At 74.7% G+C, this 115,343-nt stretch carries 92 protein-coding genes (2 of these 92 cut by a window edge); 33 read left to right on the top strand and 59 right to left on the bottom strand.

Annotated features, from left to right (window positions below):
- From fabF to TK50_RS14320, 9 genes are all read right to left on the bottom strand, one after another.
- A protein-coding gene (fabF, locus tag TK50_RS14360) for a beta-ketoacyl-ACP synthase II (protein WP_043963213.1) crosses the window boundary here: on the bottom strand, positions 1-794 show its 5' portion. Its footprint begins 451 nt before the window's first position; the window shows 794 of its 1,245 coding nt (coding positions 1-794); its start codon is at positions 792-794; its stop codon lies beyond the left edge, outside the window.
- On the bottom strand, positions 791-1,276 hold the full coding sequence (locus TK50_RS14355) for an SCP2 sterol-binding domain-containing protein (protein WP_043963212.1): 486 nt from the start codon (positions 1,274-1,276) through the stop codon (positions 791-793). The genes fabF and TK50_RS14355 overlap by 4 nt, the downstream gene beginning before the upstream one ends.
- A complete protein-coding gene (locus tag TK50_RS14350; RefSeq protein WP_043963211.1) occupies positions 1,273-3,012 on the bottom strand; it encodes an FAD-dependent oxidoreductase in 1,740 nt (579 codons plus the stop codon). Before TK50_RS14350 ends, TK50_RS14355 begins: the two co-directional genes overlap by 4 nt.
- Positions 3,009-3,962, bottom strand: coding sequence for a hypothetical protein (locus tag TK50_RS34160; protein WP_052503764.1), 954 nt, complete (start codon positions 3,960-3,962; stop codon positions 3,009-3,011). The genes TK50_RS14350 and TK50_RS34160 overlap by 4 nt, the downstream gene beginning before the upstream one ends.
- A 3-nt stretch (positions 3,963-3,965) precedes the next feature.
- On the bottom strand, positions 3,966-5,105 hold the full coding sequence (locus TK50_RS14340; protein ID WP_043963210.1) for a hypothetical protein: 1,140 nt from the start codon (positions 5,103-5,105) through the stop codon (positions 3,966-3,968).
- A gap of 3 nt (positions 5,106-5,108) precedes the next feature.
- Positions 5,109-5,402 (bottom strand): acyl carrier protein, encoded by a 294-nt coding sequence (locus tag TK50_RS14335; protein ID WP_043963208.1) that lies wholly within the window; start codon positions 5,400-5,402, stop codon positions 5,109-5,111.
- 143 nt (positions 5,403-5,545) lie between these two features.
- Complete coding sequence (locus tag TK50_RS14330; RefSeq protein ID WP_043963207.1) at positions 5,546-8,446, bottom strand: helix-turn-helix transcriptional regulator; 2,901 nt, start codon at positions 8,444-8,446, stop codon at positions 5,546-5,548.
- 78 nt (positions 8,447-8,524) lie between these two features.
- Positions 8,525-9,481, bottom strand: a complete 957-nt coding sequence (locus TK50_RS14325) for a beta-ketoacyl-ACP synthase 3 (RefSeq protein WP_043963205.1) — start codon at positions 9,479-9,481, stop codon at positions 8,525-8,527.
- A 440-nt stretch (positions 9,482-9,921) separates the two neighbouring features.
- Positions 9,922-10,521 (bottom strand): TetR/AcrR family transcriptional regulator, encoded by a 600-nt coding sequence (locus tag TK50_RS14320; protein WP_063838572.1) that lies wholly within the window; start codon positions 10,519-10,521, stop codon positions 9,922-9,924.
- A 108-nt stretch (positions 10,522-10,629) separates the two neighbouring features.
- Between TK50_RS14320 and TK50_RS14315 the strand changes: the two genes are divergently transcribed.
- Entirely contained in the window at positions 10,630-12,129 is a 1,500-nt protein-coding gene (locus TK50_RS14315; RefSeq protein ID WP_043963203.1) for a flavin-containing monooxygenase, read from the top strand.
- Positions 12,130-12,260: 131 nt separating this feature from the next.
- Here the strand turns inward: TK50_RS14315 and TK50_RS14310 are convergent, their stop codons facing one another.
- The 9 genes from TK50_RS14310 to TK50_RS14270 all read right to left on the bottom strand — a co-directional run bounded on the left by TK50_RS14310 (position 12,261) and on the right by TK50_RS14270 (position 28,452).
- A complete protein-coding gene (locus TK50_RS14310) occupies positions 12,261-13,652 on the bottom strand; it encodes a cellulose binding domain-containing protein (protein WP_043963202.1) in 1,392 nt (463 codons plus the stop codon).
- Positions 13,653-13,696: 44 nt separating this feature from the next.
- Positions 13,697-15,112 (bottom strand): pectinesterase family protein, encoded by a 1,416-nt coding sequence (locus tag TK50_RS14305; protein WP_229406145.1) that lies wholly within the window; start codon positions 15,110-15,112, stop codon positions 13,697-13,699.
- A gap of 193 nt (positions 15,113-15,305) precedes the next feature.
- Entirely contained in the window at positions 15,306-18,407 is a 3,102-nt protein-coding gene (locus tag TK50_RS14300) for a tubulin-like doman-containing protein (RefSeq protein ID WP_158499175.1), read from the bottom strand.
- A 31-nt stretch (positions 18,408-18,438) separates the two neighbouring features.
- Positions 18,439-19,947 (bottom strand): vWA domain-containing protein, encoded by a 1,509-nt coding sequence (locus TK50_RS14295; RefSeq protein WP_043963200.1) that lies wholly within the window; start codon positions 19,945-19,947, stop codon positions 18,439-18,441.
- Positions 19,948-19,960: 13 nt separating this feature from the next.
- The gene (locus tag TK50_RS14290; protein WP_043963199.1) at positions 19,961-21,319 is read right to left on the bottom strand and encodes a hypothetical protein; all 1,359 of its coding nucleotides are present in this window, start codon (positions 21,317-21,319) and stop codon (positions 19,961-19,963) included.
- 17 nt (positions 21,320-21,336) lie between these two features.
- Positions 21,337-24,246 carry a hypothetical protein gene (locus tag TK50_RS14285; RefSeq protein WP_043963198.1) on the bottom strand — a complete coding sequence of 970 codons (2,910 nt, stop codon included), beginning with the start codon at positions 24,244-24,246 and terminating at the stop codon, positions 21,337-21,339.
- Positions 24,243-26,297, bottom strand: a complete 2,055-nt coding sequence (locus TK50_RS33690) for a hypothetical protein (protein ID WP_043963197.1) — start codon at positions 26,295-26,297, stop codon at positions 24,243-24,245. The genes TK50_RS14285 and TK50_RS33690 overlap by 4 nt, the downstream gene beginning before the upstream one ends.
- Before the next feature lie 338 nt (positions 26,298-26,635).
- Complete coding sequence (locus TK50_RS14275; protein WP_052503762.1) at positions 26,636-27,286, bottom strand: response regulator transcription factor; 651 nt, start codon at positions 27,284-27,286, stop codon at positions 26,636-26,638.
- Positions 27,274-28,452, bottom strand: coding sequence for a sensor histidine kinase (locus tag TK50_RS14270; RefSeq protein WP_144420239.1), 1,179 nt, complete (start codon positions 28,450-28,452; stop codon positions 27,274-27,276). Before TK50_RS14270 ends, TK50_RS14275 begins: the two co-directional genes overlap by 13 nt.
- A 330-nt stretch (positions 28,453-28,782) precedes the next feature.
- Here TK50_RS14270 and TK50_RS14265 point away from each other — a divergent pair, with 330 nt between their 5' ends.
- The 7 genes from TK50_RS14265 to TK50_RS14235 are packed head-to-tail and all read left to right on the top strand — an operon-like array spanning position 28,783 to position 38,249.
- On the top strand, positions 28,783-30,582 hold the full coding sequence (locus TK50_RS14265) for a hypothetical protein (protein WP_144420238.1): 1,800 nt from the start codon (positions 28,783-28,785) through the stop codon (positions 30,580-30,582).
- On the top strand, positions 30,579-33,101 hold the full coding sequence (locus TK50_RS14260; RefSeq protein WP_043963194.1) for a protein kinase domain-containing protein: 2,523 nt from the start codon (positions 30,579-30,581) through the stop codon (positions 33,099-33,101). Before TK50_RS14265 ends, TK50_RS14260 begins: the two co-directional genes overlap by 4 nt.
- A gap of 34 nt (positions 33,102-33,135) precedes the next feature.
- Entirely contained in the window at positions 33,136-34,383 is a 1,248-nt protein-coding gene (locus tag TK50_RS14255; RefSeq protein WP_043963193.1) for a hypothetical protein, read from the top strand.
- Positions 34,380-36,230 carry an AAA family ATPase gene (locus TK50_RS14250; RefSeq protein ID WP_043963192.1) on the top strand — a complete coding sequence of 617 codons (1,851 nt, stop codon included), beginning with the start codon at positions 34,380-34,382 and terminating at the stop codon, positions 36,228-36,230. Before TK50_RS14255 ends, TK50_RS14250 begins: the two co-directional genes overlap by 4 nt.
- Entirely contained in the window at positions 36,227-36,871 is a 645-nt protein-coding gene (locus tag TK50_RS14245) for a 4Fe-4S single cluster domain-containing protein (RefSeq protein WP_043963191.1), read from the top strand. Before TK50_RS14250 ends, TK50_RS14245 begins: the two co-directional genes overlap by 4 nt.
- On the top strand, positions 36,859-37,497 hold the full coding sequence (locus tag TK50_RS32225) for an FHA domain-containing protein (protein ID WP_052503761.1): 639 nt from the start codon (positions 36,859-36,861) through the stop codon (positions 37,495-37,497). The genes TK50_RS14245 and TK50_RS32225 overlap by 13 nt, the downstream gene beginning before the upstream one ends.
- Positions 37,494-38,249 (top strand): PP2C family protein-serine/threonine phosphatase, encoded by a 756-nt coding sequence (locus TK50_RS14235; RefSeq protein WP_052503760.1) that lies wholly within the window; start codon positions 37,494-37,496, stop codon positions 38,247-38,249. The genes TK50_RS32225 and TK50_RS14235 overlap by 4 nt, the downstream gene beginning before the upstream one ends.
- A gap of 31 nt (positions 38,250-38,280) precedes the next feature.
- Here the strand turns inward: TK50_RS14235 and TK50_RS14230 are convergent, their stop codons facing one another.
- Entirely contained in the window at positions 38,281-40,359 is a 2,079-nt protein-coding gene (locus TK50_RS14230) for an NACHT domain-containing protein (protein ID WP_158499174.1), read from the bottom strand.
- On the opposite strand from TK50_RS14230, the gene TK50_RS14225 reads away from it, so the two are divergent.
- The 4 genes from TK50_RS14225 to TK50_RS14210 all read left to right on the top strand — a co-directional run bounded on the left by TK50_RS14225 (position 40,330) and on the right by TK50_RS14210 (position 45,277).
- Positions 40,330-41,643, top strand: coding sequence for a CHAT domain-containing protein (locus TK50_RS14225; protein ID WP_043963189.1), 1,314 nt, complete (start codon positions 40,330-40,332; stop codon positions 41,641-41,643). The two genes, TK50_RS14230 and TK50_RS14225, sit on opposite strands and share 30 nt — an antisense overlap.
- 3 nt (positions 41,644-41,646) lie before the next feature.
- Positions 41,647-43,305 (top strand): CHAT domain-containing protein, encoded by a 1,659-nt coding sequence (locus tag TK50_RS14220; RefSeq protein WP_043963188.1) that lies wholly within the window; start codon positions 41,647-41,649, stop codon positions 43,303-43,305.
- Complete coding sequence (locus tag TK50_RS14215) at positions 43,302-44,450, top strand: RBBP9/YdeN family alpha/beta hydrolase (protein ID WP_043963186.1); 1,149 nt, start codon at positions 43,302-43,304, stop codon at positions 44,448-44,450. The genes TK50_RS14220 and TK50_RS14215 overlap by 4 nt, the downstream gene beginning before the upstream one ends.
- A gap of 83 nt (positions 44,451-44,533) precedes the next feature.
- Positions 44,534-45,277, top strand: a complete 744-nt coding sequence (locus TK50_RS14210; protein WP_043963185.1) for a YqjF family protein — start codon at positions 44,534-44,536, stop codon at positions 45,275-45,277.
- A 52-nt stretch (positions 45,278-45,329) separates the two neighbouring features.
- Here the strand turns inward: TK50_RS14210 and TK50_RS14205 are convergent, their stop codons facing one another.
- Genes TK50_RS14205 through TK50_RS14190 form a run of 4 tightly spaced genes read right to left on the bottom strand, consistent with a single transcriptional unit; the run spans position 45,330 to position 48,472 of the window.
- Positions 45,330-46,223 (bottom strand): VOC family protein, encoded by an 894-nt coding sequence (locus tag TK50_RS14205; RefSeq protein WP_043963184.1) that lies wholly within the window; start codon positions 46,221-46,223, stop codon positions 45,330-45,332.
- Positions 46,220-46,537, bottom strand: a complete 318-nt coding sequence (locus TK50_RS14200; RefSeq protein WP_158499173.1) for a Dabb family protein — start codon at positions 46,535-46,537, stop codon at positions 46,220-46,222. The genes TK50_RS14205 and TK50_RS14200 overlap by 4 nt, the downstream gene beginning before the upstream one ends.
- Positions 46,538-46,559: 22 nt before the next feature.
- Entirely contained in the window at positions 46,560-47,087 is a 528-nt protein-coding gene (locus tag TK50_RS33685; protein WP_199486027.1) for an aromatic-ring-hydroxylating dioxygenase subunit beta, read from the bottom strand.
- Between the two features lie 5 nt (positions 47,088-47,092).
- Complete coding sequence (locus TK50_RS14190) at positions 47,093-48,472, bottom strand: aromatic ring-hydroxylating oxygenase subunit alpha (RefSeq protein ID WP_043963181.1); 1,380 nt, start codon at positions 48,470-48,472, stop codon at positions 47,093-47,095.
- 265 nt (positions 48,473-48,737) lie between these two features.
- Here TK50_RS14190 and TK50_RS14185 point away from each other — a divergent pair, with 265 nt between their 5' ends.
- Positions 48,738-49,844 carry an acetamidase/formamidase family protein gene (locus tag TK50_RS14185; protein ID WP_043963180.1) on the top strand — a complete coding sequence of 369 codons (1,107 nt, stop codon included), beginning with the start codon at positions 48,738-48,740 and terminating at the stop codon, positions 49,842-49,844.
- A 528-nt stretch (positions 49,845-50,372) separates the two neighbouring features.
- Here TK50_RS14185 and TK50_RS14180 read toward each other — a convergent pair.
- Genes TK50_RS14180 through fdxA form a run of 7 tightly spaced genes read right to left on the bottom strand, consistent with a single transcriptional unit; the run spans position 50,373 to position 55,939 of the window.
- Positions 50,373-51,296: a ribokinase gene (locus TK50_RS14180; RefSeq protein ID WP_043963179.1), complete on the bottom strand. Its 924-nt coding sequence runs from the start codon at positions 51,294-51,296 to the stop codon at positions 50,373-50,375.
- Positions 51,297-51,303: 7 nt separating this feature from the next.
- Positions 51,304-51,678 carry a cupin domain-containing protein gene (locus tag TK50_RS14175; RefSeq protein ID WP_043963178.1) on the bottom strand — a complete coding sequence of 125 codons (375 nt, stop codon included), beginning with the start codon at positions 51,676-51,678 and terminating at the stop codon, positions 51,304-51,306.
- A 26-nt stretch (positions 51,679-51,704) separates the two neighbouring features.
- Complete coding sequence (locus TK50_RS14170; protein WP_141722264.1) at positions 51,705-52,499, bottom strand: HpcH/HpaI aldolase family protein; 795 nt, start codon at positions 52,497-52,499, stop codon at positions 51,705-51,707.
- Entirely contained in the window at positions 52,499-53,656 is a 1,158-nt protein-coding gene (locus TK50_RS14165; protein WP_052503757.1) for a hypothetical protein, read from the bottom strand. Before TK50_RS14165 ends, TK50_RS14170 begins: the two co-directional genes overlap by 1 nt.
- Positions 53,653-54,651, bottom strand: a complete 999-nt coding sequence (locus tag TK50_RS14160) for a fumarylacetoacetate hydrolase family protein (protein WP_052503756.1) — start codon at positions 54,649-54,651, stop codon at positions 53,653-53,655. The genes TK50_RS14165 and TK50_RS14160 overlap by 4 nt, the downstream gene beginning before the upstream one ends.
- Positions 54,648-55,619, bottom strand: a complete 972-nt coding sequence (locus tag TK50_RS14155) for an NAD(P)/FAD-dependent oxidoreductase (protein WP_199486071.1) — start codon at positions 55,617-55,619, stop codon at positions 54,648-54,650. The genes TK50_RS14160 and TK50_RS14155 overlap by 4 nt, the downstream gene beginning before the upstream one ends.
- An 8-nt stretch (positions 55,620-55,627) precedes the next feature.
- On the bottom strand, positions 55,628-55,939 hold the full coding sequence (gene fdxA, locus TK50_RS14150) for a ferredoxin (protein WP_043963176.1): 312 nt from the start codon (positions 55,937-55,939) through the stop codon (positions 55,628-55,630).
- Positions 55,940-56,112: 173 nt separating this feature from the next.
- Here fdxA and TK50_RS14145 point away from each other — a divergent pair, with 173 nt between their 5' ends.
- The gene (locus tag TK50_RS14145) at positions 56,113-57,429 is read left to right on the top strand and encodes a zinc-binding metallopeptidase family protein (protein ID WP_043963174.1); all 1,317 of its coding nucleotides are present in this window, start codon (positions 56,113-56,115) and stop codon (positions 57,427-57,429) included.
- A gap of 49 nt (positions 57,430-57,478) precedes the next feature.
- A complete protein-coding gene (locus tag TK50_RS14140) occupies positions 57,479-58,339 on the top strand; it encodes an IclR family transcriptional regulator (RefSeq protein WP_043963173.1) in 861 nt (286 codons plus the stop codon).
- Here the strand turns inward: TK50_RS14140 and TK50_RS14135 are convergent.
- From TK50_RS14135 to TK50_RS14125, 3 genes are all read right to left on the bottom strand, one after another.
- A complete protein-coding gene (locus TK50_RS14135; RefSeq protein ID WP_043963172.1) occupies positions 58,332-59,093 on the bottom strand; it encodes an IclR family transcriptional regulator in 762 nt (253 codons plus the stop codon). The genes TK50_RS14140 and TK50_RS14135 overlap by 8 nt on opposite strands.
- Before the next feature lie 386 nt (positions 59,094-59,479).
- Entirely contained in the window at positions 59,480-59,890 is a 411-nt protein-coding gene (locus TK50_RS14130) for an ester cyclase (RefSeq protein WP_229406168.1), read from the bottom strand.
- Entirely contained in the window at positions 59,878-60,291 is a 414-nt protein-coding gene (locus TK50_RS14125) for a VOC family protein (RefSeq protein WP_228986516.1), read from the bottom strand. The genes TK50_RS14130 and TK50_RS14125 overlap by 13 nt, the downstream gene beginning before the upstream one ends.
- 220 nt (positions 60,292-60,511) lie before the next feature.
- Between TK50_RS14125 and TK50_RS14120 the strand changes: the two genes are divergently transcribed.
- From TK50_RS14120 to TK50_RS14100, 5 genes are all read left to right on the top strand, one after another.
- A complete protein-coding gene (locus TK50_RS14120) occupies positions 60,512-61,537 on the top strand; it encodes an aldo/keto reductase (protein WP_043963170.1) in 1,026 nt (341 codons plus the stop codon).
- 104 nt (positions 61,538-61,641) lie between these two features.
- Complete coding sequence (locus tag TK50_RS14115; protein ID WP_043963169.1) at positions 61,642-63,168, top strand: alpha-L-fucosidase; 1,527 nt, start codon at positions 61,642-61,644, stop codon at positions 63,166-63,168.
- On the top strand, positions 63,165-65,171 hold the full coding sequence (locus tag TK50_RS14110; RefSeq protein ID WP_043963168.1) for a beta-galactosidase: 2,007 nt from the start codon (positions 63,165-63,167) through the stop codon (positions 65,169-65,171). Before TK50_RS14115 ends, TK50_RS14110 begins: the two co-directional genes overlap by 4 nt.
- 339 nt (positions 65,172-65,510) lie before the next feature.
- Entirely contained in the window at positions 65,511-67,163 is a 1,653-nt protein-coding gene (locus tag TK50_RS14105; RefSeq protein WP_043963167.1) for a glycoside hydrolase family 27 protein, read from the top strand.
- Positions 67,164-67,267: 104 nt separating this feature from the next.
- Complete coding sequence (locus tag TK50_RS14100) at positions 67,268-68,248, top strand: phosphotransferase (RefSeq protein WP_043963166.1); 981 nt, start codon at positions 67,268-67,270, stop codon at positions 68,246-68,248.
- A gap of 75 nt (positions 68,249-68,323) precedes the next feature.
- Here the strand turns inward: TK50_RS14100 and TK50_RS14095 are convergent, their stop codons facing one another.
- From TK50_RS14095 to TK50_RS34155, 3 genes are read right to left on the bottom strand one after another with little or no spacing between them, the layout of a single operon-like run.
- Complete coding sequence (locus TK50_RS14095) at positions 68,324-68,563, bottom strand: hypothetical protein (protein ID WP_043963165.1); 240 nt, start codon at positions 68,561-68,563, stop codon at positions 68,324-68,326.
- On the bottom strand, positions 68,563-69,762 hold the full coding sequence (locus tag TK50_RS14090; RefSeq protein WP_043963164.1) for a helix-turn-helix domain-containing protein: 1,200 nt from the start codon (positions 69,760-69,762) through the stop codon (positions 68,563-68,565). Before TK50_RS14090 ends, TK50_RS14095 begins: the two co-directional genes overlap by 1 nt.
- Positions 69,752-69,892, bottom strand: a complete 141-nt coding sequence (locus tag TK50_RS34155; RefSeq protein WP_158499172.1) for a hypothetical protein — start codon at positions 69,890-69,892, stop codon at positions 69,752-69,754. Before TK50_RS34155 ends, TK50_RS14090 begins: the two co-directional genes overlap by 11 nt.
- A gap of 162 nt (positions 69,893-70,054) precedes the next feature.
- Between TK50_RS34155 and TK50_RS14080 the strand changes: the two genes are divergently transcribed.
- From TK50_RS14080 to TK50_RS14070, 3 genes are all read left to right on the top strand, one after another.
- Positions 70,055-70,813 carry a helix-turn-helix domain-containing protein gene (locus tag TK50_RS14080; protein ID WP_144420236.1) on the top strand — a complete coding sequence of 253 codons (759 nt, stop codon included), beginning with the start codon at positions 70,055-70,057 and terminating at the stop codon, positions 70,811-70,813.
- Positions 70,814-70,906: 93 nt separating this feature from the next.
- Positions 70,907-71,365, top strand: coding sequence for a hypothetical protein (locus tag TK50_RS14075; protein ID WP_043963161.1), 459 nt, complete (start codon positions 70,907-70,909; stop codon positions 71,363-71,365).
- Between the two features lie 34 nt (positions 71,366-71,399).
- Entirely contained in the window at positions 71,400-71,978 is a 579-nt protein-coding gene (locus TK50_RS14070) for an HD domain-containing protein (protein WP_043963159.1), read from the top strand.
- Between the two features lie 48 nt (positions 71,979-72,026).
- On the opposite strand, the gene TK50_RS14065 is transcribed toward TK50_RS14070, so the two are convergent.
- Genes TK50_RS14065 through TK50_RS14055 form a run of 3 tightly spaced genes read right to left on the bottom strand, consistent with a single transcriptional unit; the run spans position 72,027 to position 73,919 of the window.
- Positions 72,027-72,221, bottom strand: a complete 195-nt coding sequence (locus tag TK50_RS14065; RefSeq protein ID WP_043963158.1) for a helix-hairpin-helix domain-containing protein — start codon at positions 72,219-72,221, stop codon at positions 72,027-72,029.
- 10 nt (positions 72,222-72,231) lie between these two features.
- A complete protein-coding gene (locus TK50_RS14060; RefSeq protein WP_043963156.1) occupies positions 72,232-73,590 on the bottom strand; it encodes a tetratricopeptide repeat protein in 1,359 nt (452 codons plus the stop codon).
- Positions 73,587-73,919: a PadR family transcriptional regulator gene (locus TK50_RS14055; protein ID WP_043963155.1), complete on the bottom strand. Its 333-nt coding sequence runs from the start codon at positions 73,917-73,919 to the stop codon at positions 73,587-73,589. Before TK50_RS14055 ends, TK50_RS14060 begins: the two co-directional genes overlap by 4 nt.
- Positions 73,920-74,217: 298 nt before the next feature.
- Here TK50_RS14055 and TK50_RS14050 point away from each other — a divergent pair, with 298 nt between their 5' ends.
- Both TK50_RS14050 and TK50_RS14045 read left to right on the top strand, forming a co-directional pair.
- On the top strand, positions 74,218-75,315 hold the full coding sequence (locus TK50_RS14050) for a sporulation protein (protein ID WP_043964528.1): 1,098 nt from the start codon (positions 74,218-74,220) through the stop codon (positions 75,313-75,315).
- Between the two features lie 106 nt (positions 75,316-75,421).
- Positions 75,422-75,646, top strand: a complete 225-nt coding sequence (locus tag TK50_RS14045) for a hypothetical protein (protein ID WP_043963154.1) — start codon at positions 75,422-75,424, stop codon at positions 75,644-75,646.
- Between the two features lie 82 nt (positions 75,647-75,728).
- Here TK50_RS14045 and TK50_RS14040 read toward each other — a convergent pair whose 3' ends face one another.
- From TK50_RS14040 to TK50_RS14005, 8 genes are all read right to left on the bottom strand, one after another.
- Positions 75,729-76,643 (bottom strand): ABC transporter permease, encoded by a 915-nt coding sequence (locus TK50_RS14040; RefSeq protein ID WP_043963153.1) that lies wholly within the window; start codon positions 76,641-76,643, stop codon positions 75,729-75,731.
- Positions 76,640-77,857, bottom strand: a complete 1,218-nt coding sequence (locus tag TK50_RS14035; protein ID WP_063838571.1) for an ABC transporter permease — start codon at positions 77,855-77,857, stop codon at positions 76,640-76,642. Before TK50_RS14035 ends, TK50_RS14040 begins: the two co-directional genes overlap by 4 nt.
- Positions 77,857-79,446, bottom strand: a complete 1,590-nt coding sequence (locus TK50_RS14030) for an ABC transporter ATP-binding protein (RefSeq protein ID WP_043963152.1) — start codon at positions 79,444-79,446, stop codon at positions 77,857-77,859. Before TK50_RS14030 ends, TK50_RS14035 begins: the two co-directional genes overlap by 1 nt.
- Positions 79,447-79,482: 36 nt before the next feature.
- Positions 79,483-80,562, bottom strand: coding sequence for a BMP family ABC transporter substrate-binding protein (locus TK50_RS14025; RefSeq protein ID WP_043963151.1), 1,080 nt, complete (start codon positions 80,560-80,562; stop codon positions 79,483-79,485).
- A gap of 13 nt (positions 80,563-80,575) precedes the next feature.
- Complete coding sequence (locus tag TK50_RS14020; RefSeq protein ID WP_043963150.1) at positions 80,576-82,045, bottom strand: amidohydrolase family protein; 1,470 nt, start codon at positions 82,043-82,045, stop codon at positions 80,576-80,578.
- On the bottom strand, positions 82,042-83,058 hold the full coding sequence (locus TK50_RS14015) for an alcohol dehydrogenase catalytic domain-containing protein (protein WP_199486026.1): 1,017 nt from the start codon (positions 83,056-83,058) through the stop codon (positions 82,042-82,044). The genes TK50_RS14020 and TK50_RS14015 overlap by 4 nt, the downstream gene beginning before the upstream one ends.
- A 192-nt stretch (positions 83,059-83,250) precedes the next feature.
- The gene (locus tag TK50_RS32220) at positions 83,251-84,543 is read right to left on the bottom strand and encodes a helix-turn-helix domain-containing protein (RefSeq protein ID WP_052503755.1); all 1,293 of its coding nucleotides are present in this window, start codon (positions 84,541-84,543) and stop codon (positions 83,251-83,253) included.
- Positions 84,540-86,009 (bottom strand): aldehyde dehydrogenase family protein, encoded by a 1,470-nt coding sequence (locus tag TK50_RS14005; protein WP_043963148.1) that lies wholly within the window; start codon positions 86,007-86,009, stop codon positions 84,540-84,542. The genes TK50_RS32220 and TK50_RS14005 overlap by 4 nt, the downstream gene beginning before the upstream one ends.
- 73 nt (positions 86,010-86,082) lie before the next feature.
- Between TK50_RS14005 and TK50_RS14000 the strand changes: the two genes are divergently transcribed.
- Together TK50_RS14000 and TK50_RS13995 are read left to right on the top strand one after the other, a co-directional pair.
- Positions 86,083-87,165: an NAD(P)-dependent alcohol dehydrogenase gene (locus TK50_RS14000; protein WP_043963146.1), complete on the top strand. Its 1,083-nt coding sequence runs from the start codon at positions 86,083-86,085 to the stop codon at positions 87,163-87,165.
- Between the two features lie 115 nt (positions 87,166-87,280).
- Positions 87,281-89,506 (top strand): cytochrome P450/oxidoreductase, encoded by a 2,226-nt coding sequence (locus TK50_RS13995; RefSeq protein WP_144420235.1) that lies wholly within the window; start codon positions 87,281-87,283, stop codon positions 89,504-89,506.
- Between the two features lie 443 nt (positions 89,507-89,949).
- Here the strand turns inward: TK50_RS13995 and TK50_RS13990 are convergent, their stop codons facing one another.
- The gene (locus tag TK50_RS13990; RefSeq protein ID WP_043963144.1) at positions 89,950-91,017 is read right to left on the bottom strand and encodes a TauD/TfdA family dioxygenase; all 1,068 of its coding nucleotides are present in this window, start codon (positions 91,015-91,017) and stop codon (positions 89,950-89,952) included.
- A 442-nt stretch (positions 91,018-91,459) separates the two neighbouring features.
- On the opposite strand from TK50_RS13990, the gene TK50_RS13985 reads away from it, so the two are divergent.
- Together TK50_RS13985 and TK50_RS13980 are read left to right on the top strand one after the other, a co-directional pair.
- Complete coding sequence (locus TK50_RS13985) at positions 91,460-93,112, top strand: amino acid adenylation domain-containing protein (RefSeq protein WP_082106306.1); 1,653 nt, start codon at positions 91,460-91,462, stop codon at positions 93,110-93,112.
- Entirely contained in the window at positions 93,109-94,467 is a 1,359-nt protein-coding gene (locus TK50_RS13980; RefSeq protein WP_043963143.1) for a ferredoxin reductase domain-containing protein, read from the top strand. Before TK50_RS13985 ends, TK50_RS13980 begins: the two co-directional genes overlap by 4 nt.
- Before the next feature lie 50 nt (positions 94,468-94,517).
- On the opposite strand, the gene TK50_RS13975 is transcribed toward TK50_RS13980, so the two are convergent.
- From TK50_RS13975 to TK50_RS13965, 3 genes are all read right to left on the bottom strand, one after another.
- Complete coding sequence (locus TK50_RS13975; RefSeq protein WP_144420234.1) at positions 94,518-95,198, bottom strand: response regulator transcription factor; 681 nt, start codon at positions 95,196-95,198, stop codon at positions 94,518-94,520.
- A 66-nt stretch (positions 95,199-95,264) separates the two neighbouring features.
- Complete coding sequence (locus TK50_RS13970; RefSeq protein ID WP_063838570.1) at positions 95,265-96,593, bottom strand: sensor histidine kinase; 1,329 nt, start codon at positions 96,591-96,593, stop codon at positions 95,265-95,267.
- Positions 96,594-96,700: 107 nt separating this feature from the next.
- Positions 96,701-97,717, bottom strand: coding sequence for a bile acid:sodium symporter family protein (locus TK50_RS13965; protein ID WP_229406192.1), 1,017 nt, complete (start codon positions 97,715-97,717; stop codon positions 96,701-96,703).
- A gap of 145 nt (positions 97,718-97,862) precedes the next feature.
- Between TK50_RS13965 and TK50_RS13960 the strand changes: the two genes are divergently transcribed.
- A complete protein-coding gene (locus TK50_RS13960; protein ID WP_043964511.1) occupies positions 97,863-98,348 on the top strand; it encodes a hypothetical protein in 486 nt (161 codons plus the stop codon).
- An 83-nt stretch (positions 98,349-98,431) separates the two neighbouring features.
- Here the strand turns inward: TK50_RS13960 and TK50_RS13955 are convergent, their stop codons facing one another.
- The 6 genes from TK50_RS13955 to TK50_RS13930 form a co-directional block, all read right to left on the bottom strand.
- Positions 98,432-100,693, bottom strand: a complete 2,262-nt coding sequence (locus TK50_RS13955) for a catalase (RefSeq protein ID WP_043963142.1) — start codon at positions 100,691-100,693, stop codon at positions 98,432-98,434.
- A 98-nt stretch (positions 100,694-100,791) separates the two neighbouring features.
- Entirely contained in the window at positions 100,792-102,099 is a 1,308-nt protein-coding gene (locus tag TK50_RS13950) for a hypothetical protein (RefSeq protein WP_144420233.1), read from the bottom strand.
- A 107-nt stretch (positions 102,100-102,206) separates the two neighbouring features.
- Entirely contained in the window at positions 102,207-102,842 is a 636-nt protein-coding gene (locus TK50_RS13945; RefSeq protein WP_199486025.1) for a maleylpyruvate isomerase family mycothiol-dependent enzyme, read from the bottom strand.
- 102 nt (positions 102,843-102,944) lie between these two features.
- Entirely contained in the window at positions 102,945-105,683 is a 2,739-nt protein-coding gene (locus tag TK50_RS13940) for a helix-turn-helix transcriptional regulator (protein ID WP_043963140.1), read from the bottom strand.
- Between the two features lie 78 nt (positions 105,684-105,761).
- On the bottom strand, positions 105,762-107,222 hold the full coding sequence (locus TK50_RS13935; RefSeq protein ID WP_043963137.1) for a hypothetical protein: 1,461 nt from the start codon (positions 107,220-107,222) through the stop codon (positions 105,762-105,764).
- Positions 107,223-107,229: 7 nt separating this feature from the next.
- Positions 107,230-107,865 carry a hypothetical protein gene (locus TK50_RS13930; RefSeq protein ID WP_043963135.1) on the bottom strand — a complete coding sequence of 212 codons (636 nt, stop codon included), beginning with the start codon at positions 107,863-107,865 and terminating at the stop codon, positions 107,230-107,232.
- Positions 107,866-108,102: 237 nt separating this feature from the next.
- Between TK50_RS13930 and TK50_RS13925 the strand changes: the two genes are divergently transcribed.
- Positions 108,103-109,293 carry a pectate lyase gene (locus TK50_RS13925; RefSeq protein WP_082106305.1) on the top strand — a complete coding sequence of 397 codons (1,191 nt, stop codon included), beginning with the start codon at positions 108,103-108,105 and terminating at the stop codon, positions 109,291-109,293.
- 62 nt (positions 109,294-109,355) lie between these two features.
- Here the strand turns inward: TK50_RS13925 and TK50_RS13920 are convergent, their stop codons facing one another.
- A complete protein-coding gene (locus tag TK50_RS13920) occupies positions 109,356-109,829 on the bottom strand; it encodes an SRPBCC family protein (protein WP_043963134.1) in 474 nt (157 codons plus the stop codon).
- A 117-nt stretch (positions 109,830-109,946) separates the two neighbouring features.
- Between TK50_RS13920 and TK50_RS13915 the strand changes: the two genes are divergently transcribed.
- Positions 109,947-110,444: a winged helix-turn-helix domain-containing protein gene (locus TK50_RS13915; RefSeq protein ID WP_043963133.1), complete on the top strand. Its 498-nt coding sequence runs from the start codon at positions 109,947-109,949 to the stop codon at positions 110,442-110,444.
- Between the two features lie 126 nt (positions 110,445-110,570).
- Here the strand turns inward: TK50_RS13915 and TK50_RS13910 are convergent, their stop codons facing one another.
- The gene (locus TK50_RS13910) at positions 110,571-114,923 is read right to left on the bottom strand and encodes a S8 family serine peptidase (RefSeq protein ID WP_241773990.1); all 4,353 of its coding nucleotides are present in this window, start codon (positions 114,921-114,923) and stop codon (positions 110,571-110,573) included.
- 335 nt (positions 114,924-115,258) lie between these two features.
- On the opposite strand from TK50_RS13910, the gene TK50_RS13905 reads away from it, so the two are divergent.
- Positions 115,259-115,343, top strand: partial view of a winged helix-turn-helix domain-containing protein gene (locus tag TK50_RS13905; protein ID WP_052503840.1) — the start only. Its footprint extends 458 nt past the window's final position; the window shows 85 of its 543 coding nt (coding positions 1-85); it begins with the start codon at positions 115,259-115,261; its stop codon lies beyond the right edge, outside the window.

Raw genomic sequence — 115,343 nt, 5'->3', positions numbered from 1 at the left:
GCGTCGTTGCTCTGCCCGAACCCGGTGACCTCGGCGTAGACGCGCGCGCCCCGGCGCAGGGCCGCCTCGACCGGTTCGAGCACCAGCATCGCCGCGCCCTCGGCGAGCACGAAGCCGTCCCGGCGGGCGTCGAACGGCCGCGAGGCCCCCGTGGGGTCGTCGTTGCGTACGGACAGGGCGCGCATGTTCGCGAAGCCGGCGACGATCGGCGACACGAGGCAGGACTCGGCGCCGCCGGCCACCGCGGCGTCGGCGTACCCGTCGCGGACCAGCCGCATCGCCTGCCCGACCGCGTCGGTCGACGCCGCGCACGCGGTGACCGGCGCCGAACTGGGCCCGCGCAGGCCGAACCGGTGGGCGACGAAAGCGGCCGGCATGTTCGCGATCGAGTTCGGCACGAAGAAGGGCGACACCATCCGGGGCCGGTCGATGTCGACGTGCACGCCCCGCTCGATGCTCGCGGCCCCGCCGATCGCGCTGCCCACGACGGTGGCCGTGCTGTCCGGGTCCGCGAGGCCGCCCGCGTCGTCGACGGCCTGCTGGGCCGCCGCCAGCGCGAAGTGCAGCACCCGGTCCAGGCGGATGCAGTCCTTGCGGGACACCCAGTCGTGCGGGTCGAAGTCGACGACCTCACCGGCGATCTGCACGGGAAGCCGGGTCGCGTCGAACCGCGAGATGGGCCGGATCCCGGACGAGCCGCGCCGCAGCCCGTCCCACACCGCGTCCACGCCGACGCCGAGTGGGGTGACCAGGCCGATCCCGGTGACCGCCACCCGGCGACGGGTCGGCGTCATCGCGGCCCGTCGCCGTCGAGGCCGAACATGCGTTCCATCCGCATGGCGAGCTGCACGTCGCCCTGTACCCGCAGCTGCCCGTGCAGCATCAGGTCGACGCCGCGCCGGGCGCCGCTGGCCATCTCGACGAAGGCGGCGCTGTCGAAGACGAGCGTCACCGCGGCGGGACGGTCGGCGGCGACGGGCCGCACCTCGCACCCGTGCGGCCCGAGGGCGAGGTCGTACTCGATCGGTTCGGCCGGCGGCCGGCGCACCCGCCAGCGGGCCACGGTCTCCTCGCCGAGGAGGTTGCGGACGAAGAAGTCCGGCATCCGCCGGAACGCGTCGTGCAGCACCTCCGCGCCCGCCGGGGTGCGCAGCCAGGCCACGAGCTGGGCGCGGGTCAGGTCGGCCAGGGCGGCGCGGACCGCCGCCCGTTCCCCGGAGCGCAGGCCGGCCTCGGTCGCCGGCGCCAGGGCCTCCGGGCGCTCGGTATCGGTCATCGGATTCCCGCCCTTCCGACGGTCGTCGCCGACAGTCCCGCCGCGGCCGTCAACGCCGCCGCCAGTTCCCGCTCCGGGTCCTCGCCGGGCAGCCGGTCGGCCACGTGCCCGTCGGGCCGGACCAGCACCGCCTCCCGTGGGGCCAGCCGGTAGGCGTCGGCGAAGGCCCCGGTGGTGTCGACGACGGTGTCCGCCGACGCCGGTGAGTCGGCATCCGTCACGGCGACGAGCACCACCGGCACGGGGCCCGACCAGGCCCGTACGGCGTCCTGCCACCGGTCGGCGGGACCGGCCGTGAACAGCGCGAAGCCGTTCGCCGTCCAGTCCTCCACGGCGGCGCGGCGCGTGGCGGAGTCGAGCCAGGCGTGCGGCGCGCGCGCCCCGGGCACGGCCTCCGGCCGGTAGCGCACGACGTCGCGCACCACCTCGGCGGGGGCGTCGGCGGCCCGGGTCGCCGCCGGCGGGTACCGGAAGCCGAGGGCCTGCCCGGCGAAGTCGAAGTGGGGCCGGTGCTGTTCCAGCATCGGCGCGAGCGCCGCGACGGCGTCCCGGGCGTCGTCGCCGGCACGGGCCAGGGCCGTGGCGTAGGACGCGGCGTCGTGCTCCAGGAAGTCCCGCATGAGCAGCGCGTTGTGCTCGCTCTGCCGGGCGTTGAAGTCGGCCACGGGGCGGCGCTCCCGCTCGTAGTCGTCGAGCAGTGCCGTCCCGCCCCAGCCCCGCAGCACCGCCGCCAGCCGCCAGGCCAAGTGGTGGGCGTCCTGGATGCCGGTGTTCATGCCGAAGCCGCCGGTGGGCGGGAAGGTGTGGGCCGCGTCCCCGGCGACGAACACCCGCCCGGAACCGTCCCGCCACCGGTGCGCGGCGGTGGTGCCCATGGTCCAGGTCCGGACCGAGCGGACCTCGACCCGGACCGACGCGCCGACCGCCTCGGCGACGAGGGCCGCGTGGTCCCGGTCGGGGGCGAACAGCGTCTCGTCGGCGTCGTCGCCGAGCGCGGGCACCTCCAGCAGCCACTCGCTGCGCTGCGGGTCCACGGCGATGATCACCCCGTTCACCCGGGGGTTGACGATCCAGTACAGGGCGCTCTCCCGGCCCCGGATCCAGGGGGTGAGGTCGCCGATGAAGTGCACGTCCAGCAGGCGGCCCAGCGGCGGCTGGTGCCGCACCTCCAGCCCGGCCCGGCTGCGGATCCGGCCGTGCAGGCCCTCGGCGAGCACGGCGTACCGGGCCTCGACGTGCCCGACCACGCCGTCGGGGCCGCGGTGGGTGAGGCGGACGCCGACGTCCGGGTCGGCGACGAGGTCGGTCACCGTCGTGCCCGTCCTGAGCTCCACGTCGGGGTTCGCGCGCAGCGCGTCGGCGAGGATCCGTTCGAGCCGGTGCTGCGGGCAGATGGTCGGCAGCACGGGGCTCTGCGCCATCATCCGCATCAGCGTGGCGGCGTCGGGGACCAGCTCGATCGAGCCGAGGTGGACGCCCGCGAGGGAACGGACGAACGACACCCGGGGCATGTCCTCGATGGGCACCCCGGCCTGCCGGACGGCCTCCGCGAGCCCGAACCGGCGCAGGATCTCCATCGTCCGGGCGTTGACCATGGTGGCCCGCGGGTGCCGGGCGGGGGTGGCGCGCGCCTCGACGACCGTCGAGCGGATGCCGTGGGCCGCCAGGGCGTGTGCGGTGGCGAGGCCGACGGGGCCGCCGCCGACGATCGCCACCTCGGTACGGGAGTCCGTCACCGTGGGCCTGCCGACATGGTCGGTCCGGCGGCGGCGGCGAGCCCTGGCGCCAGGCGGCGGTGCACCGCCCTGGACAGCGCCCCCCGGTTCACGGCGTGGGCCGCGACGAGCGCCGGCAGTCCGAGCAGGATCGCCCCGGCCAGGGTGCCGACGAAGGCGCCGGTCAGCAGCGCCCGCCCGCCGGCGGTCCGGCGCTGTCGGATCCGGCGGCCCCACCACCCGAACGCGGCCCCGGCGAGCAGGTCCCCGGCGGCGATCGGCACCTCCACCGGTGCCGCGTCCCGGCGGTGCAGCAGGTCGCCGACGCGGTGGGCGAGGGGCGCGGCGGCCGGCGTGGTGAGCACGGCGGCGAGTTCCTCGCCCAGGTCGCGCACCCGCGTCAGCTCCCGCTCGTTCACGCCGGCCGCGGGGAACCGCCAGAAAGGGCCCCGGCGGCCGGCCAGCAGCCACCGCAGCGTGGTGACGAAGGTGACCCCGGCCGGCGCGGTGTCGATGGCGGCCACGGTGCCCACCAGCCGGCCGCCCGCCGCCTCCACCAGCCGACGGAACTCCAGCGCCGCCGAATACCACATGTTGCGGCACGCGACCACGCCGAGCACGTCCCGCCCGGCGAGGTGACCGCTGTCCAGCAGGGACCGGACGGGGATCGACGGGGCGAGGTACCAGACCTGGTAGCCGAGCACCACGAGGTCGCCCGGGGGCGCGGTGGGGGGGGCCAGGGTGTACGGCACCCGCGCCGCCGGGTCGACCGCCTCGGGGAAGATGCCGAAGAAGCGGCGCACCGGCCACGGGAAGGGGTACGGGGTGACCGGCCGGACCGTGACGGTGTCGACCTCGACGCCCGCCTTCACCAGCGGGGCCGTCAGGGCACCCAGGACCTCGTCGAGTTGGCCGGTCTGGCTGTAGGAGTAGACGGTCACGGTCGGCGGGGCCGAGGCGGCGTCCGGCACCCGTCAGCCCTCCCCGTCGGCGGTCACCGCGGTCAGGTGCATGAACGAGACGGAGAACCGGCCCGACTCGGGCACCATGCACAGCATGGTGTCGCCGGGGTTGACCAGCCCCTGGGAGAGGATCTCCTCCAGGATCACGTAGATGCTGGCGCACCCGATGTTGCCCACCTGCGGCAGGTTGCTGTACCACACGTCGACGGGCGGGCCGGGGGTGCCGCGGCGGGCCATCTCGCGCAGCACCATCTGCTTCATCCGCTCGCTGGAGTAGTGCGCGGGAAGCCAACGCAGGGTGTCGGGGTCGAACCGGCCGGCCGCCAGCAGCCGCTCGTACTCGTCGATGCCGACCTTCACCAGGTGCGGCAGCAACGCGAGGTTCTGCCGCAGGGACAGGGCACCGTCGGCGAGGGCGTCGGCCGGGGTGTCGTAGTCCCACCACGCCTTGGTGGAGGTGTTGTTCGGCAGGCCGAAGTACATGCAGGTGTCGCCGGTGTTCGCGTACGACGTCAGGGTGAGCCAGTCGATGCGCAGGCTGACCCCGGCGGAGGCGGGCCGGTCCTGGACGAGCGCCGCGCCGGCGCCGTCGGAGAGCATGTAGCGCAGGAAGGCCATCTCCAGCGCCAGGGAGCCCTCCTCGTCCACCGGGCGGACATCGCTGTTCCGGATGCTCTTGAAGCTGCGGGTCGGGTTCTCGCAGGCCACGGCGATCGCGTTGCGCTTCTCGCCGACGTTGATCTGGAGGTAGGCGTTCTTCAGGGCCATCATCCCGGAGTTGCACACGCCGTGCGTCGAGACGATCTCGCACGGCGCGTTGCCCAGCTCGCCGTGCACCATGCTGGCCATCCCCGGTGCGATCAGGTCCGGGATGGTGCTGCCGGCGGCGATCAGGTCGATGTCGTCGAGCTGGATCTCGGACCGGGCGACGGCGGCGCGCACGGCCTCCGCCGCCATCCGGGTGTTCGAGTACCGGGTCTGCTGGTTCTTGTCGATCGCGTAGTACCGCGTCTTGATGCCGGCGTTGGCGAGGGTCTGCTCCCGCAGGTTGGACGTGGCCCGGCCGATGACGCCGATGTAGTCCTCGACCTCCTCGTTGGGCACCGGCTCGCCAGGCAGGAAGCGGCCCATCGCGGTGATGTAGGCGGGCATGTGTCACCTCTCCAGGACGGTCGACTCGCCGGCGCCGGCGCCGGCCACGCGGTCCGACATGCGTCGGCGGACGAAGGCGACGACGTCGCCGACGGTCCGGATCTCGGCGATGCCCTCGTTGTCGAGGGCCACCGAGTACTTGCTCTGCAGCGCCTGCGCCATCCCGATCAGGTCCAGCGAGTCGAGACCCAGCTCGTCGAAGAGCTGCGTGGTCGGCCCCACCCGGGCCGGGTCGACGGCACAGTGGTTCGCCAACAGCGTCGTGACGTCGTCGTACAACTCGTCATCGAGCGTCATGCGCAACCTCCCCCGGTCGACGGCCGTGAGCCGTCGACGTCGTTGTCGTGCGGGCGGGGCCGTTACGCCCCGCGGCACGGGATACAGACTGTCGGCCGGCACCCCGGCCGACCATCCGGAGAACCCCGCTCGGGCACCCCGAATCAGCCGGCGCGGCGTCGGGCAGGGGTTCGGGGTGCCGACCACGCGTCGGGGCGGCCCGCCGCCCGAGTGGCGGGGCGCCGGATCCGTTCCCGCTCCACGGCTCGCGCGAGCAGGGCCCGCGAGGTGATGCCGAGCTTGCCGAAGATGCGGGTCAGGTGGGTCTCCACCGTCTTGGCGCTCAGCAGCAGGGCCGCGGCGATCTGCCGGTTGGTGCGGCCCGCCGCCACCAGCTCGGCGATCTGCCACTCCCGGTCCGACAACGGCAGGCGCTGGTCGGCCACCGTCGGCACCGGGCCCAGCGGGGTGCGCCGGCCGAGCCGGCGCAGTTCCCGGGCGGCCTCCCGTTCGTAGCGCACCGCGCCGCAGTCCCGGAACTCGTCGAGCGCGACCCGCAGCACGGTCGCCGCGCCGGCCCGGTTGCCGCCCAGGGCCAGCGCCGCGGCCTCGGTGAGCATGTCCCGGGCCGCCTCGACTCGCGCGCCGGCCGCGGCGGCGGACCGGGCGGCGGCGCGGGCGCACTCCGCCGCCGCGGCCGCCTCCCGTCGGGCGAGGTGCACCATCGCCCGGGCCCGTCGGGCGTGGACCGTGGCCATCGGCAGCCCCGTCGCCCGGGCGACGTCCTCGGCGGCGCGGGCCTGCTCGTCGGCCTCGTCGAAGCGGTTCTCGCCGAGCGCCGCCGCGGCGGCACAGCAGCGCCACGCCCCGTCGCTGACGGGGTCGACGGGTGCCACCCGCCGCAGCGCCACGACCGTCTCCAGGTCGGCGACGACGTCGCCCACGTCGATCCGGACGATGGTCGCCCACTGCTCGGCCACCGCCCGCGAGGTGTCGTCGTCGCCGGTCGCTGCGACGGCCTCCAGCGCCAGCCGAACCGCGCCGTCGTCGTCGTCGGCCAGCGTGCGGATCTCGGCGGCGGTCAGCAGCGCCCAGGGCAGGACGGCCCGCGCCTGCCCGTCCTCGGCGAGTTCGACGGCGGCCTCGACGAGTTCCGCCGCCTCCGCCGGCTCCCCGAGGGCGAGTCGGGCCCGGGCCGCGATCCACAGCGCCGGGGCGCGCCACCAGACGGCCGGGGCGGGCCGCCGGTGCGACAGCAGCCGGTCGACGAGCACGATGGCCTCGGCGTAGTCGCCCATCAGCAGTTCGAGCAGCGCCGGGACGAGCAGCGCCTCGGGGTGCGTCGGCAGTTCCCGGTCGCAGACCAGGGTCAGCTCCCGCCGGGCCGCGACGCGGGCCGCCAGCGCCTGGTTCATGGCGTGCTGCTGGAGCTGGCCGAGGCCGACGAGACCGTTGGCGAGGGCACGGGCGGGGGGCGTACGGGCGTGCCGGAGCGACTCCCCGGCCAGCCGCCGCAGCTCCGCGGAGTCGCCCGCCTGGGCGGCGGCGCAGGCCCCGAGCGCCGACAGCAGCGCCACGGCCTCCGCGTCGGCGCTGTCCGCTTCCGCGCGCAGCGCCCGGACCCGCTCCCGCGTCCTGGTGTGGTGTCCGGTCAGGAACTCGACCATGGCCAGCCGACGGGCCAGTTCGAGCCGGCCGTCGGAGCGTCGGTCGGGCTCGTGCGACCAGGCCCGGTCGTACGCGGCGCGGGCCTGCTGCAGCAACCCGGCCGCCGCGGCGGCGTCGCCCTGGCCCAGGAGCGCCTCGTGCCGGGCCACCGGGTCCCGTTCCAGGGCGCGGGCGGTCCGGAACCACTCGGCGGCCCGTGCCGGGTCCACGTCGACGGTCTCCCGCGCGGCCTCGGTCAGGGTGGCCGCCGCCTCCGGGTCCGGCGGGGTGGCGAACGCCGCCAGGTGCACGGCACGCCGCCGGGCGGGAGCGCCGCGCAGCGCCTCGGCGGCCCGCCGGTGGCCGGACACCCGGCGGCCCGGCGAGGCGAGCAGGTAGACCCCGTGGCGGACGATCGGCTGCCGGAAGGCGAACTCACGCGGTACGTCGGTCTCCCTGATCAGTCCGGAGGAGACCAGCTCGTCCGCCGCCAGGAGGGTCTGTTCGTCGGTGGTGCCGTTGACGGCCCGCACGAGTTCCAGGTGGAAGGTCTCCCCCACGATCGCCGCGGACGTGAGCAGGTGCCGCGCGGGCTCGCTGAGGCGGCCGAGTTCCCAGCGCAGCACGGTGACGATCCGGTCGGGAAGGCGGTCGACGGGCCGGCCGCCGCCCTGCTCGGCCAGGGCGCGCAGGTAGAAGGGGTTGCCGCCGCAGAGGCGCAGCAGCTCGGCCCGGCGGCGCGGGCCGCGTACGGCGGTCAGGAACGTCTCGGCCTCCCGGTCGGGCAGCGGCTCCAGCTCGACGGCGACGCCGGGCTGTTCGGTGCACAGGCACAGGCCGACCAGCGGCCCCTCGCATGGCCCGCTGCGCCAGGCGGCGAGCAGCAGCAGCCGGCCCTTGGGCTGCCGTTCGAGCAGGTGGGCGAGGAATGCCACGGATTCCCGGTCGGCCCACTGCAGGTCGTCGAGGACGAGGACGAGGCCCGACGGCTCGGCGAGCCGCTCCACGAGCGCCCGCATCGCCCGGTGGGCGCGGTAGTTGTTGTCCTGGGCCGCCTGCGGGCAGGTCTGGTCCCGGCCGCTCAGCGAGGGGAAGACCCGCGCGAGGTCGGCCACCCGGTTGTCGCCCAACCCGGCCAGCAGGTCGCCGCCCAGGCCGTCGAGGTAGTCGTCCAGCGCGTGCACCAGCAGGCTGAACGGCACGTGTCGCTCGTATTCGCTGCCCCGGCCCCGGAGCACCAGGAAGCCCTCCCCGGCGGCCTCCTCGGCGACCGCGTTGAGCAGCCAGGTCTTGCCGGTGCCGGGATCGCCCCGGACGAAGGCCCAGGCCGTGCCGGACCCCGCCAGGTCGAACACCGTACGCAGTTGGTCGAGTTCACGACGCCGCGGCGTCGCGGCGGTGTTGTCGATGAATGGCATTGCTCTCCCCCGTCTGGACGACCTCGGTGATGACGTTCGCCGGTGGCGGGGGCCGCGCCGCCGGCCGGGCGCCGGGGCTCACGGCACCTGGACGACCTGGGCGGCGTAGGCCAGCCCGGCACCGAAGCCGACCAGCAGCGCCCAGTCGCCGCGGTGGGCGCGCCCGGCCTGCCGGAGCTGTTCCAGGGCCAGCGGGATGGACGCCGCGGAGGTGTTTCCGGCGTTGATGATGTCGTCGGCGACCGGGGTGTCGGCCGACAGGCCGAGCCGTTCGGCGGCCCGCTCGATGATGCGCAGGTTGGCCTGGTGCGGCACGAACGCCCTGACCTGGGCCATCTCCAGGCCCGCTGCCTCCACCGCGCGCCGGCCGAGCTCCGGAACGGTGTCGATGGCCCAGCGGAACACCTCGCGCCCCGCCATCTGCATGGTCGGCCAGGGCTGCTCCGGTCGGTCCCGGTAGTCCCGCCAGCTCGCCCCGTGGGCGATGAGCTCGCGGCGGGCGCCGTCGGCGCCCCACACCGTCGGCCCGATCCCCATCGTGTCGCCGGGGCCGATGACCACGGCCCCGGCGCCGTCGGCGAACAGCAGCGCGGCGCTGCCCTCGCGGGAGACCAGGTCGGTCATCCGGTCGACGCCGATCAGCAGCACGTGTCGCACGGTCCCGGCGCGGACCAGCGCGTCGGCCATGCCCACCCCGTAGCTGAACCCGGCGCAGGCGGCGTCGATGTCGAGTGCCGCCGCCCGCCGGGCCCCCAGCCTGAAGGCGATCTCGGGGGCCGCCGCCGGGGTCTGCCGGAGGTCCGACATGGAGGCGACGAGCACCATGTCGACGGCGTCGGCGGAGATGCCGGCGGCGGCCATCGCCCGGCTGCCGGCCCGGCTGGCCATTTCCGTGATGGTCTCGTCCGCGGCGGCGTGTCCACGTCGTACGACGCCGGTGCGGCGCCTGACCCAGTCGTCCGTATAGGTCGTGCCCCGCACCAGATCATCGTTACACACAATTGTTCGTGGTCGATATGTGCCGATGCCGATCATCCTCGCGCCAGAAGTCGCCAAGGCCACCTACACCACCAATCGCACGTTCTCGGCAAACGGGAATGTGAATCGCCCACGACTTCGCACCGAATCGAATCGCCCGCTTTGCGGGGACCCACGATCCGGCTCACCCAGCAACGAACAACAAAGGGGAAGCGCGGCCTCCGATGGCCACACATGTCAGACAGGACAGCTCAGATTCCCCCCGAAGCTGCACTCAACCTTCGCCAAGTTACTGCCGGCAACCCGATGCTCACGATGACGGATGCAAATTTTTCACGATGTGAAATCTGTTCACGCCCCGATAACATCGAAGCCACTGAGGACGGACGCGACGCGCCAAGCCAGGGAATCGACGCCGATAACCGTTCAAAATGGCCCGACGGGTCGCCGGATACGCCGTCACGACCAATCATTGACGGAAACCGGACAGTTTCCGCTCACCCGTCGGCCACGACCCCCGCGCCCATCGGCGTCAACTCGGCCACGGTCGCGCGCACCAACTCGGCGAGACCGCCGGGGCCGACGACGATCCGCCCCTCCAGCAGGAGCGAGGCGAGGCCGTGCACGAGCGACCAGGTGGCGAGCAGCGCCGCAGGCCGCCGCCCGGCCGGCGCCTCTCGCGCCAGGCGGCCCTCGATGACCGCCGTGCACCTCGCGGCCGCGGCGAGCGCCTCGGCGTTCGACCGTCCACACGGGTAGGCGTACATCAGCCGGAACAGCCCCGGGCGGTCCAGGGCGAACCGCACGTACGCCTCGGCCATGGCGGGGATCGCCTCCGCCGCGCCGCCCGCGCCGTCGGCGGCCGAGAGGCACTCGGCGAGGGCGTCGTATCCGCGCACCGCCAGGGCGGTGAGCAGCGCGTCCTTGTCCGCGTAGTGCCGGTACGGGGCGTTCGCGGAGACCCCGGCGCGGCGCGCCACCTCCCGCAGCGACAGCGCCCCGGGCTCACCGGAGGCCAGCAGCAGCTCCATCCCCGCGTCGAGCAGGGCGTGCGGCAGATTGCCGTGGTGGAAGGGACCCGACCGCGATGTTGACACTGCACACACCCTCTCCTACGCTGGCATCCGCCCGTGACATCCGAGCACCGCCCCCCGCACCGCGCGCAACCAGCCTTCCTGACCACTCCTTGAGCGGAGCGCGTAGTCATGACCGTGCGGCACGTGGACGTCGTCATCGTCGGGGCCGGCCTGTCCGGCATCGGCGCAGCCTACCGACTACAGACCAGAAGACCGGGCACCTCCTTCCTCGTCCTCGAGGCGCGCGACGCCCTCGGCGGCACCTGGGACCTCTTCCGCTACCCCGGCGTCCGCTCGGACTCCGACATGTTCACCCTCGGTTACCCGTTCCGCCCCTGGACCGGCGAGCGGTCCATCGCCGACGGGGCGGGCGTCCTCGACTACATCCGCCGCACGGCCGTCGACGCCGGCCTCGACCGGCACGTCCGGCTCCGCCACCGGGTGGTGCGGGCGTCCTGGTCCTCGGCGCACGCCCGGTGGACCGTGGAGGCCGAGGTCGGCCCGCAGCGGCAGCCGGCCAGCTGGTCGTGCCGCTTCCTCTACCTGTGCAGCGGCTACTTCAGCTACACCGGCGGCCACGAGATCGACCTGCCCGGGCGGGAGACCTTCCAAGGCCGGGTGGTGCACCCGCAGGACTGGCCCGAAGACCTCGACCACGCCGACCGGCGGGTCGCCGTGATCGGCAGCGGCGCCACCGCGATCACCCTCGTGCCGGCGCTGGCCGAACGGGCGGAGCACGTCACGATGGTGCAACGGTCGCCGACGTACGTCGTCGCACAGCCCACCCGGGACCGGATGGTCGCCGCCCTGCGGGCGGTGCTGCCGGCGGCGGCCGTGCACCGGACCGCCCGGGTCAAGAACGTCGCGGTCACGACCCTCGCCTACCACCTCATGCGGCGCTGGCCGGCCCGCGCCGCGGCCCTGTTGCGGGCGGGCGTGGCCCGGGAACTCGCCGGCGTGCTGCCGCTCGACCCGCACTTCCGCCCCCGCTACGACCCGTGGGACGAGCGCCTGTGCCTCAGCGCCGACGGGGACTTCTTCCGGGCCATCAGGCAACGGCGCGCCACCGTGGTGACCGGCGAGGTCGCCGCGCTGGTCCCCGACGGGCTGCGGATGGCCTCCGGCGAGACGGTGCCCGCCGACATCGTCGTCACCGCCACCGGCCTGCGCATGGTCGCGGTGGGCGAGATCGCCCTCCACGTCGACGGCACGCCGGTCGACCCGGGCCGGACGCTGATGTACAAGGGCATGATGCTGTCCGGCGTGCCGAACCTCGCCTGGTGCGTCGGCTACGCGAACGCGTCGTGGACGCTGCGCGCCGACCTCACCTCGCAGTACGTGTGCCGGCTGCTCGCGCACCTGGACCGCCGCGGGCTCGCGTGGGCCGCGCCCCACGTCGACGGCCGGGTCGAAGCCGTCCGCCCCCTGGTCGGCCTCACGTCGGGATACGTGCGCCGGGCCGCCGCGAGCCTGCCCAAGCAGGGCGAACGGCCACCCTGGCGGGTCCGCCGCAGCTATCCGTCCGACCTCGTCGCCCTGCGCTACGGGCGGATCGCGGACAGCGCCATGCGCTTCGGCGTGCGGGGCACACCGGTGCGCCCCCGCAGCGACCAGGAGTCCCTCGTGTGACCCCGTCGGCACGGCCACGGGGCGACACGCGCGTCCACGCGGCGACCCGAGCCGCTCCGGCCGCCGGAACGGCGGGGCCCACCCGCCACTATGCGGGGCGGGCGGGCCACGCCTGGTCCACCGTCGACCGGTCAGTTTCCGATGGCTGACTGCGGTCCGGCGTACGTCCTGACCAGGCTCGGCACCTGGGACGCCGGGTGGAGGGTGTAGGAGTAGAAGTTGCTCGGGTTGAACGCCGAGCCGCCGGTCTCCTGCTGGCCGCTGCAGCTGACGCAGATGCTGCCGGACTGGCGCAGCTCGGCGGTGTCGTCCCGGTAGTACGGGTCCTTCACGCCCTCGAAGTAGCTGTTCTCCAGGACCATCTTCGTGTAGCCGCGCGAGTAGTTGCCGTAGCCCGTGACGCTCTGCAGGTAGTTGTTGTAGAGGTGGGCATAGGCCACGTTGTCGGTGCTGGGGTTACGCGAGTTGGTGTGGTGGATCCAGTTGTGGTGGATGGTCATCCGGGCGGTGACGTTGGTGGTCCAGCCGATGCCGAACGCCTTGTTGCCCTCGCCGATGACGTTCCACGAAACGGTCAGGTTCGTGGTGTCCTTGCGGCTGTCGATCAGGCCGTCGTTCATCCGCACGATCTGGTTGTGATCTATCCAGATCTTGTTGGCGGTGTCCATCTGGATGCCGTCGTAGTCGAACTCCTTGTCGTCCGGGTCATCGGACGTCATCCTGGTGTCGCGGATCGTCAGGTTCCGGATGATGACGTTGCTGGTGCCCTCGCTGAGGAAGAACCCGCCGTTGACGATCTGGCCGTTCTTGCCGACGCCCACGATCGTCTTGTTGGACGTGACCGGGATCTCCTTGCCGTACGGGCTCACCGTGATCGCCGCGTTGACCCGGATGACGTGCGCAGCGCTGGCGCCGGCGTACCGCTCCAGGTCGGCCTGGTTGGTGACGGTGACCGTGGTGCCGCCCGCGCCGCCGGTGGTGCCGGCCGCCCCGGCGAACCCGTCGGGGCTGTTGGCGTACGGGACGCCGCTGGGCGGCGGGGTGGTCGGGGGCGGGGTGGTCGGCGGCGGCGCCGTCGGGGTGCCGCTGGTGGGCGTGACCCCGCCCGTGCAGGCGGTGCCGTTGAGGGCGAAGTTCGTCGGCACCGGGTTGCTGCCGTTCTGCGTCCCGCTGAACCCGAAGCTGGCCGTGCCGTTGGCGGGGATCGCCGCGTTGTAGCTGACGTTCGTCGCGGTGATGTTCGACGTTCCGGCCGGGATCGTCGCGTTCCACGCCTGGGTCACCTGCTGACCCGCGGTGAACGTCCAGGTCAGCTTCCACCCGTTGACGGCGTCGCCGAGGTTGGTGACGGTCACGTCGCCGTTGAAGCCGCCGTCCCACGAGCTGGCGACCTTGTAGTCGACGCGGCAGCCCGCCGCCGCCTGGGCGGAGACCGCCGTCACCGCGCCCACCGCCGCGAGCGCGGCGGTCGTGCCCAGCACCAGCGCGGACCGCCAGGTGCCGCGCGCCTTCTTCGTCGTCATCGAGTCTCCGGAGGAGGGGGTGAGAGACTCGTTGTCGAGCGGGGTCACATCGGGTTCCAGCCGTCGGAGCCCGCGAGGTACTTCTGCGGCGTGTAGTTGGCCGCCTGCGAGTCGCTGAGCTGCGGACGGTTGCTGTTGACGCCCGCACCGGCCCCGGTGTTGCGGTATTCCAGGAACCGGGCGTTCTGCCAGACGTTGCCGGACATGTCGGTCCAGGGTTGCGCGGTCTTGATGGTCCCGCTGAGCGACGACTCCCGGTACAGCACCTGGGCGGTCGGGCCCCACGGCCGGCCGAGGGTGGTGGTGTTGCTGGTCGCGCCGGTGATGGTCGAACGGTAGATCAGCATCCCGTACGTCTTGTTGGCGGGCGTGCGGGCGGCGGTGATCGGCCCGCCGGTGGACCGCTTCTCGTAGATCGAGGCCCGGTCGAGCACGACGGTGCCGCCGCCGAAGATGAAGTCGACGGTGCCCTCCACGTAGGAGTCGACCACGTAGGCGCGGGTGTTGTCGTTGACCAGGAAGGTGTCCTGGTCGCCGAGCAGCCGCACGTTGCGCAGCACCGCGCGGTCGGCGTTGAGGTGCAGGGCGACCGCCTGCTGGTCGCTGTTGTTCCAGTTCTCGACGTAGTCGTTGGAGATCGTCAGGTTCTCCGCGACGAAGTTGGCCCCGTAGACGAACATGCTGGCGCTGTTGAACGTGCCGTGGGTGGCGGCGTAGTTGTTGTAGACGAGCACGGTGTTCGACGGCGACGAGCCCAGGCCCCGCAGGGTGATGTGGGGCTTGTTGGCCGGCACCGTGACGACCTCGCGGTAGGTGCCCGGCTTGATCGTGATGGTGACCCGCGAGCTGTTGTTCGTCGGCACCGCGTTGATCGCGGCCTGCACGGTGCGGTACGTGCCGGTGCCGTCGGACGCCACGGTCGGCGTCCCGGCAGGGGGCGGGGTCGTCGCGGGCGGGGTCGTCGGCGGCGGAGTGGTCGGGGGCGCAGTGGTCGGCGGCGGGGTCGTCGGCGGGGTGGTGGTGGGCGCGGTCGTGCCGGTGCAGGCGGTGCCGTTGAAGGTGAAGACGGTCGGTGCGGGGTTGCTGGAGTTGTTCCAGGACCCGTTGAAGCCGACCTCCACCGTGCCGTTGGTCGGGATGGACGCGGTGTAGTCCACGTTCGTCGCGACCACGTTGCCACTGGCCGGGCTCGCGGTGAAGCCCCACGACTGGGTCACGGCCTGACCGGCGGTGAACGTCCAGCCCAGGCGCCATCCGGTGACGGCGTCCCCCAGATTCTTGATCCTGATGGTGGCGCTGAAGCCGCCGTCCCACTGACTGGCCACCGCGTAGGTGACCTGGCAGCCGGCCGCGGCCTGCGCGGAGCCGGTGGTCGCGACGCCCGCGACGACCGTGGTGGCGGTGGTGAGGGCGGCGGCGGCCACCGACAGGACTCGCCGCCGCCTCGACAGAACGTTCACGCTGACTCTCCCAGGGGTCCTGGCCTGCAGGCGGGCCAGCCATCGAGATTGGCCTATATTACGGGGCCATATCGTGGCACGGCGCGGACGAGCTGTAAAGCGCTTTCCCCGACCTCTCGGGAGAGCCGCCGGGGGCGGTCGCCGCGACCGGCACGACGACCACCCCCGGCGGGGACACCAGCGGACCGGACCGTCAGGCCCCGTCGTCGATCGCGAGGTGCGCCGCGACGGTGAGCAGGTGCCACAGCTCCGGTTCGATCCGGTACACCGACGCCATGCCGTAGAAGCGCCGGGTCCCGTACTCCCAGTCCAGGTCGCGGCGGGCCTCGTCGGCGGCGGCGCGGACGGCCTCCCGGCGGATCTCGGCCAGGCGCGTGGACAGCGTCACCAGGTCCCGCAGGATGAGCCCCAACCGCGCCTCGTCGCCGACCTGCTGGTGGGGCAGGCCGCGCTGCGACCGGGTCGTCCAGCCCAGGACGTGGTCGCCGCCGTCCGGGGCGAGAATCGGCGACAGCCGCTCGTTGGCCAGCGCCACGGCCGTGGCCCGCAGCAGGTCGGCGTCGCGGCACAGCAGCAGCAACTCCCCGCCGAGGCGACCCAGCGGCCGGGCCAGGACGCCGTCGCCGACCAGCTTCTCCGAGTACGCCTCCAGCACCGCCGCGTTCTTCTCCTCGGCGAGCACGTGCGGCGACGGCGGACTGGCCCGCCGCTGTTCGTACGAGCGGCGCAGGTCGGTGAAGCCGTCGAAGGCCGCCAGCCGCAGCGAGTGCCGGGAGGCGAACAGCACGATCTTGTCGGTGACCGGCCGCTCCTCGGCCTCGGTGGAGGGGACGATGTCGTTCAGGTCGACCCGCTGCTGGCGCAGGAACGCCCACAACCCGCGGCTCAGCGCCTCGCCCGGCGCGCCGGAGGGCGGAAGCGCCGCGAAGGCGTACACCTGCTGTTGCGGCTCGCCGTCGTCGTCCCCGGCCAGGTTGACCAGCCGGCGGTGCTCCTCGTCGTCGTAGTTGACCAGCCAGTCGCTGCCGTCGAGCAGCTCCCGGCCCAACTCGTCGGCCGGCATCCGGGACCGCTCCAGCAGCTCGAACACCGAGATCTGGCGCAGCGGCGCGATCAGCGGGCGGGCCCGGTCGCGCAGGACCCGTACCACCGCCGCCGCCGGGCCCCCGGACGCCGCCGGACCGCCGGGCGCCGACGCCAGGGCCAGCGTCGCCGCGCCCTCGGCGAGGGACACCCGCCAGGCCAGCGCCGAGGCCACGTCGGCCAGCCTGGGCCGCCGGCCCTCGCGGTCGGCACCACCGACCGACCGGTCGTACAACCAGTCCTCGGTGCGGTGGTCATCGACGGCGGGCACGACCCGGCGCAGCGGGAAGCGCTCGGCCTGCCGCCGCTCGTTGCGGACGTCCTCCATGGCCAGGCGCACGACGCGCGTCGCGTCGTCCACCGCGTCCCGCCAGCCCTGCGCCTCCTTGCGGACGACCGCGACCGTCTGCGTCAGCCGCTCCAGCATCAGCAGCGTCCGCTGCTGGCAGTCGTGCTGGTAGCCGGCCGTCAGCAGCGCCTGCTCGGCCGCCAGGTAGTCGAGCTGGTGCCGGCCACGGAACATGCCCCGGTCCTCGCGGACCCGCTCCTCGGCGTGGTCCCGCGCGGCCTTGGCGACGCCGGGATCCGCGCGGGGGGCCTCCTCGACCCGGCTGCGGAACAGCTCGAGCCGCTGCTGCACCCGGTCCAGGAAGGCCAGCCCGCCGCGCGGGCCGCCGTCGCGCCGGGACATGATCCGGGCCACCGCGCCGCGCAGGGCGATCCCCCACTGCCGGTCGGTCTCCCGGGCGTGCTGGTCGGCCACCGGGTGCCACTGCTGCTGCGTCTTGAGGGTCAGCGGCACGCCCTTCTCGCCCCAGAACACCCGCAGCGTCTCCTTGGTGGCGTCGATGACGACCTGCCCCCGGTGGTCGGTCCGCATCGGCCGGATGTCCTCGAAGGGCAGGCGCAGGTTGGGCAGGTCCGGCAGGCGGGGGCCGCCGCCGGGCGCGGTCAGCCAGCCCGACGACGGGGCCAGCAGCCCCTCCCGCGCCGGCTCGCTGTCGAGTTCCTGGAGCACCGGCGGCGGCTGCGCGCCCTCGGCGTCCCGCTCGTCGGTGGTCCCGGCGAGGAACTTGTCCACCTCCGGGCCCAGGTCGCCGACGGCGGTGGGCAGCGCGGCCAGCACGTCGGCGGCGGCCCGGTCGACCAGGCCGCGGATCACCGGCTCCCAGGCGTACTCGACGAGGTACACGCCGAACGTGGAGTAGAGGTCCGTCGCGCCGCGCGTGTACTTCTTCGCGTTGACCCGGTAGCTGCTGAACGCGGGCCCCACCGTCGGCAGCAGGTGCGCGTAGACGGCGTCGGCGACCGCGGCGGGGCAGACGGCCTCCGTGTCGTACGCCGGCAGGTGCCGGCCCGACGAGCGCGACCGGCGGCCGTCGATGAAGTACGTGTACTGCGCCGGAGCCGCGGTCATCTCGTGCCGGCTCCGCGCCGACCAGCGGAACTCCGCCGGGTGGGCGCGGTCGCTGTGCATCAGGCGGTCCAGTTCGCGCAGCAGCGCGTAGCCGTTGGCCTCGCTGCGGGTGCGCTGCGGCCCGTCGAGCCGACGCCGGAACGCGCCGGAGAGCACGCAGAACAGCGTCACGGTGAACCCGCCGCCGTGCTCGTGGCGCAGCTTCTGCAGGTATGCCAGCACGTCGAGCAGGATGCCGGCGCCGGTGCCGCCCGCCGTCGAGCTGACCACGTAGATGTTCGGCATGGTGTCCGCGTCGACCAGGGTGAGCTGGTCGAGCGCGTCCTCCAGCCGCTTCGTCACCGGCGTCGCGCCCAGCACGTCGGAGAAGAACGCCAGCCGGCCGAACGAGCGGATCTGCCCGGCGCCCTCCACCAGGAAGGACAGGGCCTCGTCGTCGCGGATCTCCCGGGCGTCCTGCGGGCCGAACCACGGCACCACGGTGGGGTAGAACTCCCGCGCGACGTCCCGCCCCTGCCGCACCTTGTCGATCATGGAGCGGACCGAGCCGTCCAGGTACAGGTCCTCGGTGTCGGCGTCGAGGCTCACGCCGTCGACCTGGGGACGCGTGCGACGGTCCACGTCGAGGGCGCGCAGCAGGACGGGCCAGTCGTAGGGGCGGCCCTGGGTCCGCTCCGGCGCGCCGGGGTCGCGGCGCAGGTCCTGCCAGCGCTGCTCGACCGCGAGCCGGTGCTTCAGGTGGGCGGCGGCGATGCTCCCGGTGCCGCCGAGCCCGATCACCAGTGCTGGGAGCACGATAACCTCCATGTCCGCCGTGAGGCTGTGGTCAGGGTTGATAGGTGAAGGTCGTGCCGTCGGCCGCCGACACCGGCTGCCGGGGCCGGCACACCACGCGGTGCCGGCGGCCCGCACGGCGGTAGTCGACGTGCAGCACCAGCTCGGTGCCGCTGCCCACCGTCCGGCGTCGCCGCAGCGCCCGGACCGTGCCCGTGCCCTGCGCGCCGCCCCGGCCGTGGGCCGCCGGGAAGCGCACCTTCCGGCCACTGAGCAGCTGCCGGTACGGCGCCGCCGCGCCCGGCTCGGCCACCAGCAGGTGCCCGCCACCCATCGGCTTCCACCGCCGGCGGCGCAGCGCCACCAGCAGCGCGACCAGCGCCACCGGCGCGAGCACGGCCACCACCGCCAGCCAGACGGGGATCCCGCTCGCCGTCCGGGCCCCGGCCGCCCGCGCGGTCACCGGCTGCGGGCCGAACTCCAGGCCCAGGTCGCGGTCGATCACGTCCCGCCAGGGCGAGTCGACGGTGCCCACCAGCCGGACCTCGCCGTCGGTGGTGCGTTCGCCGCCGATCCAGGTGCCGGGCAGCGCCTGCGGCCGGAGCCGGACGGTGACCCGCTGCTCGGGCGCGGCCGGGTCGAGGGTGACCTGTGCCGGTTCGACCGCCCCCGTGACGCGCAGGCCGTCCACCTCGACGGCCAGGTCGCGGACGGTCAGCGGCACCCGGGTGGCGGCGCTGCGAACGTGGGCCACGACGTCGACCGGGGCGTCGCCGACCACGACCGACGGCGGTTCCAGGGTGATCGTCGCGGCGAGCCGGTCCCGGGCCACGTACGCCGCCGCCTTCTCCACCGCGATCCGGTCCCGCACCCGGCCGAGATAGTCGCCCACCTGCTCCGGGGGCAGGTCCATGAGCACCGTGTCGTCGAAGACCTCGTCGAGCAGCCGCACGTCGGTGCGGCCGGTCAGCGGGACGCCGAGGGCGCGTACCGACCGGCGCTCCTCCACCGCCCGCGCCCGCTTGCGCAGGTCGGCGAAGGCATTGTCGCCCGAGCGCGCGTACCTCGACCCCGGCGGCGGGTCCTGCACGCCGTCGGTGAGCATGATGACCGTCGCCGGGGCGGCCTCGCCGGGCTGCTCCACGATCCGCAGCGCGGCCTCGATCGCCGCGCCGATGTCGGTCCGCTGGCCCTCGGCGCGGGGCGGCAGTCGCCGCAGGACGCCGGCGCCGTTCGCGCCGATGTCGCCGCTGAACACGGGATCGGGGCGCTCGGCGAACGCGATCAGGTGCAGCCGGTCCACCGGGGCCAGGCCGTCGAGCAGCGGGCGCAGCGCCGCCCGCGCGGCGGCGTACAGGTCGCGCCCGCCGTCCTGCATGGACGCCGAGACGTCGAGCAGGACGACGTAGTCGGCGGGCAGGGTGTCGACGCGCAGGCCGCGCAGGACCTCCGGCAGGGTGGCCTGGTCGGGGGCCGAGCCGGCGCGGGCGGGCGCGCCGACGAGCGTGAGCAGCGCCAGCAGGCAGGCCGCGAGCGCGGACCGGACGGCACGTCTCGGCATGGGGCTCCTCCTTCTAGTACGTGGCGCCGTACACGACCCGGCCGGGCTTGTCGCCAAGCTCGGCGCCGCGCAGGTGGGGCCGCAGGCAGTCGAGGATCAGCCCGTCCGACTCGGACGGGCTGGTGAGCCGCACGTCGTCGCGGCCGTCGGTCAGCCCGCTGTTGTTGGCCTCGGCGTACCGGCCGGTGATCTCGGTGATCGCCACGTGTGGAGCGTGTTCGGCGCCGACCTCCCGCACGAACCGGACGGTCTCGTCGCGCAGCCGGTGCCACCAGCTGTCCGGCGCGGCGAGCGGGCGGTGCACGACCATCCGCAGCCCCTCGGCGAGCTGGGCGGCGCGCAGGACGCACAGCTCCGTCTCGTCGTAGGCGACCGCCTGGCTGAACTTCACCAGCCGCTCGGTGAGCAGCTCGGTGTAGCCGTCGCCCTCGCGCGGGTCCCGCAGCGGCGTGAGCTGCCGGGTCCGGACGCTGTGGGCGGCCTCGTCGGTCGCGGCCAGCCAGCTCATCTGGTGGGCGAGCCCGGCGACGACGTCGTAGCCCGGCTCGTTGCCCGACAGCGGCGCGGCGACGCCGCCGGCCTTCGGCGCCCGTGGGTCGGCCAGGACGCCGGCGAAGCGCCCACACCCCGGCACGAGGATACGGGCCGCCATCCTGGCCGGCGCGGGGATCCGCTGCCACCCGTCGGTCGGCTCCAGCCAGGCCACCGGGGCGGCGGAGCGCATCCGGGCCACCCAGTACGCCTCCAGCGCCGGGGGCAGCCGCAGCAGGATCAGGTGGAACGCCCGCCACCGCTCGACGAGTCCGACGTTCGGGGGGACGGGCCTACCGCCGGTCCAGCGGCGTACCTCCGCCGCGTCGGCGAAGTCCGCGAAGACCTGCTCGATGGCCCGGCGTGCCTGTCCGCCGGACTCCCAGGCCTCGGGGGAGATGGGCCGGGATCCCGGCACGGCACCGCCGTCCACGTCCGGCCGGTGCGGCCCGGGCCTCCCGGCGGCCGGTGGGCCGGTCACGGCCTCCTCGTCACCGGGCGGGACGGCCCGGTCGGCGACGGACGCGCGGCCGGCCGCCGGATCGGCCGGCCGCGCCGCCGCCTTCACCGCCTCCGCCTGCGCCGGGGCCGGTCGGCGGTTCAGCCGGGACACCAGCCGGCGGCACAGCTCGGCGGCACACTGCCACATCTCGTCCTCCTCGCCGGGGGCCCCGCCGCGGGCCCGGTCCATCGCGGCCCGCAGGAGCCCCTGCTGCATGACCCCACCGAGCCGGGTCACGTGCTCCCGGAACAGCTCGGCGTAGCGGCCCTCGGCGCACAGCACGGTGGCGAGCAGCTCCTCGAAGGGCACGTCGGTGAGGTCGGTTCCGCGGTCGGTCACTGGGTCTCGTCCGTCCATCAGTGGGTCCCGTCGAACGGGTTGTCGTGGTCGTCGGCGTCCAGCTGCGGCGCGCCGAGGCGCACCCGGAACACCACGCCAGGGTGGGTCTCCACGTCGAGCGGGTCGTCGGTGGTCCACCGGGGCGGGTCGCCCGCGTGCACCCGGACGACGCCGTCGGCGTCCAGGCTCACCAGGTGCGGGCCCCGCGCCCCGGGCACCGCCGACAGCGTCCCGACGAGGTGGTCCCGGCCGTCGTCGGTGCGGTAGAGCAGGCCCCAGCGGTCGTCGTCGCCCGGCGGCGGCAGCGCGACCGCCCCGAGCACCCCCGGCCGGGTCTCGCCGTGCTCGTCGACGAACGTCTCCCGGGAGGCCGGGGCCGTGTCGGGGCCACGCAGCGCGGGGCGCGGCGGCGTCTCCCGCGCGCCCGCGACGTGGAGCCGGTCGGCGTGCGCCGTGGCGTCGGCGGCGTCGCCCAGCAGCCCGGCGGGCAGGCGCGGGGCCGGTTCCGCACGGTCGACGCGCAGGTACGGCCGCTCCCCTCGCCACAGCAGCAGGTCGAGGTTCCCGGCCGCGTCGACCTCGATGCCGGCCCGGATCTGGCGCGGCCAGAGCCGCCGGTCGAGCCGCCGGGGCGCGCCCGACTCCGCGAGCCGGGAGTCGAGCTCGCTCCAGCGGAACACCCCCCACGGCACGGGCTGCCCGCCGTCGACCTCCCGCCGGATGATGCACCGGTCGCCGAGCGGGCCGATCGCGGCGAAGGCGCGCAGGCTGCCGTCGGCCTGCTCGCGCAGCGGGGTCCCGGCGGGCAGGAGCACCCGCCCCTGGTCGGCGCGGCCGGCCATGCTCAGCGCGCAGGGCAGCGCCTGCAGCATGTTGTCGACCTCGACGGCGACCTCCGTGGCACCCTGCCGCAGCAGTTCCTCGTCGGCGACGGGGGCGCCCAGGGACGCCAACGACGCCGCCCAGGCCGCACCCATCGACGCCGCGTTCTTCGCGTACGTCCGCTCCACCACGACCCGCACCGGCGGCTCGCCGCGCCGGCTGCCGGCGGCCAGTTCCCGGCCGACGACGTCGGCGGCGAGGGCGAGCTGACTCGCCTTACCGGTGAGGATGACCCGGTCGAGCCGGTCCGCGCCGTCCAGGCGGGCGCGCGCGAGACCCGCGGCGAGCCGGCTGACCTCCACCAGCATCGGCTCGGTCACCTCGACGAAGTGCGCGTAGGACAGTTCGAGCGGCCCGCCGCCGATGCCGGGGGGCAGCTTCGCCGGCACGCCGTCGGCGCGGCTGACGATGTCCTGCACCACGTCGGCGGGCAGCCGGAACGGGCGGCCGGGCGCGACGGCGATCTTGGCGCGTTCGGCGAGGTCCCACAGGTCCCCGAAGGTCCTCTCCCGGCCCTGCGGGCTGCCGGTGACGCCGACGGTGCGGGTGCCGAGCACCCGTTCCACGTTGTCCCGGAACCGTCGGCCGGCGGGTCCCTCCGCGACGGCGGTGTCCCGGCGCAGGGCGCCCAGCGCCTGGCGGACCAGCCGGCCCGGCACGTACCGACCGTCCTCGCGGCAGGACGCGTCGAGGCCGGCGGTGACGGTGTCCTGCCACTCGCGCCAGGCCGTGGCCTCGCCGAGCTGGTCGGCGCCGGTGTGGCCGGTGGTGAGCAGGTGGTCGGCGATGATCGCCTTGAGCAGGTGGAAGACCTGCAGGGTGAGGAAGTCCCCGCCCCGCCGGGCCCGGCCGCTGGTGCCGCGCAGCTGCGGCAGCAGCCGGTAGTAGCGGCCCGTGGTGCCCGGCGCGGCCCCCGGCAGCTGCGGCGTCTCGTCGCGCAGGTGGACGGTGACGAGCGCGATGTCGGTGGTGCCGCCGCCGATGTCGACGACGAGGGAGTTCTCGATCCAGTGCCGCTGCCCGCCGGGGACCGGGCGGAACCGGGCCCGCAGGGCCTCGATCCCGATGGCGTAGTTGGCGCCGAGGTCGCGCATGAGGAAGAAGAGCGCGGCGGAGATCGCCTCGTCGTAGCGCAGGTCGGCCTCCCCGACGCCGAGCACGTCGGTGAGCACCCGCGCGAGGCGTTGCCGGGCCGACGGCGGGGCCATCGTCGGGTAGGTGGCCACGACCTGGTCGACGTGGCCGCTCTCCAGCCGGTCCGGATGGGCGCGGGTGAACTCGTCGGTGCGGTCGAGCAGGAAGCCGAAGGCCCCGCCGAGCAGCGCCTCCACGTCGACGGTGCGGTCGTCGTCGCGCAGCCCGACGCGGAAGGCGGGGTCGTCCAGGTGGTGCTTGAGACCCCGTACGGAGGCCAGCGGGGTGCCGTCGCCCAGCGGCGGGCCGAGGCGCACGCGCAGCTCCGGGTCGACCGCGGTGACGTCGAGCCGGCTCGGGACCTCCTCGGCCTCGATCGCGCTGTCCAGCCGCACCGGGAACAGACAGTGGTGTTCCAGGGCCGGGGTGGCGAACGCGGTGTCGTAGCAGTGGTGCAGGCGGCCGGCGAGCCAGGCCGAGAAGGGTGCGGTGCCGCCGGGCTGGGCCAGGTCGAGCGTCAGCAGCACCCGGTGCAGGAGGCCGCCCCCGGCGGCCTCGTCGCTCTCGACGGCCTCGACGAGGCCCTCGACGTCGGTGCCGCTCAGGTCGCCGGCGATCCGGTCGCGCAGGGCGGCCCACTCGGCGCGGCACGCCTGCGGCCGGGGCGTGGCGAGTTCGTCGTCGGCGGGCTCGGCGCGCAGCAGGGCCACGGTCTCCCGGCACAGGACGGCCCGCTGGTCGGCCGGCATCGGCAGCTGCGGCGGCGGCCGGTACGGGTCGTAGAGGGTGACCGTGGAGTTGGTGGTGCCGAAGTCGACGGCGGCCAGCCCGCCGTGCCGGTCGGGGAAGCGCCGGACGCCCGGCCGGATCCGTCGTCCGGCGCCGGGCGGACGGGGGTCCTCGGTGCTCATCTGCCCTCCTCGTCGGTGCGGGACGGACGGTCGTCCCCGCCGGTGCGGGACCACCGGTCGGGTTCCTCGGTGCGCAGGGGCCGGTCGTCCTCGTCGAGCAGGGCCTCCACCCGCCGGGCGAGGACCTGCGGGGGATCCGGCTCGACGTCGGGGCCCGCGCCGGCCAGCGCCCGGAGCTCCGCGTCGGTGCGGGGCAGGGCGGCGCGCAGCTCCCGCAGCGCGTGGCGGATGGCGTCGACCCGGCGGGCCTGTTCCACGGCGAGGCCCTCGACGGCCAGCCGACGGACGGCCTCGACCAGTTCCCGGCGCACCCGCATGACGGTCACCTGGTGCCGGCCGGGCCCGTGCGGGTCGTGCCAGGGCAGGGGCCGGTCCGGCGCGAGGGGGAACGCCTGGCGCGCGGCGTCGGCGTCGGCGGCGGGCGGCGCCCCGTCGGGCGCGCCGGCGGGGGTCAGCCAGTCGAGCTGCACGGCGCGCCGCAGCGTGGTCAGCGCCGCGTCGGAGCCGTCCAGGGCCAGCCGCTCGCGCGCCGGTTCGACGTCGTCGAGCAGCGCGGCCTTGAGCGGGCCGAGCCGTGGGGAGCGGCGCTGCCGCCAGGCGGCGACGGTCGCGTCGACGACCTCGCCGACCACCGACGGCAGTTCCCGCAGGGTGGCGCGGAACGTCGCCTCGAACACGTCGGGGCGCGCGGGCGGTTCCTCCCGGTCGAACCCGTCGCCGGGCTGCACGTGCTGCTCGGCGACGGCCGCGAACAGGACCGCCCACTGCGGCCACGAGTGGACCCGGGCCACCACCCGCTGGGTGACGGCCGCCTGCGGGGTCATCCCGGCGTCCAGCCGGGCGTCGGGGCCGGCCACGCCGCGCCCCACGTCGTCGATCAGCGCGGTGAGCTCCGTGCCGACGCGGCCCACCAGGTCGCGCAGCCGCTCCTGCGCGGCCGGGGGTGGCGGCGGGGCGGCGGCGGGCTCCTCGTCGAGCGCCGCGGCGGTGGCGCGCAGCACCCGGCGCAGGTCCAGGTGCGCCGCGTGGGCCCGGGCGGCGCGCGCCGCCCGGCCGGCGTCGCGGCCCGCGCCGAGGACGGCGTCGCGCAGGTCGTCGGCGGCGGGCGGTCCGGCGCGCAGCGCCACGCCGCCCGGCCCGGCCAGGACGGTCACGTGGGGGTGCGCCCGCACGGCCCGCTCGGCGTCGCGCCGCGGCCCCGGCAGGAGCACGACCGCGCTGGCCGCGCCGAGCTCGTCCTCGATCAGCAGGTCGGCGCGGCCGGAGGCCAGGTGGGGGGCGAGCACCGGCAGGTCGACCAGTTCCAGGGGCTCGTCGGCCAGCGGCCACCGGGCCTGCGGCACGTCCACCTCGACGGTGACCCGGCGGACCGCCGGGAAGACCCGGTGCAGGACGCTCTGGGTGAGTTCGGTGCCGGGCGCGTACGGGCCGGGCGCGGTGGCGTCGGGGAACGGCGGGACGCCGCCGGTCGCCCCGCCGACGTGGAACGGCATCGTCGCCTGGTGGACGGCGTCGAGCCGCGCCGGGACCGCCTCGACGCCGAGCAGGTGTTCGGCGAAGACCTCGGCCCGGTGCAACGCGACGAGCTCGGTCAGGCCGGCACGGCACCGCGCGTCGGCGGCGGGCCAGAGCCGCCGGGCCTGGGCCAGCGCCTGCGCCCAGTCGGCCGCCGACGCCTGCCCGTCGCCGAGCCGGTCGAGCAGCCGGGACCGGCAACGCGCGATCCCGGCACGGTCCAGGAAGGACACCGAGACGGTACGGACCGCCGCCCGATCCTGCGCGACGGCGCGCAGGCGCACCGCCGTGACGTACCCGAGGGTGGACCGCTGCGGGGTGAGCGCCGGCGCGCCGCCGCCGAGCAGCGGCTGCCACAGGTGGTGGCTGACGACGTGGTCGTCGTCGCCCTCGGCCAGCAGGGCGACGGAGATCGGCGCCTGCGCGACGCGCACGACCTGCGCCGCGGCCTCCCGGGCGGCGTCGGCGTGCGGGCCGCCCGGCAGGGCCTCGGTGACCGCGGCGAGCAGGCGCTCGGCGCGCTCGCGGGTCCGCACCGCGGGGTCTGTGCGGTGTGTCGGCACGGGTTTCCTCCGGTCAGGGGTACGGTCGGCCAGCCGTCGTCCGGCCAGCGTCGGGCCACCGGCGATCGGGAGAGGGTGCGGGGCGATCGGGGGTGACGAGGGAATTGCCGCGCCTCGGCGTCGGCGTGGCCCGACTGTAGTCGGGCACCGGGAATTGTCAGTGTCGGCCTTCGGACACTTTTTCGCCGCCGTCGAGGAAAAGCCGCACGGCCCCGGTCCCGCCGTCCGAATGGCTGGAGGTAATCGTCGGACGGCGCGCGGGGTCGAACGGTGCCGGTCCTTTCGAACGAGTTGTCATCGGCGTTCGCCTCCTACTTCGGCGGCAACCGGCCGCGGCCGAATCCGTCCTCGCGGGCGCGGTCGAGAAACTGCACCCGGTGCTCGATCGGCCGGCCGGCCCGCGCGTATTTCTCCTTGATCCGGTCAAGGTACGTCCGCACCGTTCCGGGTGCTATCCCCAGCACCCGGCCGACCGCCTCGACGGTGCACCCGCTGCCGTAGGAGACCAGCACCTCGCGTTCCCGGGCCGACAGCTGCGGGCGTTCCGGCCGGGCGTCGCGGCCCAGCCAGAACGCGTGCTCGGTGGTCATCGGCGTCTCACCGGCGGCGACCTGCCGGATCACGTCGGCCAGGACGCCGAGGTTGTTGGCCTTCAGCACGTACGCCGAGGCGCCGGCCTCGGTGGTCGCCGCGATGTAGACCGGGTCGGGGATGACCGACACGACGACCACCGTGTGCCCGACGGCGACCAGCCGGCGGACGTTGTCGGCGGGGTCGGTGAAGTTCTCCAGGTTCAGGTCGAGGATCACGATCCTGGGCCGCCGCGTCGCCGCGAGGAACTCGTCGACCGAGACGGCGAGGGCCGTGAGCGTGATGTCCGGCAGGCGGCTCATCCAGGCGGACATGCCCTCCAGCAGCATCTGGTCGTTGTCGATCGCGCCGATCTCGATCATCGCCGCCATGAGACCTCCACCATCGTTCCCTGTTCCGGCGCGGAGTCGATGGCGACCCGGCCGCCCACCTCCACGACGCAGTGCCGCAGCTCCCGCACGAGCCCCCGGCCGGGGGCGACCGCGGCCGGCCGGAAACCCCGTCCCCGGTCGACGACGGTGAGGGTGATTCCGCCGTCGCCGCCGACGGCGGTCAGCCAGGCCTCGTCGGTGCCGGCGTGTTTGGTGACGTTGGTCAGCGCCTCGCTGACCGCGTTGGTCAGCGCCTGCTCGACGTCCGGGGGCAGGCGTTCGGACAGGTCGTGGAACTGCGAGTGCACCTGCAGGCCCAGCGCCTGCTTGTCGCGCACCACGCCGGCCAGCGCGCTGGCCAGGTTGCCCGTCGGGCCGCCACTGCCGGCGGTGACCAGCCCGCGCAGGTAGTCGGCGTCGCGCTGGGCGAGCGCCCGCACCTCCTCCCGGCGGTGGTCCAGCCGACCCCGGGCGATCGCGCTCAGCGTCGTCAGCACGGTCCGGTGCAACGCGTCGTACTGGCGGGTCCGCTCGTCGAAGCGGGCCTGCGCGGCGGCCTCCCGGGCCCCGGCGGCCAGCGCCGCCTCGGTGGCGGCGTCCAGTTGGGCGGCGCTGCCGCGCAGGTAGCCGGCGACCACGGCGGCCAGCACCGCGAAGCCCAGCAGCGACACCGCGTTGACGGTGATCGCGCCGAACCCGTCCGGGCCGGCGAGCAGCTCACGCAGGGACCCGGCCAGGTACCCGGCCACGAGCAGGGCGACGGCCGCCGCCGCGGGCCAGCGCGGCGTGAACGCGGCGGCCACGATCGCCGCGCCCATCGCCGGCGGCAGGACCCAGTGCTGCCAGCCCGTGTCGCACGAGGCGATGCAGGCGGCCGGCACCAGCAGCAGCCCGAGCAGCGCCACCACGACGTCGGCGTAGACCCAGCCGTGGCCCAGCCGGCGGGCCCGCCCGGCGCGGACGAACAGCAGCACCGTCCAGGCGACCGTCAGCAGGTAGCCGGCCAGGACCAGGGCCGGCAGCCGGTACATCCGCAGGCCGCCGATGAGCGGCACCGGTATCCAGACGGCGAGCTGCACCGCGCGCAGGCAGCCGGCCGCCCAGATCAGCAGCACGTCCACCCGTGCCGCCGCCTTCTGCTGCGTCAGCGTCCCTGTTTGCACCACGTCCCGACGATGGCATGCCGCGTCCCCGTCGGACAGTCGGCATATCGGCGGACACGAGCGGGCGACCGCAACACCGGATGCGGATTTCGTCAGATTCGCCGCCGGACGGGCATTGACGAATCGAATAGCGGACTGCCACGCTGGCACGGCCGCAGTGCCGTACGCCTCTCACCATGCCAACCGTTCGGATGATTCATGCTGCAACAGATGGGGCTCATTCCCTGCCATCAGGTCGATGCCGCAGTGCGCACCGCCGAAGATCAACTTGCGGCTTCCGGAAGGCGCTCCGCCGCCGAGCGCGTCGCGTTGCTGTGGAGGCTTTGCGACGCATTGCAGAGCCGATTCCTGTGCACCAATTCCGCCGCCGACCTGAATAGCGCGATCGACGCGGTGCGGGCCGCGCGGGAGCTGGTGCCGAAGGCCCGGCCCGAGGCGCGGCTGGTCGCGGTCCGACTCGCCTCGCTGCTCGGCATGCGCAGCCGACCCGACGACGAGGAGGAGGCGTTCACGGTGCTCGTGGCCACCCAGCGGGTCCTGCGCCCGGACAGCGGGGAGCACGCGGCGCTCGACTTCATGATCGCCGCCATGCTGCTGCCCCGGTACCTGCGCCACCGGCGGGAGGAGGACCTGACGGCGGCGGTCGAGCGGCTGGAACGGTCCCTGCCCGTCCTGGACCAGGAGGCCAGCCGGGACCGACCGAACCCGCAGCACACCGCGATCATGGCCAACGTCGCCGGGATGGTGCGCTTCCAGCTGGCGTTCACCCACTTCGGCCGGCAGAGCGGCGGGCTGACCGACGAGGGCGACGAGGGGCGGATCGTCGCCCTGCTCGCCGAGGCGGAGCGGCTGTCGCCGCAGATGTCGTCCATGACCGGCATGCTGCACCAGGTCCGGGAGCTGCAGCGGGGTCTGGTGCAGGGTGAGGCGGCGGACCCGATGGCCATGGCCGAGCAGCTCTCGATCGACAACGGCCCCTTCCCCATCGCCAGCGGGATGCTGGAGAGCACGGCCAGCGCGATCCGGGCCGGCGGGCGGCTGGGCTCCTCCGGCGACCTGCAGGCGCTCGACGCGCAGATCGCCGTGCTGGAGGCCGAGCTCGCCGCCCCCGACCGCTACGAGCCCGACCCCGCGACGCAGCTCGTCACGCTGGCACAGTCCTACCAGCTACGGGCCAGGACGAAAGGGCTGTCCGAGGACCCGTCGGCGGGCGCCGACCGGCTGCGGGCGCAGGAGCTGGCGACCGAGGCGCTCGCCGTGGGCGGCGGCAACCAGGACCAGGCCCGGCTCGTGCTGGGCGTCTGCAAGCTGGACGCCCACCGCCCCGAGCGGCCCGACCCGCAGTCGCTCGACGAGGCGGTCCGGCTCCTGCGGCGGGCGGCCGGCGGCACCAGCCTGAGCCCCGCCATGCGCAACGCCGCCCGCGTCCCGCTGGCCGAGGCGCTGCTCGCGCGGGGCATGCTCGTCGGCGACCCGGACGAGATCGACGAGGCGCTGGCCCTGCTCACCACGCACCGCGACCGGCTGCCGCCGACGTCGTTGCAGCACGCGGTGGCGAGTTCCCGGGTCGCCGCCGCCCTGCACGTGCGCGCCGCGGTAACCGGATCCACGGAGGACCTGCTGCGCGCCGCCGACGCGTCACGCCGGGCGACGGCGGCGATCGGGGAGCTGAGCCTGGTGTGGGCGTACGACACCGCCCTGTACTGGGCCGAGTGGTCCTGGTGGCACGGGCGCACGGGCGACGCGGCCGAGGCGTACCTGCTGACCCTGCGGACGCTCAACCAGATGGCCCGCGCCCAGCTCAGCCGGGCGTACGGCGAGTTGGTCCTGCGGCGGCGCACGCGCGGGCTGGTCGGCCGGGCCGCGCACGCGCTGACCCGCCGCCGGCGGCTGCCGGAGGCCGCCGTGGCCCTGGAGTCGGGCCGGGCCGTGCTGCTGTCGGCCGCGCTGGAGCGGGACCTCGTCGGCCTCACCGGCGCGGAGCACGCCCCCGTGCGCGAGCGCTACCGCCGGGCGGTGGACCGGCTGACCGAGCTGGAGGACCTGGCGCAACGCGAGGCGTCGACGCGGGACGACCCGACGTTCGACGGGGCGTCCACAGCGGAGGAACAGACGGGGGAGGAACGGGCGTGAGCGACGTACCCACCCGGCGGGAGGGCCCCGGCCGGCAGGCCCCGCCCACCACCGCCGACCCGGCGCCGGGCAGCGCGCCGGCCACCACCCGGGAGACGCCGACGACGCCCCCGGCCGCACCGGCGACCGGCGACGACAGCGGCCTGCCGCAGGGCGTGTCGGCGCGCTTCAGCCCGGTCCGCCACCTGGCCACCGGCGGGGAGGCGCACCTGGTCATGCTGGTCGAGGAGCGGGCCACCGGCCTGACCCGGGTGGCGAAGGTCTACCCCACCTCCGTGCGACCAGACCCACGGCTGCTCGACGCGCTGCGCACCGCCGACGAACGCCACGTGGTCCGCATGCTCGACTACGGCACGGAGGTCAACCGGTACGGCACCCCCACCAGCTGGGAGGTGCTGGAATACCTGCCGCACGGCTCGCTCGCCGCGCTGGCCCGCGCCCACGGCGGCCCGCTCCCGACGCAGCAGGTGCGCCGGGTCGTCGAGGAGGTCACCGCCGCCCTGGCCTACCTGCACGGGCAGCTGCGCCACGGCGACGCCACCGGCATCGCCCACCGCGACATCAAGCCGGAGAACGTACTGGTCCGCTCGCTGGACCCGCTGGAGCTGGTGCTCTGCGACTTCGGCCTGGTCGCCGAGCTGCGGGCCACCCGACGCAGCACCGGCCGGGCGGGAACTCCCGCCTACCAGGCCCCGGAGACGTGGTGGCAGAAGAGCCAGGAGCCCGCGCAGGACTGGTGGTCGCTCGGGGTCCTCGTCGTCGAGCTGCTCACCGGCCGCAACCCCAACAGCGGCGTGGGCGGCGACACCGCCAACGAGCGGACCATCTTCGAACACGTCGCCAAGTACGGCGTCGACCTCAGCGGCGTCACCGACCCCGGCTGGCTGCTGCTGTGCCGGGGCCTGCTGACCCGGGCGCCCGAGCTGCGCTGGGGCGCGGACCAGGTGCGGGACTGGCTGGCCGGCGAGACGCCCGCCGTCGACGACCCCGACCCCGCGCCGGAGCCGGAGCAGCGGCCGGTGCCCCCGTTCGAGCTGGCCGGGCGCCTCTGCCGGACCCCGGCTGAGGTGGGCGTGGCGATGTCCGAGAACTGGCAGGCCGCCGTGGCGCTGTTCCGCCGCCGGGAGAGCCAGCTCGACCTCGACGACTGGCTGCGCGACAACTTCCCCCGGCTCAACCTGCCGACCAACCTGATGAAGTCGAAGGCCACCGGGCGGGACGACGCCGCCGCCCGGGTCGTCCGCTTCGTCTCCCACGTCGCGCCGGAACTGCCGGCCGTCTTCGCCGACGAGAGCGCCGACGGGCCCGGCCTCGCCGGACTGGCCGGGCGCGCCGCCGCCGGCGAACCGGCCGCCGCCGGCATCGTCGCCCGGCTCGACGCCCAGCTCCTGCGGGCCCTGGCCCGGCACCGCTGCCGGGCGCACCCCGGCTGCGTCGGCGGCCCCTGCGCGGTCCTCGCCGACGCCGCCGAGCGGCTCGCCCGGGTCACCTCGGCCGTCGACGCCCGCGCGGGGCAGCTCGGCGGCGAGCTGACCGCCGGGGCCACGGGCGGCCGGCCACTCGGCAGGCCCCCGGAGCTGGACCAGGCGCTGCCGGTCGCCCGGGCCGTCGCGCTGCGGCTGCTCGTCGACCCCGACCACGGCAGCCGGCTGCGCTCGTCGCTCGCCAGGCAGAAGAGGACCGCGGGTCGCTGCGACTGGTGGGAGCGGCTGCGCGAGGAGGCCGGCTCCGCCGGCGACGACCGGCAGGTCGCCGCCGCCGCGCTCGCCACCGCGCTGATCCCGCTGGCCACCGCCCGGAGGGCCGCGGAGAAGGCGGCCGCCGCCGAGGCCAGACAGCGGAGACGCAACACCGGCGCGGCCCGCGCCGGCTGGGTGCCCCCGGCCCGGGCCACGCTGCGCAACGCCTGGCGGGACGCCGTCAACTACCTGCTCGCGGTCGCGATCGGCTATCTCACCACGTTCGCCGCCGCCGCGTTCTGGACCTTCAACGCGTTCCCCGACGCGTGGGCGCGGCCGGCGGTGGTGCTCACCCGCGTCGCCGCCGCGCAGACCGCGATCGCGCTGCCCCTGCTGGCCCTGCTCGCCTGCCTGGTGATCTGCCCCGCCGACGCGGAGGCCGGGCTGCGCCGGGCCCGCCGGCTCTGCTGGGCCGCCGGGGCGGTGGTCTGGGTGCTGCTCACCGCCGACAACGGCACGTACGCGATGTTCCTGCAGTTCCCGGTGGTGCTCGACACCGGCGTACGGACCTGGCTGACCGACCTGGCCACCAGCTACGGCGACGCCTACCTGTTCGTGGCGTGCGGCGGCCTGCTCCTGGCGTGGTGGCTCGGCCGGCGGCTGGCCGCCCGCGCCTACGGCACCGAGGGCGGGCGGCTGTCCGGCCGGGCCCCGAGGTTCGTCCGCGGCACGGTGATCGCGCTGGTGGCAGCGCTCTACCTGCTGCAACCGGTCTACGTGTGGCAGGGGTGGACGGTGCCGCTGCTGCCCGAACCCACCCGGGTGTGGTGGTCGCTGTGAACGTCAGTGAGGTCGCGATGGTGAGGAGGCCGCGATGAGCGGGTTCACCGGCGCCCGGTACGTCGTGGAGACGGCCGCCGAGCGTCTCGCCCGGGAGCAACGGGCCCAGTGGCAGCAGTTCGTGCAGGTCCGGGGCGAGCTGGAGGCGCTGCGCGCCGAGGCCGAGGCGTACCGGTCGGTCTACGGCAGCCGGATCAGCCGGGTCGCCGCCGGCGCGCGGGCCCGCCCCCAGCACTCCCCGCGCCGGATCGCCGCCGCCACCGCCGAGGTCGCCCTGCTGGTCGGCCGCGAGCGGGAACGGCTGCGCACCGAGGTCCTCGCCGCCTCCCGGCAGGACGTCAGCGGCCTGCTCGCCGCCCCGGCGGCCGGGGCGACGCAGCCGGCCCGGCCGCGCCGGCAGTGGGACGAGCGCACCGTCACCGAGCCGGACGCCCGGCGGCGCGACGACGCGACGGCCCGCGCCGCCCGGGCGGGCGACGACGCGGCCGCGCAGGAGCGGCACCGGGCCCGCGCCACCCGGGCCGCCGAACTGCTGTCCCGGCTGCCCGCCGCCACGCCCGACGAGGTCCGCGCGCCGTGCGCCGCGGCGGTCGCCGAGATCGCCGCCGGGGCCCCGGCCAGCCGCGCCCACCTGCTGCTGCGCGACCTGGAGGAACGGGTGACCGCCCAGCAGCGCGCCGAGGAACACGTCGCGCTCACCCGCCGCGACCTGCTCACCATCGCCGCCCCGCTGGAGACGGTGCCCGGCGAGGCGGCGGCCCGGCTGCGCAGGCGGGTGGCCCGGCTCGTCGCCGACCGCGCCGACCACGTCCCCGACGGACTGCGGGCCGAGGCCGACGAGGTCGTCGCGCAGGCCGACCGGGCCCGCCGCCGCAAGGCCGTGGCCGACGCCGTCCGGGTCGGGCTCACCGACCTCGGCTACCGCGTCGGCGACGGCTTCGACACGGCCCTGGCCGGCACCGGGGTGGCGTACGCGGCGATGGACGGCGACACCGGCTACGGCGTGAAGGTGCTGCTCGACCGGGACGACCCGGTCATCCGCACCCAGGTGGTCCGCGCCGGCACCGCCCACGCCGCGCGCACCGAGGACGACGCCGCCGCGGAACGGAAGTTCTGCGACGACTACGAGGTGATCAAGCGGCGGGTGCGCCGCGCCGGCATCCCCATCGACCAGTTCGGGCAGGTCGACCCGGGCCGGCAGGCGGTGCAGGTCGTCGCCGACGAGATGATCCCCGCGCAGGCCCACCGTGCCGCCGGGCAACAGAGGAGGCAGGGGCTGTGACCACACCGCCGACCGACGAGACGACCCAGCAGCCGGCGTGGCTGCGCGAGGTGAGCCTCGCGCTCTGCGCGCACCCGCAGGTCCTGCTCACCGGCAACGTCCGCGACCTCTACCGGCTGCCCGACCCGGAACGCGCGGGCGCCGTCCGGTTCATGGGCCTGGTCGAGGCGCTGTGGAGCGTCGCCCGGGCCCGCGGCTACGCGGCGCTGCTGACGTACTCCAGCGGCGTCGGCGTGGAGGTCGCCGCGCAGCTGCCCGACGGCGGCGCGGCGGCCGCCCAGGCCGTGCTGCGCGACGCCGACGTCGAACCGAACCGCCCGCTGCACCTGGCCCAGGTGCGCGACCTGCTCGGCGCGGTGGTGGACGTGCCCCGGCGGCGCGCCGCCGGCCCACCCGTGGCGCTGGCCCTGGTCGACGCGGCCCGGCTGTTCACCGGCGAGCTGCTCTCCCCCGAGGAACGCCTCTTCCTCGCCACCGCCGACCGGCTCGCCTACCGCGCCACCCCGGTGGGCAGCGGCTACAACACCGTCTTCTGGGTGCTCGACCGCGAGCACGACCTGCCGGCGTGGTTCGCCACCGGCAACCACACCCTGCGGATCACCGCGATCCCCGAACCCGACCTGGCGGCCCGCCTCCAGACCGCCAACGACCTGGTCGCCACCCTGCCCGGGATGCCGCAGGACACCGACGAGCGGTGGGCCGTCGCCCGCCGGTTCGCCGAGGCCAGCCACGGCATGCGGCTGCGCAGCATGCGCGACGTGGTGCGCCTCGCCACCGCCGCCGGCATCCCCGGCCCCCGCGTCGATGACGCCGTCCGCGCGTTCCGGGTGGGCGTGCCGGACAACCCGTGGCAGAGCGCCGGGCTGCGGGAACGGCTCAGAACCGCGCAGCAGGAGCTGAGCCACCGGGTGCTGGGGCAGCCCGACGCCGTACGCCGGGTGCTCGACATCCTGGCCCGCTCGGCGACCGGGCTGGCCGGCGCGCACACCGGCGGACGCAGCAAGCCCCGCGGCGTGCTGTTCTTCGCCGGCCCCACCGGCGTCGGCAAGACCGAGTTGGCCAAGGCGCTGGCCGCGCTGCTGTTCGGCGACGAGAACGCCTACCTGCGCTTCGACATGAGCGAGTTCGCCGCCGAACACACCGAGGCCCGGCTGATCGGCGCCCCACCCGGGTTCATCGGCCACGACGCGGGCGGCGAGCTGACCAACGGCATCCGGCAGCAGCCGTTCCGGGTGGTGCTGTTCGACGAGATCGAGAAGGCCCATCCCCGCCTGCTCGACAAGTTCCTCCAGATCCTCGACGACGGCCGGCTCACCGACGGCCGGGGCGGCACCGTCTACTTCACCGAGGCGCTCATCGTCTTCACCACCAACCTGGGCATCGTCATCCAGGACGAGGACGGCAAGCCGAAGGAGAACGTCACCCCCGCCCAGGAACTGCCCGACATCGAGCAGGGCGTACGCCACTACATCGAGGTGTTCTTCCGCCACCTGCTGCGCCGGCCCGAGCTGTTCAACCGGGTGCAGCAGAGCATCGTCGTCTTCGACTTCCTGCGGCCCGAGGTGGCGGTGGAGATCGCCGACCGGGCGATCGGCCGCGTCGCCGAGGCCGTGCACCGCACGTACGGGGCGACGCTGGAGTTCAGCGACGACGCCCGCGACGAGCTGCGCAAGGAAGCCACGTTCGACCTGTCCAACGGCGGCCGGGGCATCGTGTCGGCCATCGAGAGCATCCTGGTCAACCCGCTCGCCCGGGAGGTCTTCGCCAACCCGCCCGCGCCCGGGCAGACGCTGCGCGTCGCCGCGATCGCCCAGGACGGCCAGAACCGCGAGCTGGTGATGGAGTGAGGCTGCGACTGTCCCGGCTGCACCACCCGGTCACCGCCCTCGGGCCGGGCCGCCGCGTCGGCGTCTGGGTACAGGGCTGCGTCATCGGCTGCCCCGGCTGCGTCTCCCGCGACACCTGGGTCGCCGGGCCCCACCACGACGTCGACGTCGACGACGTGCTCGACCGGGTCGCCGCCCTCGACCCGGCCGGCCTCACCGGCGTCACCGTCACCGGCGGCGAACCGTCGGAGCAGCCCGAGGCCCTCGCCGCGCTGCTCACCGGGCTCCGCGCGCTCGGCGCCGGGCACGACTGGGACGTGCTGTGCTACACCGGCGTCGAGCTCGACGAGTTCCGGGCCCGCTGCCCCGGGGCGTACCCCCTGGTCGACGCGCTGATCACCGGCCCCTACCGCGCCGGGGAACCGACGGACCTCGTCTGGCGCGGCTCGGCCAACCAGCGGCTGGTGCCGTGCTCGCCGCTCGGCCGCCGCCGCTACGCGCCGTGGGTCGACGCCCGCCGCGACCGCCCCGAGCTGCAACTACAGGTCGACGACGACCGGGTCTGGCTCGTCGGCATCCCCGGACGCGGCGACCTCGCCCGCGTCGAGCGCGCCCTGCAGGCCCAGGGCATCCGGCTGGAAGGAGTGTCATGGCGGCCCTGACCTGCCCGAACCACGGGCCGCAGCCGGCCGGCGGCGCGTTCTGCCCCAGCTGCATGGAGTTCCTCGTGCCGGAGTCCGCGACACCGGAGGCCGGCGCCGGGCAGGTGTGCCCCATCCCCGGCTGCGGCAACCAGCTCGACGCCGACGGCCGCTGCCCCCTGCACGACCTCGGCGGGATGGCCACCGAGGCCGGCACCTGGGCCGGCGATCCCCCGCCCGGGCGGCCGGCGGACCGGCCGGGCAGCACCGACCGGCCCGCCGGTCCGGGACCGGGCGGCGCGCCCGCCACCACCCGCGACGCGCCGCCGGACGCCACGGCGTACCGGCTGGAGTTCCCGTTCGGGCCGGTCGGCGTCGGCCGCGCCGAGGTCCGCGTCGGCCGCGCCGACGACCTCGGCGACATCGCCGCCCGGCTGGCCGCGCACCACAACGTGTCCCGGCAGCACGCGCTGCTCTGGGTCGAGCACGGCGAGCTGTACGTGCAGGACCTCGGCTCCACCAACGGCACCTACGTCAACGACCGTCGCCTGGACCCGCACACCCGCCAGCGCCTCTTCGACGGCGACGAGCTGCGCCTGGCCAGCACCGTACGGGCCCGGGTGCGCCGCACCGGAGGAACGCCATGACCGCGTCCACACCGGACCCGCGCGCCTTCGCGGCGGTACGGGTCTGCGCCGTCACCGCCCGCGGCGCCGTCCGCGCCGGCAACGAGGACGCCGTCCTCGTCCTCGACTGGATCAGCCAGTCCCCGCGCGCCCGCGTCACCGACCTCACCACCGCCTGGACCCCGCCCCTGGCCTGCGCCGTCGCCGACGGCCTCGGCGGGCACCGCGCCGGCGAGCTGGCCAGCCGGCTCGCCGCCGCCGACCTCGCCAACCGCTACATCGCCTGGGACTCGCCCCACGCCGTGCACCACGGGATCGTCGCCATCGGCCGCGCCCTGCACGACACGGCCGCCCGCCAACCCGGCACCACCGGCATGCGGACCACCATCGCGGGCGTCCTGCTCACCGGCGACGGCGCGTACGTGTTCAACGTCGGCGACAGCCGCGCCTACCGGATCACCGACGGCTACCTGGAGCAGCTCAGCGTCGACGACGCCGGCCCGGACGGGGCCACGGTCACCCAGTGCCTCGGCGACCCGCCCGACGCCCCCCTCGCCCCGCACGTCGCCCTCGCCCCGCTGGACCCGGCCGGCGCCCGCTTCCTGCTGTGCACCGACGGCGTCCACGGCCAGCTCGACGAGCGGCACCTGCGCACCATCTGCCGCACCCCGGACCCCCGGGCGCTGGTCGAGACGCTGCGCGACGAGGTCTACGCCGCCGGTGCCGCCGACAACCTCACCGCCGTCGTCGTCGACGTCCTGCCCCGTGAGTGAGCAGGCGTCAATCCCACGCAGGGGTCCGGCGTCACGCCCCCGCGGCGGGCAGGCGTCCCGCCCCGGGGGTGAGCAGCCGTTCCCGCAGGCGGGCGTGGCGGAACTGGTAGACGCCGCCGATCTGGCGCAGGACGCCGCGCCGGTGCGCGTCGTCCAGGAACGCCAGCAGCCGCCACGGCAGCTCACCCCGCACCGCGAACCACGCCCGCGCCACCCCGAAGCGACCCCACGCGGTGAACAGCACACTCGCCCCGGCCGTCGCGGCGGCGACCGCGAGGCCGGTGCCCGCGTCGATCAGGGCCGCCGTGGTGAAGCCGAGGATGCCGCCGCGCACGACGGCCTTCGCCAGCGCCGTACGCCGGTCGGCGCCCAGCACCGCCAGCGGACCCGCCGCGGCCGTCACGTCGGTCGGCACGTCCAGCCAGGCGTCCAGGAACAGCGCCAGCAGCAGCGCCCCCGCCGCCGCGACGGCCGCCGCGCCCCCGGCGGCCAGCCACCCGGCGGCGACGATCGCCGCCCCGCCGGTCACCCACCCGACCAGCCCGGGCGTGACCATGCCGCGACGGGGACGCGGCAGGCCCCCCGGGACGCCGCCGGGCCGCAACAGGCGGGCCGCCTGCCGGTGCCAACCGGCCCCACCGCCGTCGTCGGCCGGCAACCCGGTGGGCACCAACGGCTGGCGGACCATCACGAACCCGCTGACGACCGCGCCAACCACCGCGCCGACGCCACCCGCGACGCCGCCGGCGGCCGACCCGGCCACCACGCCCAGGGCCACCGCGCCGAACACCCCGCCGACCGCGGCCGGCACGGCGCGCGGCGGCACGGCGGACAGCCGCCACCAGGCGATGTCCGGCCCGGCGTGCGCCGCCAGCCACGCCAACCAGGGCCCGACGCGGGCCGCCGTCCGGGCCGCCGTCCCGCCCGCGTGCTCGGTGTAGGCGACCGCGACGGCCCGGTCCAGCAGGTGCCCGGCGAGGTCGTCGGCCGTGCCGAACCGGCCCGGGTCCAACAGCGCCGCCGGGTCGGCCCCGGTGTCGCTGTAGGCGGCGCGGGCCAGCGACGTCATCAGCGGCGTGGCGAGCACCCGGGCGACGAGCCGGGCCCGGTCGTCGGCGGGCGCGGCGGCGAGCCGGGCCAGCACCGGCTCCCACCTGGTCGTCGAGGCGGGACCGGCGGGACGGGCCGTACGCGGCAGGTACGCCGCCAGGTCCGCCACCCCCAGCGGCAGCAGCCGCACCACGGCCGCGCCGGTGAGCACGTCGCCGTCGCCCACCGCGTCCAGGTACTGCGCGGTCCGGCTCGCCACGACGAGGCCCGGCAGCCCCGGCGACGCGGCGTTGAGAGCGAGCAGCGCCACCGGACGCGCCGCCGCCGGCAGCTCGTCGAGCCCGTCCAGCACCGGCAGGATCCGCTCCTCGGCGAGCAGGGCCGCCGCCACCGTGCCGAAGTCCGGATGCCCGGCGGCCAACGCCGGGTAGTCGGCGGCCAACCGGGCCACCAGCCAGTCGGCGAAGCCCGACCGGCCCGGATCCCAGGACGTCGCCGACAGCAGCACCGGCACCGGCTCGCCCGGCACACCGTCTGCGATCAGGTCCAGCACCAGCCGGATCAGCAGCACCGACTTGCCGCCACCGGCCGGCCCCAGCACCACCAGCCGCCGCGACGGGACCCGGCGGAACACGGCCGCGACCTCCGGCAGCCGCCCGGCGACCGCCACCTCCACCGCCGTCGCGCCGGCCGCCGCCAGCCCGACGTTCGCCCAGTGGTCCTGGCCGCCCAGCCCGGCGGGGAGCGCCTCCCACCGCACGGGGATCGGCACCGGGTCCTGGACCCGGCGCAGCGCCTCCTCCACCCGCCACTGCTGGCGCACGGCCGCCCGCAGCGCGCCCTGGTGCTCGTCGAGCGACCGCGCGGGCCGGCGCGCACGGCCGCCCCACACGGCGAGAAGCAGCGTGGCCGCCGCGACCGTGAAGCTGCCGACGCTCGCCACCCGGTCCGCGGTCTCCAGGTCGGACCGCCAGATGACCCACCCGGCAACGACGACGGCAACCGTGACGACATACGGAACGAGGGGTTGATGACGGACCTTCGACAGAATTCGCCGCACGCGGTTCATGATGGCGGGCAGCGTCCAGACGCGCTCTACGACGAGCTGCGGGCCGCCCACGCCGAACTGCGGGCGGCCATCGGGGAGATCCAGCAGATCCCCGGCTACGAGCAGTTCCTCGCCCCGGTCGAGATCGGCGACGTCACGGGCGCGGCCGACCACCCCCTGGTGTACGTCACACCGGCCGACGACACCGGCCTCGCGCTCGTCGTGCGGGGCGACGACATCGTCGACGTGCCGCTGCCGCACCTGCGGGCGGCCCAGGTGCACGAATGGGCCGAACGGCACCGCGAGCACTTCCCCACCGCCGACGCCCCCGCCTCCCGCCGGGCCGCCTGGGACCGGCACCTCGCGCAGCTGTGCGACTGGCTGTGGGAGGCCGTCGCCGGGCCCCTGCTGACCGAGCTGGCCGGCGAGTCGCGGGCGTCGGTCGTACCGTGCGGCCTGGTCGGGCTGCTGCCCCTGCACGCCGCCCGGTACGCCGACGCCGCGCGCCCGGCGGGTTTCGGCTACCTCGCCGACGCGCTCGCCCTCAGCTACGTGCCGAACGCCCGGGCGCTGGCCGCGAGCCGGCGGCGGGCCGCGGCCGCCCCCGACGGGGGCCTGCTCGTCGTCGCCGACCCGGAGCTGTCCTACGCCCGGTGGGAGGGGGCCGCGGCCGCCGCCACCTTCGACGGCCCGGTCACCACGCTCACCTGGCCCGACGCGACCGTCGCGCGGGTCCGCGCGGAACTGCCCGCCGCCCGGGTCGCCCACTTCGGCTGCCACGGCAACGCCGACCAGCGGGACCCGCTGCGCAGCGCCCTGCGGCTGGCCGGCGAGGCCCGGCTGCGGCTGGCCGACGTGCTGCCGCTGCGGCTGCGCACGCGACTGGCGGTGCTGTCGGCGTGCGAGACGTTCCTGCCCGGCCTCGACCTGCCCGACGAGGTGATCTCCCTGCCGGCGGGCCTCGTGCAGGCCGGCGTCGCGGGCGTGCTGGCGTCGATGTGGCCGGTCGACGACCACGCCACCGCCCTGCTCATGACCGAGTTCTACCGACGCTGGCGCGCCGACGACGCCACCTCGCCCGCCGAGGCGCTGGCCGGCACCCAGCGGTGGCTGCGCGACGTCACCCCGGCACAGCTGGAGGACCGCTGGGCCCAGGCCCTCGACGCGGGCGAGGCATGGCTGCCGGTCGACGCCGCCGAGGCGCTGCTGCCGCAGGTGTTCCGCAGCGGCAGCGGCGACTCCCGCCCGTGGTCCGCGCCGTCGGTGTGGGCGGCATTCGCGTTCACGGGGGCGTGAGCGGTGCCCGACGACACCTGGACCCTGCGCTGGGTCGCCGCGCAGGCCCGCACCCGCCTCGGCGAACTCGTCGCCGACGCGGAGGCCGCCGCGCGCATCGACAAACTGCTGGCCGAGGCCCTGGCCCGGCCGCCGGGGGTGCTGGCGGACCTGGCCCTCGCGCGCGCCCTGCGCGGCGACCCCGCGCTGGAACGGTGGGCGATGGAGACGCTACGCGCCGCCGAGAGCCGGTTCCGCGCGGAACCCGGCAGCGCCCCGCCGGTGCGCTACCTGACCACGTCCCTGCCCCACCAGGCCCGCCTCGGCACCCGGTTCCCGCTGCACGTGACGATCAGCCGCGACGGCGGCCCCGGCAGCGTCCCCACCCGGCCGTTCCCCGTCCCCGAGCGGGGGGTCGACGTGCTGGTCACGGTCGCCTCGCCGACGCTGTCGATCGAGTCGGACGCCGTCCACGTCGTGCGGGTCCATCCCGGCGACGACCCCGACGGCGTCGTGTTCGTGCTCGGCGCCGCCGAGGAGGGCCGGCACGAGGTCACCGTCCGGGCCTTCCTCGACGGCGGCGGCAGCCAGATCGCCGCGATGGTCCGCACGGTCCTGGTCACCGACTCGGCGTCGTACGCGCCGCCGCACCGGCTGACCGCCCGCGTCGAGCACCTCACCCCCCGGCCCGACGAGGTGGCCCTCCAGGTCGACCGCCACCGCGACGGCTACGCCTTCCGGCTCGTCGGCCGCGACGGCCCCACGGCGACGGCCGAGTCGGTCCCCCGGGGGCTGCTCGCGGACCTGCTGCGCACCGTCAACGCGGCGGCCCGGGGCACCGGCGGGCGGCCCGCCGCCGTGCGGGGCGAACTCGCCGGGTACGGCACGCTGCTGTGGCGGGCGCTGCCGCCGGAGATCGGCCGTGAGGTCGAGGCCCGGCTGGCCACGGCCACCGGCCTGACCATCTGCAGCGACGTCAGCGAGCTGCCGTGGGAACTGCTCCTGCCGCCCACCTGGGACGAGTTCCCCGCCGAGCGGCTCGCGGTCATGCGGCAGACCGGCGGCCACTCCCCCGCCCGGTCGCTGGCGCTGACCGACGCGGTCTTCGTGCACGGCCGCAACCCGCCCACCGGCGCCGTGGCCGAGATCCGGGGGGTCAACGCCGGCCTCGACACCCCGGGCGCCCTGGTCACGTCGACCGAGGAACTGCTGCGCCGCATCGAACGGGGCGACTTCGGCCTGCTGCACCTCGCCTGCCACCAGGACCAGCCCGGCGCGGACTCCGACGGCGGCGTGGCGATGGACGACGGCCGGTTCCGTCCCGTCGCGCTGGCCCGCGCCGCCGCCCGGGGCAGCCTGCGCGCCCGCTGCCCGCTGGTGTTCTTCAACGCCTGCCGCAGCGTCGACGGCGGCTCCTACGACACGCTCATGGGCGGCTGGGCCAACGAGTTCGTCCGCGCCGGCGCGGGCGCGTTCGTCGGCTCCACCTGGGCCGTCCGCACCGACTCGGCGCACCGCTACGCCGACCGGTTCTACGCCGAACTGCGCGGGGGCGCGCCGCTGGCCGCGGCGTCCTTCGCCGCCCGCCGGGAGCTGCTCGCCGACCCGGGTGACCCGACCGGCCTCGCCTACGCCGTCTACGGCGATCCGCAGGCCACCGTCCTGACAGGAGCGACCGCATGAGCGACGACCGTCCCGTCATCGTGATCCACGGCATCGCCAACCGCGACCCGCAGGTGGTCGCCGGCCGGGTGGCGGAGCTGAGCGCCGCCGCCCTCGGCCGGTGGACGATGCACTCCGCCTACTGGGGCGACCTCGGCTCGTCCACCCTCGGGGTGGAGCTGGCGATGCCGCCCGGCCCCGGGCAGCCCTGGGACGTCCGCGACGGCGCGCCGCCGCCGGCCGCCGACGACGCCGGCCTGGGGCTGGCCGGCCCGGTCCCGTTGACGCCCGCGCAACGCCTGGAGCTGGTCCGGGCGCGGGCCCGGCAGACGCTGGACCCGCCGCCGGTCGAGTCGCGGGGCGCGCCGCCGGACGTCACCGACGAGGTGCTGGACGCGATCGCGCAGGAGTGGCCGCGGACCCGGTGGCTGCGCCACGCCGACGACCCGGCGCTGCTGGCCGAGGTGGGCGCGGCGCTCGCCGGGGCGGCGCTGGACGCCGTGGGCGACGCCGGGCACGAGGTACGCGACCCGGGGGCGCTCCGCCGCGTCATCCGCCGCCGCCTGCCCGAGCTGGACCGGGTGGCCGGCGCGGCCGTCGGCGCCGCCGGGGAGCGCTTCTACACCTGGGCCCGGATCGCCCGCGCCCGGTACGTCGCCCTCACCCTCGGCGACGTGCTGGTCTACCAGCGCCACGGCGAGCGGATCCGGGCCCGCATCCGCGAGCAGATCGCCGCTCTCGCGGGGGAACGCGCCGGGCGGGAGGAGCCCGTGCACCTGATCGGGCACAGCCTCGGCGCGGTCATCGCGCTGGACCTGGCCACCGGCGAGGACCCGGTGCGCACGGCGGGGCTGGTGACGTTCGGCTGCCAGTGGCCGCTGTTCCACCTGTTCGACCCGCGCGGCGGCCAGCTCGCCCCGTACGACGGCAGCGGGCCGGTGCTGCTGCCGGACTCGCTGGACCGGTGGTCGAACCTGTGGCATCCGCTGGACCCGCTGGGTTTCGTCGCGAGCCGGCTGTTCCGCTGGGCGGACGGCTCCATGCCCCGGGACGTGCGGGTGGAGCACCTGCTGTCGGACCAGCTCTACACGCACTCGGCGTACTGGACGAACCCGCGGCTGGTCTCGGTGCTGCACGAGACGTTCGCGGAGCCGGAGAGCCGGTGAGTCGGGGCGGTCGTGCGGGGCGGCGCACGCCGCGTAGAGCGTCCTAGGAGGATGGCCCGGGTGGGGTCGGGGAGGATGGGGGCGTGGACATCGAGCCGGTCGACCCCGCCCCCGTCCGGGCGTTCCCCCGGGCGAGCCTGCGGCAACGCTGGACGGACCTGACCTTCGTGCACTGGGCGGTCGCGCCGGAACTCGTCGCGCCGCTGCTGCCCGCCGGCACCCGCCCCGACACCCTCGACGGGGCGGCCCACGTCGGCCTCGTCGGCTTCCGGATGGTCGGGCTGGGTCTCGGCCGAGGGCCGGGGGTGCCGTACCTCGGCACCTTCTGGGAGACCAACGTCCGGCTCTACTCCGTCGATGACGCCGGGCGGCGGGCCGTGGTGTTCCGGTCGCTCGACGCCTCCCGGCTGGTCCCGGTGCTCGTCGCCCGGGCGAGCCTGCGGCTGCCTTACCTGTGGTCGAGGATGCGGCTGGACCGCGACGGCGACACCCTCACGTACCACTGCCGGCGCCGCTGGCCCGGCCCGGCCGGCGCGGCGAGCCGCCTGGTGGTCCGGGTCGGCGACCCGATCGCCGACCCGACGCCGCTGGAACACTTCCTCACCGCCCGCTGGGGGCTGCACACCCGGGCGTACGGGCGCACGCTGCACCTGCCGAACTGGCACCCCCGCTGGCCGCTGCACCGGGCCGAGCTGCTGAGCCTGAACGACGAGCTGGTCGCGGCCGCCGGGCTGCCCGCGCCCGCCGAACCGCCGGTGAGCGTGCTCTACTCCCCCGGCGTGCCGGTCGTGTTCGGCCTGCCCACCGTCACGCGCCGGCCCGGCTGACGGGCCGGCAGGGGCCCGCCGCCGGACCGGCGCGCGACGAGGTGCGGTGGGATCAGAACCGGCCCCAGTCGTCGGCGGCCGGCCGCCACACGTCGATGTTGCGGGGGTCCACCGACATGCGGCGGGCCCGGTGGGTCTCGTGCTCCTCGGGCGTGAAGACCCGGTGCCGGTCGCACAGCTCGTAGCGCGGCCCGTGCACCGGGTCGTGCATGTAGAAGGCGATCGACGTCGACGCGGAGTGGTTGACCAGGTCCGAGGCGATGGGCACCTGCTTGTACTGGGCCCGCGCCCGGCCACGCATCACGTGGTCGAAGCTCTTCATCATGAAGCACAGGTGCGCGACGTAGAACTCCTTGTTGCGCTGGATCGCCAGGCTGTGGTGGTAGCGGTCCTCGCTGCGCAGGAAGGCCGTCACGTCGCCGACGTAGTCGGAGACGAGGAAGCCGAGCACCTCGGTGTAGAAGCGCAGGGTCTCCTCGTACTTCTCGGTGGCGAGGAACGGGTGCACCAGGTCCAGCGGGCGCAGCTCGATCAGCGGCGGCTCGGCGTACTCGGCGAACTCGGTGAACAGCTCGACGATCAGGCCGTTGGGGTCCTTGACGGCGAAGCCGCGCTGGACGAGCCCCTTGACCCGGTCGGCCAGCTCGAGCACCTCGTGCCCGGCCGCGGTGACCCGCTCCCGCAGGTCGTCGAGGACCGCGTCGGACTCGACGCTGAACCCGACCGCCGTGGTCCAGGAGGCCTCCCGCTGCGGCGCGGCGACCAGCTCGATGCTGTGGTGCTCGATGTCGGCGCGCAGGAAGGCGTACTCGTCGTCGTGCTGCTCCAGCTGCAGGCCGACGTGGTACTGGAGGAACTCGATGGAGGCGGCCAGGTCCGGCACCTCGATCCGGGCGTACTCCATGCCGTACGGCCCGCGGCGGCGGGCGGCGGCCTCGGTGGTCATCTGCTACCCCTCTCGGTGTGCTGGTGGTCCCCGGCGGTGGGGAAGCTGACGATGGCCTGGCGCTCGACGACCGGACGCCAGCGTTCCCGGACGAACCGCTCGTGCGAGTCGCTGTGCAGGTAGTCGAGCAGGTCCTGCTCGGTGGGGAACTCCACGACGAAGCCGTGGCTCATGGTGTCGTCGCGGGTGCTGACGTTGGCCCCGCTGCGCCAGTTGCGCATCGCCGGATACCGCGACGGGAACGTCTCCAGCTCGGCCAGGACGGACTCGGCCGCGCCGGGCGGCAGGTCGTCGCGGAAGCGGAACACGAGCATGTGGGTGATCATGGCGGCCGGCTCAGAGGATGAAGCTGAGTCGGGCGCCGGGGTCCATGGACTCCATCACCGGCACGGCCCGCCGCACCCGGAACCGCAGCCCGTCGGCCTCGACCTTGAGCACGTGCTCGTAGCGGCCCACGTAGGTGTAGGCGCCGCCGTCGCGGTAGCGGTGGATGACGAAGTTCGCCGTGATCCAGACGGTCTCCGCGCCGGCCTCCAGCAGGATCACGTTGGACACCATGCGGTGGGTGCGCGAGTGCGGGTTCTCCGCGTGCGCCTTGCGGCTCTTGAGCCGCTTGACCCGGGCCCGGATCAGCTCGTAGTCGTCGGCGACGAAGTATCCGGCGGTGGTGGCGTCCCAGCCGGCCCAGTCGGTGGTCGGCACCTCCAGCCGGCCGCCGGGCTCGAAGAGGGTCAACCACTCGTCGAGGCGCCACTCGTCGAGCAGCTGGGCCTCGCGGTAGAGGAACTCCTCCACCTCGGCGCGGGTGACCTCGCGCGACTCCACACTCACCACTCCCCCACGGCTGCCGTTGGTCGACGTCACGGCGCTCACTCCCCCGCCCTGGCGGCGGCCGGGCCGCTCGCCGGGGCACCGGCCGGCGGCGCGCCGGCCACGCTGGTGGACGCGCCGACGACGTGCGCCCAGTGCCGCCAGAAGCTGCGCATCGCACCCTCGTCGATCGAGCGCCCCTGGTTGCCCTGCTTCTCGTTGGCCATGCCGCGCGACATGTCGCTCCAGTCGTGGGCGGGGTCGGCCGCGTCGGCGGTGGCGATGATGCCGCGCTGCACCGCCTCGTACGCCTCGATGTCGTCGGGGGTGGCCAGGCCGCCCGGCCCGACGAAGCTGACCATCGTCTTGATCCGCAGCGCGCGCACCGACTCGGGCTCGCCGACCTCGACGAACTGCCACGCCCGCACGTCGGTGCGGTCGGCGGCGACCGGTTCGAGCTGCCGGATGGTCAGCGCCTCCAGGTCGAACAGCAGCAGGTTGGGGAAGACGAACAGGATGCGGCTGGCGTCGGCCACCTCGGCGGCGAGCTCGGGCCCGAGGCGGGCCTCCAGCTCGCGCCGCTTGACGACGGTGCGCTCCTTCTCCTCCTCGCCGAAGCGGGGCTCCCAGACCATGCCGATGCGGCCGTTGTGTCCGGTGAGGACGAGCAGGCCGTGGCCGCCGCCGAGGTCGTAGGCGTACTGGTCGTCGTCGGTGACGGCGAAGCCGGTCTCGCGCAGGTAGCCGACGAACGTGTTGTGCGTCGGGGCGAAGTGGTAGCCGTCCATGGCGTTCTCGACGGCCAGCTTCCAGTTGCCCTTGACGCTGTAGAGCTGCACCCCGGGCAGGGTGGTCATGCCGCGCTCGCCGATCTTGGCCGTGAGCGACATGTAGTGCGCCGCCGGGCCGAGGTGGGTCAGCAGGTCGGGCACGTCGGGGTCGAAGGCGATGAAGACGAAGCCCTCGTGGATCTGCAGGCGGGGCACCTGACGCAGCGCCATCGACGCCCGGAAGGCCGGGTCGTCGGGGTACGCGTCGTCGCCGGGCAGCGCGGCCAGCTCGCCGGAGTTGCTGAACGCCCAGGCGTGGTAGAAGCACTGGAAGAACTTGGTGTTGCCCTCGCTGTGCCGGCACAGCACGGTGCCCCGGTGGGTGCAGGAGTTGAAGAACACCCGCACCTCGCCGTCGGCGTCGCGGCAGAAGATCAGCGGACGCCCGCCCAGCGTGCGGGTCTTGAAGTCGCCCGCCTTCGGGATCTCCGTCTCGTGACCGAGGTAGAGCCAGGTGTGCCCCCAGATCCGCGCGATCTCCTCGGCGAACACCTCCGGCTCGCGGTACGCCGAGCGGTGCACGCGGAACCGCAGCGCCTCCCAGTCCTCGTCGATCATCGCGCCGTCACCGGGTGCACCGAGCGGGCGTACCGGCGTCTGCTGCGCCATCACCTCACCGCCTTCTACGTCATGCGAGACAGCGTCTCGCACCACGATGCTGCTATCCGGCCCTGCCACCTGTCAAGAGCAGGAGATACTCCGGCACCGGGTTACTCGCTGTTAATGCGGACGCAACACGCAACGGCGGTTTCGTTGGCCACGATGCCGAACGTCGACAGGGCGCGGCCACGCCGCTGCATTGCGAGCACGGGCCCCCTGCGCCGCACGCCGCCCATCGCACCGCCAGCCGGTGTCACCCCTCCCGGAGGATCCCATGCTCCAGCCGCACGAAGGCCCGATCGCTGGAACCCACTACCTGCCCAGCACGCCCGACACCTGCCTGTGGGGGCGGCTGCCCGCCCGGCGGCACGAACCCGTCCTGCGGATCCGCTCCGGCGAGACGGTGACGATCGACACGCTCAGCCACGAGGGGATCCTGGAGGACCAGGGCCGCGACCCGGTCGCGTACCTCAAGCAGTTCGACGTACCCGCCGACGGGGTCCTCGCCGACGCCCGCGACCTGGCCGCCTCCGACGTCGCCCACGACTACGACGCCGACGGGCCGCACGTGGTCACCGGGCCCATCGCGGTCGACGGGGCCGAGCCGGGCGACGTGCTCCGCGTGGAGGTCCTCGACCTGCTCATCCGGGCCCCGTACGGCTTCGTCAGCAGCCGCCACGGCTACGGCGCGCTGCCCGGCGAGTTCCCGCTCACCCCGACCGACACCGGCGCGGGCGGCGACGTCCCCCGCGAGTACGGCAGCGTCTGCCACTTCACCGAGGTGGTCAGCAGCGGCGGCCGGCTGTACGGGACGCTGCCGTACGGCGACGGGCGGGCCGCCCGCTTCCCCCTCGCCCCGTTCCTCGGCCTGATGGGCGTGGCGGTGGACACCGACGACCCGGTGCACTCCGTGCCGCCCGGCGCGTTCGGCGGCAACCTCGACATCAACGAGCTCCAGATCGGCTCCGCCCTCTACCTGCCCGTGCAGCTGCCCGGGGCCGGCTTCTACGCCGGCGACCCGCACTACGCCCAGGGCGACGGCGAGGTGGCGCTGACCGCCCTGGAGGCGCCGCTGCGGGCCACGTTGCGGCTGTCGGTCGTCCCGCAGGCGCAGGCGGGGGCCCTGGGCGTCGCCGACGGCCCCTTCGCCGAGACCGCCACCCACTGGCTGCCCGTCGGCCTGCACAGCGACCTCGACGAGGCGATGCGCCGGGCCGTACGCGCCGCCGTCGCCTTCCTCGCCCGCACCCAGGGCATGCCGCCGCAGACCGCCCTGGCCTACCTGAGCGCCGCCGCCGACTTCGAGGTCAGCCAGGTCGTCGATGGGGTGAAGGGCATCCACTGCCTGATCCGCAAGGCGGACTTCCCGGCCCACGTCTGAGCCGGGCGACGGGCGGGACGGGCCCGGGTGAGCCTGGGTGGGCCCGGGCGGGCCGGCGCGGGCGTGGATGGGCCTCCGCCCCGGCCCGCCACCCGCACGTCCGCCGCGGGCCCGTCCGCCCCTCGGCAGCGCCGCCGGAGCAGGCGAGCGGGTGGGCGGCGAACGGGTGGGCGGGCCAGCGGGCCCGCAGAGCCGCCCGGCAGGTGACGTACCGTCACCCGCCGCCGCCCTGCGGCCACGAGTCCCCCGGCGCCCTTTGCTCTGCACCCGGATACGCAACGGTTGACCCGCCGTGACGGGCCGCTTCACCCCCGGACATCGACGTTCGGGATTCCGCCTGGTGGGTGGGGTGCTGCGTGGGCGGGTGCAGAGCAAAGCGAGCGCGCGACGTTGTCCGGGGTCGAAGGAGCGCCACGGAGCGTGAAGGCGGCGACCCCACCGGCAGACGGCACCAGCATGTACACGCACCGTGGCCGGCACCGGTGGGCGAGCCGGGGGTGGGCTCCACCCCCGGCGCCGCTGCGGCCCCTACGAGGCCGCCGGCACCTCGGCGCGACGGGGCGCGGCGGCCATCGCGCCCGGCCGGGTCACGGTCACCGCCGCCACCCGGCTCGCCCAACGGGCCGCCTCGTCGATCGCCGCGCCGTCGAGCAGCGCGTCGGCCAGCGCCGCGCAGAAGGTGTCCCCCGCGCCGGTGGCGTCCACCGCGTCGACGCGCTCGGCCGGCACCAGCCACTCCCGGTCGGCGGTGACGACCAGCGCGCCGTCCGCGCCGAGGGTCACCACCACCGGCCCCCGCGTCCCCAACGACCGGGCCAGCGCGGGCAGCCCGGCCAGCGCCGCCGGATCTGCCGGGCCGGGTGGGGACGCCGCGGCCGGAGCCCCGGCCAGGGCCGCCAGCTCGCCCCGGTTCGGCACCAGGATGTCGACCCGGGCCAGGGTCGCCGCGTCCACCGGCCGGGCCGGGGCCGGGTTGAGCACCACCAGGCCACCCGCCGCGGCCACCGCGGCGGCGACCACCTCGGCGCCGACCTCCTGCTGCAACAGCACCGCGCGGGCCGAGGCGATCAGGTCGTACGACGGCGCGAGGTGCTCGGGCGCGAGCCACATGTTGGCCCCGGAGCTGACCGCGATGGTGCTGTCGCCGTCGGCGGTGACCAGCACGATCGCCTGACCGGTCGGGCGGGGCGCGCGCAGCACCCCGGTCGTGTCCACGCCCTCGGCGGCGAGCAGCCCGGTGAGCCACTCCCCCTCCGGGTCGTCGCCGACCGCGCCGACCATGGCGACGCGGCGGCCCAGCCGGGCGGCGGCGACCGCCTGGTTGGCGCCCTTGCCGCCACCGGCGCGCCGGTGGTCGGCGGTGCCGAGCACGGTCTGTCCGGGCGCGGGCAGCTCGGCCAGGGGCACCACCACGTCGACGTTGAGGCTGCCCACCACCACGATGTCGGTCACGGCGGCCTCAGCCCTGCCCGGGACGCCAGGCGTGCGCCAGGAAGTCCGCCCGGGGCGGCGCGAAGACGTCCAGGTTGATGCAGGGGCCCTCGGTCGGCTCGACGTAGTGCTCCGCGCCGCGCGGCACGAGCAGCATCGAGCCCGCCCCCATCGGGTTCGCCACCCCGTCGACGTAGTAGTTGCACCGGCCGCCGAGGATCAGCACGAGCTGGTCGAAGTCGTCGTGGTGGTGCGGGTTGAGCGTCATGCCCACGCTCAGTTCGTGCCAGGCCAGCACGACCTCGTCGGTGGCGTACACCTTGCGGCGCACCCCGGGCCGCACGTCGGTGGCCGGGATGTCGTCCCAGTTCACGGCGATGCCGTAGAGCTGCGGGTTGAGCATGTCAGCGCTCCCTTTCCGGGTCGGGGTCAGCCGGCGAGCCGGCGCAGGCCGGCGCCGAGCAGTTGCAGGTCCGAGCCGACCACCAGGTAGCCGGCGTCGGTGAGGCCGTACCGGCCCAGGGCCTCGGCCGTGCGGTCGGCCGCCCAGCCGCCCAGCGCGGCCCCGGTCCCCCGGGCCGCCTCGGCGACGTCGCCGGTCCGCCGCAGCAGCGGCGTCGGGTCGTCGGTGCTGGCGAGGCCGAGGCTGACCGCCAGGTCGGTGGTGCCGACGAACCCGACGTCCACGCCGGCCAGCAGGTCGGGCAGGGGGTCGTCGGTGGTCGCCGTCTCGATCTGGGCGACCAGCAGCGGCGGGTCGGCGGCCTCCGCCGCCAGGTACCGGTCGAGGCCGCCGACACCGTAGCCGGCCGCCGGGTGGGCGAGGCTGATGCTGCGCCGCCCGTGCGGGGCGTACCGGCTGGCCGCGCGCAGCGCCTCCACCTCGGCCCGGCTGCGGACGGTGGAAAGCTGGACCCCGACGGCGCCGGCCTCCAGCAGCCGGTTGACCTGGCCCGGGTCGACCGCCGGCACCCGGACCAGCGCCGGCAGGCCGAGCGCGGCGGCGAACCGGAGCTGGTCGGCGGCGGTGCGCTCGTCCAGCGCGGAGTGCTCCAGGTCGACCACGACGAAGTCGAGCCCCGCCTGGGTGGCCAGGGCCACCACGTCGGGGCCGGGCAGCTTGAGGAACGTGCCGACGAGCCGCCCGCCACCGCGCAGCGCCGCCCGCAGTCGCCTGCGGGAGCGGTGCACGCCGACGGGCGGCTCGGCATCGGTGGCGGGCATCAGCGGTTCAGGCCCCGCCACGGCACGGTCGGCACCTGCTCGCCGGCGAGCAGCACCAGGCTCGGCTCCAGCCGGGGCGCGACGATCCGGTTGCCGGCGGCGTCGGGCAGCTCGGCCTCCTCGGCGTCGGCGAGGACCGTGACGTGGGCCGGGCCGCCCTCGACGAGGCTGCCGTAGCCCTCGGCGTCGAGGCCGGTCAGGCGGGCCGGGGCGGACGTCACCCGGGGCACGATCTGCTCCATGGTCATGCCCATGGCCCGCAGCTTGGCCATGCTGGTGACCAGGTCGAACACCGGGCCGCGCCAGTTGCGGCCGCTGGTGTCGGAGGTGATCACGTCGGGCAGGAAGCCCTGCTCGATGGCCGGGCGGGCCACGGCGAAGCTGAGGTTGCTCTTGCCGTGGGCCGACTCGAACAGCACGCCGCGCTCGCGGGCGGCGTACACCTCGGGCAGGACCTTGCCGTCGCCGAGGATGCCGTACGGCTTGCCGGTGTAGCAGTGGGCCACGACGTCGCCGGGGCGCAGCAGGTCGAGGATCACCGGCAGCGGCTCCGGGGTCTCCCCGATGTGGATCATCAGCGGGAGCCCGGCCTCGGCCGACAGCGCCAGGGACCGCTTGAGCAGCGTCCGCCACTCCAGCCCCACGACGTCCTCGGAGAGGCGGATCTTGAAGCCGCGTACCCGGTGCGGGTTGGCGGCGGCGATCTCCAGGGCGTCCTCCGGCACCAGCGTGCCCGGGTTGAGCAGCTCGCCGAACCGGAAGTCGATCAGGCCGAGGACCGAGACGTTGAGGAAGTTGACCAGCCGCATCCGGGCCGGGGCGGCGACGAAGCGCTCGAACGCGGCGAAGGTGGACGCGCCGACGGTGCCGGCGTCGCAGGCCGCGACGACGCCCCGGTGCAGGTGCGCCTCGTCCGGCGGCGCGCCGACCTTGGAGACCTCGGCGAAGATGTGGGTGTGCGCCTCGACCAGGCCGGGCAGCACGTACTGCCCGGAGCAGTCGACCACCTGCCGGCCCTGCGCGGCGAGGCCGGGGGCGATCCGGGCCACCCGGTCGCCGGTCACCGCGACGTCGGTCACTCCGCTGGCACCGGTGGCGGCGTCGAACACCTCGCCGCCGGCCAGCACCAGGTCGTAGCGCGGGAAACTGTCAGTCATGGCATCAGACTCTCTGTACGAAGCGGCAGCGACGGGCGGGCGTCGCCGGGAAGGGGGTCGGGCTCGGCCGTCGAAGCCGGGGTCCCGGCTGTCGCGGCCGGGGTCTCGGCTGCCTGGGCCGGGGTGTCGGCGCGGAACCGGGTGCGCAGCGGCAGCACCCCGGCGACGGTGACCTCGACCAGGTCGCCGGGGCTCAGGAAGCAGCCCCGGTCCTGGCCGGTGCCGGTGGGGGTGCCGGTGAGCACCACGTCGCCCGGCTCCAGCACCACGTACCGGGAGATCCAGGCGAGCAGGTCGGGCACCGGGAAGATGAGGTCGGCGGTGCTGGCCTGCTGGCGCAGCTCCCCGTTGACCGTGGTCCGTACGCCGATGGCGTCGCGGTCGGCGACGGCGTCCAGGCCGAGCACCGAGGCGCCGAGCGCGCCGAAGCCGGGGAAGCTCTTGGCCAGGGTGGGGCTGCCGGAGGCGACCATCACGTCGCGGCAGGTCAGGTCGTTGGCGGCGGTGATCCCGGCGACGTGCGCCCAGGCCCGCTCGGCGGGCGTGTGGTGCATCCGCGCCCCGATGACCAGGGCGACCTCGCCCTCGTAGTCGGACTGCGTGCTGACCGAGGTGGGCAGCGGCACGGTGTCGTCGGGGCCGGAGCCGGCGTTGGGCGACTTGAGGTAGAGCACGGGCTGGGTGGGCAGGGGCCGCCCGGTGGTGCGTGCCTTGCAGTGGTAGTTGAGGCCCACCCCCCACACGGCCGGCGTCCCGCCCAGCGGGGCGACGACGTCGCCGGCGAGGGCGTCGAGGGGCAGCCGGCGGCGCACGGCCGCGGCGCGGGCCGGGGCGAGCCCGGCGCCCGCGCGCAGCAGCGCGGCCACGTCGGCGTACGGCAGGTCGAGCAGCTCGACGTCGCCGTCGCCGGTGAGCCGGCCCAGCCCGTGCCGGGTGGCGACCAGGTGCGTGCCGTCGCCGGCGGTGTGCCGGGCGTCGTCGCGGGGGGCGGTCATGCCGCGTCCGAGGAGTGTCCGGGCACCGTGCCCAGCGCCGGGTTGACCAGCGGGGCGAGGTTGTTGACGGCGGCGGCGGCCTCGCCGAAGCCGACGGAGATCAGCCGCACCTTGCCCTCGTAGTCGGTGATGTCGCCGGCGGCGAAGACGCGCGGCAGGTTGGTGCGCATCGACCGGTCGACGGCGACGTAGCGCCGGTGCATCTCCAGGCCCCAGCGTTCCATGGCGCTGAGGTCGGCGATGAAGCCGAGGGCGGCCACCACCGCCTGCGCGGGCAGCTCCTCGCGGCCCTCGCCGCGCACCTCGGCGATCGTCACGGAGGTGACGTTCTGCTCCCCGGCGATGCCGCACACCTCGTACGGGGTGACCACACGCACGGTGGACGACTCCAGTTGGGCGACGCTGTGCTCGTGGGCGCGGAACTGCGGCCGGCGGTGCACGAGGGTGACGCTGCGGGCGTGCGGCTCCAGCGCGAGGGCCCAGTCGACGGCGGAGTCGCCGCCGCCGACCACGACGACCTCCTGGCCGGCGAGTTCGTCGAGGCGGGGCACGAAGTAGCGCAGGCCCCGGCCGAGGTAGTCGCTGCCGACGGGCAGCTCGCGGGGGGTGAAGGTGCCGATGCCGGCGGTGAGCAGGACGGCCTTGGCGCGCACCTGGGTGCCGGCGTCGGTGCCGATGAGCACGTGGTCCTCGGCGCAGGTCAGGTCGACGGCGCTCTCGCCGAGCAGGAACGTCGGCTTGGCGGTGGCGGCCTGGGCGAGCAGGGCGTCGACGAGTTCCTGGCCGCGCACCGAAGGCAGGCCGGCGATGTCGTAGATGGCCTTCTCGGGGTAGAGGGCGGCGATCTGGCCGCCGGGTTCGGGCAGCGAGTCGATCACCGCCACGCTCATCCCGCGGAAGCCGGCGTAGTAGGTGGCGTACAGGCCGGCGGGGCCGGCGCCGACGATCGCGAGGTCGACCTCGTGCAGCTCGCCCATCAGGTGGCGCTCCCCGCGACGGCCGGGTGGTCGTGGCCGACCCGACCGATCTTGCGGGCCCCGCCGGGGCTGCCGATCTCGCCGAAGAACTCGGCGTTGATCGGGCCGAAGTGGGCCCGGTCGGCCGGCAGGTCCTCCAGGTGGAAGATCGACGTGACGGGGCAGACCGGCTCGCACCGCCCGCAGTCGACGCACTCGTCCGGGTTGATGTACATCATCCGGTCGCCCTCGTAGATGCAGTCCACGGGGCACTCCTCGACGCAGGACCGATCCTGCACGTCCACACACTCGTCGGTGACCACGTAGGTCATCGGTCCTCCAGCGGTTGGGTCGGCCGTCCGCATCCGCACCGCTGACCGTCGCGCTGACGTCGCCGGATGCGGGGCGATGTCGTTGATGTCAGGTCACGCTAGAGAAGCCATCCCGAGTATGTCAACATACGAGACGTCATCTTGAATGAAGTCACGGCGGCGGGAGCGCGGGGATGGACGACGAGGTGCCGGCGGCACTGCGGCGGGCGGCCGAGGAGGCGATCGACGAGGCGGGCGTCCTCGACGCGCTGGCCGCGCTGGGGGCGGAGCACAGCCCGTACGGCCGGGAACGGGCCACCGCCCACCGGCTCGCCGACTGGGCCGCCGCGCGCTGGCCGGAGCTGTCCTGGCGGGTCGACCCCCTGGACCCGACGGCGGCGCTGCCCGACAGCGCCAACCTGGTCGGCTCCTCCGCCCTCGGCACGGCGCCGGAGCTGCTCCTCTACTCACACCTGGACACGTCGCTGACCGGCGGGGCCGAGTTCGACGCGCCGATCACCGGCCTGGACGCCCCCGCACCCGGGCTGATCAGGCCGGCCGGGGCGGACGCCGAGCCGGTGGTCAGCGGCTTCGGCCTCGGGGTGGCCCGCGCGGCGACCGCCGCCGCCCTGGTCGGCTTCGCCGCGGCGGCCGGCGCGTGCCGGGCCGCCGGCCGGCCGCACCGGCTGACCCTGCTGCTCGCCGCCGCCGGCACCCACCGCACCGACCCCGACGCCGGCCCCGTCGCCGGCGGGGTGGCCCACCACCTGGACCGGCACCCGCTGCCGGCCGCCGCCGTGGTGGCCAAGAGCGGCCCGCCGGGCGTGCTCACCGCCGAGCCGGGGGCCATGTTCGTCCGGGTACGGCTGACCAGCCGGTTCCATCCGGCGCTGTTCCGCGACGCCGCCGTCCCGCCGGGGGGCCTGCTGGCGCATCTCGGCCGGGTGGTCGCGGCGCTGGAGGCGTTCCGCGCCGCGCACCTGGCCAGTCGCGCCGGGCGCGGCGGCCAGGTCGGGGCGGAGGTGGGCATCGGCGCGGTGCGGGCCGGCCAGCCGGGCAAGCCCGACCTGCTGCCCGGGCGGCTGGACTTCCACCTCTACCTGGTGACGGTGCCCGGCGACGAGCCGGCGGAGATCGCCGACGCCCTGGCCGCGACGCTCGCCGAGAGGCTGCGCGGCACCCCGCTGGGCGACTGCGGGGTGAGCGTGACCGGCTGGCCCGTCCACCCGGCCGCCGCCACCGATCCCGACGCCCCGATCTGCCACTGGGCCGACGCCGCCTGGCGGGCCGCGCACGGCCGCGCGCCCCAGCCGATCCGGGGCTGGACGGGGTCGACGGACGGGGTGGTGCTGCGCGGGCGGGGGGTGCCGACCGTCCGGCTGGGCCCGCCGTCCCTGCCGTCGGACCCGGGCGACCCTCGGCGGGACCGCTACGCGGTGGCCGAGCTGGTGCGTTTCGCCCGGATTTATGCCGACATCGCGCTACGAAGCCGGCAGATATCGACAGCCTGATGTGCCATATGCCATGATACTGTCTCACTTCACGCAACGAGGGATCCAGATGGCGGACGACAGCCCCTCGCCGGGGAAGAACGCGGACCAGAGCGCCCCGGCGATCCAGACCGTGCAGCGCGCGGCGGTCATCCTCAACGCGTTCACCGCGGCGCGCCCACGACTCAGCCTCAACGAACTGACCGCCAGCCTCGGCACCAGCAAGGCGACGGCCCACCGCTACACCAAGGCGCTGCGCGAGAGCAACCTGCTGCGCTACGACGAGCGGGAGGGACTCTACTCGCTCGGCCCGCAGATCCTGACCCTCTCCGCCGCCGCGCGTGCCGCGATGCCGGTGATCAGCATCGCCGGCCCGCACATGCAGCAGCTCGTCCGCGAGATCGACGAGACCGTGGTGCTCAGCGTCTGGGACGGCGACACGGCAGTGGTCGTCCGCGCCGACGACAACACCGACCGGGTCATCCGCGTCAGCGTCCGCACCGGCTCCCGGCTCTCGCGCACCGAGTCCGCCCAGGGCCGGGTCTTCTGCGCCTTCCTGCCCGAGGACGACGTGGTCGGGCTGGCCGACGAGCTGGCCGCCTCCGCCGAGCTGCGCCGGGAGGTCGACAAGATCCGCCGCACCGGCATCTCGGCGAACACGCCGTCGGCCAACGGCGTGCGCAGCATCGCCGCGCCCATCTTCCGCGGCAGCACGCTGATCGCCGCGATGGCCATCGTCGGCACCACCACCTCCGTGCCGGAGGGCACCGACACCCCGCTCGCCATCGCCCTGCAGCGCGTCGCCGCCCTGGTCACCGCCGAGCTGGGCAGCACCGGCACCGGCAACGGCCACCACCCCGCGCCCGACGACGGCAACGGCCACCGTCCCCGTCCCCCGGCGGCACGCGGGAGCGCCGGCCGGGTCAGCTGACGGCCGCGCCGAGCCCCTCGGACAGCTCGCGCGCGATGCGCAGCAGGGTGTCCGCCGCCGCGGCCTCCGCCGCGCCGGAGAGCACCGCGTCCGTGCCGAGCACGCCCAACGCGGCCACCACCTGGGTACGCTCGAACACCGGCGCGGCCAGCACCCGCACCCCGAAGTCCTCCGGCGAGTTGACGGCGAACCCGTCGCGGCGCACCTGCTCGACCACCGCCCGCAGCCCGGCCGACAGGCGCAGCTGGCGGGCCACCACCGGGGCCTCGGCGGGCGGCAGGAACGCGCAGAACACCCGGCCCTGCGCCGAGCGCACCAGGTCCAGCGGCGATCCCGTACGCACGCTCAGCCGCACGTCGCCGCTGACGTTGTCCATGCAGCGGACCACGATCGGGCTCTCGCCGTTCCACACGCTGAGCACCGAGGTCTGGTTGGTGAGCCGGGTCAGCCGGTCCAGGTAGGGCTCGGCGGCGGTGACGATGGGCAGCGCCGCGCGGGCGGCGGCCTCCATCGCCAGCACCTGCGGGCCCAGCGTGTACGTGGCGGTGGCCGTGTCGAAGCGCAGCAGGTTGGCCGCGCGCAGCGCGCGGGCGTACCGGTGCGCGGTGGCCCGGCTGATCGCGAGGTCGGCGGTCAGCTCGGCCAGCGTGAGCCGGGGCCGCTCGGCGGAGAACGCCTTCAGGATGGTGGCCGCCCGCTGCACGGTCTGGATCGCCGGCGCGTCGCCGTGGTGTTCCTCGACCCCGACCGCCATCGCGTCACCTCGCGCATCCCCGTCGTCTCCGCAGGATGCGCACTCTACCCAGCGCGACGGGAGGGGCGCGAACGCGGCGGAGGGGCGGCGTGGCCGCCGCCCCTCCGCCGCACTCTCCGACTACAGTGAGTGACTCTTGGGTGCCAGGTCGCCGGGTCTCGGTCGGCGTTGACGCTGCGTCACGCCCCGCGACCCCGGCCCACGCACCCCGCCCCCCTTTGCTCTGCACCCACCGAGGCAACACGGCCGCCATGCTGCAATTCTGCCAAGTGCCGGGAACGACAGCAGACAGGCGGTCAACTACTCTCAGCGACCGATGCGTCCGTGGGTGCAGAGCAAAGGGGGTCAACCGGCGACATCGACCCAGGCGCGGCGACCACGCCCAGTCACTGCTCGACGGCGAGCTGACGGTGCACCTCGCCGCTGTCCCAGTAGTCGACCCGGTGCGCGACCAGGCCGTCGGCGTCGACCCGGAACCGGAACATCCCGCGCACGCGCACCGGGGCCCGGCCCGCGGAGACGAGCCGGAACGACATCCGGTACGCCAGCGCGGCCCGGTCCCCGTCGACGATCAGCTCCTCCACCTCGTAGCGGAGGTCGGCGAACTCGGCCAGGAAGCCGTCGAGCCGCTCCCGGTAGCCGGCCCGGCCGACCACTCCCCGCCCGAGCCCCGCGGTGTGCTCGTTGACGAAGCCGACGCTGACGCAGGCGGCGACGGCGTCGGCGTCGTGGGCGTTCAACGCGGCCAGGTAGCGCAGCACCGCGGCCCGGGTCCCCGCCGCGGTCAGTTCCCCCACAGCCGCCGTACGGTGTCGAACACCTGCTGGTCGTGGGAGATCTCGATGACGTTGCCGTCGGGGTCCTTCAGCGCGCAGATGTAGCCGACCGGCGGCGGCATCTGGCGGGGCTCCCAGTGCAGGCAGCCCAGCTCGCGGGCCCGCGCGGCGATCTCGTCGACGTCCGAGCGCTGCGGCACCTCGATGCCGATGTGCGCGAACGGGTGGAGCAGGCCGAGCTGGCCGCCCTTGTCCTTGTTGAACGAGACGAGCACCAGCACGAACGGCGTCTCGACCTGCTTGTCGTTGGAGAGCCACACGCTCTCCCCGTCGGCGTCGGCGAACCGCTCCACCACCACCAGCGGGGTGAGCGTGGTGTAGAACGCGATCGCCTTGTCGAGGTCGCCGGTGGGCAGTGCCACGTGCGTCCATCGGGCTTGGGTCAGGCCGGTCCCCATGAGTACCTCCACCGTGCCGGAATGTCCAGAACAACGCTGTCACCAGCCTATTCGTCCCCCGGGCGCGCGGCGATGTGCCGGGGACACAAACCCGTCCGGGCCGATTCGACCCGGCGGGACAGTGCCGGGGGCCGGGCCGGCGTGCCAGCGTGGTCACACACACCAGCGGGAGGACGATCAGATCATGCGCTACCGCAGGCTCGGCGGCACGGGCGTCGAGGTCAGCACGCTCTGCCTCGGCACGATGATGTTCGGCGCGTGGGGCAACACCGACGAGAAGGAGTGCCACCGGATCGTCGCCGAGGCGCTCGACGCCGGGGTCAACCTGGTCGACACCGCCGACGTGTACGCGCACGGCGAGACCGAGGAGATCGTCGGCCGGGCGCTGCGCGGGCGGCGCGACGACGTGGTGCTGGCCACCAAGTTCCACGAGCCGATGGGCGCCGACCGCAACCGGCGGGGCAACTCCCGGCGGTGGATCACGCAGGCGGTCGAGGACAGCCTGCGCCGGCTGGGCACCGACTGGATCGACGTCTACCAGGTGCACCGCCCCGACCCGCGCACCGACGTCGACGAGACCCTCGGCGCCCTGTCCGACCTGGTCCGGCAGGGCAAGGTACGCCTCATCGGCACCTCCGCGTTCCCCGCCGAGCAGATCGTCGAGGCGCAGTGGGTCGCGCAGCAGCGCCAGCGGGAACGCTTCACCACCGAGCAGCTCGCGTACTCGATCCTGGCCCGGGGCGCCGAGGCCGGCGTGCTGCCGACCTGCGAGCGGCACCGGCTCGGGGTCATGGTCTTCAGCCCGCTCAACGGCGGCTGGCTGACGGGCAAGTACCGCGCGGGCAGCGTGCCGGCGGACTCCCGCGCCGGGCGCAACGGCGACCACTTCGACTTCCGCGACGCCGCCGCCCGCGACCGCAAGCTCGACCTGGTCGGCGAGCTGGACGCGCTGGCCCGGGAGAGCGGCCTGACGCTGATCGAGCTGGCGCTGGGCTTCGTGCTCAGCCACCCCGCCGTGACCAGCGCCGTCATCGGCCCCCGCACCCTGGAGCAGCTGCGCAGCCAGCTCGGCGCGGGTCAGCTCGACGGGCTGCCTGCCGACGTGCTGGACCGCATCGACGCGCTGGTGCCGCCGGGCCACAACGTCAACCCGGCCGACGCCGGGTACCAGCCGCCGGCGCTGACCGACCCGGCCCTGCGGCGACGCTGACGCCCCGGGCGGCGACGCGGCACCGACCGCCACGGGAAGACAGCGGTCAATTCGTCAAGTAGGGTGACGGACGGTATCGGCCCCGGCACGGACGGGACGTTCGGATGACCCCTGCCCCCACTCCGCCGCGTCCCGCGCCGGGTTCCGCCGACGAGACCGAGGCGCTGACCGCCGTGCGTCCCAGCGCGCGGCAGGTGGCCTGGCAGTCGATGGAGTTCTATGCCTTCGTCCACTTCGGCATGAACACGATGACCGACCGCGAGTGGGGCCTCGGCGACGAGGACCCGGCCCTGTTCGATCCGGCGGAGCTGGACGTCGACCAGTGGATGGCGACGTTCGCGGCGGCGGAGATGACGGGCGTCATCCTGACCGCCAAGCACCACGACGGCTTCTGTCTGTGGCCCTCGCGGGTGACGACGCACTCCGTCGCCGCCTCGCCGTGGCGGGGCGGGCAGGGTGACCTCGTGCGGCTCGTGGCGGATGCGGCGCGGCGGCACGGTCTGCGGTTCGGCGTCTACCTCTCGCCCTGGGACCGCAGCGAGGCGACGTACGGCTCGGGGAGGGCGTACGACGATTTCTTCGTCGCCCAGCTGGAGGAGTTGCTGTCCGGCTACGGCGAGGTCTTCTCCGTGTGGTTCGACGGCGCCAACGGCAACGGCCCCGACGGCCCGCACCAGGACTACGACTGGGAGCGGTACTACGCCGTCGTCCGGCGGCGGCAACCCGGGGCGGTGATCTCGGTCTGCGGGCCGGACGTGCGGTGGTGCGGCAACGAGGCCGGACACACCCGGGCGGACGAGTGGAGCGTCGTGCCCGCCGCGCTGCGCGACGCCGAGCGCATCGCCGAGGGCTCCCAGCACGTCGACGACGGCGTCTTCTCCCGCCTCGTGCGCAGCGACGGGGAGGACCTGGGCAGCCGGGCGGCTCTCGCGGGCCGCCTCGACGACCTCGTGTGGTATCCGGCCGAGGTCAACACGTCCATCCGGCCGGGGTGGTTCCACCACCGGCGCGAGGACGACGCGGTCCGCTGCGCCGACGAGCTGTTCGAGCTGTGGCGCGCGGCCGTCGGCGGCAACGCCTGCCTGCTGCTCAACGTGCCGCCCGACTCCCGTGGCCTCGTGGCCGACCCCGACGTGGCGGCCCTGACGGGTCTGGGCGAGCGCATCCGCGCGTTCCGGGGCGCGGTGCTGGCGGCCGACGTCGTGCTGTCCTCCGGGGCGGTGCGTACGGCCGTCGGCGGGCCGGCGGACGACCCGGCCGCGCTCGCGCGACTGGCGGCGGGCGCGGCGGAGGGCGGCGTGTGGCGACCGGCGGCGTCCGACGGGCTGCCGGCCGCCTCGGTCGTCCTGCCCGCCCCCACCGAGGTCGCCGCCGTGGTCGTCGGCGAGGACATCACCCACGGGCAGCGGCTGGAACGGATCGTCGTGACCGCCGTGACCGACGGGCGCGAGGAGGTGCTGGCCGAGGCGGGTTCGGTCGGCTACCGGCGCATCCTGTGCTTCGCCCCGCGCGTCGTGCGCGAGGTGCGGGTGCGGATCGAGGCGTCCAGGGGGCTGCCGGCGATCCGCACGGTCGCGGTGGTCGCGGCGGGCGGCGGGTGGCTGCCACGAGACCGAGGAGTCGCCGGATGAGCTGGTCGCACGTCGACAACGCCTGGCCCACGCGGGGCCTGAGCTACGGGGCCGACTACAACCCCGAGCAGTGGGACAGGGCGACCTGGGCCGAGGACGTGCGGCTGATGACGCGGGCCGGCGTCAACCTCGTCTCGCTCGGCATCTTCTCCTGGGGGCTGGTCGAGGTCGCGGACGGGGAGTTCGACTGGGGCTGGCTGGACGAGGTCGTCGACCTCCTGGCCGAGGCCGGCATCGCCATCGACCTCGCCACGCCGACCGCCGCGCCCCCGGGCTGGCTGCTGGCGGCGCACCCCGAGATCCGCCCCGTCGACCACGAGATGCGACCGCACTGGCCCGGCGCCCGCCTCGGCTGGTGTCCGAGCAGCCCGGTCTTCCGGGAGTACGCGCTGCGCGTCGTCCGCGCCCTCGCCGACCGCTACGGGCAGCGGGACCACGTCGTGATGTGGCACGTCAGCAACGAGCTGGGCGGCGGCAACGGCCGCTGCTACTGCGACGTGTCGGCGGAGGCGTTCCGCGGCTGGCTCCGGCGCAGGTACGGCACGCTCGACGCGCTGAACGACGCGTGGGGAGCCGCCTTCTGGGGCCACACGTACCGCGACTTCGCCCATGTCCTCCCGCCGCGCGGCAACAACGCGAAGAACCCCTCGCTCGTGCTCGACTTCGACCGCTTCTCCTCGGACGAGCTGCTGGCGCACTATCTCGCCGAGCGCGCGGTGCTCAAGGCCGCCACCCCGCAGCTTCCCGTCACCACGAACTTCATGGTGGGCGCCGAGCCCGACGTCGTGGACTACCCGCGCTGGGCGGCGCACATGGACATCGTCGCCAACGACCACTACACCCGTTCCGCCGACCCGGTCCCCGAGCAGGACGTCGCCTTCTCCGGCGACCGGATGCGGGCGATGACGACGCAGCGCCGGCCGTGGCTGCTCATGGAGCACTCGACCAGCGCGGTGAGCTGGCAGCCGCGCAACCGGGCCAAGGCGCGGGGGGAGCTGATCCGCAACAGCCTGAGCCACGTGGGCCACGGCGCCGACGGGGTGATGTTCTTCCAGTGGCGTGCCTCGCGGGCCGGCGCGGAGCAGTTCCACTCGGCGATGGTCCCGCATGCCGGCGAGGACACCGAGCTCTACCGCGACGTGTGCCGGCTGGGCGCGTACCTGCGCAGTCTCGCCCCGGTCCTGGGCTCGCGCGCTCCCCGGGCCCGAATCGGCATCCTCTTCGACGACGAGGCGGGCTGGGCGATGGCGAAGGGGGTCAAGCCGAACAACCACCTCGACTACGGCCGCCTCGTCCGCGACTGGCACCACGCGTTCTGGCGGCTGAACGCGAGCATCGAGGTGCTTCCGCCGTGGGCCGACCTCGCCGGGTACGAGGTGCTGGTGGTGCCGGCGCTCTTCCTGACCGGCGACGACACGGCGGCGCGGGTGGCCGCCTTCGCCGGGGCGGGCGGCACGGTCGTGGTGAGCTTCCTGTCGGGGATCGTGGACGAGAACGACCAGGTGCGGCTGGGCGGCTACCCGGGCGCGTTTCGCGACCTCCTCGGTGTCCGGTGTGAGGAGTTCCGCCCGTTGCAGGAGGGCGAGACCTTCACCCTCGACAACGGCTGGCGCGGCACGGAGTGGACGGAGCTCCTCCGGGTCGGCGAGGCGGAGGTGCTCGCCGGTTATTCCGGGGGGCAGCTCGACGGCCGTCCCGCGGTCACGTCGCGCCCGCTGGCGGGCGGGGGCCGCGCGGTGTACGTCTCCGCCGGCCTCGACGGCGACTCGCTGCTCGCCCTCGCGCGGTCGTTGGCGGCCTCCCCCACCGGTGTGCCGGCCGGGGTGGAGGTGCTGGTGCGCCGCAACGACGAGGAGGTCTTCACCTTCTTCGTCAACCACGCCGACACGGATGCCGTCGTCGCGGCCACGGGCCGGGAGCTGCTCACCGGCCAACCCGTCGGCGGGAAGTTGCACCTGCCGGCCGGCGAAGTGCGGGTGGTCAGGTCGGACCGCCTCGGCTGACGGCCGGGAACGGGACGTGACCCCATTGGCGGCAGACGATCGACAACGGCTCCTTTGCTTGCCCGTGTGAGCGGTCACATGTTAACTTTCCCGAGGAGCTACCGGGCCGCTCCGACCCGCTTATCGGGATCCCCGCCAGCCTCGGAGCGATGCGCATTACCGCGTCGAGCCGTGGCCATTCGGGAATTCCGCGCAGCGCTGAAGACAGGTCGCATTCCCGCCCCGTAATCGCAGGTGACCACCACCAAGATGTCACCAGTGCACCACTCATGCCTGCCGAATGGCATATCAATTGGCAGGCGGCACGACGACGTCCACCGTCCCGAAGATGGAGAGTCAATGCGCGCACGTACGAGATGGTTCGCTGCCCTGGGCGTCGCACTCCTGGGAGCAGTCGGATTGACCGTGGTCGACACGGTTGCCGCGCCGAAACCGGCCCAGGCGCTGGAGAACGGGGTGGGCCGCACCCCACCGATGGGCTGGAACAGCTGGAACACGTTCTACTGCAACATCAACGAGGCACTGATCCGGCAGATGGCCGACGCCATCGTCAGCACCGGCATGCGGGACGCCGGCTACCAGTACGTCGTCGTCGACGACTGCTGGATGAACCCCAACCGCGACTCGGCCGGCAACCTGCAGGGCGACCCGACGCGGTTCCCCAGCGGCATGAAGGCCCTGGGTGACTACATCCACAGCAAGGGCCTCAAGTTCGGCATCTACCAGGCCCCGCTGGACAAGACCTGCGCCCAGTACTTCAACTCCTACCCCGGGGCCACCGGCGCCATGGGCCACGAGGCCCAGGACGCCCGCCAGTTCGCCGCCTGGGGCGTCGACTATCTCAAGTACGACTGGTGCTCCCCCACCGGCACCATCAACGAGCAGGTCAACCGGTTCGCCATCATGCGCGACGCGCTCGCCGCCACCGGCCGCCCCATCCTCTACAGCATCAACTCCAACAGCATCCACGAGAAGACCGGCCCCATGCGCAACTGGGGCGACGTCGCCAACATCTGGCGCACCACCGAGGACATCACCAACGCGTGGGACACCGGCCAGACCAACGGCTACCCGATGGGCATCCAGAACATCATCAACGTCACCGTGCCGCTGGCCGGTTACGCGCGTCCGGGTGCGTTCAACGACCCCGACATGATGGAGGTCGGCCGGGGCGGCATGAACGACACCGAGATGCGCAGCCACTTCGCGATGTGGGCGATGATGGCCTCGCCGCTGATCGCCGGCAACGACATCCGCAACATGAACAGCGCCACGCAGACCATCCTCAAGAACGCCAACCTCATCGCGATCAACCAGGACACCCTCGGCCTCCAGGCCACCCAGGTCTCCAACGACGGCACCCGCCGGGTGCTCGCCAAGCGGCTCGCCAACGGCGACGTGGCCGTCGCCCTGTTCAACCAGGGCAGCTCCACCACCACCGTCTCCACCACCGCCGCCGCGATCGGCAAGTCCGGCTCCTCGTTCACCCTGCGCGACGCCTGGACGAACGGCACCTCCACCACCACCGGTGCCATCTCCGCCAGCGTGCCGGCCCACGGCACGGTCGTCTACCGGGTCAGCGGCGGCGGCACCACCACCCCGCCGCCCACCACCACGTTCCGGCTGCGCAGCGAGTCCAGCGGCCGGTGCCTGGACGTCGACAACGGCAACACGGCCAACGGCACGGGGACGCTGATCTGGGACTGCCACAGCAACGCCAACCAGCAGTTCACCCAGTCCGGCCAGGCCCTCCAGGTCCTGGGCAAGTGCCTGGAGCTGCCCACGAACGCCGTCGCCGGCACGCGGGCCCAGATCTGGGACTGCAACGGCGGCACCAACCAGCAGTGGACCTTCAACGGCAACGGCACCATCAGCAACGTACGGTTCCCGTCGCTCTGCCTGGACGTCAACAACTCCGGCACGGCCAACGGCACCACCGTGCTCGCCTGGACCTGCCACACCGCCGCGAACCAGCGGTGGAGCCGGGCCTGACCTGACCGCACGCGCCACCGGGCGCCCCGGACGCCACCGTCGGCAGACGGCCCGGCCTCCGGGGCGCCCGCCTTCTCGTACGACGATCCGCCACACTGTGCCGCATGAGCGGATCGCAGGCGCCGGTGGTGGAGATGCTGTGGGAGGCGCACGATCCGCACCAGGCGCTCGACGCAAGGTTCGGCTTTGGCGACGCGCGGTCGGCGGGCCGCTGGGTCGCCGACGTCCTGGACGAGCACTGGGGCGTACGCGTCGACTCCTGCGAGCGGATCGTGCTGAGCGACGGCAACGCGCTGGCGTGGGTCGACATGCCGTCCGGTCGACGGCTCGCGAAGTGGTCGGTGGTGCCCGACCGTTTCCCGCGCCTGGCCGAGGTGGCCCGACTCACGAGCTGGCTCGACGGCCGGGGCCTGCCGGTCTCGGCGCCGGTTCCCACCCGGGACGGCCGGCTCCAGGTCGAGGCCGACGGTGTCTCGCTGGGCCTGCAACGGATGATCGAGGGCGATCTCCTCGACACCACCGACCCCGGTCAGGTGCGGGCGGCCGGAGCCGTCCTGGCCCGGCTCCAGGATGCGCTCGCCGCCGACCCGCACGCCGAACGATTCGCCACGCCCACCGTGGCGTCCCCACCGTTGACACAGCAGATCACCGAATGGCTCGACAGCCGCGCCGCGCACCTGCCCGCGGCGGCCCGCGATGCGCTGCGCGGACTGGTCGCCGGTGCGCCACCCGACCGGCTGCCGCGACAACTCGTCCACTTCGACTTCCGCTCCGCCAACGTCCTTTGTGCCGACGGCGAGATCACGGCGGTCCTCGACTTCGAGGAGGCCCGGCCCGACCACCGGCTCGTCGACCTGGCCCGCGCGACGGTCCTGCTCGGCACCCGCTACCACGACTGGGGACCGGTATCGGCTGAGGTCCACGCCCAGTTTCTCGCCGGCTACCAGGCCGTGCGCCCGCTGACCCCGGCCGAGGCGGACTGGTGGGACATCCTGCTGATCTGGCAGGCCCTCGCGATGGTGCCGCCCGACGAGGACCCGACCGGCTGGGGAGCGTCCGCGCTGAGTCAACTGCCGCACCCCTGAGCACGGTCCCGGACAGACCTTCACCACTCGGTGCCGAACTCTCGGCGAGCCGGCCGGATCGGGCGTGGTTCACGGTCATCCGGTCTGCCGCGGCTCTTCGCGGCCGGGTTCGGTGGGTTGGGCTGCTGGACGCCACAGGTGTGGTTCCGTCGCGGCGTGCAGGACGTCGCGGGCGGCGGCGGCCACCGGGCAGTCCGCCGTCCGGCAGGTCGGGCAGCGACCGTCGGGCCCAGGCTGATGATCGCGCAGGACCCAGCGGGCGGTGAGGACGAGCCGGTTGCGGATCTGCGCCAGGGACAGGAACGGGGCGGTCATCAGCCGATCCCGAGGGTGACGGCGAGGTGGACGAGCATCGTCGGGGCGGTCGGGTCGCGGGCGACCCGGGCGAGGACGTCGCGGCCGGCGGGTCGGTGGCGGATCTCGGCCGGCGCGATCCGGTCGGCCTCCATCAAGGCCCGGCCGGCGTTGACCGGGTCGTCGGCCTGGAGGTAGGCGCGGGCGGTGTCGAGCAGGTGGGCGGCCCGATGCTCGGCGGGCAGCCACCGCCAGCCGTCCCGCGCGGTCGCCTTCTCGTGCCGGGCCACCGCGTCCCTGCCGTCGCCCCACTCCACTGCGGCTGCGGCCCGGGCCAGCTCCACCGCCGTCGGTCCGAACCCGGTGTGGTGGTGGTCGTGTCCGTCACCGACCCGGACGGCCATGGCGGCGGCCTCGTCGAGCAGCCCTGCCGCCGCCGTGGCGTCGCCGTCCCCTGCGGCGGCCAGCGCCGCCTGGACGAGCAGCGTCCCGCACAGCGACAGCTCCGGGGGCAGGCCGAACTCGACCACCGGCGGGGCGATCCGGTAGGCGGCGGCCAACACCACCGACCTCGCCTTCTGGCCCTGCCCCGACGCGCGCAGCACCTGACCGAGCTGCACCGCTGCGGCGGCCACCACCACCCGGTCGCCCGTGGCAGCGGTCACCGCCCGGTCGGCAGCCAGCCACGCCAACTCCGGGGCGCCCAGCTTCACCAGCAGCGCCGCAGTGATCCGGTACGCCTCCACCAACGGCGCTCGACCCGCCACCGGGTCACCGGCGTGGGCGCGTTCCACGTCGGCCAGCAACTCTGGCAACAGCTCGGCCACCCGTGGGTAGCGGGCGTGCTGAAAGGTGACCCAGGCATGCCTCACCTGCCGGGCCACCTGCCCGGCCGGCAACACCGGCCGCCTGCCCGCCGCACGGCCGAGGGGAACCTCGTAGCGGAACAACGCCGACCGGATCCGCTCGACCCCCGCGTCCCGCTCGATCACCTCGGCGGGCTGGACGTCGCGACCGAGCAGCACTGTCGCGTCGATTCGCAGGACCGTGGCGATCTCCTGGAGGGTCGACACCCGGTCCAGCGAGCGGACGCCCCGCTCGACCTTGTCCACCCAGCTCTTCGACTTGCCCAGGCGGTCGGCGAACACCTGCTGCGACAGCTTCCGCCGTCCCCGCCAGTACGCCACCCGCCGCCCGACCGGCAGCCGGTCACCGTCCACGCCGCCACCGCCGGTCCGGCACCGCCCGGGTCGTCTCCTCGACCGGGATCCGATCCGCCTCGGCCTGGGCGAGGATCCGCCGCCTCGCCGCCTCCCGCTCGGCGGCCTCCGCCTGTTCTCCTAGACGCACCGCCGGCTCCTCGCCGTGACTGCCCATCGCCACCTCCGTCGGCGCGGCGGCAACCTGCCGACGCGCCACCAACGATGACGCCGCAACGTCGCTGGACGCGACGGCACACGACGCGACAATCAAGACACATCTGAGGCGACATTCCGGCGACATGCCGCTATCGTGGCGGGCATGACCACCCCGAACACCGCGCTCCGCGCCGTCCGCACCGGAATGCGCATGAGCCAGGACGACTTCGCCCGCGCGCTCCAGGCCGCCGGCCACCGCGTCGGCGAGCCCAACGACGCCAACAAGCGACTCGTCCAACGCTGGGAATCCGGGGCGATAGCCGCACCACGCCCCGTCTACGCCCGCGCGCTGGAGGTCGTCACCGGCCTACCCATCTCGCTGCTCGGCTTCGCCGCGGTGCCCGGCGAACACGTCGCCAGAGACGGGCACGGCGGCCACGACCTGACCTCCCCCATGTCCAGCCTGGCCACGCCGACGCCGAAGCCCAGCCCAGCCGCAGCACACAGGTCGTACGAGGGCGTGTGGCTCAGCCGCTACCAGTACCACTCCAGCGGCCGGGGCGACTCCTTCGCCGGGCAGCACTTCGTCGTGCTGCTTCAACACGGCGACCGACTCACCGCGCGCAGCCTGCCCGGCTCGGCGGCATCGTCGCTCTCCCTGGACCTCACCGTGGACGGCGCCGTCGTCACCGGCACGTGGGTGGAGCAGACCGACCCGACGGGCTACTACCGGGGCGCCAGATACCACGGCGCGATCCAACTACTGGCCGAGCCCACCGGCCGACGGATGGCCGGAAAGTGGGTCGGGTTCGGCAAGGACATGGACATCAACACCGGACCATGGGAACTCGTCTTCCGCGACGCCTCCACATCCAAGGCGACCCTCGATCGCTACAACACGACGGCGACGTAACGCGCTGCCATCCCACGAGCGGCCCGGCCTCTTCGGTCGCCGCTGGACACCGCCGCTGTCGATGGCCCGCCCCACGCGGGAGGAGCTGACATCATGCTGCACATGTGGGACGAGAACCTCGTGGGGCTCTGGGACAGCGGTCCGTACGACTACGGGGTGATGGAGTCCAGCTGGATCTGCTTGAGGGGTGACGGCACCGGCTGGTCCGCATGGGCGAACGCCGCCGGCGGTGCCTCACTGAGTCAACTCACCTGGATTTGCCCGCACGAGGGGCAGGTTGAACTGCGATACACGTGGACAGCCTCGGGCACCGGCTCCCCTGGTGCGCCGCCCGCTCTGACCGAGGTCGACGAGGAAGGGCCGGACGACACCCTGGTTCGCACCACCTTTGCGGTCAGCATGGACATGCCATCCATCGGCGGACCCCCGGTCATGACACTGCACTTCGAGGAGAGTGTCGAATGTTCTCACCGCTACGGGCTCCTGACTCGGGAAGCCGACCACCTTCTCGCGCGGTCCCGTCAAGAGCAAGGTTCACCGTCTGCACCCTGAGGCGAGAGGGAATCACCGGCACAGGAATGGGCAGATGAGCGAGGATCAGCATGCCGCCGCGATGAGGTTCATCTTCGAGGCCGGCGTCCTCAAACACGCCGCCCGCACCGGCTGGTGGTTCGCCGGGGTCAAGCACCCCGAAACCATCGCCGAGCACTCCCACCGCACCGCCCTGATCGGCATGATCCTCGCCGCCATGGAAGGGGCCGACCCCGCCCGGGTCACCATGCTCTGCGTCCTGCACGACACCCAGGAAACCCGCACCACCGACCTGCCCCACATCGCCAAGCGTTACCTGGCTGCCGCCCCCAACACCACCATCACCGCAGACCAGATCGCCGACTGCCCACCCGCCGTCACCGACACCATCACCGCCGCCGTCACCGAGTACGAAGCCGGCGAAACCCTCGACGCCATCGTCGCCCGCGACGCCGACAAACTCGAATGCCTCGTCCAAGCCGTCGAGTACCGCCACCAGGGCATCGACAACGTCCAACGCTGGATCGACAGCAGCCGCGCCGCACTCAGGACCGACTCCGCGCACCGCCTCGCCGAGGCCGCGCTGACCGGACAGCCGCTGGCCTGGCTCACACCTCCGGCAAGGCCGGAGTAGCAGCTTGCTCGTCGGCGGGTTCCTCTCCCCGTGTCGCCGCTTCGGGCCCTACGCCAGGCTGAGGTCGTGCTCCTCCAGGGACTTCTGGATGATCCCGAGCGCCTTCGGCCCCATGCCGTGCAGTTTGGCCAGCTCGGCGCGCGACACCCCGACCAGGTCGCGCAGCGTGGAGTAGCCGGCGTGGTGCAGGGCCCGCGTCGCCGGTGCGCTGATCTTCGGCAGGGTGTCGAGGGCGGAGGTCATGCCGCTGATCCTAAGCGGAAGAAGCGGGCCCACGGGGCCGACGCACAGCGCGCCGCGACCGCCTGCCGGACGGGGACGAGCCATCTCGCGCGATGTCGGCAAGCCACCGCCGGGTGTCGCGGGTGTCGGGATGGTCGACACCACGGGCCTCGATCTGCTGGGCGAGGATGCGGCTCAGCTGTCGACGCACCCGCCAGCGCGCGAGTCCGCCCGGTCCCGTGTCGGCCAGAGCGCGCGCTATCAACAGGTATTTCCTCGTCTCTGTCGTGTCGGGGTGGTGACGGCCCTGCAGGCGTCGACGCTCGGTCAACACCTGCCGGAGGATCCCCAGCGCTTGTTTCGCGTCGCCGCATCGGACCAGCATCTTGCCGACGCTGTGCCGGGCGTCGAGCGTGTCGCTGTGGCTCATGCCCAGTTCGCTTGAGCGGCCCGAGGCCACCTCGCCATAGCCCTTCAGCGCATCGTGCTTCCTGCCCAGTTCGCCGAGAACCCAGGAGCGCTTGCACTGGACGTGCCGGAGCAGCGGCAGATCGGGGTTCGGCACGAGTGCCCAACGGTTTTCCATGGTGGCCAACCCGGCTTCGGCCTCTTCGAGGCGTCCATCCGCCGCCACGGCCCACCAGTAGAGCTGCAGGGTGCGCAGGGTGCGCGGATCGTCCGCGCCGAACACTTCGGTCTCGTCCCGGTGCAGCCTCAGCAGCAGTTCCTCGGCTGCCGCGTGGCCGAGCCCGAGCCGGGAATGCGCATGAGCGCGGCGGAGATCCAGCATGGCTGGGTGGTCGAGGCCCAGGCGGGCGGCCAGGGGATGTCCACCCTCGACGAGGGGCGCAGCGAGCGCCAGGGAGAGCTGCTCGGCCCGGTTACCGACGAGCGCCTCGCAGGAGACGGCGATGGCCCTGGCGAGTTGGACCAGGCCGCTGTCGTCCAACGTTTCCACGGGAAGGCCGGACATCTCCTTCAGCCGCTCGGTCAGCTCGACGAACCGCCTGCGCTCGCCCCGGGACAGCTGCCGAATGTCCTCGAACTTCTCCATGCACGGGGGTCCGTACGCGTCGAGCTCCTGAGCAGTTCGGCGACCAGCTTGACGCAGGAGCAGCGACAGCGCCCACCGGTTGGCGACGAACAGCTGGGTGATCGGTCCTGACCTGACATCGTCGCTGAGCAGATGCTCCAGCTCGCTCCGCCAGTGTTGATAGATCTCGTCCCGCAGGTCCGGGGGCGCTTGGCGTGCGGCGAGCCACATGATCACGAACGGCAGCCGTTTCAGGCGTATGTGGACCTCTTGCCTGACCAGATCCTGCACGAGCGCGAGAACGACCATGGCCAGGAAGGTCAGGACCGTGACGTCCCCCGGCAGCACAGTCCTCACTGCAGCTCCTCCCCGAGCCGTAGGCCGCGCAGGGCGGCCGAGGGTCGCAGTTGGTCGTTGAGCCTGGCCAGTTCCAGGCGAGCCACCCGCGCTCCCTCGGCGGTCAGCCGATATCCGCGACGGGCCGGGCGTCCGGCTACCGCCGGGTCGATGTCCTCTTCCGCCACGGTCAGCCAACCCGCAGCCCGCAGCCGGGCCAGCAGCGGATAGATCTTTCCGCTGGCGAAGCCCGTCTTCTTCATGAGGTCGTAGCCGTAGTGATCCTTCTCGGGGTCTTCCAGGAAGACCCGAAGGATTGTCGCCACCGCGACGGTGATCTGGGGAGGCATGAGTAAGAGTTTTACATAGGGGTCGGCGGCTTTTCAAGACCGCATCCGATCCGAGCATGACGCGGGGACCGCCGACACGACCACCTCGCCCCGCCAACCCCCGCAACCTCATCGAAGCGTAGCCATACCGGCGCACTCAGCTACCTCTCAGGTTGAGTTGGTACTTTCCCGGCGCAGCGGCTTCCACCATGGACGCCGCTGAATCCGTTGCGGCACAAGGGTTCCGGTGGAAGTTCCACCGAGTCCCGCGTGGCGCACGTGGTGGCTGGCAAGGGAGACGCACGGAGTGTTCAAGAAGATGTTAGGCGCGTTCGGGGTGGGTGGCCCGAGCGTCGACACGGTCCTGTCCAACCCGAACACCCGCCCGGGGTTGCTGCTCGGCGGGCAGGTGAACCTGACCGGCGGCAGCCACGATGTGGAGATCGACCACATCACCGTCGGCCTGGTCACCCGGGTGGAGGTCGACGGCGCGGAGGAGGAGTACGACGCGCTCGTCGAGTTCCACCGCGTCCAGGTCGCCGGGGGCCTGCACCTGCGGGAGGGGCAGCACCTCTCCCTGCCGTTCCAGGTGGCGATGCCGTGGGAGACCCCGGTGACCGACCTGTACGGGCAGCGCCTGCACGGCATGACGATGGGCCTGCGCACCGAGGTGGCCATCCGCGGCGCGGTCGACAAGGGCGACCTCGACCCGGTGTACGTGCACCCGCTGCCGGCGCAGGAGCGCATCCTGGAGGCGTTCGGCCGGCTCGGCTTCCAGTTCAAGGCCGCCGACCTCGAACGCGGGCACATCTCCGGGCTGCACCAGACGCTCCCGTTCTACCAGGAGATCGAATACTTCGCGGCCCCGCAGTACGCCCACGCCGTCAACGAGGTCGAGCTGACCTTCGTCGCCAACGAACACGGCGTCGACGTCGTGCTGGAGTTCGACAAGCGCGGGGGCCTGTTCGGCGGCGGCCACGACGCGTACGGCCGCCATCACGTCGCCCACGGCGGCGCCGAGCACGGCGACTGGGCCGCGCAGGTCGACGGCTGGATCCGCCAGGTCCTCGACGGCCACCGGAGCCCGCACGTCGGCCACGGCTACGCCCCGCCCGTCCAGGGCTACGGGGCACCCGGCTACCCGCCGCCGCCCCCGCCGCCCGGCTACGGCCAGCCCGCCTACGGCGCACCGGGTTACGGCCAGCCCGCCTACGGCCAGCCCGCATACGGCGCGCCCGGCTACGGGCACCCGGGGGGCCACTACAAGGAGGAGCACCACGAGCGGCACGACGGGCCCGGCATGGGCGGGGTCGTCGCGGGGGTGGTCGGCGGCGCGGCGCTCGGCTTCGCCGGCGGCATGATCGCCGACGAGGTGTTCGGCGACGACGAGGACGACGACGGCGGCGACGAGGAGTGAGCCTCCGGCGGGTCCACTGTGGAGCCGCGCGCCGTTCCATGATCTAATTCGTCAGGTTTGTCCGCATCCGGCCGGATTGTCCGGCCGGAGTTTCGAAGGAGTGTGCATGCCCGTCACCGCCGACCTCACCAAGCTGGTCGACAAGGCCTACCAGGACAAGACCCTCACCGAGATCGTCGACGCCCCGGTGTCCGCCCTCGCCGGGGTCAGCGACGGCGACGCGAAGCTGCTCAAGGAGGCCTTCAACATCACCACCGTCGGCGACCTCGGCCGCAACCCCTACTTCCGCACCGCCAACGCCCTGGTCGCGCTGACCGGCACCGCGAAGTAGCACGAGCACCACCACGGGTGCCCGGCGCGCCGAGAACACCTCTCGGCGCACCGGGCACCCGTCCGTTTCGCTGCCGCCCGGGTCAGGTGGTGCCGCGTTGGAACGGCTGGGCCAGCGCCCGGGGTTCGCGGTGCGCGGTGGCGAACACCAGCATCGCGAGCAGGGCCAGCAGGTACGGCGCGGCGATCAGCAGCTGCGAGTTCATGGTGACCCCGAGTGCCGGCAGCGCCAGCCGCATCGCGTCGGCGAGGCCGAAGACGACGCAGCCGACCAGCGTGCGGCCGAGCCGCCAGGCGCCGAAGATCACGGCCGCGATCACCAGGTAGCCGCGCCCGGCCGTCATGTTCTGGTTGAACGAGCCGACCTCGCCGACGGCCAGGTACGCGCCGCCGAGCCCGGCGAGCAGCCCGCACCACAGCAGCGCCTGCCGGCGGCGGAGGTTGACGTGGATCCCGCTCACGTCGGCGGCCTGCGGATTCTCCCCGACAGCCCGCAGCTCCAGCCCCCACCGGCTGCGCTGCACCAGCCACCACGTCAGCGGGATCACCGCCAGCAGCAGGTACACCGGCCAGCGTTGGACGAACAGCATCGGGCCGACGATCGGGATGTCCCGCAGCACCGGCACGCTCACCTGCCACACCTGGTGCCCCGTGAAGGTGCTCACCGTGATCAGGTAGCTGGTCAGGCCCAGCACGAGGGCGTTGAGGACCAGGCCGACGACGAACGTGTTGATCTGCACCCGGTGCGACAGGTTGCCGTGCACGAACGCCACCGCCACGCCGACGAGCGCGCCCGCGGCCAGGCCGATGGTGGCGCTGCCGGTGGCGCTGGCCACGGCGATCGACCCGAACGCGGCGCCGAGCATCATCGCCTCGACGGAGATGTTGAGGGTGCCGGCGCGCTGGGCAACGTACTCGCCGCAGGCGGCGAATGCCAGGGGGACGGTGAGCCGGGCCCCGCTGGAGAGGATGGTGGCGATGTTGTCGGCGGCGCTCATGCCAGACTGCCTTCCATAGCGTCCTGCTTGCTCACGGCCGGGTCGGTGGCGGGCGTGGTGGTCGCCGGCTCGCCGGCGCGGCGGCGCTTGCGCAGCATGCCGATCACCACCGGCGGCGCGACAAACGCCAGCACAAGCAGCGCCTTGACCACGTCGACGAGGAACGGCGGCACGCCGGTGGCGGCCAGGAAGCTGCCCCCGGCCCGGAGCACGCCGAACAGCACCGCGACCGGGACGGCCAGCAGCGGGTTGTTCCGGGCGACCAGGGCGACCAGCAGGCCGTCCCAGCCGATGTTGAGGGACATGCCGGGCTGCAACCGGTTGGTGCCGACGGGGCTGGCCAGCAGCAGCGCCCCGGCCAGGCCGGCGAGGCCGCCGGAGATGGCCAGCGCCATGCCGCCGAGGGCGCCGACGCGCACGCCGGCGTGCCGGGCCGCCGCCGGGCTGAGGCCGGTCATCGTGAGCCGGAACCCCCATCGGGTACGCGCCAGCGCGAGGCTGAACACGACCGCGACGACGATGGCCAGGACGAGGCCGCCGTTGATCTGGAGGTTCGGGTACTCGCCGAGGGAGCTGATCCGGGCGCCCTCGGGCAGCGGGTTGGACTGCGGGGACAGGGTGCCCCGGCCCAGCCGGGACTCCTGCAGCAGCCACGGGGTGTTCACCGCGAACGAGACGAGCTGCTGGGCCAGGAACGTCATCAGCATCGTGCTGACCACGACGTTGACGCCGCGGAAGCGGTACATCAGGGCGCTGAGCCCGGCCCACGCGCCCGCACCGACTGCCGCGGCGGCCAGCACGCTGACGACGAGCAGCGGTCCCGGCAGCGCCAGGCGCAGGCCGGCCCAGGCGCCGAAGAGCGCCCCGATCAGCACCTGCCCCTCCTGGCCGATGTTGAAGAAGCCGGAGCGGGCGCTGACGCAGGCCCCGACGGCGACCAGCAGCAGCGGCGCGACGTACAGCAGGGAGGTGGTCCAAGCGGCGGGGCTGGCCATGCTGCCCTGGTACATGGCCTTGGCCGAGGCGGTCGGCGAGCCGCCGGTGACCGAGATCAGCAGGGCGGACAGGGCGAGGGCGACGGCGACGGTGGCCGCCGTGGCGGCGGCCACCTGCCAGCCGCCGACGCCCGGGTTGAGCCGGCGCAGCAGCCGGCGGCCGGTGGCGTCGGGGCCGTTCGGGCCGGTGGGCGGCGCGGCGACGGTGGTGGCGGCCATCAGTGCGCCACCCCGCCGACCAGCATGCCGAGGCGTTCCGCGGTGGCCTCGGCGGTGGGGAGGACCCCGACGATCCGGCCGGAGGAGATCACCGCGATCCGGTCGGCCAGGGCCATCACCTCCTCCAGCTCGGTGGAGATCAGCAACACGGCCACTCCTTCCGCGGCGGCCTGCCGCAGCCGCACGTACATGTCTTCGATCGCGCCGACGTCCAGCCCGTGGGTGGGTTGGGCGGCGACCAGCGCCTTCGGTCCGGCGGACAGCTCCCGGGCCAGCACCACCCGCTGCTGGTTGCCGCCGGAGAGGCTGCGCAGCGGGGTGTCCGGCGAGGGGGCCACGATGTTGAACTCGGCCATCTGCCGGCGGGCGATCCGGTGCATCCGCCGCCGGCTGAGCACCCCGCGCGTGCAGACCCCGGCGAGGGACTTCATGACGAGGTTCTCCGCCACGCTCATGTCGAGCACCACCCCGGAGTGGTGCCGGTCCTCGGGGACGATGCCGAGGCCGGCCTCGTGCAGCGTGCCCGGCCGGGTCAGCTCGACGGGGCGGCCGCCGACCTCGACGGCGCCTTCGTCGGGGACCAGCAGCCCGGACAGCAGTTCGCCGAGGGTGGCCTGGCCGTTGCCCTCGACCCCGTACAGGCCGACGATCTCGCCGGGGGCGACGTCGAGGTGCAGGTCGTCGAGGACGGGCAGGCCGCCGACGCGCAGGGTCACCCCGCGCAGCCGCAGCGCGGCCGGCGTGGTGGGGTCCGCCGCCGGGGCCGCCCCGGCGGGGTCGGTGGACGGCGGCCCGCCGGCCGGGCTCTGGGGCTCGACGGGCAGCAGGCCCAGGGCCGCGCCCTCGGCGCGCAGCGAGACGTCGCGGCCGACCATCTGCCGGGCCAGTTCCTGGGCGGTGGTGTCCGCCGTCGTGCCGTGGAACGCCACCGCGCCGCGCCGCAGCACGGTCACCCGGTCGGTGGCGGCCATGATCTCGGCGAGCTTGTGGCTGATCAGGATGACGGCGCGGTTCTCGGCCTGCACGACCCGGCGCAGCACCGTGAACAGCTCGGCCGACTCGGCCTGGGTGAGCACGGAGGTCGGCTCGTCGAGGATCAGCACGGACGGGTCGCGCCGCAGGCACTTGATCAGCTCGACGCGCTGCCGTTCCCCGGCGGAGAGCCGGTCGACCCGGGCGAGCGGGTCGATGGGCAGCCCGTAGCGCTGGGCGACCTGCTCGACCTGGGCGCAGGCCGCCGCCCGGTCGACCCGCCCGGTGTCGCCGAGGATGACGTTCTCCCAGACGGTGAGCGGCTCGATCAGGCTGAAGTGCTGGTGGACCATGCCCAGCCCGAGGTCGGCGGCGACCTGCGGGCTGTCGATCTCGATCGGTTCGGTGCCGCGCAGGATGGTGCCGGTGTCCCGGTGCACCAGCCCGAGCAGGATCTTCATCAGGGTCGACTTCCCGGCCCCGTTCTCGCCGAGGAGGCCGTGGATCTCGCCGGGCCGTACGGCGAGATCCACGGCGTCGCAGGCGACAACCGGACCGTAACGCTTGCTGACCCCGCGCAGGGTGAGAGCCGGCGTCAGCTGGTCGTCAACGTTCACAGTCCGTCCACCTCGTTGGTCGTCGAGCGGCAGGGGTCAGGAGCCGAGCTTGGCGACTTCCGCCTTGGTGTCGATCTTGTCGGCACCCACGTCGGCGATGAAGGCGTCCATCTTCTGGGTCTGCTCGGCGGTGGGGGAGCAGATCTTGACCGTCGGGTACGCGTCCTTGCCGAGGTGCCACACCTTGGTGGTGCCGAGCTGCATCTCGCCCTTGGCGAACAGCTCCAGGGCGGCGGCGAAGTACGCGCCCGGGTCGAAGATGACCGAGATGTCGAAGCGCGGGTCGGTCGAGTCGCAGCGGTCGGTGCCGGGGGTCAGGGTGATGGCCCCGCCGTCGGCGGCGAGCTTGGCGGCGGCGTCGGTGGCCCCGCCCAGGTACGGGTAGATGACCTTCACGCCCTGGCTGAGCTGCGCCTGGACGGCCTCCCGGGCCTTGGCCGAGTCGTTGAAGTCACCGGTGTAGGTGGTGACCAGCTCGGCCTTCGGCACGACCATGCGGATGCCGGCCTTGAACGCCTTGGCGGCGTTGACGGAGAAGTCGGCCTCCATGCCGGTGACGAAGCCGGCCTTGGTGGCGTTCTTCTGCTGCATCAGCAGGCCGGTGGCGTAGCCGGCGGCCAGCATGCTCTGGTTGGGGTCGTCGCTGGAGATGACGGTGCGCGGGGTCTGCGGGACGTTCTCCGACGACGGCACGTACCAGGCGGTCTTCGCGCAGACCGGCTCCTCGGAGGCGGGGATGGCGTCCTTGAGCTCGGACGCGCCGAGGGCGACCATGTCCACGCCCTGCTGGCACAGCGCCCGCGCGGCGGCGAGCGCCTCGGTGGCCGGGACGCTGCCGCGCTTGATGACCTGCCAGCCCTTGCTGGTGGCGAACTTCTCGGCGCCGACGACGAAGCTCTCGTAGTAGCCCTTGTCGTTGATGTCGCCGGGGCTGAGCACCCCGATGACGACCTTGCCGTCGCCGTTGACGTCGGGCTGCCCGGCCTGGGTGGTCCCGCCGCTGGCGGTACCCGCCGCCGAGGGCGCGGACGCGTCGTTGCTCGCGCAGCCGAACAGGGCGAAGGCGAGGGCGCCGGCGAGCACCGCCGCCGGGCCCTTCGCGGTACGAAGTGTCATGGTGCGTGTCCTTTCACAGTGGGGGCGCTGCGGCGGCCGGCTCGGCCGGGCGCGCGCAGTGTTCGGTCGCGGGCACGGTCGGCCAGCGATGGGGGATGTCGATGCCGGCCCGGCGCAGCAGGGCGGCCCGGCGTGCGGTGGCCTCCTCGCGCAGGGCGTCGACGTCGACGGTGGTGACCCGCCGGTCGCGGACCACCAGCCGACCGTCGACCAGGACGTCGCGGACGGTGTGCCCGGCCGCGCCCCAGACGAGCTGGGTGGCCAGGTCGCCGCGCGGGGCCCAGGAGATGGTCCGGGTGTCCAGCACGACCAGGTCGGCGGCCTTGCCGACCTCGATCGAGCCGGTCGTGCGCCCCAGCCCGACGGCGTCCGCGCCGTCGACGGTGGCCAGGGCGAACACCTCGTCGGCGCGCAGCGGGTCGGGCGTGCCCCGGTCCCGCTCCAGGCCGGCGAAGAGCCGGGCGGCGCGCCACACGTCGGGGGTGTCCCCGGCGTTGTGCGAGTCGCAGCCCAGCGCGAGCCGGCCGCCGGCGCGGCGCAGCTCGGTGTGCCGGCCGGCACGGCTGACGCCCTGCCCGAGGCGCAGGTACGCGCCGGGGCAGGCGGCGACGGCGGTGCCGGAGTCGACGAGCGCGGCCAGCTCGGCGTCGTCGAGCCAGACGGCGTGGCCGAGCAGCAGCCGGGGGCCGAGCACGCCGAGGTCGCGCAGGTGCAGCACGGGCCGCGCGCGGCCGGCGGCGGCGTACGCGGTGACGTCGTCCGGGCCCGGCGAGATGTGCCAGGTCATCGGCACGTCGAGCCGCTCGGCCAGCTCGGCCGCGCCGGTGAACAGCTCGTCGCTGACCAGGTCGTGCCCGAGCAGGGTGATCCAGCCGGTGACGAGGTCGTCGCCGGCGAGCGCGGCGACGGTGTCGGCCTGGGCGGCGAGGGCCTCGGCGGCGGGCAGCGCGTAGGGCGCGCCGGGGGTGTCCCAGCCCCAGCCGCCGACGCGGGCGCGGATGCCGGCGGCGCGCAGCCCCCGGGCGACCCGCAGCGGGTGGGCCACGGTGCCGGGCTCCAGCAGCGTGGTGACGCCGTAGCTGAGCGCCTCGACGGCGGTGAGGGTGGCGGACAGCTCGTCGTCGTCGCCGGTGACGGCGGCGTGCAGCGGCACGATCCAGTCGTAGATGGCCTGCTGGGCGGGGACGTCGTCGGGGATGCTGCTGCGCACGAGCGGGTCGGCGGTGGTGTGCTGGTGGGCGTTGACCAGGCCGGGCACGACCACGCAGCCGGCGGCGTCGAGTTCCGGGCTGCCCGGGTACGCGGCGCGCAGCGCGTCGGCGGGGCCGAGCGCGGCGATCCGGCCGGCGGTGACCGCGATCGCGCCGCCGGTGACGACCTCGCGGCCGGGGGCCATGGTGACGATCTCGGCGTCGACGATCAGCAGGTCGGCGGGGCCGGCGGGGCGGGGGGCGGCCGGGGTCGGCGGCGGGGTCCCGGTCATGGCCGCACCAGGATCTTGCCGACGAGGTCGCGGGACTCCTGCCGGGCGTACGCCTCGGGCAGGTCGGCCAGCGGGTATTCGGTGGCCCGCACCACGCGCAGCCCGCCGGCGTAGAACGCGTCGAGCATGGCGGCGAAGTCGGCGGGGGCGTACGCGCCCGCGCCGAGCAGGCGCAGCCCCCGGTGGTAGACGTCGGCCAGGGAGAAGGTCACCTGGTCGCCGCTGGTGTTGCCGAGCAGCGCCAGCCGGCCGCCGGTGCGCAGGCTGGCCAGGGAGACCGGCCAGGTGGCGGTGCCGACGTGGTCGACGACGAGGTCGACGCCGTGGCCGCCGGTGCGCTCGCGCACCTCGGCGACGGTCCGCTCGTCGAGGTCGAGCGCGTCGGCGCCGAGGTCGGCGGCGAGGGCCCGCTTGGCCTCGGTGCGGGCCACGGCGATCACCCGCGCCCCGGCGCGGCGGGCGAGCTGGATGGCGGCGATGCTGACGGCGCTAGCGCCGGCCTGCACCAGCACCCACTCCCCCGCGCGGACGGCCCCGACGCGGTGCACGGCGTGCCAGGCAAGGCTCCAGGCGGTGGGCAGGGCTGCGGCGTCGGCGAGGTCGACGTGCGCGGGCACGGGGTGCACGACGGCGGCGGGGACGGCGACGTACTCGGCAAAGCCGCCGGGGCGGTTGCCGCCGACGACCGCGAGCCGGGGACAGTAGCCGGGCTGGCCGTCGGCGCAGGAGGGGCACGCGCCGCAGCCGACGGTCGGGTCGACCAGCACCCGGTCGCCGGGGCGTACCGTAGTGACGTCGGAACCGACGGCGACGACCTGGCCGGCGACGTCCATCCCGGCGACGTGGGGCAGGCGGAAGCCGGGCAGCCGGCCGGGGCCCTTGCGCTGGAGCAGGTCGAGGTGGTTGAGCGCGGCGGCGTGCACCTGGATGACGGCCTCGGTCGGGCCGGGCTCGGGGTCGGGCAGGTGGCGCAGTCGCACCACCTCCGGGCCACCGAACCCCGTCTGGACCATCGCTCGCACAGGACCCCTCCGGCGCTCTGCCAATCAATATGGCGTCTTGCATTGTGATTCGCGTTGCTTAGCGACGTACTCTGCCTGCGGTCCGTCGGCATGTCAACGGCTTGACCGAAACAGGAACACCAGCGAAACCAAGCCGTGCCTTTACGTCCCCGCCGCACCGTTCACCGGGCATCGACCAGCAGGTCAGCCTGGGTCGGACGCGGCCAGCAGCTCCCGCGCGGCGAGCGCGGTGCGCAGCACCGTCGCCGTGTCGGGGTCGAGCGGGTCGACGCCGAGCAGCCGCTTGATCAACCCCACGCGGTAGCCGACCGAGTTGCGGTGCAGGTGCAGGCGCTCGCTGACGGCCTGCCGGCTGCCCCCGGTGGCCAGCCAGCAGTCCAGGGTGCGCAGCAGGTCGTCGCGGTGCGCGATCGGTCCCAGGTGCCGCCGCACGAACCAGCGCAGCCGCTCGTCGGGCACGGCCAGCAGGACCTGGTGCAGCCCGGCCCGACCGAACGACAGCTCCGGCGGCGCGTCCGGCTGGCGCAGCAGCAGGCTCAGCAGGCGGTCCGCGTCGCGGAACGACGCCGCCGTCCGGGCGGCCCCGCTGACCGTCGCGCCGCTGGCCACCCGCACCTGCCCCACGCCGACGATCTGGTCCAGCCGGGCCCGCAGCCGGGTCGCCTCGCGCTCGACGTCCTCGCCGTGCAGCAGGGTCCAGGCCCGCCGTCCCTCGGCGAGCACGGGCCGGTCCAGCCAGCTCAGCGCCGACGCCCAGCGCCGCTGCTGGGCCCCGGTGTAGCCGATCCCGGCGACCGCGTGCGGCTGGTCCAGCCGCCACCCGTGCGTCGCCCCGGCCCGCAGCAGGTCGGCCTCGGTGAACCCGCGCGGGCCGACGGCCCCGCCGGAGCCGGCGACGCCGGGCGGGGCGCCCGCACCGAGCGGGTCGCCGGGGCCGGGCTGGCGGACGCCGTCGCGCAGCGCCCGCAGCACGGCCGCGGCGTCGGCGAGGGCGGGCGGCGGGGGCGACTCGCGGCGTACGGCGTCGATCAGCAGCGCGGTGGTCGCGGCCCGGGCCAGGTCGAGCTGCCCGGCGGTGACCGGCTCGGCCACCAGCAGCGCGCCGAGCCGCCGCTGGCCCGCGCCGACCGGCACGGCGCGGCCGGTCCACCCGTCGGCGCAGCGCACCCGACCGGCGACGGCTCCCGCCACCTGCCCGCCGCCGGCCCGGGCGCCGGCCAGGGCCCGGCGTACGTCGTCGGGGTCGGCGCCGCGGGCGTCGCCGGCCGCGCCGTCGCTGGCGGCCAGCAGCTCCCCGGCCTCGGAGACCAGCCGGCAGGCCGCCCCGACGCGCTGCGCGAGCGCGGCCAGCAGGCCCGGCCAGCCGGCGCCGCCGAAGGCCAGCTCGGCGAGGGCCTGGGCGAACGCGGCCGGCGGCGGCCCGGTCGCGACGGTCAGCCGCGTCCGGGCCGCCGGAAGCTCGCCCGGCCGGGTCACGCCGATGGGCGATCGAGCAGGCGGACCGCCACGGCCTTCTCCTGGGTGTACTCGCGCAGCGCCGCGTAGCCGCCGCCCCGGCTGAACCCGCTCTCCTTCTGCATGTTGAACGGGAAGCCGATCACCCCGGCGTCGTGGAACTGGTTGACGGCCACCTGGCCGCTGCGCGCGTCGGCGGCGACCCGCAGCGCCCGGGACACGTCGCTGGTCCAGATGCAGGTCAGCAGCCCGAAGTCGGTGCCGTTGACCAGCGCCACGGCCTCGTCGACGCCGCGGAAGCCCTGCACGGCCAGCACCGGGCCGAAGACCTCCTCGCGGGCCAGCCGCATGCCGGAGTCGACCCCGTCGAAGACGGTCGGCGCGACGAACCAGCCGTCGCCGTGGCGTCCGCCGGCCGACTCGCCGCCGGTCACCAGCCGGGCCCCGGCGGTCGGGGCCTCGGCCAGGAAGCCGCGCACCCGGTCGTACTGGGCCTGGCTGACCAGCGGCCCCATGTCCAGGTCCTGGTCCCATGCGCCGGTGCGCACGGCCGCCATGCCGGCGGCGACCCGCTCCACCACCTCGGCGCGGATCGACTCCTCGACCAGCAGCCGGGACCCGGCGTAGCAGTTCTGCCCGGCGTTCTCGGTGATCGAGGTGACGATCGCCGGGATCGCCACGTCCAGGTCGGCGTCGGCGAAGACGACGTTCGGGGACTTGCCGCCCAGCTCCAGCTTCACGGGTACGAGGTTCTCGGCGGCGGCCCGCATGACGGCCCGGCCGGTCACCGTGGACCCGACGAAGCTGATGTGGTCGACGTCGCGGTGCCCGGTGAGGGCGGTGCCCGCCTCGGGGCCGAGGCCGGTGACGACGTTGAGCACGCCCGGCGGCAGGCCGGCCCGGCGGGCCAGCTCGGCCAGGGCGAACGGGGCCAGCGGCGCGATCTCGGAGGGCTTGAGCACGACGGTGTTGCCGGCGGCGAGGGCCGGGGCGACGTTGGCCGCGGTGAGCACGGCGGGCACGTTCCACGGGATGATCACGGCGCACACGCCGTACGGCTCGGGGCGGGTGTAGCCGAAGTAGTCCGGCGTGCGGGTGGGCAGGGTGACGCCGGTGAGCTTGTCGGCCGCGCCGGCGAAGTAGTCGACGATGCCGTGCGCGATGTACATGTTGAGGCGCCCGCCGGAGCGGGGCTTGCCCACGTCGCGGGCCTCGTGGTCGGCGAGGGCGTCGACGTGGGCGGCGATCAGGTCGGCCCAGCGGCGCAGGATCGCCCCGCGCTCGGTGGGTGAGGTCGCCGCCCAGCCGGGGAAGGCCCGGCGGGCCGCCGCGACGGCGGCGTCGACGTCGGCCGCCCGGGCCCGCGCCACCGGCTGGATGGGCGCGCGGGTCGCGGGATCGAGCACCGGCAGCTCGCCCTGGTCGGCGGCGGCGACCCAGGCGCCGTCGATGAGCTGGCGGGCGGGGGGAATGTCCAGGTCAGCCATGAGGGAATCCTTGACCCTTCATGTTTCACATGTCAAGATGCAGTCTCGCTTTGTGAGTTGACCGGGAGGACGTGTGCGGATCACTGCGGCGGTGCTGGAGAGCGCGGGAGCGCCGTTCACCCTCCAGCAGCTCGACCTCGCCGAGCCGGGGCCGGACGAGGTGCTGGTGCGGGTGGACAGCGTCGGCGTCTGCGGCACGGACCTGGAGTTTGCGAACTTCTTCCCCACCCCGGCGGTCCTCGGCCACGAGGGCAGCGGCGTGGTGGAGCAGGTGGGCGCGCGGGTCACCGGCGTCGCCGTCGGGGACCACGTGGCCATGAGCTTCGCCTCCTGCGGCGAGTGCCCGCTCTGCCTCGGCGGAAACCCGGCGTACTGCCGCCGGTTCGACGCCGTGAACTTCGCCGGGCGGCGGCCGGACGGCAGTTCGGCGCTGTCCCGCGACGGCGCGCCCGTCAACGGCCACTTCCTGGGCCAGTCGTCCTTCGCCACCCACGTGGTCGCCCCGGCCCGCGCCGTGGTGCCCGTCGCCAAGGAGATCGACCTGCGGGTCGTCGGCCCGTTCGGCTGCGGCTTCGGCACCGGCGCCGGCGCGGTGCTCAACGTGCTGCGCCCGGAGGTCGGGTCGTCGCTGGTCGTCTTCGGCGCGGGCGCGGTCGGCGTCGCGGCGATCCTGGCCGCCCGCGCGGCCGGCTGCGCCGTGGTGGCCGCCGTGGACGTCAACGCCGGCAAGCTGGACACCGCGCGGCTGCTCGGCGCGACCCACGGGGTGCACTCGGCCGCCGGGGACCCGCGCGAGCTGCTGGCGGCGATCGCCCCGCACGGCTTCGACGTCGCGATCGACACCACCGGCCGGGAGGACGTGCTGCGCACGGCGGTGGAGGTCCTCGGCCCGCTGGGCCGCTGCGGCGTCATCGGCGTCGGGCCGAGCGAGCGGATGAGCTTCGACTGGCGCAGCATCCTCAACGGCCGCACCGTCACCGGCATCATCGGCGGCAACAGCCTGCCGCAGGTCTTCCTGCCGAGGCTGCTCGACCTGCACGCCGCCGGCCGGTTCCCGGTGGACCGGCTGATCACCTACTTCCCGTTCGAGCAGATCAACGAGGCGGTGGCGGCGGTACGCGCCGGCGAGGTCGGCAAGGCGGTCCTGACCTTCTGACGCTCGATTCGTAACACCGTCTCGTGATGCGAGCGCGCTACGCTCGTCGTCCGACACCCCAGTGGCGCGGCTGGGCAACACCGCGCAGCGTCCCGCACCCGTGGAGCTCGTCCCCATGACCGAACACCAGCTGACCACACCGGCCGCCCCCTTCGACCACCACTCGGCCGAGTGCAACGCCGACCCCGTGGGCTACTACGAGGCGTACCGGCAGACCTGCCCGGTCGGGCGCACCACCGCGCACGGCGGCTTCGTCTACACCACCCGGTACGCCGACGTGGTCCGCATCGCCCGCGACGACGACACCTTCTCCTCCGCCCGGTCGGTCGCCGGGGGGGACGGCACCGCCATCGTCATCCCCCGGGGCCCCGGCCTGGAGCAGTACCCGATCGAGCTAGACCCGCCGGCCGCCACGGAGTACCGGGACCTGATCAACCCGCTGCTCACCCAGGACGCGGTGGCGACGCTGGCCCCCATGATCGCCCGGCACACCACCCGCGTGATCGACGCATTCGTCACCGAGGGCTCGGTCGACTTCGTCCGCGACCTGACCAACCCGCTGCCGGCCGCCGTCACCCTCGACTGGCTGGGTTTCCCGGAGGCCGACTGGGCCAAGCTGGCCGGCCCCATCCACGACATCTTCGCCGCGCTGCCCGGCAGCGAGCGCGCCGCGCGCGGGGCCGCCGGTCTGGCGTACCTCGACCAGCGCATCCGCGAGCTGATCGTCGAGCGCCGCGCGCAGCCGACCGGCGACGCCGTGAGCTACCTGGCCACCCAGCGCCGCCCCGACGGCGAGCTGTTCGACGCCGACGAGCTGGTCTCCGTCATCGGGCTGCTGATCGCCGGCGGGGTCGACACCACCACCTCGCTGACCGGGTCCACGCTGGTGCACCTGAGCCGCCACCCCGAGGACCGGCAGCGGCTGATCGACTCCCCCGACCTGCTGCACAACGCCACCGAGGAGTTCCTGCGGGCGTTCGCCCCGTCGCAGTCGATGGCCCGCACCGCCCGCGCCGACGCCGAAGTGGGCGGCTGTCCGGTCGCCGCCGGCGAGCGGGTGCTGATCCCCTGGGTCGCCGCCAACCACGACCCGGCGGTCTTCCCCGAGCCCGAGCAGATCCGGCTCGACCGCGACGCCACCCGGCACCTCAGCTTCGGCATCGGCAGCCACCGCTGCGCCGGCGCGCACCTGGCCCGGCTCATGTTCCGCGAGATGATCACGCAGGTGCTCACCCGGCTGCCCGACTACCGGGTCGTCGAGGAGGGGCTGGTCACGTACCCGACCCGGGGCAACCAGACCGGCTGGGACGCCGTACCCGCCGTGTTCACCCCCGGCCCGCGCGCCGCCGACACGCCGGGCGCGCGCCCGGCCGCCGGCCCGACCGTCGACCGGGACCTGCGCGTGGAGGTCGCGGCCGTCGCCGCCGACGACGTGCTGGAGGTACGCCTCGCCGACGCCGCCGGCGCGCCGCTGCCGCCCTGGGCGCCCGGGGCGCACCTGGAGGTGCGGCTGCCGTCGGGCCGGGTCCGGCAGTATTCCCTGTGCGGCGACCCGGACGACGCCCACCACTACCGCATCGCCGCCCTGCGCGAGGCGGGCGGCCGGGGCGGCTCGGTGGAGCTGCACGCGGTGGCCCGCGCCGGGGCGACCCTGTCCGTGCGCGGTCCGCGCAACCACTTCCCGCTCGTCGACGCCCCCGGCTACCTGTTCCTCGCCGGCGGCATCGGCATCACCCCGATCCTGGCGATGGCCCGCGAGGCCGACCGCCGGGGCGTGCCGTTCCGGCTGGTGTACGGCGGGCGCACCCGCGCCTCGATGGCCTTCGCCGACGAGGTCGTGGCGCTGGCCGGGGACCGGGCCACCCTGCTGCCGCAGGACGAGGCCGGCCTGCCCGACCTGGCGGCGCTCGTCGCGTCCGCCGGGCCGGACACCGCCATCTACTGCTGCGGGCCCACCGCCATGATCGGCGCGCTGGAGCGGACCTGCGCCGAGGCGGGCCGGTCGGGCCAGCTGCACGTCGAGCGGTTCACCGCCGGCGACGACCTGGAGGTCGCCTTCGACCCGGCGGCCAACACCGAGTTCGAGGTGCACCTCGCCCGCACCGGGGCGACCGTGCGGGTGCCGAGGGACCGCCGGATGATCGACGTGCTGCGCGAGACGGTGCCCGGCCTGACGTACGACTGCGAGAAGGGCTACTGCGGCGCGTGCGAGACGCGGGTGCTGGCCGGCACGCCGGAGCACCGCGACTCGCTGCTCACCGAGGCCGAGCGCGCGGCCGGACGCAGCATGATGATCTGCGTGGGCCGCAGCTGCTCCGAGCGGCTCGTGCTGGACCTGTAGATGCCAGGGCGGCGGTGACCCCGGTAGCACCACCGGGGTCACCGCCGCCCGCCGTTGGCCGCCGCACATTGCTCACGTAAGGCGACGGCCCTGGAGGCTATTCACGGTCCCGGCAACTTCACCGTCCGCAATCTTGTCGGGCCCTCACCACACGCCGCTCCCATCCTTTGCTCTGCACCCATAGGCGCAACACCCGCAAACATCAGGTCTCATAGCCCGCAATGGATGCCGTAGCGGCGGAATGGCCGGTTGCTCATCGTGATCTGTTGCGTATGTGGGTGCAGAGCAAAGGGCGGCGAAGGGGCGCTGCCCCCGCGTCCGCATGTTACTCTCCGTCACGGGACGCCGACAGATCGGGGCGCAGCAGGCCGGTGCCGACGCGGACGGCCCGCCGCGCCACGACTCTGGGGCGCTGCGGGCCGTCCTGACGAGGGGCCGGTGGGTCAGTTGCCCCACTCGAAGTTGGGCTCGACCGCCTCGGCGATGCGGAACCGGCCGCCCGGCGCGATCTCGCTGCCGCGCTCGGTCACCACGTGCTTGCCGAACCCGGCGACCAGCGGCCGGCCGACGTCGCGCTTGAGCCACAGCCGCAGCAGGTGGCGGCGGCGCTCCGGCTCGGGGAAGTCGACGTAGCCGGTACGCGAGTGCAGGGCGGCGTAGTTGAGCAGCCACTGCACGTCCCCGGGCTGGAAGTCCATGTCCAGGGCCAGGCCGGGGGCCTGGGACACCTCGTCGTAGAGGTGCAGCAGCTCGATCTGCGCCTCGGTGAGCCGGGGCACCTCCGGGTAGTCCTGCGCGGAGAAGATCATCGAGCTGCCGGCGTACGTGCTGAAGATGCCGTCGACGTAGCTGCAGATGGGCGAGGTGTAGGTGCGGGCCGGGGCGTCCGGGTCCTGCCGGTGCCAGTCCCAGTGCCACGACTCGAACAGCAGCGGCGCGAGGTCCGGCCGACGACGCAGGATCTCGTTGTAGATGGTGGTGCCGCTGACCAGGCTGCTCGCCCCGCCGGCCTTGGCCGCGCGAAGGCACATCAGCGCGACGACGTCGGAGCTGTCGGAGTGGAACGGCAGCCGGTCCCGCACCCGCGACGGCAGCGCCGACGGGTCGTCGAGGGTCTTGTTGGAGGTGGCGATGACGTGGTCGAGCACGTCGCCCATCTGGTTCTGCCCCATCGGCACGCCGAGGTGCAGCCCCATCAGGAAGAAGATGGCGCCGGCGAGGGTGTCGCCGTACTCCTCCGTGCGCAGCCCGCGGACCAGGATGAAGCCGCGCCCGGAGTCGATCTGACGGGCGCACTCCTCGTTGAGGCCGGCGCAGGCCGGCAGCGGGTAGTCGGCGGCGGTCACGGTACGCAGGTCGGGGTTGTCGGCCACGAAGCGACGGCCGACGGTCTCCAGCTCGGCGCGCTCGGCGTCACTGAGCTGGTAGATCCACTCGGTCGAGGTACGCAGCTCGTCGCCGCGCCAGGCGGACGGGCCGGAGATGGGGGCGAGGTCGATTGCGGTGGTCATGATGATGCGCTCCGAGGGTCGGTTCTGACGGGTACGGGTCGGTGCCCCGGCGCGGGCGTTGCCACGGGCCGGGCGATCGACGGCAGGGGCGGCCTCGCCGCCGGTCCACGGCGGCGGGGCGGCCCGTCAGAAGGGGGTCTGCGGATCCCCGGCGGCGGTCCCGGGGCGCATGCCCTCTCGCGGCGGGTGTACCCGCAGCGGCTCCTCGTAACCGCGCACCAACAATCCAGCGCCTTGCGGAACTCGGATCATGGCGTCTCCTGCGGCTGACGGTGTCGCCCCAGGCTAGGGCAGCCCCAGCGCGACGTCAAGAGAGACGGCGTCTCGCAATCTGACAAGCAGGCCAGGGGCGCCCCCGCGGGATCTAAGACATTTCCCAAACGAATTGTCGAGCATCGATGCTGATCGCCGCGCAGGGCGGCCGGTCAGACGAGGAGCGACCATGCCCGTACGACAGTCCGACACGATCCACGGCGCGACGACCCGCCCGGTCAGCGCCCTCCCCGCCGGTCCGGACGGCTGGCGAGGCCCCCTGTTGGACCACCTTCCACCACGCGAGCGCCGGCTGTTCCACCGGTTCGGCCAGGGGCCGCGGGTGACCGTGCCCGACCTGCGCATCCACCAGGCGTTCGAACGCTGGGCCGCCGCCACGCCCGACGCCGTCGCGGCTGAGCACCTCGGCGAGACGATCGACTACCGCGAGCTGGACCGCCAGGCCAACCGGCTCGCGGCCCGGCTCGCCGACCTCGGCGTACGGGCCGGGGACGCCGTGGGCGTCTTCGCCAGCCGCTCGCTGCCGATGCTGGTGGGGATCCTGGCGACGCTGAAGGCCGGGGCGGCCTACGTCCCGCAGGACGTCCGGATCACCCCGCACCGGCAGCTGCGGCAGGTCGCGACGACCGCCCGGTGCCGGGTGGTGCTGACCACGGCCGGTGCCCTGGACACGGTGCCGGCGCTGCCCGGCGTGACGCGGCTCGCCGTCGACGAGCTGATGGCGCAGCCGCTGCCGCCCGGCCGGCACCTGACCGCCCCCGGCACCGACCGCCCGGTGACCGCCGACGACGGCTGCTACGTCCTGTTCACCTCCGGCACCACCGGCACGCCGAACGGGGTCACCGTCACCCACGGCAACGTGGCCAACCTCCTGCTCACCGCGCCGGGAAACCTGGGGATCCGGCCGGGCCGGCGGGTGGCCCAGCTGCTCAACGTCGCCTTCGACATGGCCGCCTGGGAGATCCTCGGCTGCCTCGCCAACGGCGGCACCCTGCTCGTGCGCGACCGCGACCTCACCGCCACCGCCGCCCGCGCCGACGTGGTGATCGCCACCCCGTCGGTGCTCGGGCGCATCGACCCGGACCGGTGCGCCGGGGTGCGGACGGTCGCCGTGGCGGGCGAGCCCTGCCCGCGCCCGCTGGCCGACCGCTGGGCCGCCGGCCGCGCCTTCTACAACTGCTGCGGGCCGACCGAGACCACCATCGTCAATACCATGCACCGGCACCGGCCCGGCGGACCGCTCACCATCGGCCGGCCGACGCCGAACAACACCGTCTACGTCCTCGACGCCGACGGGCGGCCGTGCCGCATCGGCGAGGTCGGCGAGATGTGGGCCGGCGGCGGCTGCGTCTCCGCCGGCTACCTCGACAACGACGCGCTCAACGCCGAGCGGTACGCCCCGGACCCGTTCCTCGGCGGCGACCGGCTGATGTTCCGCACCCGCGACCGGGGCCGCTGGAGCGCCGACGGGGAGCTGGAGCACCTGGGCCGCACCGACGACCAGGTGAAGGTCCGGGGCTTCCGCGTCGAGCTGGACGCGGTCTCGACCGTGCTGGAGGCGGTGCCGGGCTGCCGGGCGGCGGTCACGCTCAAGCTGACCGACCGCGACCTGGTCTCCTTCGTCGCCCCGGCCGAGCTGGACCCGCAGCGGTGCCGGGACGCGGTGGCCGCCGCACTGGCCTACTACTGCGTGCCGGCGGCCGTGCACCCGCTGCCGGAGCTGCCGATGACCGGGCGGGGCAAGGTCGACCGGGACGCGCTGCGCCGGCTCGCCCTCGACCTGCGCTGGCAGTGGGCGCACATCGAGGAGGCGGCGGCGTGACCACCACCGGACTCCGGCCGCAGCCGGCCCCGCCCGCTCCCCCGCGTACCGACGCGGCGGGCCCGCCCGGCGACGCGCCGCCGCCCCCGGTGTCGACGCTGCGCCGGATCCTCGCCCACCCCCGGTTCATGCACCACCACCGCCTGGTCGCGGCGGTGCTCACGGCCAACGCCGCGCTGCTGGCGTACGGCCTGGCCGCCGACTGGTGGCGCGGGCCCGGCGCGGCCGAGGCCCTGGGCGCCGCCGCGCTGGCCAACGTCGCGCTGGCGGTCCTGGTGCGCCAGCAGTACGTGATCAACCTGCTCTTCTGGCTGGCCACCCGCGCGCCGACCCGGTGGCCCCTGCGGATCCGCTGGACCCTGGGCAAGGTCTACCACTTCGGCGGGCTGCACGTCGGCGGGGCGCTCGCCGGCACCGCCTGGTACCTCGGGCAGCTCGGCGCGCTGACCGCCGCCGGTGGGCGCGGGCCGGGCGGGGCGGGTGCCCTGGTCACCGGCTACGCCACCGCCGGCCTGCTGCTGGCGGTCGTCGGCACCGCCCTGCCGCCGGTGCGGTCCCGCCGGCACGACCTGTTCGAACGCACCCACCGCCTCGGCGGCTGGGCGGCGCTGCTGCTGCTGTGGGCGCAGGCCGGCCTCCTGGCCGGCGGGCCGGTCGCCCTCGCCGCCTCCCCGCAGGGCTGGGTGCTCGCCGTGCTGACCGCCAGCATCGCCCTGCCCTGGCTGCGGCTGCGCCGGGTGCCGGTCGTGGTCGAGCGCCCCTCGTCGCACGTGGCGCTGGTCCACTTCGACCACGGGGTGACCCCGTTCCCCGGCTCGTCCACCGCGATCAGCCGCCGGCCGCTGTGGGAGTGGCACTCCTTCGCCAACGTGCCCGCGCCGGGGCGCAGCGGCTTCCGGCTGACCGTCTCCCGGGCCGGCGACTGGACCGGACGGTTCATCGACGACGCGCCGCAGCGGGTCTGGGTGAAGGGGATCAGCACCGCCGGGGTCGCCAACGTCGAGACCCTGTTCCGGCGGGTGGTCTACGTGGCCACCGGCAGCGGCATCGGCCCGGTGCTGCCGCACCTGCTGGCCGAGCAGGTGCCGGCCCGCCTCGTCTGGGTGGCCCGCCGGCACCGGGAGACCTTCGGCGACGCGCTGGTCGACGAGATCCTCGCCCACCAGCCCGACGCGCTGCTGTGGGACACCGCCCGCGACGGCAAACCCGACATGCTGCGGCTGGCCTGGCAGGCGTACCGCCAGTTCGACGCCGAGGCGGTCATCTGCATCTCGAACCGCCCGCTGACCTGGCAGGTGGTGCGGGGCATGGAGGAACGCGGCGTCCCCGCGTACGGCGCGATCTGGGACTCCTGACGGACGGGCCGCCCGGCCGCCCGGGACCGCACCGGTCCCGGGCGGCCGGCTCAGAGGGCGCCGATCTGGTAGCCGAGGCCGTGCACGGTGCGGACCACCCCGTCGCCGAGCTTGCGCCGCAGGTAGTGCACGTACGTGTCGACCACCGCCTCGGTGCGGTCGGCGCCGAAGACCCGCCCCCGCAGCTGGCTGCGGCTGTGCACCATGCGGGGCTGGGTGGCGAGCAGCCGGATCAGCTCGAACTCCCGCCCGCTGAGCGTCACCTCCCGGCCGTCGGGCAGCCGGACCCCGCGTTGGGCCAGGTCGAGCTGCCCGGCCCCGATGGGGATCAGCTCCGCCCCGTCGAAGCGGCGGCGGGTCAGCGCCCGGACCCGGGCCATCAGCTCCGCCACCTCGAAGGGCTTCGGCAGGTAGTCGTCGGCCCCGGCGTCCAGGCCCCGGATCCGCTCGGTGGGGTCGGCCAGGGCGCTGAGCATGAGCACGCGGGCGGCGACCGCGCAGCGCCGCAGCCGGATGAGCAGGTCGACGCCGTCGATGGCGGGCAGCCGCCGGTCGAGCATGATCACCTGGTAGCGGCCGCGCAGGGCCAGGTGCAGGCCCCGCTGCCCGTCCCGGGCCAGGTCGATGCGGTAGCCGTCCCCGCTGAACAGCTCGACCAGCATGTCGGCGAGCTCCGCGTCGTCCTCGACGAGGAGCAGCGGTCCGTGCGCCGGGGCCCGCGGGTCGTCCATTTGTTTATGGTCCCACCGAATGCTGAGAAGGTTGACCCGCGGAATTCTCCGCTGGTCGGGACCCGGTCAGGACCCGGTCAGCTCGCGCTCCTGGCCTGCCCGGTCGCGGCCGACCCGCCAGCAGAAGGGCCACCGGGACCCGGTGGCGTCGCCGTCCGGGGGCGTCGCACCGGGCCGCGTCCCGTCACGCACCGGCAGCCGTACGGTGAAGGCGGCCCCGGCCCCCGGCCGGCCGGCGGCGCTGATCGTGCCGCCGTGCGCGGTGACCACCTCGCGGATCAGGGCCAGCCCGAGCCCGACCCGGCGGTCGCCGGAGCCGGGGCCCCGGTGGAACCGGTCGAAGATCCGGTCGGCGTGCCGGGGGTCGAAGCCCCGGCCGGAGTCGGTGACCACCAGCTCGACGTGGCCCGGCGCCGCCGGGCGCAGCCGCACCTCGACGCGGCCGCCGGGCGGGGTGTGGTTCAGCGCGTTGGCCAGCAGCTCCGCCACCACCCGGCGCAGGGCGGGCCCGACGCCGTGCACCGGCACCGGGGCGTCCGCGCCGGCGACGGCGAGCGTCACCCCGTGCTCGGCGGCGCGGGGCGCGTCGGCCTCGACCGCCTCGGCGACGAGCGCGGCGAGGTCGACCGTGGCGGGCGGCCGGGCCACCGACGTCGTGTCGGCCAGCCGGGCCGACAGCAGCAGCTCGTCGACGATCTCCCCCAGCCGTCGGGTGGTGTCCAGCAGCCGGTCCAGGTCCGCCCGGTCCGCGTCGTGGCCGGAGTGCGCCGCGCGCCGCGCCAGCAACTGCGCCGCCGTGTGCACCCGGGTGATCGGGGCGCGCAGCTCGTGGCTGGCGTCGGCGACGAAGCGCCGCTGCCGGTCGAGCGCCTCGGCCAGCGGCAGCACCGCCGCGCGGCGCAAGCGCAGGTCGGTCACGGTCGCCGCGACCAGCACCGCCGCCGCCGCGAGCGACACCCCCCAGAGCAGGTAGCGCCGCTCGGCGAGCTGGAACCGGGCGTCGAAGACCACCTGGACGACCTCGTCGCCGCGTAGCTGCGTCCGCACGTGGTAGACGGTGCCGTTGCGGGCCACCTCGCCGACCTGTGGCCGGCCGGTGCGGGCCACGGCGTGGATCGCCTCGTGCCGCGGGAAGCCGGCCGGGGGCGCGCCCGCGTGCCCCGTGTCGCTCGCGCCGCCGAAGATCCAGGTGCAGCCGGACGGGTCGGCCGGGCGGCCGTGCAGCACCGCCCAGTCGAGCTCGTGGCGGATCTTCGCCTGCTGGACGTGCAGCAGGGCGGCGTACGCGACGCCCCCGAACAGGGCCAGCAGGGCGACGACCAGCAGGCCGACGGTCAGCCCGGTGCGGGGTCGGGCGCGGCGCGCGGCCGACCGCCCGTCGTCGGTCAGCGGCACCGCGCTATCGCCCCCCGCCCCCCTGCGGGGACGTGGCCCCCTCTGCCAGCGCGCCTATCGACCCGCACCCATCGAAGATGACACATCACCGATCGGATCGGAAGGGATCACCGAGCGTCCTCCCGGATGGCGGGCCCGCCCGCCGCCCAGCGGCGGGCCAGCTCGGCGCAGACCAGCAGCTGGAGCTGGTGGAACAACATCAGTGGCAGCAGCACCAGGCCGACGGTCTGCGGGCTGAACAGCACCGCCGCCATCGGCAGCCCCGTCGCCATGCTCTTCTTCGACCCGCAGAAGATCGCGGTGATCCGGTCGGGCCGGGTGAAGCCGAGCAGCCGCGCCGCCCCGGCCGTGGCGAGCAGGACCACCAGCAGCAGCGCCGCCAGCACCCCGAGCAGCGCCAACAGCCGGCCGGGCGAGGTGCGCTGCCAGACCCCGGCGACCACCCCGGCGCTGAACGCGGTGTAGACGACCAGCAGGATCGATCCCCGGTCGACGAGGGTGAGCACCCGCTTGTGCCGGCCCATCCAGCCGCCGAGCCAGGGCCGCAGGGCCTGCCCGGCGGCGAACGGCAGCAGCAGCTGGGCCACGATCTCCAGGACCGACCCCGCCGAGAAGCTCACCGCGCCGGTGCCGGCCAGCACCACGCCGGCCAGCACGGGGGTGAGCAGCACGCCGGCCACGTTGGAGAAGGAGGCGCTGAAGATGGCGGCGGGCACGTTGCCGCCGGCCATCGAGGTGAACGCGATCGACGACTGCACGGTGGACGGCACCACGCACAGGAACAGCAGCCCCTGGTAGAGCTCCGGCGTCAGCACGGCGGGCTGCAGCACCCGGGCGGCCAGCCCGAGCAGCGGGAACAGCACGAACGTGCTGGACAGCACCAGCGCGTGCAGGCGCCAGTGCCGGGCGCCGGCCCACGCCTCGCCGGGCGAGATGCGGGCGCCGTAGAGGAAGAACAGCAGCCCGATGGCGAGGGTGGTGGCCACGGACGCGCCGTCGGCGAACCGGCCCCGGGCCGGCAGCACGGTGGCAACCACCAGGGTCGCCAGCAGCGCCAGGATGTACGGGTCGAGCGGGATCCGGGACAGCCAGCGGCGCACGATCGACCCTTTCCCGACAGTCACCACAATTCGAGACAGCGTCTCGCCTTGCGATGCTGCTACGGGCGTCGGTGCGGAGTCAAGGACTGCGGCGACGGTCACACCACCCGGCCCCGGCCGACACCCCTGCGGCCCGGCCCGGGATGCGCGGCCATGCCAGGATGTGGCCGTGTCGTATCCTCCTCACCCGTCGTACCCGCCCGGGCCCGGCGCGGTCACGCCGCTGACCGCCTACCCGCAACCGATCCCGCCGCCCCCGGGCCACGCCGTACTGGTCGTCTCGGTCAACCGGGGGCCCTACCTCGTCCCCGCCCCGGCCACCAGCAAGTTCAAGATCGACGGCCGGACGGTGCCGATCCCCGGCGAGGGCACCTGGCACGTGGCCGTCCCGGCGGGGTCGCACGACGTGCGGTACACCGACTTCATCGGAATCCCCGTCATCACCACCACGCTCGTCGCGCAGCCCGGGGCCGCGCACCACCTGTCGTTCCGCTTCGGCGGCTGGCGCAACCGGGTCCACGACGGGCACGGCACCGACGTCACGCGCTTCGGCATGTGGTCCAACTACAGCATCCTGCTCGTCACGCTGGCCGTGGTCGGCGTGCTGTGCTGCGGCGGCTTCGGGCTCGTCGCCGCCCTGTCCGGCACCTCCTGACCGGCACGTCCCGGCCGGTTCCCGCCCGCACGGCCGGGGCCGCCCTCCACAGCGGTGGAGGGCGGCCCCGGCCGACGACACGGTCAGGGCAGCGACACCGGGAACCGTTCCCACACCCGGTGCGCGGCCAGCAGCCGCTGCACGGCCGCGAGGGCGTCGTCGCCGGAGTCGCCCGCGATTACGCCCGGGGTGCCGGCCACCCCCGCCAGCTCCAGCACGGCGACGCCCGCACCCCACGCGCCGATCGCCTTCGCGTGCCGCCAGCACTCCTGCACCAGCAGCAGCACGCGCGGGTCGACGGCCGCCGGGCCCGGCGCGCCCGCCTTCTCGTCGCGCGCCGGCAGCGCGTCCGGCGCGGGCACGGGCGCCCCGGCCAGCAGCAGCGCGTCGAACTCGACCGACCGGCCGGTGGCGAAGGTCCGCTGCACCGGCAGCCCGCCCACGGTCCCGCCGTGCGGGGCGATCAGCAGCGGCACCATGCCGGCCGCGAAGACGGCCCGCTGCACCTGGCCGACCCTGTCGAGGCCGGCGTCGGGGTCGACGACGATACCCACCGTGCGACCGTCCGCCGGCCACTCGCGGCCGACCTGGGACAGCGCGGGGCTGGGCGCGACGTCCGCCAGCGGCACGGTCGGCTCCGGGGCGGGCAGGCCCAGCCCGGCGGCCACCTGCGCGCACAGCACCGGGTCGATGTTCGCCAGGCACGCGAGCTGACGTTCCCGGATCGCCTGGTGGTAGCACTTGCCCAGCTCGAAGGTGTAGGCGCGGACGATGTGCTCCCGCTCCACCGGCGACATGCTCAGCCAGAACAGGCGGGCCTGGCTGAAGTGGTCGTCGAACGAGGCCGGATTCGCGCGCACCTTCGGCGCCTGCGCCACCGTCACCGGCACGTCGACGAACGCGCCCTCGGCGTCGCCGGCCGGGAACGGGTTGCCGCCGTCGAGGGAGTTCGGCCGGTACGGCGCGGCGCCCGCGTGCACCGCCTGCTGGTGGAAGCCGTCGCGGAGCATGTCGTTGACCGGGGCGTGCGGGCGGTTGACCGGGATCTGGGAGAAGTTCGGCCCGCCGAGCCGGGTGAGCTGCGTGTCGACGTACGAGAAGAGCCGGCCCTGCAACAGCGGGTCGTTGGTGACGTCGATGCCCGGCGGCAGGTGGCCGACGTGGAAGGCGACCTGCTCGGTCTCGGCGAAGAAGTTCGTCGGCGTCCGGTTGAGCGTCAGCCGCCCGATCGGCTGCACCGGCGCGAGTTCCTCCGGCACGATCTTCGTCGGGTCCAGCAGGTCGATCCCGGCGAACGTCTCCTCCGGCGTGTCGGGCAGGACCTGCACGCCGAGCTCCCACTCGGGGTACGCCCCCGCCTCGATCGCGTCGTAGAGATCCCGGCGGTGGAAGTCCGGGTCCACGCCGCCGAGCAGCTGCGCCTCCTCCCAGGTCAGGGAGTGCACGCCCAGCTGCGGCTTCCAGTGGAACTTGACCAGCACGGTCTCCCCGGCGGCGTTGACCAGCCGGAAGGTGTGCACGCCGAAGCCCTCCACCATCCGGTACGAGCGCGGGATCCCCCGGTCGGACATGTTCCACATCGTGTGGTGCTGCGCCTCCGTGTGCAGGGAAACGAAGTCCCAGAACGTGTCGTGCGCGCTCTGCGCCTGCGGGATCTCCCGGTCGGGGTGCGGCTTGCCGGCGTGGATGATGTCGGGGAACTTGATCGCGTCCTGGATGAAGAAGACCGGCATGTTGTTGGCGACGAGGTCGAAGGTGCCCTCGTCGGTGTAGAACTTCGTCGCGAAGCCCCGGGTGTCGCGGACCGTGTCGGCCGAGCCGCGCGAGCCGAGCACGGTGGAGAACCGCACGAAGACCTCGGTCTCGCGGCCCTTGGCGAGGAAGCCCGCCCGCGTGATCGGCTCGGCGGTGCCGTAGCCGACGAAGACGCCGTGCGCCCCCGTCCCCCGGGCGTGCACCACGCGCTCGGGGATGCGCTCGTGGTCGAAGTGGGTGATCTTCTCGCGGAAGTGGTGGTCCTGCAGCAGGATCGGCCCGCGCGGCCCGGCCTTGAGCGAATGGTCCGTGTCGCGCAGCCGCGCCCCCTGTGACGTGGTGAGGTAGGCGCCCTGCTGGCCGTTCGCGGTCGTCGGCGCGCCGGTCGGCGCACCGGTCGGGCTGCGGGTCTCGGGAGCGCCCTGCTCCCCCTTCGGTGGCAGCGGGCCGTGCGGCGTCGTCGGCTCCGCGACGGGGGGCGGGGCGCTGCCGGGCGCGCCGGGGGCGTCGGGGGTCAGGACGTCGGCGACCTTCCCCGCGGCGGCCTCGACCACATCCTTGACCGCCTTGGCGGGCTTGCGAGCACTCATCTGGACGGGTACCTCCGGGAAGCGGCGATGAACGGGCATCCGGGTCGTACCCTGCTGGGTTCGAGCAAAACGGACCAGGTGGATGCGGTCGCGGCGGATCAAGGGTGGGCACGCAGCCAGGTCCGCAACCGGTCGAGCGGGCCGTCCGGCGGCGGCGGGGGAAGGGCGCGCAGCAGCTCCTCGTCGGTGGCCGGACGGGCGGCCAGCACGGCCCGGCGTAGCAGCGCGCGGTCGACGGCCATGCCCCCGGTGACCTGGACGTCGACGGCGCCGCGACGCAGCACGTACGCGTGCGTCGCCTCCGCCCGGACGTACGTCAGCCCACCACCCTCCGGCGTGCACCGCACCTGGAAGCAGGGCGCGTTGACATTCGCCCGGACGGCGGTGAGGGTCAGCACGACGCTGCGGGGCCCGCTCATGTGGTCCGCCGGCTCGTACGACATGCCGGGCGGGGGGCCCATCGGCTGGCCACGGTAGCCGGGCACGTCCGCCACGAACACGTCCCTCGCGTCCTGCAGGGCGGCGCTGGCCGGGCGCAGGGTCCGCGCGGCGTGCCGGAGCAACTCCCGGTCGACCCCGTAGGTGCCGGACACCACGATCGCGCCGTCGCCGTGGCGGACCTGGTACCCGTGCTGCTGCACCGCACGCCGGTAGACCAGGCCACCGGGCTCCCGCACGCACTCGCCGCCCAGGTGCGAGTCGACGACGTCCCAGCCGCACACCGGATCCGGGTCGACCGACCGGTACGCGACGACCGTGACCTGCCGCACCGGCGGCACGTCGTCCGGGTCCTCGGGCAGGAAATCCCCCGTGCCCAGCCGGCCCCCGTACGCGTCGTCGCTCGGGCGGTAACCGGGCACCTCCACCACGAACGTGGTGTCCCGGTCGAGGCCGGGCGTATACGCCAGACGGAGGGTCAGCTCGTCGGGCCCCGAGGTGCGCAGCGCGACGAGGCCGGTCGCCGCGAGCCCGACGAACGCGGCCACGGCCGCGAACCGCCACCGCGCCTGTCGCTGGAGCACCCCCGCCACCAGGACGAACGGGACGCCCCCGACCAGCGCGGTGAGACCGGGGCGGCCGCTGATCCCCGCCCCGATCTCGTCGGTGAGCGCCCAGCCCAGCCGCCAGAGGATCGTGCCGAACCCGAGCACCAGCGCCACCCACGCCGCCCGCCGGCCACCGGTGGCACCCAGCACCGACGCCGGGGCCGTCCCGTGGATGAGCACCGCCAGGAACACCACCAGCAGGACGGTGCAGGCCAGCGCAGCCACCGCGAGGAGGCCCACGCCGCCGAGGAGCAGCACCGGCAGCCCCGCGACCATCGCCGGCAGGACCACCGCGCCCACCAGCCACACCCCTGCAAGCTGCGGCACGCGGTGCCGCCAGACTTCACCCCCGCCGCTCATGCCCCGATCGTGCTGGCCCGGTCACGCCGCGCGCCTGAGTGGCCGTACTCAGTCGCTCGCCGTCACCCTGAGCGTTGCCCCGTGCCGGGCCGCCGGGCTTCGCCCGGTCAGCCGGGCCAGCGCCCGGCCAGCACCGCGGCCCCGTCGCCGTCGAGCTCGGGCAGGGCCACCCGTCGGCCGGTCAGCGTCAGCAGCAGCGCCTCACCGGTGCCCCGGACCACCGGTCCCTCGCCCGCCGCCCAGCCCAGGTCGGTGGCCTCGAACCGCAGCCCGGCGACCCGGCGACGGTCGACGAAGCCGACGGCCCGGCCGCCGGTCAGGAAGTCCAGCGACGTACGCAGCCGCAGCGGGTCCAGGTCGGCGGGCAGGCCCAGCGGGCGGCGGATGTCCTGCCCGTGCACCTGCACGTCGGTGAGCTGGCCGAAGAACCCGACCACAGGCGGCCGGAACGGATGCTCGGCGTGGGTCCGCAGCGCCGCGGCCAGCTCGCCGGCCGGCCGGCGGGCCACCTGGCTGGCCAGGCGCGCGTTCGCCGCGTGCAGGTTGAAACCGGAGCGCAGCACGAGCGGCAGGACCCGCCACGGGCTGACCACCAGCGGCGAGACCAGGTGGCCGGCGACCTCCCGCACGGTCCAGGCCCCGCACAGGCTGGGCGTGTCCAGCTGGGCGGGGGTCAGCGAGTCGAGCAGGTCGGCGATGCGGCGGCGTTCGGCGGCGATCATCGCCAGCAGGTCGGAGGACACGGCGACATTCTGCCCCCTGCGCGCCGCCCCCGGCACCGGCCGTGCGGTCCGCCGCCGGGCGGCGGCACCGCTGTCCGGCGGTCGCCGGCGACCGGCCCACCCTCAGCCGGACGCCGGCCGCCCCAGCACGGCGCCCAGCTCGGCACGGCTGGAGATGCCGAGCTTGCGGTAGGCGCGGGCGAGGTTGGCCTCGACGGTCTTCGGGCTGATGAACAGCGTGTCGGCGATGACCCGGTTGGTGCGCCCCTGCGCGGCCAGCCGCGCCACCCGCTCCTCGGTGGCGGTGAGCGTGGTCGGCGCGGCCGTCCGCCGGCCGATCCGGTCCAGCTCGCCGCGCGTCGCGGCGGCGAACGCGGCCGCGCCGAGCGCGTCGAACTCGGCCTCGGCCGCCTCCAGGGCCGCGCGGGCCTCCCGGCGACGCCGGGCCCGCCGCAGCGCGCGACCCGCGACCAGCAGGCAGCGGGCGCGGTCCAGCGGCAGCACGTCCGACGGTACGGCCGACCGCGCGGCACCGAGCGCGGCGAGCGCCGGCGACGTGTCGACGCCGGCGGCACCGTCGACCAGCACCCGGCTGCGGGCCAGCCCGAGCGTGGTCCACGGCCGGGGCAGTCGCCCGTGCCGTTCGGCGAGACGGGCGAGGGCCCGGCCCGCCGTGTCGAGGTCACCACAGCCGACGCACGCCTCGATCCAGTCCGGTTCGAAGCGCAGGGCGACCGGCTCGGCGATCCCGGATCCGGACAGCGCCCCCGCCAGCTCGCCGTACGCGGCGGCGGCCTCGCCGGCCCGGCCGGCGGACAACGCCACGAACCCGGCCAGTTGCAGGTGGATGCGCCGGCTCCAGTCGTCGTCGACCTCCCGGGCCCGGCGCAGGCCCTCCTCCGCGACCCCGGCGGCCTCGGCCAGCCGCCCCCGGTACGCGGCCAGCGTCCCCGCCAGCCAGGTCTCGCCGACCAGCGCGCTGCCGAGCTGTTCACCCAGCTGCCGGGCGGCGGCGATGTGCGCCTCGGCCGCGGCGAACCGGCCGGCCAGCAGCTCCGCCTCGCCGAGGTGGGTGAGCAGCTCGTGCTGCCACGGCTCGTCGCCCCGCGCCGCCGCCCGGGCGCGCATGTCGTGCAGCCGTTCGCGCGCCCGGTCGTGGTCGTCGGTGGCCTTCCACCAGATCGCCGGGATCGTGCCGGCCAGCCACGACGGCTCGCCGGCCTCCAGTGCCAGCGCCCGGTCGAGCAGCCCGGTGCGGGCGGGCAGGCCCGCGCGCACCTCGTGGAAGAACAGCAGCAGCAGCGAGGCGGTCAGCAGGGGCCGGTCCTCGTCGGCGCCGAGCAGGGCGATGGCGGCCTCGGCGTGCCGCCGGGCGGCCCCGGGCCCGTCGTGGAACAGGGTGAGGTGGGCGTGGATCCGCCCCGCGAGAGGGCCGCCGTCGGCGGCGGCCAGCGCGCGCTCGCCCGTGGACACGGCAGTGGCGAGGTCGTCGGCGAACCACGCGACCAACGCGCGCAGCAGCAGCGCCTCCGCCCGCGCCTGCCCGGTGAGCTGCCCGGCCGCGGCGTCGGCCGCCGCGCCCGCCGCCGCGTGGTCGCCGCTGTCGATCCGGCAGCGCACCGCGGCCAGGCGACGCCGGTCCCGGTCGTCGGCCTGGTCGGCGGGCGTGAGCTGCGCGGCCCGCTCGAACAGGTCGGCGGCGACGGCGGGGGCGCCCCGGGTGCGCTGGCGTTCGGCGGCGGCGGCCAGCTCGGCGGCGACCGTCCCGTCGGGCTCGACGACGCACCGGGCGAGCTGGCGGGCGCGTTCGTCGGGATCCGGCACCGCGTCGGCCAGCGTCCGGTGCAGCCGCCGGCGCACCCCGGGCGGGATGCCGCCGCGGACGGCGGCGGCGTAGCTCGGGTGGACGAAGCCGACCCGGTCCGGGGCGACACGGAGCAGGCCGGCCTCCTCCGCCGCGTCCCACGCGTCCGCCGGTACCCCGGCCGCGGCGAGGTCCGGCAGGGTGGGCACGGTCAGCAGCGCGGCCAGCCGCACCGCGTCCCGGGTGGGGGCGGGCAGCGCCCGCAGCGCGTCGGCGAGCAGCTGGCGCAGCGACGACGGCACCGGCAGGTCCTCGTCGGGCCCCGGCGGGCGGGGCAGGCGCAGCGCCGCCCGGGCCATCTCGATGGCCAGCAGCGGGTTGCCCCCGGCGTCGCGGACGATGCGGGCGAACAGCGGGCGGCTGAGCGCGCCGTCCAGCCGGGCCCGGACGATGTGGTGCAGGGAGCCGGCGTCCAGCGGGGGCAGGGCGACGCGGGTCACCGGCGCGCCGCCGGGCCGATCGTCGTCGAGGCCGAGGGGCGCGGCGGCGGGCCCGGTGCCGTCCGTGCGCCGGGCGACCAGCACGGCGGGCCGGGGCGCGAGCCGGCGCAGCGCGAACCGCAACGCCCGCGCACTCGGCGGGTCGAGCCAGGGCGCGTCGTCGACGGCGAGCAGCACCGGGGCCCCCGCGCCGAACGCGCCCTCGATCAGGGCGCGGGTCGCCGCGCCGACCGCCCGTTCGTCGATCACCTCGTCACCGGACGCGGCCAGCAGCACCATCTCGGCGGCGGCGCGCTGCGGCGGGGGCAGGGCCGGCACCGCGGCGGCCAGCGGCCGGAGCAGGTCGGCCAGCGCGGCGAACGGCAGCGCCACCTCGGCCTCGGCCGGGGCGCAGGTCAGCGTCGACCACCCGGCCCGCTCGGCCCGGCCGACCAGGGCCCTCCAGAGGGCGGTCTTGCCGATGCCGCTGCGGCCTTCCACGAGCACCGGCGTTCCCGCGACCAGCGCCCGCCACGCCCGGTCGGCGACCGCGTCGCGCCCCACCAGGGAGGTCTCCATGGCGGGATGATGGCACGCCCGCGCCAGGTGACGGCCCGTGCGCGCCGGTGGGCGGCCGGCGGCATCCCGGTGGGACGGTCAGCGAGGCGGCCGTCCGCAGACCGCGACGTCCGGGACGACCTCCTCGGCGTCGTGGACGGTGGTGCTCCACCGGGGGCCGGCCTGCGCCGGGATCGGGCCGATCGCGGCGGCCCGGTGCGGCGTCAGCAGGCTGAGGAACGTGTTGAGGACCCGCACGACCGGTTCCAGGATGCGGTAGCCGACGCCGAAGACGGCCCGCACGCCGATGCCCACGCCCCGGCACTGGGCGTACGGGGCGCCGAGGGCGGAGCCGAGCGTCGACCCGTACGAGGTGACCAGCTCGAAGTAGACGCCGGCGGTGAACAGGAAGGCGCTGATCCCGACGGTGAACCGGACGCCGTGCCGGATGACCAGGCCCATCACGCCGACGGGCACGCCGGTGAGCGAGTTGAGCAGGCTCGACCTGCGCTGGACCCGCTTGCTGATCCGGGGGCCGGCGGCGCCGTCGGCGTAGCCGAAGCCGAGCGAGCCGGCGAGGGCGAACTCGCCCGAGCCCTTGACGGTGCCCAGCTTCGCGCCGAACGCGGTGGTGACCGAGAGCGTCTGGCCGATCGTGAAGGAGAGCGGGATCCCGAGGACCTGCCCGATGGGGAAGGTGATGTCCACCGGGACGGGGAACGACCTGCTGTGGTTGCGGCCGTCCCGGATGCCGCCCTCGAAGTCGACCTTGATGCCGAAGCCGCCGCCGATCTCCAGCTCGGCGCGGGTCACGGTGCCGCCGCCGATGGCGAGGTGGAAGGTGGCGTCGGGGCGGCTGAAGGTGAGCGTCACGGTGCCGACGAGGCGGACGCCGCCGTCGTCGTAGGTGAAGTGGACGCCGACGCCGTTGGTGCAGCAGGTCGAGTAGACCTGGTATCCGTGGGCCGTGGCGGCGACGTCCCCGCCGCGCTGCGGTGGCGGCTGCACCGGCTGGTCGGCGGGCGCGCGGGCCGCCGGCCGGCGCAGGGGCGCGCTGCGCCCGTAGGTGCTCGGCGGCGCGGGTGCGTCGTCGGCCCAGGACGCCGCGCCGGCCGGGTAGACGATCGGGTCGGCGAGGGTGATGCCGCGCCGGGCGAAGGTGCCGTCCCGGACGACCTCGGTGATGTCGACCGGGCCGATCGTCACGAGCAGGTCACCGCCGTCGGGGGCGACGTCCAGCACCCGGCCCACCCCGCGCCCGGTGACGAACATGACCTTGCCGGGGGCGAGGGCGTCGGCGTTGCGGGCCCGCCGGTCGAGACGCCAGGTGAGGCCGTCGGCGGTGACCGAGCGGACCGACCGGCCGCCCCCGCCGACGAGCACCACGTCCGGCTGGAGGGTGACGCCGGGCTCGGGGACCGGTGCCGGGCCGTACCGCAGGTCGTCCGCGCCGGCCGCCGGGTCCGCCGGGCGGTCCGCCGGCTGCGGGTCGGCGCAGCCGGCGAGCACCAGGAGGGCCACCACAGCGGCGGCCAGCGCGCGGCGCGGGCGTGGGCGCATCCGGGCCTCAGAGCCGGGCGGCGACGGTACGGGCGAGGGACTCCAACGGGCGGCGGTTCTCCTCGGGGTCGTTGAGCCGCACCAGCCGGACGGCCACCCACCTGCCGGAGGCGTTGACGAAGAACGAGTCGGCGGTCGCGTACGCCTCGTCGCCCACGCCGGGCAGCGCCCGCGTCTCGTGCCCGAGCGTCCGCTCGATGTCGAGGTACTTCTTCGCGCCGTCGCCGACGAAGACCTCGACCTGTGCGGTCGGCCCGTCGACCGGCGCGGTGTAGGTGCAGGTGTCCCCGACCGGCCTGCCGTCGTCCAGTCCGAGGCCGGCCAGCTTCTCGGCCTCGGCCTTGCGGACCAGGGTGCAGGGGTCGGGCAGGGCCACCGCCTCGTCCCCCGGCTCCGGCGACTGCCCGTCGGCCGGGTCGCCGGGTTCCGGAGCGGCCGGGTCGGCCGACCCGCCGGGCTGCGACGCCACCGGGGCGGGCCGGTCGGCGGCGTCGCCCGGGTCGGCGGAGAGCGGGCCGGCCAGCCGGCCGCAGGCGGCGGGCGTCAGCAGGGCGAGCAGCAGGACGGGTGCCAGGCGGCGGAACCGCGTGGTGACCCGGGCCGGGCGGAGCGGGCGGGCCGGGGCGTGCGTACGACGGGGCATGCGCCTGACGCTAGGGCCGCGCGCCCGCGCGGTAATCGGGTGTTTCCCTACGCGGCGGCGGGACCGGGATTGTGTCGATCATCGTTCTGCGCTCTGCTGGGTGAAAGCGCTTGCCCCGTGGGCGGCGCGGCCCGTCCGACGGACGGGCGTCCGGGCACGGACCAGGGTCCGCTCCGGCATCCGGCGGGCACCGGCTGCCGGCACCTCCGCGGGCCCCACGTACAGCCAGGGAGCAACATGCTGCACAGACAGCGCCGAAGGTCCCTTCTCGCCGTCGTGGCGGCGACCACGCTCGCCGCCACGGGGGTCGTGGCCACGGCGGGCGCCGCGCAGGCCGCCGCCGGCTGCCGCGTCAGCTACGCGGTCGGCTCGCAGTGGCCGGGCGGCTTCTCCACCACGGTCACCCTCACCAACGTCGGCGACCCCCTCACCTCGTGGCGGCTCACCTGGTCGTTCGGCGCCGGCCAGACGGTCACCCAGGCGTGGAACGCCACCGTGACGCAGAGCGGCAGCGCGGTGACCGCCACGAACGTGAGCTTCAACGGCAACCTCGCCACCAACGCGTCGACCGCGTTCGGCTTCAACGGCACGTGGAACAACAGCAGCAACCCGGCGCCGACCAGCTTCGCGGTCAACGGCGTCACCTGCACCGGCGGGACCAACCCGACCACGCCGGGCAACCCGACCACGCCGGGCAACCCGACCACGCCACCACCGACCACGCCGCCGCCGACCACGCCGCCGCCGACCGGATCCTGGCCGACGCCGACCGGGCAGGTCGGCGTCGACGGCACGATCCCGGTCTCCGGGGTGTTCGACGGCGGCATGCGCCGGTACTGCTGCATCGGTGACGGCAGCCAGGAGGAGAGCCAGGACCCGATGTTCCAGCTCGCCGCCGGGGCCACCCTGCAGAACGTCATCATCGGCGGCCCCGCCGGGGACGGCGTGCACTGCGCCGGGTCCTGCACGCTGCGCAACGTGTGGTGGGAGGACGTGGGCGAGGACGCCGCCACGTTCCGCGGCAGCGGGTCGCCCGTCTTCCTGGTCGACGGCGGTGGCGCCCGCAGCGCCAGCGACAAGGTCTTCCAGCACAACGGGGCGGGCACGCTGACCGTCCAGAACTTCCAGGCGACCAACTTCGGGACGTTCTACCGCTCCTGCGGCAACTGCTCCACCCAGTACAAGCGCACCGTCGTCATCCGCGACAGCACGCTGACCCGCCCCGGCAACACGGTGGCCGGGATCAACGTCAACTACGGCGACACCGCCCGGTTCTCGGGCATCACGATCGTCAACGACCCCAGCCGGGCGATGGTGATCTGCCGCAAGTACAACGGCAACAACACCGGCAGCGAGCCCACCCAGGTCGGCACCGGGGCCGACGGCACCAACTGCCTCTACTCCTCGTCCGACCTGACCTACCGGTAACGCCCGCGCCGGCGTCGCGGGCCCGCAGCGGCGCGGGTCCGCGACGCCGTCCCGCGCGGGGGCTACCGGGCCGCCATGCGGCGGGTCAGCTCGGCCGCCCGGTACGCGGCGACCTCGCGCGCCTTCGCCGCCACGAACCGCCGCAGCGGCACCGGGGCCTCGGCGGTCACCCCTTCCCGCACCCGGGTGCCGCCCGCCACGGCGGTCAGGTCCACCACCGCGCGCAGCGACACCCAGCCGGGGCTGCGCACCTCGCTGACCAGTTGCTCGCCCGGCCGGGTCGCCACCATCCGTACCCGGATCGGGTTGTCCCACCGCACCGGGCCGACCAGCCGGAACCGCTCGACGGCGACGTAGCGGGCGACGGCCCGGCCCTGCGCGTCGTGGCCCGCGCGCACGTCGCGGACCGCCACGATCAGCGGCGACAGCCCGACGTAGCTGAACGGGTCGGACAGGTGGTGGTAGACCTCGTCCGGCGGCGCCGCGACGACGCAGGTCGTCTCGAACGCGACCGGTGGTCTGCGGGCCTCGGGCACGCCGACATCCTGCCACGCCGAAGCGGCGCGACCGTCGGGAAGGGAGATTGCCGCAGACATCGACGCACATTATTATGTCAACGCCGTTCCGCGAGCGGATGGACGGGGAGGGCGGAGATGAGCGGGAGACCCTCCCTGGCCATCGGCATCGCCTCCTCGGCGTCGCACCGCCGCCGCCTCGCCGAGCTGTTCGGCGGGTCCGAGGCCGTCCTGATCGTCTCCAGCGTGGACCAGGCGCGGCGGTTCCTCGGCGTGGCCGGCGAGCCTGCCGCCCCGCCCGCCGAGGCGGCGGCCCACCGGGTCGTGGTCACCGCCGCCGCGCCGGCCGCGACCGCGCTGAGCATCGACTCCGACCGGCGGGTGCTGCGCTGGCGCAACCGCGAGATCGGGCTGACCCCGCTGGAGCACGACCTGCTGCGCTGCCTGGTGGGCACGCCCGGGCACACCTGGACCCACCGGCGGCTGCACCGCGAGGTCTGGGGCACCGAGCGCCTGGGCCGCGGCTCCGACCTGCACTCGGTGGTGCGCCGGGTGCGGCGCAAGCTGGCCCGGCTGGGCGTGCCGGCGACCATCGACGCCGTCCGGGGGGTCGGCTTCCGGCTGGCGCTGCCCTGAGCCCCTCCCTCCGTCCGCCCGCAGCCGGGCGGCCGACACCCGGACGGCCGGCCCGCCGCAGGACGCCCGCGGCCCGCCCGGTCGGGTGACCGGGCGGGCCGGGGCTGTCCCGTCAGCCGTCGACGGTCAGCAGCGGATCGGCGCCAACGCGAAGTTCTCCACGGTGGGCGTGCTGGTGTTGATCTTCGTCTGGCGGGTCTGCGGCTTCCAGCCGTCCTTGGCGACGATCAACGTCAGCGGGTTGTTCCGCTTGTCCAGCCAGTAGGCGTACCGGCCCTGGTCGTCGGTGGCGAACGTCCACGACATCGCCCAGGAGTCGACCTGGACCACCGCACCGGAGATCGGCGCGCCGACGCCCTGGCAGCTCGTCCCGGTCACCGTGCCCAGCAGCTTGCCCCAGGTCTTCGGCGGCTGCGCGGTCATCGTGACCGGCACCGGCGCGACGGTGTACGGGGTGTTCTCGGTGATCACCACCGACGCCGTGTACGTGCCCGGCTGGTCCACGGTGGCCGCGATCCCGACGGTGACCGTGACCTTCTCGCCCGGCGCCAGCGTGGCCGCCGTCTTGTCGACCGTCAGCCAGCTGACGTCCGCGGCGGCCTCGGCGCACTCGCCGAAGCCGGGCAGCGCCTCGCTGTCCGCCGTCGCCGTGAAACCGCCCGAGGAGCCGCCGACCTTGTAGAAGCCGCACGCCGCGCCGCCCCGGTACCGGGCGGTGTTGGCGTTCGGCAGGGCCGACCACGAGTTGCCCGCCGGGTCGTAGGCGAAGCCGGCGTTGGTGATCGCCCCGCCCTGCGAGCCGCCGACGACCAGCAGCTTGCCGTTGGCCACGGCGAACGAGCTGGCCCAGTTGTCGGCCGGTGCGTCGGCGATCGCGGTCCAGGCGTTGGTGCCCGGGTCGAAGGCGTAGCCGGCCTTCTGCGCGACGGAGCCGTCGTTGCCGCCGGTGCAGTAGACGACGCCGCCGATGCCGCCGCAGGACAGGAACGCCACCGCCTTCGGATAGTCGGGCAGCGCCTCCCAGGTGTCGCTGGCCGGGTCGTACCGCAGGACGTCGTTCGACATCGGCGTGCAGTTCGCCGTCGTGCAACCGCCGACCGCGTACAGCTTGCCGTCGGCGACGGCCTGGCCGGCGGCGGACCGGGGCGCGGGGTTGTTCGCCTTCTGCGTCCACGCGTTGGCCGCCGGGTCGTACGACCAGGTGGCGGCGTCGGGGCCGGACGCGCCCCAACCGCCGGTCACGATGATCTTCCCGTCGACGACGCCGGCCGTGACGGCGTTGCGCGCGCCGGGCAGGTCGGCGATCGAGGTCCAGGTCTGGGCGATGGGGTCGTAGACGTAGTTCTTCGCCGACGACGCCGTGCCGTTGCCGCCGGCGATCGAATACACCTTGCCGTCCAGGCTGACCACCCGGTTGTCCATGATGGCGGCCGGGAAGTCGGTGACGTCCGTCCACGGCGCGGCCTGCGGGCCGGCCGGGGCGGGGGCCGCCGAAGCCGCCTTGCCGGACGCCCGCGCGGCCAGCGACGTGGCGGCGGTGATCCGCTGCTCCGGGGCCCCCTCGGCGGCCAGGATCTGCCGCTGGGTCACCCGGGAGCCGTCGGCCCGCAGCAGCTCGAAGCCGCCGTCGCGCTCGCCGAAGCGGACGTCGACGGGGGCCCCGCCGGTGTTGGTCACCGTGAAGGTCTTGGCGACGGTGCCGGTGGGCATCCGCACGGTGCCGCTGACCGCCGCCGGCTGCACGGACAGCCGGCCCGCCGCGAGCTTGAAGGTCGCGGTGGTGGCCCAGTCGGCCTCGACCGTGACCTGCTTGCCCTGGCTGACGTAGCCGCCGGCCTTGGCGGTGAACCGGTGCGCGCCGGTCAGCGAGGAGAACAGCCAGTAGAAGCCGTCGGGCAGCTCGGTGTCGTCGGGGGTGGCCACGGTGGTGGTCGTCTGCGCCGGCCGGTCGTCGCTGGTGACGGTCGCGCCGTTGACGTACCCGTTGTCGTTGGCGTCGCGGACGTGGCCGAGCACCAGGCCGCCGTCGGTCGGCGCGCAGGTGACCTCGCTGCCGATCAGCACGTTGTCGACCTGCCACCACCACTCCCAGGTGGCGTCGTAGTAGTGGAACCGCACCTGGACCCCGGACCTGCCCGCCGCCTGCGGGATCGCGATCTCGGTGACCTTGGGCCCGCGCACGTCCGCCGCCTGGCGCAGCACGTTGGTCCAGGTCTCGCCACCGTCGACGCTGAGGTCGACGTCGGCGCGCTCGGAGCTGACCCAGTTGAGGTCCTGGTTGAACCGGATCACGGGCGCGGCGACGTCGGTGAGGTCGACGACCGGGCTGACCAGCGAGGTGTCCTGCTTCCCGCCGCTGCCGTAGTCGTCGCTGTCGACGATCGCGAAGCCGCCGGTGCCGCCGGTGAGGTTGCCCCGGTTCCCCGTGTCGGTGAACCGCCACCCCTGGCCGGTGCCGGCGTTGTCCACGACCGACCAGCCGGCCGGGGCGCGGTCGCCGTCGAAGGTCTCGTACACGCCGTCGGAGCCGTACCCGTAGCCGGGCGCGGTGGTGCAGGCGGCCGGGTCCACGGTGACGGCGACGTTCTGGGTCTTGTTGCCGGAGCCGACCACGACCTCACGGGTCACGGTCTGGTAGCCCGGGTACTGCGGCTCCACCTTCAGCTTGTACGTGGCCGAGGCGGGCAGGGTGAGGCTGTAGCGGCCGTTGCCGGGCGTGGTGTAGTCGGACACCGGCAGGCCCTCGACGCTGACCTTCGCGTACAACGGCCAGCCGTGGCCGGAGCCGTCGGTGACCGAGCCGCTGACGGTGACCGACGGCACCGCCGTCAGGGCGACGTCGAGCGTCGTGGTCGCGGCGGCGCGGACCATGGCGGGCAGGGTCCGGGCGGCGTAGCCGAACGCGGTCACGGCGACCTGGTAGTCGCCGGCGGGCAGCAGGGACGAGTACCTGCCGTCGGCGCCGGTGGTGAGCTGCCGGGACGCCGGGCCGGTGAGGGCGACCGTGGCGCCGGGGACCGGGTCGCCGGTGGCCGCGTCGGTGACCGTGCCGGCGAGGGTGCCGGTCTCCCCGATCGGGGCGGCGTCGAGCAGCGCGAGGGCGTCGAGGCGGCCCTCGCCGAAGACGTTGTTGTCGTCGGCGGTGCCGCCGCACTGGGCGTCGGCGGTGTCGATCGCCGAGTCGTCCAGCAGGGCGCGGGTGGCCGCGACGTCGCCGACCAGCGCGGGCGCCGCCGACCACAGCAGCGCCACCGCGCCCGCGAGGTGCGGGGAGGCCATGGAGGTGCCGCTGAGGCTGCCGTAGCCGCCGCCGGGGATGCTGGAGCGGACGTTGACGCCGGGCGCGGAGATGTCGGGCTTGACGGCACCGCCCTGGCCGGCGCCCCGGGCGGAGAAGCTGGCGATGGCGTTGTTGACGTCGTACGCGCCGGTGGAGTAGTTGCTGGACCGGCTGCCCGGCGAGCCGCTGGTCTGGCAGGACGGGCCGCTGTTGCCGTTGGACCAGGCGCCGAAGATGCCCGACGCGGCCCAGGCCAGCGTCACGTCCTCCATGAACGGGTCGTTGGAGGGCAGCCGGGTGCCCCACGAGTTGTTGATGACGTGGGGTCGCTTGCTGGCGTCGGGGTTCTCGCCGTCGAGGTCGGTGGGTTCGAGCATCCACTGGCCGGACGCGATCAGCGCGGCGTCGGTCGGGCAGCAGCCGTTGGCCGCGATCCACCGGACGCCGGGCGCGACGCCGATCTGGTTGGCGCCGTCGGCGCCGGCCATCGTGCCCATCGTGTGGGTGCCGTGGCCGTCGCCGTCGCAGGGGGCGGCGGCGCAGTCGCCGGCCGCGTCGAACCAGTTGTAGTTGTGGTCGAAGGTGCCGTCGCCGTTGTTGCCCCGGTAGGACCGCACCAGCGCCGGGTGGTCGAACTGCACGCCGGAGTCGATGCTCGCCACCGTGATGCCGGCGCCGGTGACGCCGTAGCGCGACCAGACGTCGTCGGCGTTGATGTTGGCGATGCCCCACTCCAGGGCGTTGGCCGTCTTCTCGTCGGTGCCCTTCGTGACCTCGGGAAGCTCGTAGGCGACGGGCGCGTAGACGCCGTCGACCTCGGCGTGCGCGGCGAGGCTCTGCACCATCGTCAGGGAGCCGCTGCTGACCTTGATGGCGTTGGTCGCCCAGAAGCTCTGGTACTTCGCGCCCGCGCCGTCGAGCTCGGCGCGGACCTTGGCCTGGCTGTCGGCGGCGGTGCGGCGCAGCGCGTCCGCCACGGCGGCGCCCCGCTTGGTCCAGTCCGTGATCGCGCCGGCCTTGCTCAGGTCCGCCCGGGCACCGAAGTGGATCCAGAAGTCGCTCTCGCTCTTGGCCTGGAGCTGCTTGACCAGCTCGGGCCGGATCTTGTCCGCGGGTGTGCCGCCCGGCGCGGCCTGCGCCCCGGAACCGGTCGCGACCAGGGCCGTCGCGGCGAGGACGAGCGCCGCACCGGCGCTCACCAGGCGCCCGGCCGGGCCCCTGGGGTGTGGACGTCTCAGCATCGGTGCTGCCTCCTGCAGAACGACCCGCGGTTGGTCGGGCCGTGACAGGGGTACAACGACCGTGCCTCCCCTCTGGACGCACCGGTACGCGCGGTTCCCCAGGCCCTCCAGGCGCCGTGCGGGTCACGCCGGCCGCCTGTGGGCAAACTATGATCGACAAAGATGAAGGATCAAGCACGCGACGTGAGCAACTCGTCGCTAGGAGCAGCCCGGCCGGCGGTGGTGGCCGCCCGTCGCTGTCACCGCGCTGACAGACTCGGGCAGCAGCGGCCGGTCGCGTCCGGGTGGGCGCGGTGAGCGGCGGCGACGGCAGCGTGCCGTCGGGTCCCCTCGACGAGGCGGGGCCGCCGATCCCGCTGGTGATCGCGGTGACGCCGT

The organism is Micromonospora haikouensis, from assembly GCF_000876225.1.
Taxonomy (GTDB): domain Bacteria; phylum Actinomycetota; class Actinomycetes; order Mycobacteriales; family Micromonosporaceae; genus Micromonospora; species Micromonospora haikouensis.
The sequence above is the reverse complement of the archived record's forward strand: the minus strand, read 5'-3'. Positions and strand labels throughout refer to the sequence as shown.

What these genes read in the sequence shown, in the direction of transcription:
- TK50_RS13915 (WP_043963133.1), top strand. Translation starts at nt 109,947, where the DNA reads ATGAGCGGGAGACCCTCCCTGGCCATCGGCATCGCCTCCTCGGCGTCG.
- TK50_RS14330 (WP_043963207.1), bottom strand. Translation starts at nt 8,446, where the DNA reads ATGCCATTCATCGACAACACCGCCGCGACGCCGCGGCGTCGTGAACTC.
- TK50_RS13940 (WP_043963140.1), bottom strand. Translation starts at nt 105,683, where the DNA reads ATGGAGACCTCCCTGGTGGGGCGCGACGCGGTCGCCGACCGGGCGTGG.
- TK50_RS14190 (WP_043963181.1), bottom strand. Translation starts at nt 48,472, where the DNA reads ATGGCGCAGCAGACGCCGGTACGCCCGCTCGGTGCACCCGGTGACGGC.
- TK50_RS14100 (WP_043963166.1), top strand. Translation starts at nt 67,268, where the DNA reads ATGAGCGGATCGCAGGCGCCGGTGGTGGAGATGCTGTGGGAGGCGCAC.
- TK50_RS13955 (WP_043963142.1), bottom strand. Translation starts at nt 100,693, where the DNA reads ATGAGTGCTCGCAAGCCCGCCAAGGCGGTCAAGGATGTGGTCGAGGCC.
- TK50_RS14325 (WP_043963205.1), bottom strand. Translation starts at nt 9,481, where the DNA reads ATGATCGGCATCGGCACATATCGACCACGAACAATTGTGTGTAACGAT.
- TK50_RS13930 (WP_043963135.1), bottom strand. Translation starts at nt 107,865, where the DNA reads ATGCCCCGTCGTACGCACGCCCCGGCCCGCCCGCTCCGCCCGGCCCGG.
- TK50_RS14120 (WP_043963170.1), top strand. Translation starts at nt 60,512, where the DNA reads ATGCGCTACCGCAGGCTCGGCGGCACGGGCGTCGAGGTCAGCACGCTC.
- TK50_RS14315 (WP_043963203.1), top strand. Translation starts at nt 10,630, where the DNA reads ATGACCGTGCGGCACGTGGACGTCGTCATCGTCGGGGCCGGCCTGTCC.
- TK50_RS14040 (WP_043963153.1), bottom strand. Translation starts at nt 76,643, where the DNA reads ATGAGCGCCGCCGACAACATCGCCACCATCCTCTCCAGCGGGGCCCGG.
- TK50_RS13990 (WP_043963144.1), bottom strand. Translation starts at nt 91,017, where the DNA reads ATGACCACCGCAATCGACCTCGCCCCCATCTCCGGCCCGTCCGCCTGG.
- TK50_RS14110 (WP_043963168.1), top strand. Translation starts at nt 63,165, where the DNA reads ATGAGCTGGTCGCACGTCGACAACGCCTGGCCCACGCGGGGCCTGAGC.
- TK50_RS14255 (WP_043963193.1), top strand. Translation starts at nt 33,136, where the DNA reads ATGAGCGGGTTCACCGGCGCCCGGTACGTCGTGGAGACGGCCGCCGAG.
- TK50_RS14200 (WP_158499173.1), bottom strand. Translation starts at nt 46,537, where the DNA reads ATGCTCGTGTTCCGCTTCCGCGACGACCTGCCGCCCGGCGCGGCCGAG.
- TK50_RS14170 (WP_141722264.1), bottom strand. Translation starts at nt 52,499, where the DNA reads ATGCCCGCCACCGATGCCGAGCCGCCCGTCGGCGTGCACCGCTCCCGC.
- TK50_RS13995 (WP_144420235.1), top strand. Translation starts at nt 87,281, where the DNA reads ATGACCGAACACCAGCTGACCACACCGGCCGCCCCCTTCGACCACCAC.
- TK50_RS14165 (WP_052503757.1), bottom strand. Translation starts at nt 53,656, where the DNA reads ATGACTGACAGTTTCCCGCGCTACGACCTGGTGCTGGCCGGCGGCGAG.
- TK50_RS14050 (WP_043964528.1), top strand. Translation starts at nt 74,218, where the DNA reads ATGTTAGGCGCGTTCGGGGTGGGTGGCCCGAGCGTCGACACGGTCCTG.
- TK50_RS13950 (WP_144420233.1), bottom strand. Translation starts at nt 102,099, where the DNA reads ATGAGCGGCGGGGGTGAAGTCTGGCGGCACCGCGTGCCGCAGCTTGCA.
- TK50_RS14275 (WP_052503762.1), bottom strand. Translation starts at nt 27,286, where the DNA reads ATGGCGGCGATGATCGAGATCGGCGCGATCGACAACGACCAGATGCTG.
- fdxA (WP_043963176.1), bottom strand. Translation starts at nt 55,939, where the DNA reads ATGACCTACGTGGTCACCGACGAGTGTGTGGACGTGCAGGATCGGTCC.
- TK50_RS14205 (WP_043963184.1), bottom strand. Translation starts at nt 46,223, where the DNA reads ATGACCACCGAGGCCGCCGCCCGCCGCCGCGGGCCGTACGGCATGGAG.
- TK50_RS14225 (WP_043963189.1), top strand. Translation starts at nt 40,330, where the DNA reads ATGACGGACCTTCGACAGAATTCGCCGCACGCGGTTCATGATGGCGGG.
- TK50_RS14175 (WP_043963178.1), bottom strand. Translation starts at nt 51,678, where the DNA reads ATGCTCAACCCGCAGCTCTACGGCATCGCCGTGAACTGGGACGACATC.
- TK50_RS14065 (WP_043963158.1), bottom strand. Translation starts at nt 72,221, where the DNA reads ATGACCTCCGCCCTCGACACCCTGCCGAAGATCAGCGCACCGGCGACG.
- TK50_RS14340 (WP_043963210.1), bottom strand. Translation starts at nt 5,105, where the DNA reads ATGCCCGCCTACATCACCGCGATGGGCCGCTTCCTGCCTGGCGAGCCG.
- TK50_RS14135 (WP_043963172.1), bottom strand. Translation starts at nt 59,093, where the DNA reads ATGGCGGTCGGGGTCGAGGAACACCACGGCGACGCGCCGGCGATCCAG.
- TK50_RS13975 (WP_144420234.1), bottom strand. Translation starts at nt 95,198, where the DNA reads ATGGACGACCCGCGGGCCCCGGCGCACGGACCGCTGCTCCTCGTCGAG.
- TK50_RS13925 (WP_082106305.1), top strand. Translation starts at nt 108,103, where the DNA reads ATGCTGCACAGACAGCGCCGAAGGTCCCTTCTCGCCGTCGTGGCGGCG.
- TK50_RS14015 (WP_199486026.1), bottom strand. Translation starts at nt 83,058, where the DNA reads ATGGTCCAGACGGGGTTCGGTGGCCCGGAGGTGGTGCGACTGCGCCAC.
- TK50_RS14140 (WP_043963173.1), top strand. Translation starts at nt 57,479, where the DNA reads ATGGCGGACGACAGCCCCTCGCCGGGGAAGAACGCGGACCAGAGCGCC.
- TK50_RS13985 (WP_082106306.1), top strand. Translation starts at nt 91,460, where the DNA reads ATGCCCGTACGACAGTCCGACACGATCCACGGCGCGACGACCCGCCCG.
- TK50_RS13935 (WP_043963137.1), bottom strand. Translation starts at nt 107,222, where the DNA reads ATGCGCCCACGCCCGCGCCGCGCGCTGGCCGCCGCTGTGGTGGCCCTC.
- TK50_RS14115 (WP_043963169.1), top strand. Translation starts at nt 61,642, where the DNA reads ATGACCCCTGCCCCCACTCCGCCGCGTCCCGCGCCGGGTTCCGCCGAC.
- TK50_RS14285 (WP_043963198.1), bottom strand. Translation starts at nt 24,246, where the DNA reads ATGAGCACCGAGGACCCCCGTCCGCCCGGCGCCGGACGACGGATCCGG.
- TK50_RS14005 (WP_043963148.1), bottom strand. Translation starts at nt 86,009, where the DNA reads ATGGCTGACCTGGACATTCCCCCCGCCCGCCAGCTCATCGACGGCGCC.
- TK50_RS14055 (WP_043963155.1), bottom strand. Translation starts at nt 73,919, where the DNA reads ATGCCTCCCCAGATCACCGTCGCGGTGGCGACAATCCTTCGGGTCTTC.
- TK50_RS14095 (WP_043963165.1), bottom strand. Translation starts at nt 68,563, where the DNA reads ATGACCGCCCCGTTCCTGTCCCTGGCGCAGATCCGCAACCGGCTCGTC.
- TK50_RS14355 (WP_043963212.1), bottom strand. Translation starts at nt 1,276, where the DNA reads ATGACCGATACCGAGCGCCCGGAGGCCCTGGCGCCGGCGACCGAGGCC.
- TK50_RS14070 (WP_043963159.1), top strand. Translation starts at nt 71,400, where the DNA reads ATGAGCGAGGATCAGCATGCCGCCGCGATGAGGTTCATCTTCGAGGCC.
- TK50_RS14045 (WP_043963154.1), top strand. Translation starts at nt 75,422, where the DNA reads ATGCCCGTCACCGCCGACCTCACCAAGCTGGTCGACAAGGCCTACCAG.
- TK50_RS14145 (WP_043963174.1), top strand. Translation starts at nt 56,113, where the DNA reads ATGGACGACGAGGTGCCGGCGGCACTGCGGCGGGCGGCCGAGGAGGCG.
- TK50_RS14105 (WP_043963167.1), top strand. Translation starts at nt 65,511, where the DNA reads ATGCGCGCACGTACGAGATGGTTCGCTGCCCTGGGCGTCGCACTCCTG.
- TK50_RS14025 (WP_043963151.1), bottom strand. Translation starts at nt 80,562, where the DNA reads ATGACACTTCGTACCGCGAAGGGCCCGGCGGCGGTGCTCGCCGGCGCC.
- TK50_RS14310 (WP_043963202.1), bottom strand. Translation starts at nt 13,652, where the DNA reads ATGACGACGAAGAAGGCGCGCGGCACCTGGCGGTCCGCGCTGGTGCTG.
- TK50_RS14235 (WP_052503760.1), top strand. Translation starts at nt 37,494, where the DNA reads ATGACCGCGTCCACACCGGACCCGCGCGCCTTCGCGGCGGTACGGGTC.
- TK50_RS14215 (WP_043963186.1), top strand. Translation starts at nt 43,302, where the DNA reads ATGAGCGACGACCGTCCCGTCATCGTGATCCACGGCATCGCCAACCGC.
- TK50_RS14075 (WP_043963161.1), top strand. Translation starts at nt 70,907, where the DNA reads ATGCTGCACATGTGGGACGAGAACCTCGTGGGGCTCTGGGACAGCGGT.
- TK50_RS14020 (WP_043963150.1), bottom strand. Translation starts at nt 82,045, where the DNA reads ATGACCGGGACCCCGCCGCCGACCCCGGCCGCCCCCCGCCCCGCCGGC.
- TK50_RS14335 (WP_043963208.1), bottom strand. Translation starts at nt 5,402, where the DNA reads ATGACGCTCGATGACGAGTTGTACGACGACGTCACGACGCTGTTGGCG.
- TK50_RS32225 (WP_052503761.1), top strand. Translation starts at nt 36,859, where the DNA reads ATGGCGGCCCTGACCTGCCCGAACCACGGGCCGCAGCCGGCCGGCGGC.
- TK50_RS14035 (WP_063838571.1), bottom strand. Translation starts at nt 77,857, where the DNA reads ATGGCCGCCACCACCGTCGCCGCGCCGCCCACCGGCCCGAACGGCCCC.
- TK50_RS14295 (WP_043963200.1), bottom strand. Translation starts at nt 19,947, where the DNA reads ATGCCGAGACGTGCCGTCCGGTCCGCGCTCGCGGCCTGCCTGCTGGCG.
- TK50_RS14160 (WP_052503756.1), bottom strand. Translation starts at nt 54,651, where the DNA reads ATGACCGCCCCCCGCGACGACGCCCGGCACACCGCCGGCGACGGCACG.
- TK50_RS14185 (WP_043963180.1), top strand. Translation starts at nt 48,738, where the DNA reads ATGCTCCAGCCGCACGAAGGCCCGATCGCTGGAACCCACTACCTGCCC.